Source organism: Sphaerisporangium rufum (assembly GCF_016863395.1).
Taxonomy (GTDB): Bacteria; Actinomycetota; Actinomycetes; order Streptosporangiales; family Streptosporangiaceae; genus Sphaerisporangium; species Sphaerisporangium rufum.
Genome location: NZ_BOOU01000053.1, coordinates 1 through 114,159, shown reverse-complemented (window position 1 = coordinate 114,159; position 114,159 = coordinate 1). Strand labels below are relative to the sequence as shown.

Below are 114,159 nucleotides of genomic sequence, written 5' to 3'. Positions count from 1 at the left end.
GATCGCGGCGGCCCGGTCGCCCAGCGCGTCGCGCAGCCACTGCGGGGCCAGCACCTCGGCGCCGGCGGCGAGCCGCCACAGCGCCCATTCGGCGTGCCGGCGATCCTGGAAGGTGACCTCCAGCCGCAGCCGGCCGTCCGGGCCGGTCTCCTCGGTGCGGACGGCCAGCGCGGTGCCCATCAGGTCCTCCCGGACCGCCGGGTCCACCCGCGCCAGCACGGCGACCTGGTCGCCGCCGGCCCGGAATCGGGTGCCGCGGTCCCGCCAGGCACGGTCCAGGTCGACCCGGTCCGCTCGCCGGGCGGGCTCGTCGAGCTCCCTGGCGGCCAGGATCCGCGACAGCCGGTAGGTGCGGTCGGCGCCGGACCTGGTGGCCAGCAGGTAGCCCCGGTCGCGGACGGTGACCAGGCCGATCGGGTCCACCGTGCGCCACGTCGGGGGCCGGTCCGCGGCCGCGTACTGGATCTCGAGCCGGTGTCCGGCGACCACCGCGCGCAGGACCTCGGCCGCGATCGCGTCCGGCACCTCCTCCTCGACCAGCCGGCGCGAGAGCAGGTCGGTCTGCGGCTCGATGAGCAGTCGCCCGGCGGCGCCGGCGGCGGTGTCCCGGTAGCCCTCCGGCAGCGCGTCCATCACCTTGAGCATCGCGGTGGCGAGCGCCGAGCCGAGGCCGAACGCCTGCGCGCCGCGCCGCGATCCGGCGACCAGCAGCGCGAGGGCCTCATCGGGGGTGAGCCCGGTGAGCTCGGTCCGGAAGCCGGGCAGCAACGCAAACCCGCCGTGCCGGCCGCGCTCGGCGTACACCGGGACGCCGGCCGCCGACAACGCCTCGATGTCGCGCAGCACGGTGCGGGTGGACACCTCCAGCTCGCGGGCCAGCGCGGCCGCCGGCAGCCGGCCGTGCCGGCGCAGCAGCAGCACCAGCGAGACCAGCCGGTCGGCGCGCACCCGCGAAGATTATCGAAATACATGACAGAAGGTGTCGTGATTTCTCTGCGAGGCTCGGCGACGCGTCCGGCATCCGGCCACCGGGCCGGCCTGGGGACGCCGGATCGACGAAATGATGAGGAGCCGAGATGGCAGTGGAGCGAACGCCGGTCAACCCGTGGGAGTGGTCGGTGAAGGTGGGGTACGACCAGGGGGAGGTCGTCTCCGGGCACACCCGGACCCTGTTCTGCGCCGGGCAGACCGCGACGGACGGCGACGGCCGGCCCCAGCATACCGGTGACATGGCGGCGCAGCTGGCGCTGAGCCTGGACAACCTCGCGGCCGTGCTCGGCGAGGCCGGCATGTCGCTGGCGAACCTGGTCCGGCTCAACGTCTACACCACCGACGTCGACCGGCTGTTGGAGCACTACGGGGTGCTGGCCGCGCGGCTGGGCGCCGCCGGGGTGACACCGCCCACCACGCTGCTCGGGGTGACCCGGCTGGCGATCACCGAACTGATGGTCGAGCTCGAGGGGACCGCCGTAGGGTGAGGCCGCCCGGCCGCGCGCCGGAACGGTGAACCGAAGCCGCCCGGCCGTGCGTGTTCGAACAGTACGCGAGCGATGCGCTTAACAATGTAGATCACAACCCCCTGCCGGGCGGGACATTTGTCCTGCCCGGCAGGGGATCTCGATGCCTACCCCGCCGCGCGGGGTCCTCCTAGATTCGATCCATGAGCAGCGAAGCGGTGTCGCTCACTGAGCTGACCAAGACATACGGGACGGTCCGCGCCGTGCACGGCCTGAACCTGGACATCCCCTCGGGCCAGACCGTGGCCCTCCTCGGCCCGAACGGCGCCGGCAAGTCCACCACCATCGGCATGATGCTCGGCCTGGTCGAGCCGGACTCCGGCCGGGCGGCCATCTTCGGCGGTCCGGCCGAGCAGGCGCTGCGCGACGGCCGGATGGGCGCGATGCCGCAGGAGGGCGGGCTGCCCTCCCGGGTCACCGTCCAGGAACTGCTCCGGTTCGTGGCCGGCACCTACCGTGCCCCGCTCCCCCTGGAAGACGTCCTGGCCGCCGCGCGGCTCACCGGCGAGGCCGGCCGCCGGGTCGACCGGCTCTCCGGCGGTCAGGCCCAGCGGGTCCGGTTCGCCCTCGCCCTGGTCGGCGACCCCGACCTGCTCATCCTGGACGAGCCGACCGCCGCGCTCGACGTCGAGGCCCGCCGCCGGTTCTGGGAGGGCATGCGGCGGTTCGCCGCCCGCGGCAAGACCGTCCTCTTCTCCACCCACTACCTGGAGGAGGCCGACGAGCACGCCGACCGGATCGTGGTCGTGGACCGCGGCCGGGTGGTCGCCGACGGCACCAGCCGGGAGATCAAGCGCGTCGCCGCGCTCACCACCGTCAGCCTGACGGTCTCGGGCGACTCCACCACCTGGCTCCGCGAGCTGCCCGGAGTGACCTCCGTCGAACTGCGCGGCGGCCGGGCCCACCTGCGCTGCACCGACTCCGACGCCACCGTGGCCGCCATCGCCGCGGCCGGCGCCATCCGCGACCTGGAGGTCGCACCCGCCGACCTGGAGGACGCTTTCGTCGCCCTCACCGCCGGCTCCGCCGCCACCCCCGCCCTGGAAGGGACCTCCCTGTGATGCTCGGCTACGTCCGCCTGGAACTCGCCCGCGTGCTGCGCGACGTCACCTTCCTCGTCTTCGGCGTCGCGATGCCCACCGTGATGTACCTGATCTTCACCACCCTCGGGCTGGCCCCCGGCGACGGCCGGCAGGAGGTCGCGCTGTTCATCATGGTCAGCATGGCCGCCTACGGCGGCATGGGATCGGCCTTCAACAACGGCACCGGCCTCGGCGAGGACCGCGCCACCGGCTGGCTGCGCCAGCTCCGCCTCACCCCCCTGTCCCCCACCGCCGTGCTGGCCGGCAAGACCGTCACCGGCATGGTCGTGGTGGTACCGGGCATCGCCGCGGTGCTGCTGGCCGGCGTGCTGATCAACGATGTCACGCTGCGGCCCGCCCAGTGGGTGGCCATCGTCGCGCTGCTATGGCTCGGCACCATCCCCTTCACCCTGTTCGGGCTCGGCAACGGCTACCGCCTCACCGGCCAGTCGGCCGGCCTCGCCAACCTCGCCGCCACCATGGGACTGGCCGTCGCCGGCGGCCTGTGGCTGCCCATCGAGCGCTTCCCCGGCTGGCTGAAGGCCATCGCGCAGTGGACGCCCACCCACAACTACGCCGACATCGCCCGGCACGTCGCCTTCGGCCAGTCGCCCACCCTCCGCTCCGCGCTGATCCTGCTCGGCTGGCTGCTGGTCCTCGGGATGTACGCCCGGTACGGCTACCGCTACGCCGGCCGCCGGGCATGAGCCGGCGAGCGGCTAGGTTGGGGCGGTGACCGTGACCTCCAGGTCGGCGGGGACGTCCGCCGGGTCGTCCCCCGGCTCCTCGGCGCCGCCGTCCGCCGCGCCCCGCGGCGGACGGGCCGGGCGCGACTTCGCCGCCCAAGGGCCGACCTTCCGCGGTTTCCTGCCCTGGCTGTCGCTGCTCGCCGTCCCGGTGTGGGACACGCTGCACGGCGACGCCCGCCCGGTCTGGCTCGCCGTGGCGGGAATCGCCGGAGTGACCGCGCTGTACGTGTACACAATCCGGCTGGCCTTCACCCGCCCGGGCCACGCCGCCCGGTGGCCGCTGCCCGCGCTGGGCGCGCTGGTGGTCCTGCTCAACGCGGCGCTGTCCAGCGGCTGGCAGATGCTCTTCCTGCTGCTCGCCATCGCCTGCGGGGTCGCGCTGACCTCCCTGCGCCAGACGAGCGTCGCGCTCGGCGCCGTGATGGCCGCGGCGGTGCTGTTCGCCGCCCGCAACGGCGAGGACTGGTCGGGCATCCTGTCCATGGCCTGGGGCACCTTCACCGCCGGGCTGGTCCCGGCCATCATCCTGCGGCTGTTCGACGTCATCGCCGAGCTGCGCGCGACCCGCGAGGAGCTGGCCAGGGCCGCGGTGGAGCAGGAGCGGCTGCGTTTCTCCCGCGACCTGCACGACCTGCTCGGCCACACCCTTTCGGTGATGGTGGTCAAGGCAGAGGCGGTCCGCCGGCTGCTGCCCGGCGACACCGCCGCGGCCGCCGGGCAGGCCGCCGACATCGAGCGCACCGGCCGCGACGCGCTGACCCAGGTCCGCGCCGCCGTCACCGGGTACCGCGGCCGCGGGCTGGCCGCCGAGCTGGACGCGGCCCGCGCCGTCCTGGCCGACGCGGGCGTGACGCCGGCCATCCGCGTCCCGGTGATCGCCCTGCCTCCGGAGACCGACGCCCTGCTCGGCTGGGCCGTCCGCGAGGGGGTCACCAACCTGATCCGGCACAGCGGCGCCCGATCGTGCCGGATCGACCTGACCGCCGGCCAGGGCCGCACCGTCCTTTCCATCCAGGACGACGGCCGGGGCGGCGCCGGACCGGCGAGGTCCGGCTCCCCAGGCCACGGCCTGCCCGGTCTGCGCGAGCGGGTGGAGGCGGCCGGCGGGGAGCTGGCGGCCGCCGACGGGCCCGAGGGCGGGTTCCACCTCCAGGTCATCCTGCCGGAGGTGCCGCGTTGACCGGGCCGGCCGAGATCCGGGTGCTGCTCGCCGAGGACCAGGGCATGATGCGCGGCGCCCTCGCCCTGCTGCTCGACATGGAGCCGGACATGCGGGTGGTCGCCCAGGTCGCCGCCGGCGACGCGGTGCTGCCCGCCGCGCTGGAGCACCGGCCGGACGTGGCCCTGCTCGACATCGAGATGCCCGGCCGCGGCGGCCTGGAGGTCGCCGCCGACCTGCGCGACCGGCTGCCCGGCTGCCGGGTGCTCATCCTCACCACGTTCGGCCGGCCCGGCTACCTGCGCCGCGCCATGGAGGCCGGCGCGGCGGGCTTCCTGGTGAAGGACGGCCCGGTGGAGGACCTGGCCGCCGCGATCCGCCGGGTGCTCGCCGGCGAGCGGGTGATCGACCCGGCGCTGGCCGCCGCCGCGCTGAGCACCGGCCCCAGCCCGCTCACCGAACGGGAACGCGACGTGCTGGCCGCCGCCGCCGACGGGTCGACCGTCGCCGACATCTCCGGCCGGCTGCACCTGTCGGAGAGCACCGTCCGCAACTACCTGTCGGCGGCGATCGGCAAGACCGGCACCCGCAACCGCATCGAGGCGGCCGCGCTGGCCCGCCACAACGGCTGGCTGTGACCGCGGGCGGCCCGGCCCCCGGCGGCGGCCGCCCGGCGGCGGCTCCCGCGGCGGCCGCCGGGTCAGCGCCGCCGGGCGGCCTGCGGCGCGGGCGCCACGGCGGCGTCCCACCGGAAACCGGCCGCGTAGGTCACCTCCGCCAGCGCCCGCTGGCCCTGATCGTCGGGATGGAAGAAGTCCCAGGCGCTGACGTGGTCCAGGGTGAAGGGGTAGTCGAACACCGCGCCCCCGTCGTACCGGCAGCCCGGGCCGTACGCCGCGCACACCTCGGCCATCGCCGCGTTGTAGGCGCGCACCCGGGCCCGCACCCGCGCGCGGCGGAGCCGGTCGGCGCGGGCATCGGAGGCGGCGTCGGCCAGCATGGCCGGGCAGATGTGGCCGATCGCCCAGAACGACCGGGCGACCATGTTGTCGCGGCCGATCCGCCACAGCCGCCACAGGTCCGGGACGCTGGCCGCGAAGATCTTCGTTCCGGTGGTGGCCAGCAGCGCGAACGCCCGAGTGATCCGCGCCCGGTAGGTCGCCACCGGGGTCATCCGCGCCTGCCGGCGGGAGCAGGCGTCCTGCGCGCCGATCAGCACCGTGACATATCCGGCGCGGGCGGCGACCGCCCGGGCGGCCTGGGCCGCCAGCCCGGCGCTGGTGGCGCCGGGCACCGCGAAATTGAGGTTGTGCCCGCGCAGCGCCGGGTCGAGCGCCAGCAGGCGCAGGTAGTGGCTGCGCACCCCGGCCGCGTCGCCGGTGGACCAGGAACGCGCCGGGCAGGCGGCGTACCAGCCGCAGGCGTTGAAGCCGGCGGTGATGGAATCGCCGAGGGCCGCCATCACCGCGGGCACCGGCTCGGCCGCCGCACGACCCCTGGCGCGCCCCCCGGCACCGACCTGGGCACGGATCTCGGCACGGATCTCGGCACGGGCCTCGGCGGCGGCCGGTGCCGCCGTCCCGCCCGCCGCCGGCACCGCCGCGCCCGCCGTGCCCACCGCCGCGGCCGCGAGCACGGACACCAGCCTGCCGACCATGACCCCTCCCCCGCCGTCCCGGCCACCCAACGTAGGGGCCCCGGCACCGCGGTCTCCATCACCGTGCGGCCAGGCGTTGCTACCGTTGACCAAGTCCCTATCGTGGCTTGACAGGCCACCGCACTCCCCCGGCGGGCCGGGCGGGCGGCCAGAGCGGCACCCGATGTCGAACGCGTTCAGTTTCCGCATAAGGTGGGCAGAGTGAGTGTCGCGCTCGGTATAACCCGCCCCCCGCTGGTCCGCACCGTCCCGGTCCACCACCCCGAGGACCTGGTCGCGCGACTACCGCAGGTCGCCCCGTACGCCTGGGTCCACCGGGGCGACGGCCTGGTGGCGTGGGGCGAGGCCGCCCGGGTGGCGGTGCCGCCGGGCAAGGGGCGCTTCGAGTGGGCGCGGCGCTGGCTGGCCACCGTCTTCGACGAGCTGCGGGTCGAGGACGAGGTGCGGGTCCCCGGCTCCGGCCCGGTCGCCTTCGGCTCCTTCACCTTCGACCCGGACGTCGCCGGCTCGGTGCTGGTGGTCCCGCGGGTCCTGCTCGGCCGGCGGGGCGGCCACGCCTGGCTCACCACCGTCGGAGAGCCGCCGATCGACCTGATGGCCCCGGCCGGCACGCCGGGCCGCGTCGTCTACGGGGACGGGTCGCTGAGCGCGCCGCAGTGGCAGCACGCGGTCGCCCGCGCGGTCACCGAGATCAGGTCGGGCCGGCTGGAGAAGGTCGTGCTGGCCCGCGACCTGGTGGCCACCGGCGAGCGCGACATCGACGTGCGGTTGCTGCTGGACCGGTTGGCCCGCGCCTATCCCGGCTGCTACACCTTCTCCTGCGCCGGCCTGGTCGGCGCCACCCCCGAGCTGCTCGTCCGGCACACCGGCTCGGCCGTCGAGTCCCTGGTGCTGGCCGGCACGACCTACCGCGGCGCGACCGCCGCCGAGGACCGCGGGCAGGCCGCGGCCCTGTTCGCCTCGGCCAAGGACCGGCACGAGCACGCGTGCGCGGTCGCCTCGGTCCGCCAGGCGCTCACCCCGCTGTGCGCCGCCCTGGACATCCCGGCCGAGCCCGAGCTGCTGGTGCTGCCGAACGTCCAGCACCTGGCCAGCCGGGTGCGCGGCCGGCTGGCCGACGGCGCGTCGGTGCTCGACGTCGTCGCGGCCATGCACCCGACCGCCGCCGTCGGCGGCACGCCCACCGGTGTCGCGCTGGACGTCATCCGCGAGCTGGAGGGCATGGACCGCGGCGGCTACGCCGGGCCGGTCGGCTGGATCGACGGCCGTGGCGACGGCGAGTGGGGCATCGCGCTGCGCTGCGCCCAGGTCGAGGGCCGCCGGGCCCGGCTGTTCGCCGGCTGCGGCATCATGGGCGGCTCCGACCCGGCCGCCGAGCTGGCCGAGGCGCAGGCCAAGTTCCGCGTCATGCGCTACGCCCTGGAAGGCTGACCGGCGCCCGCGGGCCGCCGTCCTCACGCGGGCCGGCCCCGATCGGCGCGGGCTCGATCAGCCCGGCTTGACGGCGCCGTCCCCAGCGTCGCCGTCACCTGAATCGCTGTCAGCCGAATCACCCGGCCGGCGCCGGCCACATGAGGGGCGCGATCACGACGGAAAAGGCGCGATCCCGGCCGCTCGCCGGAGGAAGACGACGCCGTCCATCATGTCGAGCCCGGCGGGATCGATCGGGAAGTACGCGAAATCGCGGGAGACGCGCGGGTCGGGCGCCTTGACGGCCGCGGCCAGCCGGCGGGCGTCGACCACCGCGCGCTCCCAGGGGAGGGTGGACAGCATGCCCTCCAGGCTGCCGGGGGGCGGGGCGTCCTCGCCGACCGTGCCGAACGCCGAGGCCAGGTAGGCGTACCGGTCGCCCAGGTGCGCCGCGATGATCGCCCCGGCGCTCCACCACTCCAGCCGCAGGTCGCCGAGCGGCATGCGGCTCGGGGGCCGCTGCAAGTGCAGGTTGTGCCCGAAGACCAGGGCCGGGCCGTGCTCGGCGACGGCACGCAGGTTGCCGGCCATCATCGCGTCCCGCAGCGCCGACAGATGGCTCATCCGCACCGGGGAGGCGTCGGCCAGCCAGTGATGGTAGCGGAGCAGGCCGACGGCGGTGCGCCCGTACAACTCGGCCCGCGCCCGCTCCGGGGCGGCGAGCCGCGGCGCCTGCGTCTCCAGCAAGGCCACCAGCTCGTCGGCGATCAGCCGCAGCCGCCGGGCCTGGGCGGACCGGCCGATCGACCGGGACGGATCCATGACGGTGGCCTCGTCGGACCACCGCTCGTCCGGGCCCAGCAACGTCTCCAAGGTCTCCTCGGTCACCACCGCGTCCACCAGCGGCCCGTCGAGCAGGGCGCGTAGCGCGGTGAGCGCCTGGCGCGGGCTCGCCGCCCAGTACTCCAGCGGGCCGTCGAACCCGAAGAAGCGGACCTTCTCCTCGTGCTCCTGGTTATAGGCCCGCATCCAGCGGACGAGCTCGCGGTTGGCCGGTGCGGTGCCGAAGCGGTGGCTGAAGCCGCGCGCCATGACGTCGTCGAGCGTGCCCGCACCCCCGGTGACGTAGTCATCCACCACCAGGCCCATCAGGCAGTCGCTCTCGATGGCGAACGACCGGTACCCCTCGTGTTCGACGAGGTGCCGGAAGATCTCGTTGCGCGTCTCCCCCAACTCGGCCACGAAGTGCCTGGCCTCTCCCAGGCCGAGCAGCAGGGGCCGGGCGGGCAGCGACCGGAGGAACGCCGAGATTCCCGCGCCGTCGAGCGGCCGCGCCATGTCCGTGATGTCCATACCTTCAACGCTATCGTTGAACATACGGTGTAAACTTGCCAGCGTATTGAGCAGTTATTGTCGTGAGAACCCTCAAACAGCGGGGCAGCCATGAGACCGGTGGATCTGGCGCGCGAGCACGGCCTGTCCCCCCAGGCCGTCCGCAACTATGAGGAGGCGGGCATCCTGCCCGTCGCCGGCCGCACCGTCCACGGCTACCGCACCTACACCCCGCTGCACGCGCAGGCCCTGCGCGCCTTCCTCACCCTGGCGCGCGCGCACGGCCACCGCACGGCCACGTCGATCATGCAGGCGGTGAACCGGGACGCCGCCGAGGACGCGCTGCGGATCATCGACGAGAGCCACTGCCGGCTGCTCGACGACCGCCGCACCCTGCAGGCCGTGCAGGCCGCGCTCGGCGACCTGGCGCCGGTGCCCGCCGAGCGCGGCGAGACGTTCATCGGACCGCTGGCCGGACGGCTCGGCATCCGGCCGGCCACCCTGCGCAAGTGGGAGGGCGCCGGGCTGGTCCGGCCGCGCCGCGACCCGCGGACGGGCTACCGGGTCTACAGCGCCGCCGACGTGCGGGACGTCCGGCTGGCCCACCAGCTCCGGCGGGGCGGCTACCTGCTGGCGCAGATCGCCCCGCTGATCGCCCAGGTCCGCGCGGCCGGCGGGGTCGTCCCGCTGGAGTCGACCCTGCGCGACTGGCACGCGCGGCTGGCCGCCCAGGGCCGGGCCATGCTCGCCGGCGCCGCCGCCCTGGACGCCTACCTCGGCGCCCGCGCCGTCCGGACTCCTTCCCCGGATTCCCCGGATATCAGCCATGCCTGACAGCACACTTTCCCTGGTGTCAACATTTGTCAGGACATTCTGACGTCCGCTAATCTCGTCGGATCAGCGGATCACCTCGGCGCCGGGAGCGGGCATGAGCACAGGGTTCGACATCGCGCTCGACCGGTCGAGCCCGGTGCCGCTCTACTTCCAGGTCGCCGAGCAGATCTCCGAGGCCATCCGGCGCGGCGACCTGGCGCCCGGCGCGCGGCTGGACAACGAGATCCTGCTCGCCGACCGGCTCGGCCTGTCCCGCCCCACCATCCGCCAGGCCATCCAGTATCTCGTGGACAAGGGCCTGCTGGTGCGCAAGCGCGGCGTCGGCACCCAGGTCGTGCACGGCCAGGTGAAGCGCTCGGTCAAGCTGACCAGTCTCTACGACGACCTGCGCCTGGCCGGCCAGACGCCGACCACCCGGGTGATCTCGCTACGGCCGGTACCGGCCGGCGAGGAGGTGGCGGGCGTGCTCGGCCTGGCACCGGGCGCCGAGGTCCTCGAACTCGAGCGGGTGCGCTACGCGGCGGGCGAGCCGCTGGCCCTGCTGCACAACTGGCTGCCCGCCGGGCTCGCCGCGCTCACCCCCCAGGCGCTGGAGGAGCACGGCCTGTACGAGCTGCTGCGCACCGGCGGGGTGCGCATGCGGGTGGCCAGCCAGCGCATCGGCGCGCGGTCGGCCACCCCGGCCGAGGCGCGCCTGCTGGACGAGCGCCGCGGCGCGCCGCTGCTCACCATGACCCGCACCGGGTACGACGACCAGGGGCGCGCCGTCGAGCACGGCTCGCATGTCTACCGCGCCTCGCACTACTCGCTGGAGGTCACGCTGATCGAACGCTGACCGTCCTCCGGGTCCGGGCCCGGCACGGGGCTCTCGCCGGCCGCCCGCAGGGCCTTGCGCTTGATGTAGAGGGTCGTGCCCAGGCCGACCAGCAACGCCACGACCAGGCCGACCCAGGAGAACCCCTTGAGCCAGCGCTCGGCCACGATGCCGAGATAGTAGATCACCGCGGTGGTGCCGCCGGCCCACAGGATGCCACCGAGCACGTTGGCCACCAGAAAGCGCCAGTACGGCATGCGCAGCGCGCCGGCCAGCGGGCCGGCCAGGATGCGCAGCAGCGCCACGAACCGGCCGAAGAACACCGTCCACATGCCGTACCGGTCGAAGACCCGCTGCGCCCTGGCGATGTGCTCGGGCCCGAAGTGCTTGGGGAAACGCCGGCCGAGGCGGTCGAACAGCGGTTGCCCGCCCTTGCGGCCGATGGCGTACCCGATCGAGTCGCCGATGATGGCGCCCACGCTGGCGCACACGCCCACCCACACCGGGCTGACCACGTGCTGCGCCGACATCAGCGCGGCGCTGACCAGGACCACCTCGCCGGGCAGCGGGATGCCGAGGCTCTCCACGCCGATGACGACGCCGACGATGACACAGATCCACACCGGGGGGATCGCCTGGAGCCATTCCTCGACATGCATGGCCACCACCCTATTGCGGCGAATGACCTAGCCGAGCGCGCGCACCGCCGCCTGCGCCGCCTCGCGCATCTCCGCGTGCACCCGCGCGTTCTCCGCCCGGTCGGTGCGCGCCTCCACGATCCGCACGCCCTCGCCCCTGATCGCCTTGGACAGGCCGGCGGCCGAATCCAGCAGGGTGTGCGGGGTGCCGGTGGCCGCCGCCACGCTCGCCAGGTCCACCCCGTGCGGGGTGCCGAAGACCCGCTCGAAGGAGTCGGGCAGCGCCGCCTGCGGCAGCAGCGAGAAGATGCCGCCACCGTCGTTGTTGGCCACCACCAGGCACAGGTCCGGGCGGGGCTCGCGCGGGCCGAGGATCAGGCCGTTCTGGTCGTGCAGCAGGGTGAGGTCGCCGAGCAGCGCGTAGGAAGGGCCGTTGTGCGCCAGCGCCGCGCCGAGCGCGGTGGACACCAGGCCGTCGATGCCGGAGGCGCCGCGGTTGGCCATCAGCCGCAGGCCCCGCCGCGGGCGCATCGCCTGGTCGAGATCGCGGATGGGCATGGAGGAGCCGCAGAACAGCAGCGCGTTGTTGGGCAGCGCGTCGGCCAGGTCGCGCGCCAGCCGCGGCTCGCTCAGCGGCGAGCCGTCGAGCACGGCGTCCACCGCCTCCCGGGCGGCGGCGTCGGCGGACCGCCAGGCACGCAGCCAGCCGTCGTCGCCGGCCGCCGCCGTGATCTCCACCGCCTCGGCGACCTGGGTGACCGAGCGGGTGGGATCCGGCCAGCGGGCCGGCGCGGAGGTGACCACGATGTGCTCGGGAGCGTGCCGCAGCCAGGCCAGCAACGGGCGGGACAGGCTGGGCCGGCCCAGGGTGACCACCACGTCCGGCCGGTGCGCCTCGGCGAACCCCGGGGTGCCGAGCAGGAAATGGTAGGCGGAGATCGCGTGATCCCCGTACCGGCCGCCGCCGCTGGGCTCCGACAGGACCGGCCACCCCGCCATGCCCGCCGCCGCGACGTAGCGCCGCACGTTGACCGCGCCGTCGCCCACCACCAGCACGCCGCGCCGGGTGGGCGGCACGTGCAGGCCCGCCGACGACGGCGCGACGCGCACCCGCACCCACGGCCCGGTGACGCCGGTCTCCAGCGGCTCGCACCAGGTGGTGTCGCCGTCGGGGATCAGCGGCTCGCGGAAGGCCAGGTTCAGGTGCACCGGCCCGGGGTCGCCCGGGCCGAGGGCCCGCTGGTAGGCGCGACCGGCCAGCGAGCGCCAGTAGGCCACCTGGCCGGGACGGTCCTCGGGCACCCCGGCCTCGGCGAACCAGCGCACCGCCGAGCCGTACAGCTTGAGCTGGTCGATGGTCTGGCTGGCCCCGGTGCCGCGCAGCTCCGGCGGCCGGTCGGCGGTCAGCACCAGCAGCGGGACGCCGGCCTCGTGCGCCTCGATCACCGCCGGGTGGAAGTTCGCCGCCGCGGTGCCGCTGGTGCACACCACCGCGACCGGCCGCTCGGACCGGCGGGCCAGCCCGATCGCCAGGAACGCGGCCGACCGCTCGTCGACGCGCACGTGCAGCCGCACCCGCGGGTCGCCGTGCGCGGCGATCGCCAGCGGCGCCGACCGCGAACCGGGCGCGAGCACGATGTCGGTCAGGCCGCAGCGCACCAGCTCGTCGACGAGCACGCCGCAGAACGCGGTCGCCGGATTCACCTGCCCCCCTCCACCGGCCGGGGGGCCGGCCGGAGAACGCGCGCGCGCGTGACGCCGGAGACGGGCCTCATCTAGGGACGGCGCGGGAAGCGGAACAGTCGACGGTGCTCAGGGTCACTCTCGCTCCTCACTCGCCTGCGCCACCCGGCCCGCGCGGGGGCGCAGTCCAACGGGACTAACCTTACGACCGTGAGTGAGCGACCTGTGCACGCGGTGGTCCTGCCTGCGGGTCCGCCCCTGTTCGACCTGGTCCGCCGGGCGCTGCACGATGACGGCCCGGCGATCGTCCCGCTCGATCCCGACCTGCCCGCGCCCGCGCTGCGGGACGTGCTGGCGGCCGTGCGCCCCACTCACCTGGTCACCGCGGAGGGCACCCGGACCGTCCCGGACGGGGTGCCGGCCGGCGCCGGCACCGCGGTGGTCATCACCACCAGCGGGTCCACCGGGCCGCCCAAGGGCGTGGAGCTGTCGGCCGCCGCGCTGTCGGCCGCCGCGGCTGCCTCGCTGCGGCGGCTGTCGGCCGGGCCTGGCGAGCGGTGGCTGTGCTGCCTGCCCCCCTCGCACGTCTCCGGGCTGCAGGTGCTGGTCCGCTCGCTGCTCGCCGGGTCCGAGCCGCTGATCCACCCCGGCTTCTCCCCGGCCGCGGTGGCGGCGGCGGGCGCCGATCACGTGTCGCTGGTGCCGACCCAGCTGCGCCGGCTGATCGACCACGGCGCCGACCTGTCGCGGTTCCGCACCGTGCTGCTCGGCGGCGCCGCCGCCCCGCCCGGCCTGCTGGCGGCGGCCCGGCGCGCGGGCGGACGGGTGGTCACCACCTACGGGATGAGCGAGACCTGCGGCGGGTGCGTCTACGACGGCGTCCCGCTCGACGGCGTGGAGGTGGCGGCCGGACCGGGCGACGGGCGGATCATGATCCGCGGCCCGGTGCTGTTCACGGGCTACCGGCTGCGTCCCGACCTGACCGCGGCCGCCCGGCCGGACGGCTGGTTCCGCACCGCCGACCTCGGCGTGGTGGCCGGCGGCCGGCTGCGGGTGAGCGGCCGCGCGGACGACGTGATCAACACCGGCGGCCGCAAGGTGACGGCCGGCGCGGTGGCGGGCGTGCTGGCCGGCGACCCCGCCGTGCGCGAGGCGGTGGTGGTCGGGCGGCCCCATCCGGACTGGGGCGAGGAGGTGGTCGCGGTCGTCGTGCCGGCCGACCCGGCCGCTCCCCCGTCGCTGCCCGGGCTGCGGGCCCTGGTGAAGGCCGGCCTGCCCGCGTACGCGGCGCCCCGCGCGCTGATGGTGGTCGACCGCTTGCCACTGCTGCCCAACGGCAAGCCCGACATCGTCCAGATTCGTCGTGATATTTCACGGTTTGCCAGCACAGCAGAGGTTTCTTGACCACAATGGCCCGGCACAGGGGAACCTTATGTCCCCATCGCTCGTCATAGGGGACAGATGGAGCTAGGAAGGAAACCTCGATGAACCCAACCCGAAAGATGTGGATCTGTGCCGGAGTGACCGGTGTGGTCCTCGCTGGCGGCGTCTCGGTCGCGCTGGCCGCCGCGTCGGGCCGGGTCGACACCACCGCGCAGGTCGGCCAGGTCGGCGGGGCGACCACCCCGCGGCCCGGCGAGGCCCCGGGCCAGATTCCCGGCCCGGTCGACAAGAACGCCGAGCCCACCCGCGCGCCCAGCGAGATCGTCGCCGAGGACCACAACATGAACCCCGACCCGCTCAAGGTCGCCGAGCACTGGACCGAGCGCCGGATGGAGCAGGCCGAGCCGCTGCCCATGCCCGTCCTCACCCCGGAGGCCAAGCCGACCGCCAAGCCCACCAAGTAGCCGGCCGGGCGGCGCACGAGCCAGGACGGGCGCGCCGGACGCGCCGGACGACGACCCCGCGGAGGCGGGCCGCAGTGGCGGCCCGCCTCCGGCCGTGTCAGGGCCCGGATCCGGGGCAGGGAGCGGAGAACCAGCGACGACAGGTGAGACGATGAGGAGGACGACCTGCGGCGGCCGGAGGATACCCGGGAACAAAAACCGCGCCACGACGTTATTGATACTGGCGCCGGACGCCGACCCGCCGCGCCATCCCATGAACCGGACAAGACGACTCCGTGACGGAGGAGGTGTGCTCATGCCCCGAACCGCCCTGGCTACCACCACCGAGCGCGAGGCGCCCCAGGCCTCCCTCGCCCAGGTCCTCGACCGCGCCCGAGCGCAAGGTCACCTGTCCCTCGCGGAGCTGCGCGAGGCGTTCACCGCTGCGCACGTGGGCCCGGCGAAGGGCCGTTCGATCGTGCGCGAGCTGACCGAGGCCGGCGTGCGGCTGGGTGCCGACGCCGAGACCGAGCCACGCGCCGCCGGACGGGCGGGAAAGAGCCGTAAGAGCACGACAGTGACGACCAAGACCCACGGCAAGACCACCGCACGACGGGCCGCCGGGACCGCCACGGTCACCACCAGCGGCACCACCAGCGGCACCGCCGAGACGCCGTCCGGCGTGCGCGCCCGCGGCGCCGCCGCCCGTCGCGCCGCGGCTGACCCCGCCGCCCGGCCGGCCCCCGCCCGTCCCGACGGCTCCCCCGAGGCCGACGCCTGGGAGGAGCCGACCGAGGCCGATCTGCAGGAGGAGACCCTCGACCTGGACGACCAGTCCTCGGTCATGGGCGACTCGGTGCACACCTACCTCAAGTCGATCGGCCGGCGCACCCTGCTGACCGCCGCCGAGGAGGTCGAGCTGGCCAAGCGCATCGAGGCCGGCCTGTACGCCGAGCACAAGCTGGAGACCGAGCGGCTCAGCGCCGAGCGGCGCGCCGACCTGGCGTGCGTGGTCGAGGACGGTCGCCGCGCCAAGGACCACATGCTGGAGGCCAACCTCCGCCTCGTCGTCTCGGTCGCCAAGAAGTACACCGACCGGGGCATGGCCCTGCTCGACGTGGTCCAGGAGGGCAACCTCGGGCTCATCCGGGCCGTGGAGAAGTTCGACTACTCCAAGGGTTACAAGTTCTCGACCTACGCCATGTGGTGGATCCGCCAGGCCATCCAGCGCGGCTTCGCCGACTCGGCCCGCACGATCCGGCTGCCGGTGCACGTGCTGGAGATGCTGTCCAAGCTCTCGCGGATCGAGCGCGACATGCACCAGCGGCTCGGCCGGGAGCCCACTCCCGAGGAGCTGGCGGTCGAGCTGGACAAGACGCCCGACCAGATCGAGGAGCTGCTGCGCACCAGCCGCCAGCCGATCAGCCTGAACGCCACCATCGGCGAGGACGGCGAGACGACCATCGGCGACCTCATCGAGGACGTCGACGCCCCGGAGGCCTCGGAGGTCGTCGACCGGCAGCTGCTTGGGGCCGAGCTGCGCGGGGTGCTCGGCAACCTCACCCCGCGCGAGGCGAAGATCATGGCCCTGCGCTTCGGTCTGGTGGACGGCAAGCCGCACACGCTGGACGAGATCGGCAAGCATCTCGGCCTGACCCGTGAGCGCATCCGCCAGCTCGAGAAGGAGTCGCTGTCCAAGCTGCGCCACCCGAGCAACACCCGTCCGCTGCTCGACTGGGCCAGCTGACCGCCACGTGATCGGGCGGCCTCCCGTGCGGGAGGCCGCCCGTCCCGTGTTCAGCCCGCGGCGGGCATCGGCCGCGGCACGCGCGCGATGCCGGTCAGCCGGTGCTCCTCGCGCAGCGTGCGCAGCCGGCTCACCTCGGCGTCCCACATGGCGCCGTGCGGGGTGGCCACCCCCTTGCGCCGCCGGATGCGGTCGTCGTACGCCTTGATCCCGAACGCCGCGCGCCGGGCCGCCTCGGCGGCGCGCAGCGCGTCGGTCAGCGCCCGGTCGAACGCCAGCCCGGCCGCGCGAAGCTCGTCATCGGGCACCTGTGCCGCCTGGGCGGCGCGCAGCGCGTGCTCCGCCTCGCGGGCCTTCTCCAGCAGCCGCGGGAAGCTGTTCCCGACCTCCTGGTCGGCGTGGTGCCTGACCTCCGCCTCCCGGCTCACACTCGGACGGAAAAACGCCATCGCCTGCCCTTTCTCGGCTTTCGCCGGTGATCCGGCGGTTTCTCGCTGGCCATAGCGTACGCCGGAGCGGGTGGCGCTCGTGCCGGTGCCCCCGCGTAGGTGTCCATTACAGGCGCGGCGCCCTTTACAAAGTAAGCCCGAAGCCGGATCATGCCGTGCATGCCTGCGAAACGACCTCCCGTGCCGCTGTCGCGCGATCGCATCATCGAAGCGGCCCTGCACATCGCCGACGGCCAGGGCCTGCGCCGCCTGACCATGCGCCGCCTCGGCGACGCCCTGCAGGTGGAGGCGATGGCGATCTACCACCACCTGCCGCGCGGCAAGGACGCGCTGATGGACGCGCTCGCCGAGCACGTCACGGCGGTCCACGTCGACCCGGGCGGCCTGTCCGGCTGGCCGCAGGTCGCGCGGGCGTGGGCGCACGCCGCCCGCCAGGCGCTGCTGGCCCATCCGGGAGTGCTCGCCCTGGCGCTGACCCGGCCGCCCCGGGGCGCCGCGCTGCTGTCCATCGGCGAGCAGGCCGAGCAGCTGGCCGCGGCCGGCCTCCCCGACGCGGCACCCGCGGTGCGCGCGCTGCGCGCGTACGTGATGGGCAGCGTCGCGGTGGAGATCCAGCGTTCCGGCTGGGCCGCCGCGGCCGCCGGGGACGGGCCGGCGGCGGCCGGCGAGCCGGCCGAGGAGGCGGTCGCGGCCTTCGAGCGCGGCCTGGACGCGCTGCTCGCCGGCCTTGCCGATACGTAACCGTACGTTTATCCGCCCGGCGGCGAGTCGTGCTTGGACCGTTATCTTCCCTGCGGCACGCTTGTGTCGCAGGTCACACCGCCGAACCAGCCCTTCGGGCCCCCTCGGACCCCCTAATCGAAGGATCGAAACCGTCCTAACGGGCTATGTCGCCCGCGTGTGACCCGCAGCACACTTACTCTGTAGATGTGCCGTGGCGCACATGTCAACCACACAGCGCTCGTCCTCGTCCAACGGGGGAGGGGAATCGGCCGGCGATGGCGCCGGCTCCGGGGCCCCTGGCCGAGCACCGGATCGAGAGAGAAAACCGGAGGCACGCCGATGTGCCCGCATGAGCCGTCCTGTCCGGACACGACCGCGCCGGACCGCGAAGCCGCCCGCACGATCGCGGCCCACCCCGAGCAGGGGTGGAGCCTGCTGTGCAACGGCATCGTGCTCTTCGAGGACACCGGGGAGCTCCTGCCCGACGGCGCGGTCATCGCTCCGCACCGTCCCACCGACCTGGCCGTCAGCGCCGCCTGAGTTCAGCCGAGCCGCGGCTCCAGCCAGCCGGCCACGGTCTCGCCCACCCGGGCGGGATCCCGGTCGAGGTCGTGCCCCTCTCCCGGGAGCACGACCAGCGATGTCGCGTCCGCGGCCTCGGGCACCCCGAAACGGTCCCGGCCGCCGGCGACCACCAGCACCTCCGTCCCCGCCGCCCGCAGTTCCGGAGCCCGGGACCGATCCGGCCGGCCCGGCGGGCACAGCGGGAAGGCCAGCGCCACCGCGGCCCGCGCCCCCACCGCCCGGGCGGTCCGGCAGGCCACCCGCGCTCCGTTGCTCCGCCCGCCCTGCACCAGCGGCAGCCCCGGAAAGCGGATGCGCAGCGCCGCCACCAGGACCCCCCACGCCCGGTCCTGCCGCTCCGGCGAACCCGGCGCCCGGGCGCCGGCCAGCCGGAAGGGCTGGACGACCCGGGCCACCGAGCCGCCGATCGCGGTCACCGCGTCCCGCACGGCCAGCAGGTCCGCCGACTCCACTCCCCCGGCCGACCCATGGGTCAACACGCACAAGAACCGCGGGTCGCGCGCCTCGTCGATCTCCGCGGTCGCCGTCCCGGCCGGTGTCACGATCCGCATGCCGCACACCGTACCGGCGGAGGACCCGCTTCCTACCGGCGGGGGATGCCCACGGCGCGCCGATCTGTGCCACATTGGAGGAGTGCCGGACAATACACTCCCCCATGACGAGCTGCGCGCCACCGTGGAGGCCCGCCGGGATCTCGGCCCCGAATACGACAACGCGCTGATCGAGTCCTTCCTTCACAAGATGGACGCCGCGATCGACACGCGCATCCGCCAGGAGGTGGCGGCCCAGCAGGGCGGCCATCACCCGGGCGGGCACCACGGCTACGGGGGCCCGGTGCCGCCCCAGCAGCCCCGCAAGCAGACCGACCCGACCATCCCGGTGGCACTCGGCTCGCTGGGCATCGGCGTGCCGCTGACCGCGATCGCGGCGGACGCCTCCGGCATGGTCGGCCTGCTGATCACCTGGATCGGGATCGTGCTGGTCAACATGGCCGTCGCCGTGGGCCGCCGCCGCCACTGACCCCGGCCACCGCGCGCTACGCCTGCGGACCGGCGCCGGGCGCGGGGTCGTCCCCGCGCCGCAGGCGCAGCCGTACCTGCTCGGCGACCGCCTCGTCGGGATGGTCCAGACCGTACGACCAGACCGCCTCGGCGTCCTCGTCCCGGCCGCGCAGCGGCAGGGTTCGGGCCAGCAGCTCGATCGCGAGCGCGGCGCCGTCCACATCACCCGGCTCGCCGGCGGCGGCCGCGAACTCGCCACAGGCCATGTCCAGGTGCGCCATGCCGAGCAGCACCCGTAACCGCCCGGGGTCGGCGGCGCCCGGCAGGGCGAGCGCGTCCAGCAGCGCGTCGGCCGCGGCACCCGGCTCGCCGGCGGCCAGCAGGTGCTCGGCCAGCATCTGGGCCGCGTGCGACCCCGCCTCGGGGTCCCCGGTGGCCAGCGCGGCGCGCAGTTCCTCCTCGGCCACCGCGCCGTCGTCCTCCTCGGCGGCGATCCGGGCCAGCCCGAGGTGGGCGGCGGGCAGGTAGGCGGGCGTGCCGACCCCGATGACCGCCTGCCAGGCGGCGCGTGCCTGGTCGGCCAGGCCTTCGCGCTCGAAGCCGCGGGCCAGCAGGCAGGCCGCCTGCGCCGCGTACTCGGGATGCCCGGTGGCCAGCGCCGCCCGGGCCGCCGCCCGGGCGCCGGTCAGGTCACCGCGTTTCTCCAGCACCACGGCGAGGCCGACCGCCGCCTGGGCGCGGTCGGCCGCGCCCTCGTCGGCGACCAGCCGGGTGAAGATCTCCGCCGCCGCGTCGAGGTCACCGTCCTCGGCCAGCCGGCGCGCGTCGTCGATCGGCCGTCCGGACTCCACCTCGTGCGCCGCCATCACCAACGACCTCATCTCCGGATCGGCAGGGGCCCGGGCCGATCGGCGGCGGGCGCGCGCTCGCGCCCGACATATTATGCCGATCCGGATGATCGCCTGGGGCGTGACGGCTAGTCTTCGTAGGCCTCCAGCGGCGGGCAGGAGCAGACCAGGTTGCGGTCGCCGTAGGCCTGGTCGATCCGGCGGACCGGCGGCCAGTACTTGGCCTCGCGCACCGCCGGGACCGGGTAGGCGGCCTCCGCCCGGCCGTATGGGTGCTTCCAGTCGTCGGTGACCAGGCAGTCGGCGGTGTGCGGGGCGCCGCGCAGCGGGTTGTCCGCCCGGTCGTACTCGCCGGAGGCCACCTTGGCGATCTCCTCGCGGATGGCGATCATCGCATCGCAGAACCGGTCGAGCTCGGCCAGGTCCTCGCTCTCGGTGGGCTCGATCATCAGCGTCCCGGCCACCGGGAAGGACATGGTGGGCGCGTGGAAGCCGTAGTCGATGAGCCGCTTGGCCACGTCGTCGACCGTGACGCCGGTCTCCTTGGTGATCGGGCGCAGGTCCACGATGCACTCGTGCGCGACCAGGCCCTCGCGGCCGGTGTACAGCACCGGGTAGTGCGGGGCGAGCCGCCGGGCCAGGTAGTTGGCCGACAGGATGGCCTGCTCGGTGGCGGCGCGCAGCCCGTCGGCGCCCATCATGCGGACATAGGCCCAGGAGATCGGCAGGATGCCCGCCGACCCGTAGGGGGCGGCCGCCACCGGCCCCACCGGGCCGCCGCCCGCCAGCGGGTGGCCGGGCAGGAAGCCGGCCAGGTGGGCGCGCACCGCGACCGGGCCCACCCCCGGGCCGCCGCCGCCGTGCGGGATGCAGAAGGTCTTGTGCAGGTTGAGGTGGGAGACGTCCGCGCCGAACGCTCCGGGCCGGGCCAGCCCGACCAGGGCGTTGAGGTTGGCGCCGTCCACGTACACCTGGCCGCCGGCCCGGTGCACCCGCTCGCAGATCTCGGTGATCGTCTCCTCGTAGACGCCGTGCGTGGACGGGTAGGTCACCATGATGGCCGCCAGCCGGTCCCGGTGCCGCTCGATCTTGACGTCCAGGTCGGCGAGGTCGACGTTGCCCCGGTCGTCGCAGGCGATCACGACCACGCGCATGCCGGCCATCACCGCGCTGGCGGCGTTGGTGCCGTGCGCGGAGGACGGGATGAGGCAGACGTCCCGCTCGTGCTCGCCGCGCGAGCGGTGGTAGGCGCGGATGGCCAGCAGGCCGGCGAACTCGCCCTGGGAGCCGGCGTTCGGCTGCAGGGAGACGGCGTCGTACCCGGTCACCTCGGCCAGCCACCGCGACAGGTCATCGATCAGCCGCAGGTACCCCTCCGCCTGGTCGGCCGGGGCGAAGGGATGCAGGCCGGCGAACTCCGGCCAGGTGATCGGCTCCATCTCGGTGGTGGCGTTGAGCTTCATGGTGCACGAGCCGAGCGGGATCATCGACCGGTCCAGGGCGATGTCCTTGTCCTGCAACCGGCGCAGGTAGCGCAGCATCGCGGTCTCCGAGCGGTGGGCCTGGAAGACCGGGTGGGTGAGGAAGTCGGTACGCCGCAGCAGCGCCTCCGGCAGGGCGTCGGCGGTGCTGGTGTCCAGGTCCTCCGGCAGCACGCCCGGGAGCCCGAAGGCCGCCCAGACCGCGGCCAGGTGCCCGGTGGTGGTGGTCTCGTCGCAGGTGACACCGACGTGATCGGGACCGGCCGGCCGCAGGTTGATCCCCCGCTCGCGGGCGGCGGCCACGACGCCTTCGGCCCGGCCGGGCACCCGGGCGAGCACCGTGTCGAAGAAGTCGTCGTGCACCACCTCGACGCCGCCCTCGCGCAGGCCGGCGGCGAGCACGGCCGCGTGCCGGTGGACCCGCTGGGCGATGCGCCGCAGGCCGTCGGGGCCGTGGTAGACGGCGTACATGCCCGCGATGACCGCGAGCAGGACCTGCGCCGTGCAGATATTGCTGGTGGCCTTCTCGCGGCGGATGTGCTGCTCGCGGGTCTGCAGGGCCAGGCGGTAGGCGGGGCGGCCGGCGGCGTCCTGGGAGACCCCGACCAGCCGGCCGGGCAGCTGGCGCTGCAGCCCCTCGCGGACCGCGAGGTAGCCGGCGTGCGGGCCGCCGAAGCCGAGCGGGACGCCGAAGCGCTGGGAGGATCCGGCGGCGATGTCGGCGCCGAGCGTGCCGGGGGCCTCCAGCAGGGTGAGCGCCAGCAGGTCGGCGGCGGCCACCACCAGCGCGCCGCGCGCGTGCGCCTGGTCGGCGACCGCGCGGAAGTCGGCGACCCGGCCGCTCGCGCCCGGATACTGCACCAGGACGCCGAACAGCTCGCCGTCGGGCAGACCGGCGGTGAGATCGGCCTCGACCAGCTCGATGCCGAGCGGCTCGGCACGGGTCGCCAGCACCGCCCGGGTCTGCGGGAGCGCGTCGGCGTCCACCACGAACACCGGGCTCTTGGCCCGGCCGGCCCGCCGGGCCAGCGTCATGCCCTCGGCGGCGGCGGTGGCCTCGTCCAGCAGGGAGGCGCCGGCCACCTCCAGCCCGGTCAGGTCGGCGACGACGGTCTGGAAGTTGAGCAGGGCCTCCAGCCGGCCCTGGGAGATCTCCGGCTGGTAGGGGGTGTAGGCGGTGTACCAGCCGGGGTTCTCCAGCAGGTTGCGGCGGATCACCGCGGGGGTGACGGTGTCGTGGTAGCCGAGGCCGATCATGGAGGTGAGCACCCGGTTGCCGGCGGCCAGCGCCCGCAGCTCGGCCAGCGCCTCGGTCTCGCTCGCCGCGGCGGGCAGGTCCAGCGGGTCGGTGGCGCGGATCGCCTCCGGCACCGCGACCGCCACCAGGTCGTCCACCGAGGCGTATCCGACGACCTGGAGCATGCGTGCCTGGTCGGCGTCGGCCGGGCCGATGTGCCGGGTGGCGAAGGGTGGGGCGGAGAGATCGCGGAGCGGGGACCGATCGGTCATGGGGCCCTCCTGGAGGTTCGAGACCGGGCGCTGGGCGCGCGCGAGTACCGGGTCTCCCCCTCTGTCAGCGCGATATGTGCATCGCGACCTGAGAGCTTCATCCCTGATTTCGGGATTTGCACCGTCGGTGAGACACGCCTGGCGGGCACGTCTACTTTCCAGAGGCGCCTCGCCTGTGCGGTACGGGTGCCTGAGAGATTCCGGGGAGGTTGCTCCTTCGGCGCCAGCGGCGCTCACCGGCACCACGCCGCTGGGCGCGAGACCGGCTCGCACCCTGGTCTCTCCCGCACAGGGTCGTCAGCCTTGGCTCAATGGTACCGTCTCGCCCCGCGACCAGGGATACCCCTATCCACCGGTATGCCGGAGTCGGCGCCCCACCATCGGCGGGACCGCCCGGCGCCCCCGCTCCCCGAGAACGTCTCAGCCCGTGCGACGGGCCCTGCGGCGCCGAGCCAGCTCGTCACCGGGGTGCTCGGCCGGCCCCCCGTGATCGGCCGGCTCCGCCCGTTCCCCCGGCAGCTCCGCCAGCGACCCCTCGACCTCGCGCCACACGCCGCCCAGGGCGATGCCGAACACGCCCTGGCCGCCCTCCAGCAGGTCGATCACCTCGTCGGCCGAGGTGCACTCGTAGACGCTCACGCCGTCGCTCATCAGGGTGATCTGCGCCAGGTCGTCGACCCCGCGCTCCCTGAGGTGCTGCACGGCGGTGCGGATCTGCTGCAAGGACACCCCGGTGTCGAGCAGGCGCTTGACCACCTTGAGCACGAGGATGTCGCGGAAGCCGTAGAGCCGCTGTGACCCCGACCCCTGCGCCGGCCGCACCGACGGCTCGACGAGCTGGGTGCGGGCCCAGTAGTCGAGCTGCCGGTATGTGATGCCGGCCGCCGAGCAGGCCGTGGGGCCGCGGTATCCCACGTCGGCCGGCAGGGACGCCGGCCGATCATCGAACAACAGCCCCTGCTCGCCCGCACGCTCCCGCGCCGACTCGCGTCGCGCCGGATCATGCGGGCCGGCCGTCTTTCCCTCGCCGCTGCTGACCGCCACTTGCGGACCTCCGGCTTTCTCTCATCCCACGGCCTGATCTGGGGGTTCGTGAATTACAACCGTGGGTTCCCTTGCACCGTAGGACCGGTCGGATGCTCAGTCAACGATCCCGCCCGGCGCGTCGTGAAGCGTAAATGCCCGATATGACTATCCCGCCCGCCCGAAGTCCTCCGGGGTGATCGTGTCAAGGAACTCCCGGAACTTCTCGACCTCGTCCTCCTGGTCGTCGGGGATGATCACTCCGGCCTCGCGGACGACGTCCTCGCTCGCGAAGATCCCCGCACCGGTGCGCAGGGCCAGCGCGATCGAGTCCGACGGCCGGGCGCTCACCTCCACCCCGTTGGAGAACACCAGGTCGGCGAAGAAGATGCCGTCGCGCAGCGCGACGATGTTGACGGTCTGCAACCGCACCCCGAGCGCCTCGATCACGTCCTTGAACAGATCATGGGTCAGCGGCCGGGGCGGCGGCTCCTCGGCCTGCGCCAGCGCGATGGCCGTCGCCTCGGTCATGCCGATCCAGATCGGCAGGTAACGCTCCCCCTTCGCCTCCTTGAGCAGGACGATGGGCTGGTTGGTGGGCATCTCCACGCGTACGCCCACGACCTCCATCTGCAACACAGGCGGCTCCGTCTCGTCGGCTCGCGAGTGCCGGCCCGGGACCGGCCCTGCGGGGGCTCTCGGCTCGCGGCGTGACCATCGCCGCAAAACTCAACGTAACATCCTCGCGGCGCTGATTGACCGGGCGACTCCGTCAGCGGCCCAGAACGCCCTTGAGGCCCCCGCGTACCAGGGCGGCGTGCAGTTCCCGCAGCAGACCGGACAGCTCACGGGCGGCCTCCTCGGCCCGCGCCGCGGCCCCCGGGGCCCGGCGCCGCTGCAGCGGCGCCACCGCCTGCTCCACCAGGCCGGCCTCCCGCTCGGCCGCCGCCTTGAGCACCCGCAGGTGGCGGGGGTACAGGCCGAAACCGGCCAGCACGCCCGAGACGCGGGCCACGGTGAGGGCCTCGGCGTCGTACCAGCGGGCCACCGGGGTGACCAGCCCGTAGTCCTCCAGCTGGGCCAGCGTCTCCTCCGCCAGCCCGGCCGCCTCCAGCAGTTCGGCCCGGCTGAGCCGCACCTCGGCCGGGGCGGCCTCGGCGCCGACCGCCCGCGGCCGCGCGCCGGCGGCCCCGTCCGGCCGGCCGGTGTCCAGATGATCTTTGATCACGCGCAGCGGGAGGTAGCGGTCCCGCTGCGCGGTCAGGATGTACCGCAGCCGCTCGACGTCCGCGTGGCTGAACTTGCGGTACCCCGAGGGCGAGCGCTGCGGCTCGATGAGCCCCTCGCCCTCCAGGAACCGGATCTTGGAGACGGTGACGTCGGGGAACTCGGCCCGGAGGATCTCCAGGACCTCCCCGATGCTCATGAACGCCCTCGCGGCAGGCGCCCCCATCACCGTGCCCCGTCACCCACGCGTGAGGAACACCAGCCGGAACTTGCCGATCTGAACCTCGTCGCCGCCGGTGAGGGGCTGCTCCTCGATGCGCTCGCGGTTGACGTAGAGGCCGTTGAGGCTGCCGACGTCGCGGGCGGTGAAGTAGTCACCCCGGCGGTAGAACTCGGCGTGCCGGCGGGAGACGGTCACGTCGTCCAGGAAGATGTCGCTCTCCGGATGGCGGCCGGCGGTGGTGAGGTCGCTGTCGAGCAGGAACCGGCTCCCGGCGTTCGGGCCGCGCATGACCACCAGCAGCGCCGTGCCCGGGGGCAGCTGCTCGACCGCCGCCCGGTCGGGAAGGAGCGTCTGTCCCGTCGCATCGGAGTCCATCGCCTCGATCCCGGTGAGCGAGATCGTCGAGGTGGTGTCCCCTGGCGTGCTGCTCTCGACACGATTCAGCGGCGAGCCGCACCGTGAACAGAAACGGGCGTCATCGGGGTTGGCATGACCGCACTGCGTGCAGTAGACGCTCGGCATCGATCGGCTCGTCCTCCTACCGCGAAGTCGCGGCGACGGTGCTGTGAACGGTGTCCCCCGGCTCTTCGCTTCTCATGGTTGCTCAGACTGCGAATGCCGCAACTTACGCTGATGAGAGGCACTGGTCAAGGCGAGGGCACGCCCATGTGTTCGGACGGGTGTGGTGAGGCTGGCTCGGGTCCTCGGCGACGGGGGGCTCGCGTCCGCATCCTGCCGGCGCTCGCCCTCCCTCCGACTCGGCTCGCCGCGCCGGTCCAAAGCTACCGTCCCATCGCGCTCATGGTCCATCCGGCACGCCGTTCGAATTTGCCGATAATCAGGCTGTTCGCACCAGAAGATCCCACCGATTCGGCGGCGTGTCCCGCCGCCGGCACCCCATTCAGGTGCCGACCGCGTGCTCGACGACGCGTGCCCACCGCTCCAGCAACGCCTGGGCGACATCGATGTCGTCACCCTCGGCCCACAGGTGGGTCACCGCCTCGGCCGGGTCGGGCAGGATCAGCGCCCAGCCGTCGTCGTGCACCACCCGCACACCGTCGGTGGTGTCCAGCCGGTGCCCGTCGGCCGCCTCGACCACCGACCGCATCACCGCGCCCTTGGCGGCCCAGGGGGTGGGGACCGTGCGTTTGAGCATCCTGGCCTGCGGGATCCGCGCGTCGATCTGGCTGAGCGACAGCCGGGTGCGGGCCACCAGGCCGAGCAGCCGCAGGAACGCGGCCGGCCCGTCCACGGTCGGCGCGAACTCCGGCACGATGAACCCGCCCCGCCCGTCCGCGGCGAAGATCAGCTCGGGGTCGGCCGCCGCGGCGGTCAGCGCGTCCACCGTGGTCGGCGTCCACTGCACCTGCGCGCCGTGGAATCGGCAGACCTGCTCGGCGACCCGGGTGGTGGTCACCGGCACCGCCACCCGGCCGCCGCGGCGCTCGGCGGCGACCAGGTCGAGGACCACCAGCTGGGCGCGCTCCTCGCTGATCAGCTGGCCCATCTCGTCGACCAGCGAGAGGCGCTCCCCCACCGGGTCGAAGCGGACGCCGAAGGCCGCCCGGGAGGAGGCGACCAGCTCGGCCAGCCGTTGCAGGTCGCGGCGCCGCTCGGCCAGCGTCTCGGTCGGCGAGGCGTCGTCCAGGCGGTTGTTGACGGTGAGCACGTCCACCCCGACCCGGCCGAGCAGGCTGGGCAGCACCAGGGCCGCGGTGCCCCCCGCGCAGTCGATGACGACCTTCATCTCGGCGTCCCGCACGCCGCTCATGTCCACCCAGCGCAGCAGCTCGCGCGTGTAGTCCTCCACCGCCCTGGCCGGGAAGGTGAGGTCGGCGATCTCGCCGGGGAAGGCCCGCCGGAACTCCTGCCGGGAAAAGACCCGCTCCAGCTTGCGCTGGGCGTTCTGCGACAGGTCGGCGCCGTTCTCGTCCATGAAGATGATGTCGACGCTCTGCGGGTCGCCCGGGGTGGTCCGCAGCGCGATGCCGCCCGACACCGTCTCCTTGGAGGTGTGGAAGCGGGCCACCGGCAGCGGCGTCGCCTCCAGGTCCAGGACGTTGATCGCGCTGGCGGTGAGCGCGCTGATGACCGCGCGCTTGAGGGCCCGGGCCGCCCGCGAGCCGTCGCGGGAGGTGACGACCGAGACGCCCTTCTTCAGGGTGGTGGCGTAGGCGCTGGCCAGCCGCACGCACAGCTCCGGGGTGATCTCCACGTTCACCAGGCCGGAGACGCCGCGCTGGCCGAACAGGCTGCGCTGGCCGCGCGACTCCCAGATCACGCTGGTGTTGACCACCGCGCCGGCCTCGATGGTCTTGAACGGATAGATCTTCACTCCGGAGGTGACGTACGCCTCGGACTCGATCACGCACTCGTCGCCGACGATCGCGTTCTCCTCGATCCGGGCGCCGGCCATCACGTCGGTGTTCTTGCCGATCACGCAGCCGCGCAGGTGGGCGCGCGAGCCGACGTAGACGTTGTCGTGCACCACCGCGCGGTGCAGGAAGGCGCCCTCCTTGACCACGACGTTGTCGCCCAGCACGGTGAACTCGCGCAGCTCGGCGCCCGCCTCGACCTTGGCGTACCCGCCGATGTAGAGCGGGCCCTTCAACACCGCGTCCGGGTCCACCGAGGCGCCTTCGGCGACCCACACGCCCGGGGACAGCTCGAACCCGTCGGCGTCCAGCCGCACCCGGCCCGACAGGGCGTCGGCCTGCGCCTTCAGGTAGCTCTCGTGGGTGCCGACGTCCTCCCAGTAACCGCTCGCCACGTATCCGTACAGCGGGGCGCCCCGGGCCAGCAGGCGCGGGAAGACGTCGGCGGACCAGTCGACCGGCACGCCGCCGGCCACCTCGTCCAGCACCTCGGGCTCCATGACGTACACGCCGGTGTTCACCGTGTCGGAGAACACCTGGCCCCAGGTGGGCTTCTCCAGGAACCGCTGCACCCGGCCGTGGTCGTCGACGATGATGATGCCGAACTCCAGCGGGTTCGGCACCCGCTTGAGGCCGATGGTGACCAGCGCGCCGTTCTCCTCGTGGAACCTGATCATGTCGGTCAGGTCGATGTCGGTGAGCGCATCGCCGGAGATGACCAGGAAGCGCTCGTCCCGCAGCTTGTCGGCCGCGTTCTTGACGCTGCCCGCCGTGCCGAGCGGGATCTCCTCGGTCGCGTAGTGCAGGCGCATGCCCAGCTCGCCGCCGTCGCCGAAGTAGTTGCGCACCAGCGCGGCCAGGAACTGCACGGTGACGACCGTCTCGGTGAAGCCGTGCCGCTTCAGCAGCCGCAGCACGTGCTCCATGATGGGACGGTTGACCACCGGGAGCAGGGGTTTGGGCTGGTTGGCGGTCATCGGCCGCAGCCGAGTGCCCTCCCCGCCCGCCATCACGACGGCCTTCACAGATCACCCTCCCGCTCGTGTCGTCACGGTGGGCACGCGGCCACGCCGGCGTGGGCGACCGCCGTCAGGACCCGCCGGGACGGGCCGTCGGCGTTCACGTCGGGCGCGCCCCTCCGATGAGCCGGCGCCCCTGAGCCACGTACAGCGCCCCCGCCCACCAATACAGACCTGTTCCCCAGATGGCAAAGGCCCATCCCAAGATCCTGGCCCCGTCGGCGTACCAGCCTTGGTGGGAGGCGAGGAAGAGCAGCGGGAAGGCGTACAGCAGGCAGGCGGTCGCCGCCTTGCCCAGGAAGTGCACCGGCAGCGCCGGGCCGAACCCGTGCCGGCGCAGCACCGGCACGCCGATGGCGAGCAGCACGTCCCGCGCGACGATCAGCCCGGTCAGCCACCACGGGATCACCTCGCGCAGCGTCAGCCCGAGCAGCGTGGCCAGGATGTACAGCCGGTCGGCGACCGGGTCGAGCAGCCGGCCCAGCCTGCTGGTCTGGTTCCAGGCCCGGGCGAGCTTGCCGTCCAGCCAGTCCGACAGGCCGGCCGCCATCAGCAGGGCCAGGGCCCAGGCGTCGGCCCGCGGGCCCAGCACCAGCCACAGGAACACCGGCACGCCGAGCAGCCGCAGCATGCTCAGCACGTTCGGAACCGTCCAGATCCGGTCCTCCGCCGATCTCACCCCGTGAACCCCCTCGCGCGTCTGGTGCCGACCCTACCGGGACGGGCCGGCGCGCGGTGGCCGCCCCGGCGCCCGGCCGCGGCGGGCCTCCTCCTGGAGGAGGAAGCGGAAACCCCCTTCCGGAAGGACCGGAATCGCTCGGCGGGTGGAGCCTCGGCCGCCGTGCTTTCCCTAGGGTCGTTGCCATGGTCAACGACGCGGCGCTCTTCTTCGAGCAGTTCCTCCGGTTCCCCGGCACCACCGGCGCGGTGGCGCCCAGCTCGCGCCGGCTGGCGCGGGCGGTGGCCGGCCCGGTGCCCGAGCGAGGTGATCCGCTCGTGGTGGAGCTCGGTCCGGGCACGGGGGTGTTCACCGAGGAGATCCAGCGGCGGCTCGGCGGGCGCGGCCGGCACCTGGCCGTCGAGATCAACCCGGCGCTGGCCCGCCGGCTCACCGCGCGCGTCCCCGGCGCCGCGGTCGTGGTGGGCGACGCCGCGCGCCTGCCCGCCCTGCTGGCCGACCAAGGACTCGGCCGGGCCGAGGTGGTGGTGAGCGGCCTGCCGTGGGCGGCCTTCTCCGGCGCGCTGCAGGATCGGCTGCTCGGCGCCATCGCCGGTGCGCTGGCGGCGGACGGGGCGTTCACCACCTTCGCCTACGTCCACGCCCGGGCGCTGCCGGCCGCGATCGCCTTCCGGCACCGGCTGGGCGAGTGCTTCGAGGAGGTCGTGCCGGGCCGCACCGTGTGGCGCAACATGCCCCCCGCGTTCGTCTACCACGCCCGCCGGCCCCGGCTGCTCTCGCCGCTCCAGGCCGCCGCCGCGGCCGGCCAGCGTGGCCGGCCCGCCGGGTTCGCTCAGGGCATGGCCGCCTCGACCAGGGCGTCCACGATCCGGTTGTCGCCGCCGCGTTCGGGGTGCCACTGCACGCCCACGCAGAAGCGGTGACCCTGCAGTTCCACCGCCTCGACGATCTGGTCGTCGGCCCACGCCACGGCCAGCAGCCCGTCGCCGAGCCGCCGGATGCCCTGGTGGTGCGGCGCGGTCACCTCCAGGCGGTCACCGACCGCCTTGCCCACCTTGCTGGACACGCTGACCTGCAGGACGTGCGGTTCGCCACCGGCGTGCCGGTCGTGATGCACCGCCTGGGGCAGCCAGGGGATGAGGGTACCGCCAAGGGCCACGTTGAGGACGTGCAGCCCGCGGTCCACGCCGAGCACGGGCAGGTCGGCCTCGATGGCCGCCCGGGCGATCGCGATCTCGAACCGGTCCCGCCCGGGCTGGGGCTCGGCCACCCGCTCGTCGCGTTCCTCCCCGTACACGGCGGGATCGACCTCCACGCCCCCGGCCAGGATGAGCCCGGAGAGGCCGCGCACGTATCCCTCGATGGCGCCGAGGCTGAGCGGCGGGACCAGTACCGGCGACCCGCCCGCCCGGTCGACCGCCTTGGCGTAGGCGGGCGGGGAGATCACCGCCTCGCGGACCCAGGCGCCCCACCGGGCGGGGTCGAAGTAGGTGGTGATACCGATCAGCGGTCGCAGCATGGGGAACTCCCGGGGCTCGCGCGTGGCGGCCGCCGTCGCACAGCGGCGCACCCGTGCGTTTGCAGTGGCAAGCCACCATCATGGCGCAGCCAGATTTCGGATATGTCCACTATCTAGCTATCAGTCGCGTCACCGCGACCTCCACGGTCCCGGCGTACCGGGAGCCGGGAGCCCGCCGCCTGGCCACCCACCGCCCCCGGCGTCCCGGCCGGGTCACGACATGCCCGGGCGTGACCGTAAATCATTTCCGGCGAAGGCGATGATTATTCATGTGCCGATATGCGATTGCCGGGCCACCCGAAAACCCCGGTCATTACGAATAGTTCACCTTCTCCCCACCTTATGGAGAAAGGGTGGCAACCCGGCCACGGCGATGGAAGACTCCGTTCGGAGCGGACGGCCGGGCCGGGGCCGCCGGACGCTCGTCACCCGGAATGTCAGGGAGGTGGACCGCACGATCGGAAGGGAAATTCCGATCCGTCTCTGGGTGGGCGTCGACACATGTCGTTGAATCCGCGTCTTGTCAAAGAAAGCTTTTCGGCCATTCGGCCGGTCATGGGCAGGGCCGCCGCGTACTTCTACGGCCGGTTGTTCGCCGAGGCACCGCCGCTGCGCGGGATGTTCCCCCCGGCCATGGACGTGCGCCGCGACCGGCTGTTCGGCGCGCTGGCCCGGGTGGTGTGGAGCCTGGACGGCTCCGGCTCGCATGACTATCTCGCCCAGCTCGGCCGGGACCATCGCAAGTACGGCGTGGTCGCCGAGCACTACACCGCGGTGGGCAACGCGCTGCTGGCGACCATGCGCCGGTTCGCCGCCGACGGCTGGGACACCGAGGTCGAGGCGGCCTGGGTGGCCGGTTACACCGCGGCCGCCAACATCATGATCCAGGCCGCCGAGGCGCACGCGGGTCCCGCGTGGTGGCCGGCCGAGGTGATCGGCCACGAACGCCGCACGCCCGGCATCGCGGTCCTCACCCTGCGCCCGGATCCGCCGCTGGAGTACGTCCCCGGCCAATACATCGACGTGCAGACCCCCCGCTGGCCCCGGGTGTGGCGCAGCTACTCCATCGCCAACGCCCCCCGGCCGGACCACACGCTACGCCTGCACGTGCGCGCGATCGGCGGCGGCTGGGTCAGCTCGGCGCTGGTCATGCACACCAAGATCGGCGATACGCTGCTGCTCGGCCCGCCGGTGGGCACCATGGCCCCGCCCGCCGATCCCGGGCGCGACCTGCTGTGCGTCGCCGGAGGCACCGGCCTGGCGCCGCTGAAGGCGATCGTCGAGCATGTGATCGGCGCCGGGCGGGAGACCGCGGTCCATCTGCTGTTCGGCGCCCGCACCTCCGCCGAGTTGTACGATCTGCCGGACCTGATACGGATGGAGGCCGCCTACCCGCCGCTGCGCGTGCTGCCCGTCGTGTCCGACGAACCGTCCTACGACGGCGTCCGCGGCACGCCACCGGAGGTGCTCGGCCGCTTTCCCGTCTGGGCCGACCAGGAGATCTACGTCTGCGGGCCGGACGCGATGGTGGAGGAGACGGTCCGGCGGCTGCGGGATGACGGGGTGCCGGCGGCGCGCATCCACCGGGACGCCGTCCGCCGGTGAGGGGCGGCCCGAGCCGAGCCGCCGGCGGCGTCCGGTCGCGGCCCGCGCGGGCGAATCCGGCGGAGTGCCCCGCCGGCCGCCGGGGGACGTGACACGATGATGCCGATCCGCGCGCAGCGGCCGACATGTCGATCGGGTGCGAGCACGCCGAACCGGGGGGACAGGCGATGCGGCCCGACACCGCGAAAGGAAGGGCCACCATGCAGGCCACCCCGCCCGCCGCCCCGCTCCCCCGCTCCGCGGCGGCGGCGCGCTGATCCCATGGCCAGACCCGTCACGCTCGTGAAGTTCGTGCTGCCCAGCCCGCTGTGGCACTGGGGCACCGGCGCCGCGGAGGTCCGCGTATTCGCGGTCGCCGAGTCCGCCGAAGGCCATCCGACCCTCGGCGCCGCCCTGCACACGCTGCGCCGCGTCCACCCGACGCTCGGCCGGCGGCTGTGCGACGACCACGGCGGCATCCGCCGGCACATCAGCATGTTCGTCTGCGGCGAGAACGCCCGGCGCCTCGGCGGGCTCTCCTGTGCCCTGCCGCCCGGCGCCGAGGTGTACGTGCTGCCCGCCCTTTAGAGCGCGCCCCGCAGTCCCGCGCCTTGGCCGCGCGCCGCGGATCGGGCCGGGGATCGGACCGGGGATCGGACCGGGGATCGCCTACCGCCCGCCGGTCACCGCGGCGGTTCCCGCACCAGGCCGCCGACCACGGAGGTCACCATCCGGTGGACCGCGCCGGGCTCGGGCGGCGCGGCCCGCCGGTCGGCGAACAGCAGGTGCGCCGCGCCGATCAGCGTGGGCGCGAGCCCGTCCACGTCGGCGCCGGACGCCAGGCGGCCGAGCCCGCGCTCGGCGGCCAGATAATCGGCGATCATGGTCACCGCCTCGGTCAGCACCGGGACGCCGGCCGGCCAGGTGTCGCGCAACCGGCCGCGCAGCTCATCGCGGAAGGTGACCAGCGCGACGATCGCCACGGCCACCGAGCCGAACAGGGCGCTGAGCGCCGCGGCGAGATTGCCGATCACCGTACCCGAGCCGGCCGAGTCGCGCAGCGCGGCGGCCTGGGCGTCCATCCGGTGCACCCGGTCCAGCACGAAGGCCGCCAGGAAGTCGTCGAAGTCGGCGAAGTGGCGGTGCAGCACCCCTTTGGCGCAGCCCGCCTCGGCGGTGACCGCCCGGCTGGTCAGCCCGCTCGGCCCGTCCCGTAGCAGGACGCGGTCGGCGGCGGCGAACAGCTGCTCGCGCACGTCCCGGATGGCCACTCCCGTCGGCATGCCGTCCTCCCGACCTCGCTCGGCCGAATCCTATCGGGCTTGACCAAGTGGGCACACGCCCACTACTAATGGGCGCATGCCCACTCATGAACATCAGGAGATGCACTCCCACCACCAGCGGGACATGGCCGAGTCGTTCGGCGCCGACGCCGAGCGCTACGACCGGGCCCGCCCCGACTATCCCGGCGAGCTGGTGGCGGCGATCGTCGCCGCCACGCCGGGACTCGACGTCGTCGACGTCGGCATCGGCACCGGCATCGCCGCCCGGCAGTTCCGGGCGGCCGGCTGCCGGGTGCTCGGCGTCGAGCCCGACCCGCGGATGGCCGAGCTCGCCCGGCGGGACGGCTTCCCGGTGGAGGTGTCCTCCTTCGAGGAATGGGACCCGGCGGGACGGCTCTTCGACGCCGTCATCGCCGCCCAGGCCTGGCACTGGATCGACCCGGCCGCGGGTGCGGTGAAGGCCGGCCGGGCACTACGCCCCGGCGGCCGGCTGGCGGTGTTCTGGAACATGGCGCTGCCCCCGCCCGGCCTGGCGGAGGAGTTCGCCGCCGGCCTGCGCTCGGCCGTGCCGGGCCTGCCGCCGGCCCTCACCGAAGCCTCGCGGGACGCGGACCCGTACGGTCCGACGCGCGCCGCGGCGGCCGAGGGCATCCGCGCGGCGGCGGTGTTCGACGAGCCCGAGGAACGGCGCTTCGACTCGGAGCGGCCCTACACCCGCGACGAGTGGCTGGAGACGCTGTCCACCAGCGGCCTGCACGCCCGGCTCACCCCGGCGCAGCGAGCGGAGGTGGCGGCGAGCACCGCGGCGGCGATCGACGCGGTCGGGGGCCGGTTCACCGCCCGGTTCGTCACCGTCGCGGTGACCGCGGCGCGCGCCGGCGCCGCCTGACACCCGCCGCGACGGCGGGCCGGCGCCGCCTGATCCCTACCTGCCCGCGGCCGCCCGCCCGGGCGGGTCGGTTCCCGTCAGGGTGCGACCCGCCCGGCGGCGTTGAAGGCGGCGTGGGTGAGCGGCATCAGGCCGGCCCAGTGGGCCTCCATCTTCTCGGCGACCATCTCGATCTCGCGCTGCGGGAAGGACGGCACCTTCGCCCGCTCGTCCTTGGTGCGCAGCGACAGGAAGTGCATCAGCGAGCGGGCGTTGCAGGTGGCGTACATCGAGGAGAACAGGCCGACCGGCAGCACCGCCCGGGCCACCTCCCGCGCCACCCCGGCCGCGAGCATCTCCTGGTAGGCGGTGTAGGAGGTCCGGTAGGAGTGCTCCATCGCCTCGGCGACCAGCTTGCGCTGACCCTCGTCGCCGTCGACGAACTCGTACCGCCCCGGCTTCCCCCGCTGCACCAGCTTCCGCTCCCCCGCCGGCAGGTAGAAAACCGGACTTAGCTCGCGATACCTCGCACTCTCCTCGTTATACGACCATCCAACTCTATGGCGGTGGAATTCGCGGAAGACGAAGATGGGGGCGCTGATGAAGAAGGTCATGGAATTGTGCTCGAACGGGCTGCCGTGCCGGTCGCGCATCAGGTAGTTGATCAGACCGGCCGAGCGCCCGGCGTCCTGGTGGACCGCCTCCAGCGACTGCTCGCCCGCGGTGGAGACCCGCGCGGCCCACACCACGTCGGAGTCGGCGGCACTGTGCCTGACCAGCTCGACCGTCACGTCGCTCTCGAACCTCACCGGTAAGGCCCCCTTCCCGTCGGCCGCCATCGTAGTGGAGCGGCCGGGCCGGGACGGCGGCGCCGTCCCGGCCCGCGCCGGTCATCTCCGGCAGAGCCGCAGCACGTTGGCGATGACCCGCGCGCCGGCGCCGCCCTCGGTGGTGAGGATGGACTCGGGGTGGAACTGGACGGCGAACCGCCGCCGGGCGGTGTCCTCGAGGGCCATCACCGCGCCGTCGGGCGTGCGCGCGGTCACCGTGAAACCCTGCACGTCGGCCTCGGTGGTGTGCACCGAGTGGTAGCGGGCGGCGATGAACCGCTCCGGTAGCCCGTCGAGCAGCGCGCCGCCGCCCTGCCGGGTCACCTCACCGCGCTTGCCGTGCTGGGGGTGGTCCAGCAGGGACAGCGAGCCGCCGGCCTGCTCGACCATGGCCTGCAGGCCGAGGCAGACGCCGAAGACCGGCAGGCCGCGGTCGTACACGGCCTCGAGCAGGGCGGCGCAGCCGAAGTCGGCGGGCCAGCCGGGGCCCGGCGACAGGACCACCAGGTCGGGCGCGACCTCCTCCAGCATGGCGAGCGGGAACCCGTGCCGCAGGGTCACCACCTGGGCGCCCTGCTGGCGGAAGTAGTCGGCCAGCGTGTTGACGAAGGAGTCCTCATAGTCGACGAGCAGCACGGTGGTCCCCTCCCCCGGCCGCTCGGCCGCCGGCGCGGGCACCGGCGCGGGCGCGCCGGCCGCGGACCGCTCCGCGCCGACGGCGGCCAGCGCGCCGAGCAGCGCGCTCGCCTTGAGCTCGGTCTCGCGCTCCTCGGCCGCCGGGTCGGAGTCGAACAGCAGGGTCGCTCCGGCCCGGACGGTGGCGACGCCGCCGCGGATCTGCGCGGTGCGCAGGGTCAGGCCGGTGTTCATGGAGCCGTCGAACCCCAGGTAGCCGACCGCGCCGCCGTACCACCGGCGCGGGGTGGCCTCGTGGTCCTCGATGAACTGCATCGCCCACGTCTTGGGGGCGCCGGTCACGGTGACGGCCCACATGTGGGTCAGGAAGGCGTCCAGGGCGTCGAACCCGGGGCGCAGCCGGCCCTCGATGTGGTCGACGGTGTGGATCAGCCGGGAGTACATCTCGATCTGCCGGCGGCCGATCACCTGCACCGAGCCGGGGACGCAGATACGCGACTTGTCGTTGCGGTCGACGTCGGTGCACATGGTCAGCTCGGACTCCTCCTTCACCGAGCTGAGCAGGGTGCGGATCGCCTCGGCGTCCTCGACCGGGTTGGCGCCGCGGGCGATGGTGCCGGAGATCGGGCAGGTCTCGACCCGGTCGCCCTGCACCCGGACGTACATCTCCGGGCTGGCGCCGACCAGGTGCTCCCCCTCGCCGAGGTTGAACAGGAACTCGTACGGGGCGGGGTTGCTGTGGCGCAGGCTCCGGTAGAACGCGGCCGGGTCGGCGCAGGCCGCGTGGAAGACCTGGCCGGGGACGACCTCGAACAGGTCGCCGCGGCGGAAGCGCCGCTTGGCGGCCTCGACCACGGTGGCGTACTCGCCGCGCGGCGGGTCGGCGGGCAGCGCCGAAGGCGGCCCGGCCGGCGGGACGGACTCGCCGGCCCGCGGCAGGCCGCGGGTGGACACGCCGTCCACGGTGAACTCGTAGCGGTACTCGCGGCTGGTCTCGCGCTTGCGGTCGATGACCATGACCCGGTCGGGCAGGTGCAGCACCAGGTCGCGCTGGTCGGCCGCCCGCTCCAGCACCTGGCGGATGGGCTCGAACTGGAAGGCCAGGTCGTAGCCGAACGCGCCGTACAGGCCGAGGTGCTCGTCGGGGCCGGCGAACGCGCCGATGATCTCCCGGATGGCGGTGAACACCGTGGGCCGCCGGCTGCGCATCTCCTCGGGCAGGATGTCCTCGGACTCGTCGACGTGCACCTCGACCTCGTCCAGGGTGGGCTCGCCGGTGGTCTTGCCGGCGGCCAGCAGGCAGGAGGCGACCGCGGGCAGCACGACGCGGCCCCGCTGGTTGAGGGCTCGGGCCCGCACCCGCCGGCCGCGGGCGACGATCTCCAGGATCGGGTCGGCGTAGGCGAGGTGCCATCGGCTGTACCGCCCCGGATACTCCATGCCGGACGACAGGACCCCGCCCCGCCGCTCGCCGAGGGAGGAGACCACGTCCTCCAGCACGGTCTCCGCGACATCGGAGGTCGTCACCTCGACATCGATGCCACCGGCGGTGGTATATCCGCTCGTGTCCACCCTGCCTCGCCCTTCTGATCTTCGATGAGCCCCGGGGCGGGCAAACGAGAAAGGCCGCCTCCCGGGGCGGCCGTCCGTTGGATGTGCGAAACTCGCGCCGCCTATACGCGGCGCCACCACTTCGCAGGTGAGAGAGTTCGCATGCTTCGAATCGTAGCGGTCGCGCCCACCGGCCGCCACCGTTTCGGCCGGCCCGCCGCACCGCCGGGCCCTGTGAGCCAGGTCACAGCGGTTCGCGGACGATAGCACTAATATGTTACTGACGAGTAAATCGTCGATTTCCGCGAATGACGCGTGCCTCCGTCCACATCCGGGAGCGCTGAATGGCCGGGATACCGCATCGGGTGGCCCTCCATCGGGACGTCCGGGTGCCCATGCCGGACGGCGTGACGCTGCTGGCCGACCGCTGGGTGCCGCTCGGCGTGCCGCGCGCGCCGGTGATCCTCATCCGGTCGCCCTACGGCCGGCGCGGCCTGTTCGGGCTCGCCTACGGGCGGGCGTTCGCGCGCCAGGGGTTCCAGGTGGTGCTGCAGAGCTGCCGGGGCGGCTTCGGGTCGCAGGGCGAGCCGGCGCCGCTGGACGAGCAGGACGACGGGCTGGCCACCGTGGAATGGATGCGCGCCCAGCCCTGGTACGGCGGCGCCTTCGCCATGCACGGCCCGAGCTACCTCGGCTTCGCCCAGTGGGCGATCGCCCCCTACGCGGGCCCCGACCTCAAGGCGATGGCCACCCAGGTGACCGCCTCCCAGTTCCGGGACGCCGCCTACGTCGGCGGCTCGTTCGCGCTGGAGGCGACGCTGAGCTGGAGCACGCTGACCGCGATGATGTCCGGCCCGCTCAGCGGGGCCGCGGTGTGGTTCGCGCCGCGCCGCGCCCAGCGGGCGATGCTGTCGGGCCGGCCGGTCGGGGAACTGGACGTGCTGGCCGCCGGCCGGCCGCTGCCCTTCTTCCAGGACGTGCTGGCCCACCACGCCGACCCGGCGGTGCCCTTCTGGAAGAAGCGCGACCACTCGGCCACCGTCGGCGAGGTGGACGCCGCGGTCACCATGACCGGCGGGTGGTACGACGTCTTCCTGCCCTGGCAGCTCAAGGACTACGCGGCCATGCGCGCCGCCGGGCGGCACCCGTACCTCACCATCGGGCCCTGGCACCACGCCGACGTGCGGCACGGGCGGCTGGCCAACCTGGACGCGCTGGCCTGGTTCCGCGCCCACCTGCTCGGCGACCGTTCCGGGCTGCGGGCGAGCCCGGTGCGGCTGTACGTCACCGGCGCCGGCGAGTGGCGCGACTTCGCCGACTGGCCGGTGCCGGGCACCCGGGCCCGCCGCTGGCACCTGCAGCAGGGGGCGGGACTCGGCCCGGACGGCCCGGCGGACGCGCCGCCCGACCGGTTCCGCTACCACCCCGGCTTCCCGACGCCGGCGCTCGGCGGGCCGACGCTGCTCGGCAACTCCGCGCCGCGCGACAACCGGCCGCTGGAGGCGCGCGCGGACGTCCTGGTCTACACCGGCGCGCCGCTGGCGGCCGGCCTGGAGGTGATCGGGCCGGTGGCGGCGGAGATCTACGTGCGGGCCGGCACCCCGCACACCGACCTGGTGGTCAGGGTCTGCGATGTGGCACCGGACGGCACCTCGCTCAACGTGTGCGAGGGGGTGCGGCGGCTGGCGCCGGGCACGCCGCCCGCCGGCGAGGACGGGGTGCGCCGGGTGGAGGTGGAGCTGTGGCCGGTCGCCCACCGGTTCCGCCGCGGCCACCGGATACGGGTACAGATCGCCGGCGGCGCCTACCCCCGGCTGGCCCGCAACCTCGGCACCGGCGAGCCGCTCGCCTCCGGCGCCACCGGCGTCCCCGCCGACCAGGAGATCTTCCACGACCCCGCGCACCCCTCCGCGGTCGTCCTGCCCCACCTGGACTGAGGCGGGTCCCCGTCCCGGCGGGCGGGCGCCGCCGTCGGCTTCGGACCGCCGGCCGGGACGGCGGCGCGCCGGTGAGCGGTGGTGACCATTCGGCGCGCCGACACGCCCGTTCACCGATCGGTGAGGTCCCGGACGCGCGGCCGTAACTACGCTTCCGCACGACCGGCTGACTAGCCGCATCAGGCTAGTCACGCGACTCTTCTCCGAGGAGAGTGTGTTGACCACGCCATCCAGCGATCAGCGTCCGGCACGCAGCGACCGCAACCCGTGGAACTGGCTGCTGCTCGTGCCGATCGTCATCCCGTTGATCACCGCCCTGTACAACGCCGACCAGCCCCGGCTGCTCGGCTTCCCGCTGTTCTACTGGCTGCAGCTCGCGTTCGTGGCCGTCGGGGTCGTCTGCACGACCATCGTCTACCGGACCGGCCGGAAGCGGGGTGGCCGATGAGCGAGCACATCACCGAGATCGTCGTCTTCACGATCCTGTTCCTGGTCGTGAGCGGCATGGGCTTCGTGGCCGCCCGGTGGCGCCGCCCCGACGACCTGGCGAGCCTGCACGAGTGGGGGCTCGGCGGGCGCAAGTTCGGCTCGTGGGTCACCTGGTTCCTGGTCGGCGGCGACCTCTACACCGCCTACACCTTCGTCGCGGTGCCCGCGCTGCTGTTCGGCGCCGGCGCGATGGGCTTCTTCGCGCTGCCCTACACCATCATCACCTACCCCCTGGTGTTCCTGGTGCTGATCCGGCTCTGGTCGGTGTCGCACGTGCACAACCTGGTCACCCCGGCCGACTTCGTCCGGGTGCGGTTCGGCTCGCCCACCCTCGCCCTGCTGGTCGCGATCACCGGCCTGGTGGCGACCATGCCGTACATCGCCCTGCAGCTGGTCGGCATCGAGGCCGTGCTGAAGACGATGGGCGTCACCGGCGACCTGCCGCTGATCATCGCGTTCGCGATCCTGGCCGCCTACACCTACCAGTCCGGACTGCGCGCCCCGGCGCTCATCGCCTTCGTCAAGGACTCGCTGATCTACCTGATCATCCTGGTGGCGGTGATCTACATCCCGGCGAAGCTCGGCGGCTGGGGCTCGATCTTCGACGCGGCCAAGGCCAAGTTCGACGCCACACCGGCACCGGGCGACGGCATCCTGCTCAACCCGAACAACCAGCTGCAGTACATCACCCTGGCGCTCGGCTCGGCCATGGCGCTGTTCCTCTACCCGCACAGCGTCACCGGCGTGCTCGCCGCGCGCAACCGGGGCGTGGTCAAGCGGAACATGGCCGCGCTGCCCGCCTACAGCCTGCTGCTCGGCCTGATCGCCCTGCTCGGCTACATGGCGATCGCGGCGGGCGTCAAGCCGATCACCTCCGGCGGCAAGGCCGACGCCAACACGGTGGTGCCGCTGCTGTTCGACAAGATGTTCCCCGACTGGCTGGCCGGCGTCGCCTACGCCGCGGTCGGCATCGGCGCCCTGGTGCCCGCGGCGATCATGTCCATCGCCGCGGCCAACCTGTTCACCCGCAACATCTACCGCGAGTACTTCAAGCCGGACGCCACCGACGCCCAGGAGGCCGCGGTCAGCAAGATCGCGTCCCTGGTGGTGAAGGTGGGGGCGGTCGCGGTGATCCTGATGATCGACCCGCAGTTCTCCATCGACCTGCAGCTCATCGGCGGCGTGATCATCCTGCAGACCCTGCCCGCGGTGGCCCTCGGGCTGTTCACCCGCTGGTTCCACCGGGCGGGACTGATCGCCGGCCTGGTCGCGGGCATGGCCGCCGGCATGATCCTGCTCTACAACATCGCCAACCCGGCGATCAACCACGCCCACTTCGGCGGCTCGGCGTTCCCGCTGTCCCAGCTCGGCCTGGACACCAAGATGACGATCTACGCCGGCTTCCTGGCCCTGATCGTCAACCTGGCCGTCGCGGCCGCCGGCACCCTGATCGCCCGGGCCGGCAGGCTGGCCGACGGCCCCGACGGCACCCGGCCGTCGGACTACACCGCCGACGAGGGCGACCCCCGCGTCCACGAGATCGAACTCTCCGGCTCCCACTGACCACCGGCACCGGAGGACGGGGCCGGTCTCCGGCCTCGTCCCCGGCCGGTCGGTCGCCGTCCGGCGGTCGTGGATCAGGAGCCGGTGGGCGGTCCTCGGCGCGCACCCGCCAGATGTACGTGCGCCCGTCGACCGGCTCACCGTCCAGCACCCGTGTCCACTGCCGGAAATCCAGGATGCCGAACATCGTCAGGCGTGATGGGGGCGGCCATGGCGGCGGTGATGACGTCGGCGAGGGTGCCGACGACCCGGCGGCGGTCGACCTCGCGATGCTCCAGCCACCAGTCGCCGGTGGTGTGCACCATGCCGACGAAGGCGTGGCCGAGGATCTGCGCGCGGACGGGGTCGGCGCCGTCGCCGGCGATGACGGCGCCGAGTTCCTCCCCCAGGCTGCGCACGATGGCGGCCATGTGCGAATGCGTCCTGCTGTCCTCGGCGCCGGCGCGGTGGAACAGGAAGCGGTAGAGGTTGCGGTTGGCCGAGATCATGTCCAGGTAGGTCTCGATGGTGGCCTCGGCCCGGGTGCGCGGGCCGGCGCCGGTGCCGGCGAACCGCTGCCGCAGCTCACGGACGACCGTGCGGATGTGCCGGTCGGCCAGCGCCTGGTACAGGCCGCTCTTGTCGCCGAAATGGCGGTAGAGGATGGGCTTGGTGATGCCCGCCTCCGCGGCGATGGCCGCCATGGACGCCTGCGGTCCCTCGCGGAGGATCACGCGGTCGGCCGCGTCGAGCAGCACCCGGCGCCGGTCCGGATCACGCCCGTCGTTCCCCGCCAGGGTCGCCATGACGGACAGCATAGGGGTACTTCGCGGTCACGTACCGCTGTCGGGCGGGCCGGGACCGCCGCGGCCGGCGGCCCGGATGGTGACGCCGGATGATGACCGCCGGGTGCCCGGCCGCCCGGACGCCGCCACCGGATCCGCCACCGGGTCCGCCGCGCCGGAGCCGGGCGGCCGTGTCCCCCCGCGTCCCGCGGGCGGGAGCCGTCCGCAGGTGCGGTCGGGCCCGCCGGGGCGGATGGCACGCGGGTGAATGCTGGAAATCTCTGGAACCGGAGGGAACCACTGGTACGCTCCGGGCGTGAGCGAGACGCTGGACGCCCTGGAGGCGCGGATCAGCGCGCTGCGCGGGGAGATCCGGCGGGCCGTGCGAGCCCGGGACGGCGCGCTGGCGCGCGAGCTGCGCGCCGAGCTGCGCGGCGCCGAACGGGCGTGGGACCGGGCCGTGGCCGGGCCGGAGGCCGCCGACCCCGCGGCCGGGACCACCGAGCGGGCCGGCGAGCCGGCCTCGCTGCTGCCGGTCCGCGAGCAGGTGCACCAGGCGCTCACCCTGATCGGGGCACCCGCGGCCGCGCGGATGATCGTGGCGGTGCACGCCGCGCTGCACGCCGGTTCGTTGGGCGGCGGCCGGCTGGCCAGCCTGCGCCGGGACGAGGAACGGTCCTTCCGCGGCGCGCCCTACGCCCGCCCCTACTACCTGTGCGCCGCGCTCACCGATCGCCTGTCGGCCTCGCGCGGGCTGTTCGCGGTGAGCACCTGGCCGCTGGAACGCCGGGTGGTCGGCCCGCTGAGCCCGCGGGTCGACTTCCTCACCACGGCGGTGCGCGTCGCCGAGCACGTGCTGCGGCTGGCCGAGGCGGGCGAGCCCGCCGCGCCGGGTGCCGAGCGGCTGCTGGCCCGGCTGGCCCGCAACGTCCCTGGCGCGACCGGCGGCCCCGGCCGTCCGGGTGTCCCGGCCGCGCCGGATCCGCGCACCGTGGTCAAGGCGGCCCACGCCGAGCTGCGGGTGCACGCGGCGGCCGACGCCGCGGCCCGGGCGGACATCGCCGGTCGTGCCCGCGCGCGGCTGGGCGACGCCGAGCGCCTGTTCGGCGGCCTGCCGCTGGGCCTGGCGGAGGCCTCGTGCTGAGCCCGGCCCCATCCCGGGGCCGGCCCCGCGCCCGGCCGCGCCCGGCGGACGAGAGAGAGGTGTGAGGTGGATCGACTCGACCGGCTGCGCGGGCCGGAGCCGCCGCGCCCGCACGACGCCCGCGCCATCGCCGCCCTCGCGGCCAACCCGGGGTGCGCCCGCCGTGCCGTGCTGGACGCCGCCGGCGTGGACAAGGACGCCGTCGCCACCCACCTGGGTTTCCCCGCGCCCTTCGGCCGGTCGCCGTTCGCCATCACCCGCGGCGACGCCTTCGAGGCGCTGGTCAAGGAGGGCGGCGGCGCGGAGCTGCTGCGGCTGCTGCGCGAGCTGCTCGGGCTGCCGCTGCCGCTGGCCGGCTACACCGACCTGGCCGACGTGGGCGGCAACCCGTCGGCGCACCTGCGCCACTCCCACACCCGGCGGCTCATCGACCGCGCCGCGCGGGACGCCGGCGAGGCGGCCACCCTGTACGACCATCCGCTGCTGCGGCTGGAGATCGCCGGGTACCACTCCTACCTGGAGCCGGACGTGGTGGCGTTCCAGCTGGGCGGCCGGTTCCACATCGTGGAGATCAAGTCGTTCGCCGTGGTGGACGGGCAGGCCGAGCCGGACAAGGTGGCCGCCGCCGCCCGCCAGGCCGCGGTGTACGTGCTGGCGCTGAGCACGCTGCTGGCCGAGCTCGGCCACGACCCGTCGCGGGTGTCGCACGAGATCGTCCTGGTCTGCCCGGAGAACTTCGCCAACCGCCCGGCGGCCACGCTGGTGGACGTACGCCGCGAGCTGGCGGTGCTGCGCCGGCAGCTCGCCCGGATGACCCGGGTCGGCGCCATCGTCGAGCCGCTGCCGGACACGCTGACGTTCGACCTGGGCCGGGACGACGGCGGCGTGCCGCGGCGCCCGGTGGCCGAGCTGCGCTCGGCGGTGCGCGAGGTCGGCGCCCGCTACGCCCCGGACTGCCTCAACACCTGTGACCTGTGCTTCTTCTGCCGGGAGGAGGCGGCCGAGGCCGGCGCGACCGACCTGCTGGGCCGGCAGGTCCGCGACGAGCTCGGCGGGGTCGCCACGGTCGCCGAGGCGCTCGCCCTGGCCGACGGCTCGCTCGCGCCCGACGACGATCGCGCGGAGATCGCCCGGCTGCTCCGCCTGGCCGACCGCCTGTACGCCGAGGTCTCGTGAGCACCCTGTCGGCGCTCGCCCGGCTGCGCGCGCTGCGGGAGGGCCGCGCGCAGCGGCTGGCGACCGTGCGCCACTGCCACCTGTCCGACCGGCCGATGGTCCTCATCCCGCTGCGGCTGGCCGGCGAGGCGGCGGCCCCGCTGGCCGCGATGGCCGGCACCGATCCCGATCATCCCCGGCTGCTGGTGGTGCCGCAGCCGCGCGACCGCGACCTGCGGTTCGCCTTCACCGCCGAGCTGGCCGAGGTCGTGCTGCCGTACGTGGAGGGCCTGCAGAAGGCCACCGAGACGGTGGAGCGGCGCGGCGCCGAACCATACGAGCGGTGCGTGGACGCCCCGCAGCTGCTCGTCCCGAACCCGGCGGGGGTCACGTTCGTCCAGCTGCTCGGCAGGTCCACCCGCTTCCGCCGCGCCGAGGGACCGTACGCGGTGCACCCCTCGGTGCCGGTGCTCGGCCGGTGGCTCACCTTCTTCGGCCGGCGGGCGCAGTATCCGGGGTCGGTGCTGCTGGCCGCGGCCACCGACCTGCTCTCGCTGCACTGGGCCACCGGGCAGAGCGCCCTGGAGGACGCCAACCTGGCGTCGCTGCTGGGCTGGATCGACCCGCCGCCCGGCATGAGCGGCGCGAGCGCGGCCCGCGAGGCGGAGGACCCGCTGGTCTGGCCGCCCGCGGGGCCGGCCACCGACCCGGGGTTCGACGCCGAGGTGCTCGCCCCGGCGATCCGCGCCTACCAGGAGGCACCCGGCGAGCGGGCGGCGGCCGCGGTGGCCGCGGCGGTCCGCTCCCAGCTGGAGCCGACCTGGCGGCTGATGTGGCGGGCGGTCGATCTGCTGCGGGCCCTGCCGCCCGGCGGCGGGGCCGCGGCCCGTTGGGAGGGGGACCGTACCGCGTTCACCGCGTTCGCGGCGCAGCTCGCCGAGGGCGCGCCGCCGCAGCCTCGGCGGGACGGCGCGGTGGCCGCCGCGGCCCGGCTGGCGCGGATGGAGCGGGCCCGGGCGGTGTACGACGCGCAGCGGGCCTTCGACGATCCGCTGGTGATGGCGGGCCACCGGCTGGCCGGCGAGGCGTTCACCGGGACCGTGGTCGCCGCCGAGCCGGACCGCACCGAGGGCGAGGGACGGGGCCGCAAGCTCCGGCCGCTGCTGGTGGTGCGCACCGGCGATCCGGTGCGGCTGGCGGCCGGGGCGCGGCTCGCCACGCCGGCCCGGCGCGGCCAGCGGGCCGACGTCGTCGACGTCGCGGGCGGCGAGGTCACCCTGAAGATCGTCAAGGGGATGGGGCGCGGGACGACGGCCACGCCGGGCGCGGTCCCGCAGGTCGGTGAGGTGGTGTGCTACGCGGCGCTCACCGACGAGTACCAGCCGCCGGCCGCGCTGCCCGCGCCGGAGGAGACACCGTGGACGCACGGCGGCCCGCCGCCCGAATACGTGCCGGCCGAGGACGACGCCGAGGAGGACTGGTCATGACCCGCACCGGCGGCCGGCGGTCCGGAGCGGTGGCCGTGCCGGCCACCGGCGCCGCCGGGCCGGCGGGCCTGTCCCCCGCGGCGGAGGCCGGCGCGGTCGTGGACGCGGTGCTCGCCGACCTGCCCCGCCACCGCGGCGTGGTCGTCGACTCCCCGCCGGGCGCCGGCAAGTCGACGCTGGTGGTGCGCGCCGCCGGGCACCTGGCCGCGGGCGGCGAACCCCTGATGATCATCGCGCAGACGAACGAGCAGGTGGACGACCTGATCGTCCGGCTCGCCGCCGCGCACCCCGCGCTGCGCCTGGGGCGGTTGTCGGCGGGCGACTACACCGCGCCGGCCCGGGTGACCGGCCGGGCGGCCATCGGCACCCGGCTCGCCGATCTCGGCGACCCGGACGTGGTGATCGCGACCGCCGACAAGTGGGCCTGGGTCGGCGACCGGGTGTGGCCGTGGGCGATCGTGGACGAGGCCTACCAGATGCGCTCGGACAAGCTGCTGCGCATCGCCGGGCTGTTCGAGCGGGCGCTGTTCGTCGGCGACCCCGGCCAGCTCGACCCGTTCTCGGTGGTGGACGGCGACCGGTGGGCCGGCCTGTCGTGGGATCCACTGCAGAGCGCGGTCGCGGTGCTGCTGCGCCACAATCCCGACCTGCCGGTGCATCGCCTGCCCGTCTCCTGGCGGCTGCCCGCGTCCGCGGCGCCGCTGGTGTCGGAGGCGTTCTACCCGTTCACCGGATTCCGGGCCGGCACCGGGCCCGAGGAGCGGCGGATGGGGTTCGCGACCGGCGGCATGCGCACCGCCTACGACCGGGCGCTGGAGGAGGCGGCCGCGTCCGGCTGGGCGCTGTACGAGCTGCCGGACCGGCACACCGTGCGCACCGACGCCGAGGCGGTGCGCGCCGTCGCGGTGCTGGCCACCCGGCTGCTGCAGCGCTCGCCGGTCACCGTCTCCGAGCGCGGCGAGCATCCGGTCACCGCCGAGCGGGTCGCCGTCGGCGCCGCGCACCGTGACCAGGTGGCCGCGATCCGGGCCGCCGGGCTGCCCGCCGGCGTCACGGTGGACACCGCCAACCGGCTACAGGGCCGCGAGTACGACGTCACCATCGTGCTGCATCCGCTGTCCGGGCGCCGGGACGCCACCGCGTTCCACCTGGAGTCGGGCCGGCTGTGCGTCCTTACCTCGCGGCATCGGCACGCCTGCGTCGTGGTGGCCCGGGCCGGGATCCCCGAGCTGCTGGACGCCCACCCGTCGGCGGACGCGGTCCGGCTCGGCGTCCCGGTCAAGTTCCCGGACGGCTGGGAGGCCAACCAGGCGGTGCTCGCCCGGCTGGCCGAGCACCGCGTCCCGGCCGCGCCGCCGCACTGAACCGCCGCCGCGCCACCTCCCCGGCGCGCCACCTCCCCGGCGCGCGGCCTTTCCGACGCGCGGCCTCCCCGCGGGCGTGACCCGCTCGGCGCGCCCCGTCCGGACGCCGGCCCTCAGGTCGCGCCGGCCACGGCCGAGGTGGCGCGGGCACCCGGTCAGCCGCGGCGGGCGCGGGCCTTGCTCGTGGCGACCTTGACCCGGCGCTCGCGGCGGGCGCCGGCCTCCCGGCCCGGAGCGCCGGCGTACCCGTCCCGCTGCCGGTCGCCGGCCGGGGACCTCGGGCCGGGGCGCGGGCCGGTCGTCCCGGCGGTCTCCCGGCGCGGGCCTTCCCCGGCGGTGCGCTCCGCGGGTTCGGCGGCGGTCGCCGCCGATTCGCCTCCGCTCGTCCCCGCTCCGCCGGCGGACGCCTCCGGTCCGTCGGCGGGCTTTTCGGGTCCGCCTCCGGGCCCGTCCGCTCCCCCGCCGGGCGTCTCCGGCCCGCCGCCGGTCGGCTGCGGCCCGGCGGAGGCGGGGCCGGTCGCCCGGGGCCGGCCGGTTCCGGTGGACAGGCCCGCCGGCGGCGCTGTGACCGGGACCGGCGCCCCGGCGGGCGGGCGGCTGCCGGTGGCCGGCGCGGACGCGGCGGGGGTGGTCGGCCGGGACATGGCCGCGGGCACCGGGCGCCCGCCGGGACCGGCCGGCCAGGCGGGACCGGCGGAGGCCACCGAGGCGGTGGAGGGGAAGGCGATGGACGGTACGCGGGCCGCGGCGGAGCCCGCAGCGCCGGTGGTGCCCCCGGGTTCCGGGAGGGCGGGGTCGGAAAGGTCGGGTTCGGGGCTGGTGGTGGAGGCCAGCAGCGCCAGGATGACCAGGGTGACGACCGCGATCACTATGACCGCGGCTGCCATCAGCACCAGAACGATGAGCAATGTCCAAATCGTGCCGATGACGGCCATCATCGCCGGATCCTCCCTCTGCTGTTGTCGCGCTGGGACACGTGCCCCGAAGATCGGAACTCACACGCGTTCCCTCCTACCGCAAGGGCTGATTTTTCCGGAAAGTTCCGATGCATCGGCCGGTCGACCCGGGCCAGGCCCCATTCGACGCCGAAGGGTTACCCCGCCGACATCATGTCGAGGCGGCGCAGGATCACCCCCTCCCGCAACGCCCACGGGCAGATCTCCAGCCGGTCGACGTCGAACAGGTCCATCGCCGCGTCCGCGACCAGTGCGCCCGCGGCCAGCTGGGGCGCCCGGCCCGCGGAGACGCCGGGCAGTGCCGCGCGCTCGGCGGCCGGCATCCCCGGCAGGCGCTCGGCCCAGCCCGCCAGGTCCGCCCGGGACAGCGACCGCCGGACGTAAGGCCCCTCCGCGGACGGGGCGGCGCCGGCGATCCGGGCCAGCTGCCGGAAGGTCTTGGAGGTGGCGACCGCGTGGTCGGGCCGCCCGCCGCGGACCACGTCCCCGACGACCCGGCCGATCTCGGCGCGCACCATCCTGCGCAGCTCGCGCACCTGCCCGGGAGGCGGCGGGTCGCCGGTGAGCCACTCGCGGGTCAGCCGGCCGGCGCCCAGCGGCAGCGAGACCGCGACGTCCGGGGCCTCCTCCAGACCGGCGGCGATCTCCAGCGAGCCGCCGCCGATGTCCATCACCAGCAGCCGCCCGGACGACCAGCCGAACCAGCGTCGCACCGCCAGGAAGGTCAACCGGGCCTCCTCCGCACCGGGCAGCACCCGGATGTCCACCCCGGTCGCGGCCCGGATGGCGGCCAGCACCTCCTCGCCGTCGACGGCCTCGCGCACCGCGGAGGTGGCGAACGCCATGACGTCCTGCACGCCCTTGTCCTCGGCGACGCGCAGCGACTCCTCGACGAACCGCAGCAGCGCGGCCTGGCCGCCGGCCGACAGCCGGTCACCATCGAGGGCCTCGGCGAGCCGCAGCTCGGCCTTGTGCGAATAGGCCGGCAGCGGCCGGGCACCGGGATGCGCGTCGACCACCAGTAGGTGCCCCGTGTTGGAGCCGATGTCCAGGACGCCCAGTCGCATGTGTCGACGCTACTACCCTGCTCGGCCCGGCGGTCACGGCCCCGCAACGCCCGGCCGGCCGGGCGGGATGGCGACGAAGTCACACAGACCGGAGGGCGGCGCGCAAGGCAGAGGCGTAGGCACGAGGGTGGGTGGTGTTGCCGTTGTGGCCGCCGGGGAACTCGAGCGCCTCGGTGCCAAGCAGGTCGGCCAGCGCGAAGGCGCACTTGTTGTCGAAGACGGTGCGCGGTGTCGTGCGCCCCGCGGCCGGCAGGATGCGGGTCGGACTGCCGGCGAGGGCCGCCACGTCGAGGGTGTCACCGATGATCGCGGTGAAGTCGTGCTCCACGAAGTAGTCGAAGTTGCGCACCCGCTGGGGCGTCATCGGCTGAGGGGTGAGGCCGGGTTCGACGTCGGGGTCGGCGGGGTCGATGCCCAGCACCTCGGCGATCACCTTGAACGTCGCGGCCAGCCCGTCGCGCCGGTGGACCTGCTGGACGTGCGCCAACTCCTGCTCGTGGCGGGCGCGCTGGTCACCCGGCAGCAACCGCGGGGTGACGGGTTCGTGGGCGACGAGCGTGCCGACCTGCCCGGGGTGCTCCAGGATCAGATGGAAGCCGATGGAGGCGCCGAGGCTGCAGCCGAGCATGAGCGCCGGCTCGTCGGTCAGTTCGGCCAGCAGGCGGTGCACGTCGTCCGCGTGGCCGGCCAGGCTCGTCCCCTGGGCGGGGTCGTCCGGAGTGCTGCGGGACAGGCCGCGCCGGTCGTAGGTCACGACGGTGTAGTCGCCGGCGAGCAGGTCGACCAGGTCCTTGCTGCGTCCGGCGTCTCCCTCGCCGCTCTGAGAGATGAGCAGCACGGGACCGGTGCCGCGCACCTCGTAGTAGAGCGAGGCGCCGTCTACCCGGAGCATGCCTGTCGTCGTCCGGCCGGCGGTGGTGATGTCCATGAAGTCCCCTCAGATTCCGGAGCGGGTTCCGCCCCTCGGCACATCAACACCATAAAGCATCTTTTTGGATGTATCAAGACAGATGTATACGGAAAGATGCATCCGCCTTGATGCACGTCACGGACATGCACGGAGTCGAGGTGTTCCTGCTCGGGCGCACCCTGATGAGATCGGCGAGGAGGCGCGCGCTCGGGGCGGCGCGGCAACGCGGCGCCGGAGACGGCCGAGGCCGTGACCTCGGCGGTCACGGCCTCGCGGATGGGCGGGCCTGGATCCCGTCGGAGGCGGCGACGGCCTCCTCCTCGCCCGCGGGCGAACCCGGCCCGATCCCGCCGGGGCGCCGGCGCCGGGCGGCGGATCTCCCGGTCAGAGCAGCCGGAACCTCGCCGCGTGCCGGACGACGTGCTCGCGGTCGACGTGGTAGACGCGGTCGTGCCCGTCGGCCAGGTGCCGGGCGAAGGCCCGGTCGCCCGCCGCGGCCCGCCGCCGCATGTGATCCACCAGGGCGTCCAGCCGTTCGGCCACCGCCTCGGGCAGCCCGGCCCGCCGCGGCGCGTCCAGCCGGTAGGCGTCCAGGAAGAGCCGCAGCCTGCGCGCCTGCTCGGGTACCGGTGGCGCGTCCTCCCCCACCCGCTCGGGGTCGGCCAGCGGGACGAAGCGGTAGGCCGCGTACGCGACGTCCGCCAGCCGCGGGCCGGGGTGGGCGGTGTCGAAATCGATGAACGCGACCGGCAGGCCGTCCCGGTAGACGCAGTTATAGGTCGCGACATCGCCGTGGCAGACGACCTCGGCCGGCTCGCGCGGCGGGTGGTACCAGACGGCGTCCGGCGGTGGCACGAACCCGGCGGACGCGTCGTGGTAGGCGCGCAGCAACGCGCCGGCCGCCGCGAGCGCGGCGTCGGTCCGCGCGTGACCGGGCACCGGATAGTGCGCGACCTCGCCGGGCACGAAGTCGAGCACCTCGCGGCCGCGCTCGTCCAGTCCGTGGGCCCGCGGCGCGCCGGCGAACCCCTGGCCGGCCAGGTGCGCCAGCAGCCGGTGCACCGTGGGCGTCCACGGCCCGGCCGGTCGCCGCACGGTCGCGCCGACCCGCACCACCTCGTTGACGCCGCCTCCGGCCAGCCGCTCCTCGATCATCGGGCGACGGTAGCAACGGCTCCGCCGGCCGGGCCACCGGATTTCCGGCCGGCGGAGGCGGGTGCGTCAGTCGAAGGCGGCGACGGCCTCCTCCTTGCTCGCCGCCGAGTCGGGGCCGGCCGGGCCGCCGGGCGCGGTGGCGCCGCGCAGCGGGATCTCCTTGATGAAGGCCGCCAGCACCGGCACCGCGACCGCGAAGGCGATCGCCCAGACGAAGATGCCGGAGATGGAGGTGGCCAGCGCCTCCAGCAGCCCGGTGCGGACCGGCGCCGGCAGGCCGGCCAGCGCGGCGGGGTCGAGCCGGCCGCCGCCGCCCTCGGCCAGCCGCGCCCCCTGCGGGCCCAGCTTGGCGGTCAGCTCGTCCACCAGGTGGTGGTTGAAGACCGCACCGAAGATCGAGACGCCGAACGAGCCGCCGATGGACCGGAAGAACATGGACGCGCTGCTGGCGACGCCGAGGTCCTTCTGCTCCACGCTGTTCTGCGCGATCAGCATGGTGGTCTGCATGAGGCCGCCCATACCGAGGCCGAGGACCGCGATGAACAGGCCGGTCTGCAGCGGTCCGGTGTGCACGTCCTGCAGCGACAGCAGCCACATGCCCACCACCATGACCGCGCCGCCGGCCACCGGATAGATCTTGTACTTGCCGGTCTTGGTGATGGCCTGGCCGACGAACAGCGAGACGACCATCATCGCGGCCATCATCGGCAGCAGCAGCAGGCCGGAGTTGGTGGCCGACTGCCCCTGGACGGTCTGCTGGAACAGCGGCAGGAAGTTGATCACGCCGAACATCGCGAAGCCGAGCAGGAAACCGATCAGGGAGATGAGCGTGAAGTTGCGGTCGGCGAAGACGTGCAGCGGCATGATCGGCTCGGGCACCCGGCGCTGCACCGGGATGAAGATCGCCAAGGTGACCACCGCGACCGCGGCCAGCGCGAGGATCTGCCAGGAACCCCAGTCGTACTCGGTGCCGCCCCAGGTGGTGATGAGCACCAGCGCGGTGATGCCCACCGCGAGCAGGCCGGCCCCCCACCAGTCGATGCGGTGCTCGGTGCGGTACTTCGGCAGCCGTAGCCGGACCAGCAGCCAGACGAACGCGACCGCGCCGATGGGCAGGTTCACGTAGAACGCCCAGCGCCAGTCGAGGTGGTCGGTGATGAAGCCGCCGACCAGCGGCCCGGCGACCATCGCCAGCGACATCATCGCGGCCATGATGCCCTGGTAGCGGCCCCGCTCGCGCGGCGGCACCAGGTCGCCGATGATGGCCATGGCGTTCACCATGAGCCCGCCGGCGCCCAGGCCCTGCAGCGCGCGGAAGCCGATCAGCTCGCTCATGCCGTCGGCCGGCCCGCCGAACAGGTCGGAGCCGGCCATGCCGCACAGCACCGAGCCGACCATGAAGATGCCGATCGACGCCAGGAAGATGGTCTTGCGGCCGTACAGATCGCCGATCTTGCCCCAGATCGGGGTGGAGACCGTGGTCCCCAGTACATAGGCCGTCACCACCCAGGACAGGTGGGAGAGGCCGCCCAGCTCGCCGACGATGCGCGGCATCGCGGTGCCGACGATCATGTTGTCCAGCATGGCGAGGATCATCGCCAGCATCAGCCCGGGCAGGACCGCCATGACCTCCCGCCGCCGGCCAGGCACGGCCGCGGCCTCGGTCTCCGTCATCGGTTTTACGCCCCCTTGGTCACACCTTACTTACTTGCCGACCGGCAAGTTACTATGGTGACCAAGGTAGAGTCCTTACTTGCCGGCCGTCAAGCTGATTAAGGGTGCCTGGGAGAGTCTGAAGGCATATGCGGGAACACACCGACACCAGAGATCGGATCCAGGAGATCGCCCTGAAGTTGTTCACCGAACAGGGCTACGAGGCGACCTCGCTGCGGGAGATCGCCGAGGAACTCGGGGTGACCAAGGCCGCCCTCTACTACCACTTCAAGACCAAGGAGGACATCGTCGCGAGCCTGGCCGAGGACCAGCAGGCGGCGATGGAGCGCCTGATCGAGTGGGCCAGGGAGCAGCCGCGCACCCGGGAGGTCCGGCACGAGTTCCTGCGGCGCTACGCCGACAACCTCTACAGCGGGCGCAACCACGCCTTCCTGCGGTTCATGGAGCGCAACCAGACCGCGCTGCGCACGCACCCGAAGGTGGAGAAGATGCGCCGGCTGGTGGCGGCCCTGATGGAGGTCTTCGGCGAGGAGGGCGACACCACCGCTCAGCGGCTGCGCCGCTCGATGGCCATCTTCTCCCTGCACGCGGGCCTGTTCCTGCTGAACGAGGAGAAGATCGACGACGCCGAGCGCAAGGCGCTGGCCCTGGAGCTGGCCCGGGAGTTGATGGACGCGGGCAGCGGCCCGGGCTGACGGCGCCCCGCCGGGCCGGCCGGCGCGGTCGATAGGGTCGGCCACCTGGACCGGACGCCGGAGGAGGCAAGGTGAGCGTTCCCGGGTACGGCCGCCGGGCCCGGTGGCCGCGGCTCAGCACGCGGGCGTGGTTCGGCGGCACCATGGCGATCATGTTCCTGCTGGCGGCGCTCTCGGCGGCGGCCGGCGGCATGGCCCTGTCCCGCACCTCCGAGGCCACCGAGCTGATCACCAGGCGGCTCACGCCCGCGCTGCTGGCGGCCGAACGCCTGCGCGGCGTCCTGCAGGACCAGCGCGGCTCGGTGCACGGCTACGTGCTCACCGGCGACCCCGGGTTCCTGGCCTCCTACCGGGAGGGACGGACCGCCGAACAGGCGTCCGCCGAGGCGCTGCGGCGGACGCTGGCGGGCCACGTCCTGCTCGCCGACCTGGACACGGTGGGTGCGCGGGTGACCGAGTGGCGCGCCGGCTACGCGGACCCGTCGATCGCCGCGGTCGGCGGATCCGGTCCCGGGGCGGTGTCGACGGCCGGCACCGCGCGGGGCCGGGTGCTGTTCGAGGGGGTGCGCGCCGCGCTGGACGCGCAGGCGGAGAACCTCACGCGCGCCCGGACCGCGGCGCTGCGCGCGGCCGACCGGGCCACCATGTGGCGGGACGCCGTCTTCGTGGCCATCCTCGCGACTGTCCTGCTGACGCTGATCTCGGTGGCCGTGCTGTTGCGGTACGTCATCCTCGGCCCGCTCGACCGGCTGGGCTCGGCGTCCCGCCGGGTCGCCGGGGGCGACTTCGGGCACGTCATCGACGTGCGCGGCCCGGCCGACATCACCATGCTGGCCCTGGACGTGGACGCGATCCGGCGGCGCATCACCGCCGAGCTCGACATCTCCCGGGACGCCGAGCGGCGGCTGCGGGAGCAGACCGACCTGCTGCGCACGCAGGCCGAGGAACTGCGCCGCTCCAACGCCGAGCTCGAGCAGTTCGCCTACGTGGCCTCCCACGACCTGCAGGAGCCGGTCCGCAAGGTCACCGCGTTCTGCCAGCTGCTGCAGCGCCGGTACGCCGGCCGGCTGGACGAGCGCGCCGACGAGTACATCGCCTTCGCCATCGACGGGGCCAAGCGCATGCAGACCCTGGTGAGCGAGCTGCTGACCTTCTCCCGGGTGGGCCGCGAGCAGGCGCCGAGCGAGCGGGTGCCGCTGGACGAGCCGCTGGAGGCGGCGCTGGCCGACCTCACCCGGTTGATCGAGGAGTCCGGGGCCGTGGTGGAGCGTCCGGCGCTGCCCGAGGTGGTCGGTGATCCCGGCCTGCTGACCATGCTGTGGCAGAACCTCCTCGGCAACGCGATCAAGTTCCGCGCGCCGGACCGCGCGCCGAAGGTCGGCGTCGGCGTCCGGCGGGCCGGGGACATGTGGGAGGTGACGGTCACCGACAACGGCATCGGTGTTGAACCGCGGTTCGCCGAGAAGATCTTCGTCATCTTCCAGCGGCTGCACGGGCGGGGCGACTACGACGGCACCGGCATCGGGCTCGCGCTGTGCAAGAAGATCGTCGAGTACCATGGCGGCGAGATCCGGCTGGACACCGGCGCCGAGCAGGGCGCCCGCTTCGTCTTCACGCTGCCGGCGGCGGACGGCCCGGCGGGCGACCTGGCGGACAGGGCGGCGGGCGTCACGCGGGCGCCGGCACGTACACCAGCGGACCCGGGGTGACCCGTGCCCGGCCGGCGGTGACGGCGGCCGCCCAGCCGGCGAACCCGGGCAGCCGGTCCAGCCCGACGCCCACCTCGGCGGTCACCTCGGCGCCGTAGGAGACGCCGCGCACCGCGTGGCCGGCCGTGCGCAACTCGTTCTCCAGCCGTCCGGCCAGCGCGTGCTCGACCCGCACGGTGACCACCCGGGCCGGCACCATGGTCACCAGGTCCGCCCGGTCCAGCGCGGCGGCCACCGCGCCGCCGTACGCGCGCACCAGCCCGCCGGCGCCGAGCAGCACCCCGCCGAAGTAGCGGGTGACCACCGCGATCGTGTCGGCCAGGCCACGGCGGACGAGCACCTCCAGCATGGGGGCGCCCGCCGTGCCGGACGGCTCGCCGTCGTCGTCGGCGCGCCGCGTGCGGCGGTCGCCGCCGAGGACGTAGGCCGAACAGGTGTGCCGGGCGGCGTGGTGCGCCCGGCGCCGCGCGGTGACGAACGCGGCGGCCTGGCCGGGCTCGCCGACCGGCGCCAGCGCGCAGATGAACCGCGACCGCCGGACCTCGATCTCGTGCTCGGTCTCCCCGGTGACGGTCAGGTACGGCTGCGGCATGCCCGACAGGCTAGCGCCGCACTCACGGTGCGGCGGGCCGGCCGTCGGCGCCGAAGCCGGTGGGGTGGCTCCACAGATGGGTGCACCCGGGGCACTGCAGGTGCAGGACCGCGCCGGTGACGGCGAGCAGGTAACGCCAGTGCTCGCCGCAGTTGCGGCCGGCGCCGCAGTCGGCGCAGCCGTGGTCGTCCCGGCACCACGGGCAGCTCACCCAGGCGCGGCGGGCGATGTCGGCCTCAGGGTCGATCGGCAGCATCGGAGGCGGCACCGCCCTCTCGCGGGGGAAGGACGCCCGCGGCGACGAGCATCCGGTAGGTCGCGCGCTGCCCGGCGTCCAGACCGGAGTACAGCAGCCCGGCGGCCGCGTCCTCGGCCCGCATCGCGGCCGGGGGGTCCCAGCCGGGGCCGAGGGCGGCCAGCACCTCGGCGCGGCGGCGCGCCTCGTGCCCGGCCAGGTCGAACTCGAACCATTCACTCGTGACGGGCTCGGCGGGCCCGCCGCCGGCGGCGTTCGTCATCAGGGCTCCTCGCGGTGTCCCCCGGACCGGCGGGACGGGATAGGGGTGGGGATGGGGCGGAACGGGGCACACCGGGAACGCAGGACGGGCGCCTGGCGGCCCTGTCATGCGCGTTCGCCGGTGGTGGACCGGCCGGCCCCGCGGCGGGGCCGAGAAGGACCGGACGAGGACCGGACGAGGGCCGGACGAGGACCGGACGGGCGTTCCGGGTGGGACGTGGCGGCCGGGCCCGGGGTGGCCGGGGCGCGGAGGCGGCACGCGATCCGGCAGGGGTTTGCCGGATAACACACTATATGAGCCTTTTGTCGGTATTTGTCGAGACGGTGGACGCGCAGATGTCCGGTGACATCGGTCACCCTCGCAGGCTCGGCGATCCGGCACGCCGGCACCGGCCCGCCTTCCGGCCCGGTGCCGCGGCGTCCTAGTATTTATTAGGACGTCCTAGTAACTTTGCCCGAGGAGCCCCGGTGTACGTACCTGCCCATCCCGTGCGCGTGGTCACCGCGGCCGCCCTGTTCGACGGGCACGACGCGGCGATCAACATCATGCGGCGCATCCTGCAGGCCCAGGGCGCCGAGGTCGTCCATCTCGGCCACGACCGCTCGGTGGACGAGATCGTCACCGCCGCCGTCCAGGAGGACGCGCAGGCGGTGGCGATCAGCTCCTACCAGGGCGGCCACGTGGAGTTCTTCACCTACCTCGTGGACCTGCTGCGCGAGCGCGGCGCCGGCCATGTCAAGGTGTACGGCGGCGGTGGCGGGGTGATCGTCCCCGACGAGGTCGCCGCCCTGGAGCGGCACGGGGTCACCAAGATCTTCACTCCGGAGGACGGGCAGCGGCTCGGCCTGGCCGGCATGATCAATACCATCGTCGAGGCCTGCGACACCGATCCGACCGAGGGCGCCGAGCCGCCGCCGGTGGCCGGCGGCGACCACCGCGCCGTCGCCCGGGCCATCACCTTCGTCGAGGCGGGCCGGGCGGACGCCGGCTACCTGGACACGCTGCGCGCCGCGGCCGCCGCGCGCGCCGTCCCGGTGCTCGGCATCACCGGGACCGGCGGCTCGGGCAAATCCTCGCTCACCGACGAGCTGGTCCGCCGGCTGCGCGTGGACGACGAGGACAAGCTGCGCATCGCGGTGCTCGCGGTCGACCCGACCCGGCGTCGCGGCGGCGGCGCGCTGCTCGGCGACCGGATCCGGATGAACAGCCTGGGCGGTGACGGCGGCGGCACGGTCTTCTTCCGCTCGCTGGCCACCCGCGGCGCGCACGAGCTTCCCGAGCAGCTGGCCGACGTCATCGCGGTGTGCCGGGCCGCCGGCCACGATCTGGTGATCGTGGAGACCCCGGGCATCGGCCAGGGCGACGCGGCCGTCGTCCCGTTCAGCGACGTCTCGCTGTACGTGATGACGCCGGAGTTCGGGGCGGGCTCCCAGCTGGAGAAGATCGACATGCTGGACTTCGCCGACGTGGTCGCGATCAACAAGTTCGACCGGCGCGGCGCCCAGGACGCGCTGCGCGACGTGCGCCGCCAGCTGGTGCGCAACCGGGAGGCCTTCGGCACCGCCCCCGACGACATGCCGGTGTACGGCACCGTGGCGTCCCGCTTCAACGACGACGGCGTGACCGGCCTGTACCACGAGCTGCGCCGCCTGCTGGCCGATAAGGGCCTGCCGGCCGGCCCGGGCCTGCTCGCCGATCCGGGGGTGAAGACCTCGACGCTCGGCGGCGCCGTGGTGCCGCCGGCCCGGATCCGCTACCTGGCCGACATCGCCGACGCGGTGCGCGGGTACCACGCGCGCACCGCGGCGGAGGTGGAGATCGCCCGCCGCCGGCAGCGGCTGGCCGAGACCGCGGCGCAGCTCGCCGCCGAGGGCCAGGACGCCACGGCCGTGGAGGCGCTGGCCCGCACGGCCGACGCCGAGCTGCCGGCCGGCAGCCGCGAGCTGCTGGACGGCTGGGCGGGAACGGTGGCCGCCTACTCCGCCGACGAGCTGGTGGTGAAGGTGCGCGACCGCGAGCTGCGCACCCCGCTGTGGCGCACCTCGCTGTCGGGCAGCCGGGTGCCGCGGGTGGCGCTGCCCCGCTACGCCGACCACGGCGAGTTGCTGCGCTTCCTGCGCTCGGAGAACCTGCCCGGCCGCTTCCCGTTCACCGCCGGCGTCTTCCCGTTCAAGCGGGCCGACGAGGACCCGACGCGCATGTTCGCCGGCGAGGGCGACCCGTTCCGCACCAACCGGCGGTTCAAGATGCTGTCGGAGGGCCAGCCGGCCGTGCGGCTGTCCACCGCGTTCGACTCGGTGACGCTGTACGGCAACGACCCGGCCGAGCGCCCCGACGTGTACGGCAAGGTCGGCACCTCGGGGGTTTCGATCGCCACGCTGGACGACATGAAGGCGCTGTACGACGGGTTCGACCTCACCTCGCCCACCACGTCGGTGTCGATGACCATCAACGGGCCGGCCCCGGCCATCCTGGCGTTCTTCCTGCACACCGCGGTCGACCAGGCGCTGGACCGGTTCCGGGCCGACCAGGGCCGCGAGCCGTCCCCCGAGGAGGCGGCGCAGGTGCGCGCCCGCACGCTGGCCACGGTGCGCGGCACGGTGCAGGCGGACATCCTGAAGGAGGACCAGGGCCAGAACACCTGCATCTTCTCCACCGACTTCAGCCTGCGGATGATGGCCGACGTGCAGGAATGGTTCATCGCCCACCAGGTGCGCAACTTCTACTCGGTGTCCATCTCCGGCTACCACATCGCCGAGGCGGGGGCCAACCCCATCACCCAGCTGGCCTTCACTCTGGCCAACGGCTTCACCTACGTCGAGGCGTACCTGGCCCGCGGGATGGCCGTCGACGACTTCGCGCCCAACCTGTCGTTCTTCTTCTCCAACGGCATGGACCCCGAGTACAGCGTGCTCGGCCGGGTGGCCAGGCGGATCTGGGCGGTGGCGATGCGCGACCGGTACGGCGCCGGGGAGCGGGCGCAGAAGCTGAAGTACCACATCCAGACCTCGGGGCGCTCGCTGCACGCCCAGGAGATGAACTTCAACGACATCCGCACCACGCTGCAGGCGCTGATCGCGGTGTACGACAACTGCAACAGCCTGCACACCAACGCCTTCGACGAGGCCGTCACCACGCCGAGCGCCGACTCGGTGCGCCGGGCCATGGCCATCCAACTGATCATCAACCGCGAGTGGGGCCTGGCGGCGAACGAGAACCCGCTGCAGGGGTCGTTCGTGATCGACGACCTGACCGACCTGGTGGAGGAGGCGGTGCTGGCGGAGTTCGAGCGGCTGTCGGACCGCGGCGGGGTGCTCGGCGCCATGGAGACCGGTTACCAGCGGGGCCGGATCCAGGACGAGTCGATGCTGTACGAGACGCGCAAGCACGACGGCTCGCTGCCGATCATCGGGGTGAACACCTTCCGCAACCCGGCCGGCGAGGCCGAGCACGGCTCGCTGGAGCTGGCCCGGGGCACCGAGGAGGAGAAGCGCGGCCAGCTGGAGCGGTTGCGCGCCTTCCAGGCCGCGCACGCGGCCGAGGCGCCGGAGGCGCTGCGGCGGCTGCGGGAGGCGGCGATGTCGGACGAGAACGCCTTCGCCGCGCTGATGGACGCGGCCCGGGTCTGCTCGCTCGGGCAGATCACCGAGGCGCTGTTCGAGGCCGGGGGGCAGTACCAGCGCAACGTGTGAGCCGCTCCCGCACGCGCGCGCGGACCCGGGTGGTCGGAGGTCACGGCGGTCACTTGCTGCTCCGTTCCCGCCACGCGCGCGCGGACCCGGCCGCTACCGGCCGGGCCCGCGGACGCTGAAGGCAGGCGGACTCAGGTCCGGCGCCAGCGGGCCTCGCCGAAGCAGTAGGCGGCGAAGAGCAGCAGGCCGATGGCGACCGCGACCAGCAGCCACGGGCCGAACGGGGTGTCGGCGAAGGACCGCAGCGTGGAGTCCAGGCCCTTGGCCTCGTCGGGGTCGAAGGACATCGCGGCCTGGATGGTGAAGACGCCGACGCCGATGGCGATCACGCCGCGGGCGGCGTAGCCGATCATGCCGAGCTTCTCCATCACGCCGCGGGCGCGGGGGGACATCTCGGCGGTGCGCAGCTTCTCCAGGAACTTCTTCTTGGCGCCCTTGTAGATCCAGTAGGCGCCGAGCGCGATGATGGCGAGGCCGGCCAGGCCGACGATGAACTGCCCGCCGGGCCATTCCATCACGGTGGCGGTCAGGTCCTTGGAGCTCTTGTCGGTGGACGACCCGGTGCTGCCGCTCAGCAGGAAGTTGAGGATCGTGCCGAGGGCCAGGCCGTAGACCACGGCGTGCGCGCCCTCCTCGACGCGGTCCTTGATCTTGCCGCCGCCGAGCAGCGCTCCGGTGGCCTGCCAGATGGCCAGGGCGAGGAAGCCCACGGCCATCAACCACAGGATGACGGTGCCGAACGGCTGCTCGGCGACGGCGCGCACCGCGCCGGTCTTGTCCGCCTCCTTGCCGCCGCCACCGAAGGCGATCTGCAGGGCCAGGATGCCGATGAGCGCGTAGAGCACGCCGCGGCACGCCATCCCGAAGCGCGCCAGCCGGTCGAAGGTCCGGGTGTTGGTCGCCTGCCGCGCCGTCCCGCGCGCCTGGTTACCGGCCGAGGCCACGGAATTCATGGGCCTCCTCCTTTCGAGGTCGACCTTCTTCTACCGCCATACCGGAAGGTAAACTTCTCCGCTTCAACTGCTTAGCGCCGGTTGCCCTCAGAAAACCGGATTCCGGGCATGAAAAGGACATGAGGGCATTAATTCGCCTTGTTTGCTCCGGTCGCGGCGCCCGGCGCCGGCCGGCCGGCGTCCCGGTCCCCCGGCCTCCGCTCATCCTGCTGCTGCCCGCCGCCGGGGGCCTGCTGTTCCTGCTGCTGCCGCTGGCCGGGCTGCTCGCCCACGCACCGCGCCCGGCGCTGCCCGGCCGGCTCGCCGCCGGAACGGCCGCCGCGCTCCGGCTGGCGGTGGCGACGTCCGGCGGTGCCGCGCTGGTCTGCCTGCTGCTCGGCGTACCGCTCGCCTGGACGCTGGCCCGGGGCGCCTTCCGCGGCCGGCGTGCGGTCCGCGCCCTGGTGACCGTGCCGCTGCTGCTACCGCCGGTCGCCGGCGCCGCCGCGCTGATGCTGGTGTTCGGCCACCGCGACCTGGCCGCCGCGCCACCGGCCGGCGGTGCGGCGCTGGCACCGGTGGTCCTGGCGCAGGCGTTCATGGCGCTGCCCTTCCTGGTGCTCAGCACCGAGCGAGCGCTGCTGGCCGCCGGCCCGCGGGCCGAGGAGGTGGCCCTGACCCTGGGCGCCTCGCGGTGGACCGCCTTCCGCCGGGTGGCACTGCCGCCGGCCGCGCGGGGGATCGCCGCCGGGACGGTGCTCGCCTTCGCCCGGGCCCTCGGCGAGTTCGGCGCCGCGGTCTCGGTCGCCGGCGGGCTGCCCGGCACGGCACCGGCCGGCCCGGCGTCGGCCCACCTGCCCGCCGGGGCGGCGCCCGCCGTGCTGGCGGCCGTCGGCCCGCCGCTGCTGCTGGCCAGCGTCACGGTGCTCACCGTGCTGCGCCATCACTGGCTGAGCACCGCGTGCTGACCGCCCACCTGATCGCCGAGCGTCCCGGGTTCCGGCTCGACGTCCGGCTGCGCGCCGCGCGCGGCGAGGTCGTCGCGCTGCTCGGGCCGGACGGCGCCGGCAAGACCACCGCGCTGCGGGTACTGGCCGGGCTCGACCCCGCCCCGGCCGGACACGTCCTGCTCGACGGCGAGCCGGTGCACACCCGGCCCGCGGAGACGCGCTCGGTAGGCCTGCTGGGAGCCGATCCGCTGCTCTTCCCGCACCTGAGCGTGCTGGACAACGTGGCCTTCGGCCCGCGCTGCCAGGGCACCGGCCGGCCGGAGGCCCGCCGGGCGGCCGCCGCCTGGCTCCTGTGCGTCGGCCTGGCCGGGTCCGGTGCCGGCCCGACCCGCGCGCTGACCGCCGAGCAGGCTCGCCGGGTGGCACTGGCCCGGGCGCTGGCGGCCCGCCCGCGGCTACTGCTGCTCGACGAACCGCTGGCCGGCCTCCCGTCCCGGCCCCGGCGCCGGCTGCGCGAGCTGCTGCGGCATCAGCTGCGCGGCTTCGGCGGGATCTGCCTGCTGGCCACCCGGGACGCCTACGACGCGGCGGCCCTGGCCGACCGGCTCGTCGTGCTGGAGGACGGCGCGGTGACCCGGGAGACCGGGCCGGCCCCGGCACGAACCCCTGGTCCGGTCGATCTTCGGAAAAGCCTGTCACCTTATCGGGCGGCCGAGGCTTGTCTCGGCTCGGTGTGGGCAGAGGTAAAGGGCTGGGATCGCGACGGAACCTCCCCGCGACCAGCCAGCTCGCGCTCGGACCACCACCGAAGGGAGCCGTCGCCGATGGCAAGGCAGATCCCCGGCTACCAGCCCCCCAGTCCCATCGAGCTCGAAGCCAGGCTGCACAACCTGGAACAGCAGGTCGCCGACCTGACCGAGGCAGTGCGCTCGCTCACGCTACGGGCCGGGGAGACCGCCGCCACCGGCTCCGGAGATTGACCCGGAAAGCGTAAAAGCGCCTCAAAACTCACGAAAAATCGGGCACCTGGCGCGTTCCCCACCACCGGCGTTGTGGTCGACTGACGTAAGTGGTAGGGAACAGGCTGGGCGCACCGCGTCACTGGTCGGTGCGAGCGCGTCTGACGTTGTACGCCGGCGTCACGGCGGCCTTGCTGTCGGCGCTGCTCGCCACCGTGCTCATGATCGCTGTCAACCGCCTGGCCACCGCCTACCGGGTCAAGGAGGTCACCGCCACCGGCAGCCGCGTCGTCTTCGAGATCGAGCGGGCCGGCCTGCGCCCGCAGATATCCGCCGACGTCCTGCACCGGCACCAGGTACTCGGGGCGACCGGCCGGATCCTGGCCGCCAGCCCGGGCATGGAGGGACGGCCGCGGATGGCCACCTTCGCCCCGGCCGGCAACGGCAGCACCGCCTCCGCGGTCGTCTGCCACGGCGGCGACTGCGACATCGTCGTCGCGCACCGGGTCTACCACCGCTCGGCGGGCAGCCTGGTGGTCTACAGCTCGGCCCCGGCGATCCCGCCGCTGGTCCATCCCAAGCTGGCCACCCTGGTCATCGGAGGCTCGATCCTGCTGGCGGTGGCCGTGACCTACGGCGCCCACCGGCTGGTCGCCGGCTCGCTGGCGCCGGTGGACGTCATCCGGGCCGAGCTGGACGCCATCAACGCCCGCGACCCCGGGCGCCGGGTGCCGGTGCCCCGGACCGGCGACGAGATCCACGACCTGGCCGTGAGCGTCAACCGCACCCTGGAACGCCTGCAACGGGCGATCGAACGCCAGCGCCGGTTCGCCTCCGACGCCTCCCACGACCTGCGCAGCCCGCTCACCGCGATGCGGGCGGAGGTCGAGGAGGCCCTGCTGGCCCCGGGCGAGACCGACGTGCGCGACCTGGGCCGATCCTTGCTGACCAGCCTGGACCGGCTGCAGGCGCTGGTCGCCGACCTGCTGATGGCCGCCCGGCTGGACGCGGGGGACGTGGGCGCCCGCGAACCGGTGGACCTCGGCGCGCTGGTCGCCGGCGAGCTGACCGCCCACCGCCACAACAGCCCGTCGGTCGAGACCCGGCTGGAACCCGGCATCGTGGTGCTGGGCGACCCGCCGCGGCTGGCCAGGCTGCTGACCAATCTGGTGGACAACGCCGAGCGGCACGCCACATCCCTGGTGGTCGTCAGCCTGCGGCGCGAGCCGGGCGACGACCGGTTCCCGCACGGCACCGCGGTCCTGGAGGTGCTCGACGACGGGGCGGGCATCCCGCCGGACCAGCGCGAGGCCGTCTTCCAGCGCTTCGCCCGGCTGGAGGAGGGCCGCCGGCTGGACCCGGGCGGCACCGGACTCGGCCTGGCGATCGCCCGGCAGATCGCCGAGGCGGGCGGCGGCTCGCTGAGCGCCGAGCCCGGCGGCCGCGGCGCCCGGCTGGTGCTCAGGCTGCCGGTCGCGAACCCGGGGGCGTCTCCGCCGGGCGAGAACCCCGGCGGATCCGGCGCGCCGGGCCCGGCCGCGGTGCCGCCGGCGGGCTGAGGCCGCGCCCCCGGTACGCCGGCCCGGCCGCGAAGCTCAGCGCGCCTGCGCGGACAGGCGGCGGAAGATGTCCAGCGCGGCCTGGCGCACGTCGGCCGGCGTGACGCCGTCCAGCGCCGCCCGGGCCTCGGCCACGTCCCGGGTGGTGGCGCAGGTGATCGCCACCGAGGTGGCCGCGGCGTGGGCGAGCGACCCGGTGGGCGCGTCGTCGGCCAGCCGACGGGCGCTGGTCGCCAGGTCGAGGTTGTCGATCCTCGGTGCGGTGGTCAATGGATTCTCCTCGCGGTCACTGGTGGGCGGCTCGCCGGCGTCCGGCCCCGGTCCCGGGTGCCGGCGTGGCGGCCCTGTGGCGGCCCGCGCCCCCGGCGGCGGGGACCGGGGGTCCATCCTGCTCCGCCGGATGGCCCTCGCGCCACCCGCCGGACGCGTGCGCGTACATCGAGCATAAGCATGCCCCCCGCCGGATCCGCCGCCCCGCCCCGGATCCGCCGGGCGGCGCGCCGGGGCCGCGGGCCACGAACGGGGAATATCGAGGTCGTGGGAAGCGGCGAGGGGGGCGCATGATCACCGCGGAGACGATCGGCCGGATCATCGGGTACCACGGGGGCGAGATGCCGGTGGTGTCGCTGTACGTCGCAGCCGGCCGGGAGGGGGCGCCCGCGCTGCCCGCGCGGCTGCGCGGCCTGCTGCACGAGATACGTCCACTCGCCTGGGACGGCTCGCTGGACCGGCGGGCGCGCCGGTCGATCCGCGCCGACATCGAGCGGCTGGAGGGGCTGGACGGGTTCGCCGGGTCCGGCGGGCTGGCGGTGTTCTGCTGCAGCGAGGGGGACCTGTTCGAGCGGGTGCCGCTTCCCCGGCCGGTGCGGGACCGGGTCATGGTGGCCGCGACACCGTGGGCCCGGCCGCTGCTGGCGGTGCTGGACGAGTACCACCGCACCTGCGTGGCGGTGGTGGACCGGCGCTCGGCGGAGATCTGGGAGCTCTACCAGGACGAGATGACCGGCCTCGGCCGGGTGGAGGACCAGGTGCCGCACGGACCCGGCCACCTCGGCCGGCACGGGCCGGCCGGGGACCGGGTGCGCAACCGCGCCGACGATCCGACCCGGCGGCACTACCGGACCACCGTGCGGATGCTCGACCAGCTCTTCCGGGCCGGCGACCGCGAGCTGCTGGTGATCGGCGGCCGTGCGGAGGCGGTGTCGTGCTTCGCCTGCTTCCTGCCCCACCGGCTGCGCGCCCGGCTGGCCGGCACGTTCGAGGTGGACCCGCGCACCGCCACCCCCGCCGACGTGCGGCGCGGCGCCGAACACGTCGTCGAGCGGTACGAGCGCGCCGAGGAGCGCCGCCAGGTGGCCCGGGTGCTGGATCTGGCCGCGGCCGGCCGCCCGGCCGCGCTGGGCCCCGCCGACTGCCTGTGGGCCGCGTCGGTGGCGGCGATCCACAGCCTGCTGGTCCAGGAGGGCGCGACCGCCGCGGGCGTGGTGTGCGACGAGTCGGGGTGGCTGGCCGCCTCCGGCGACACCTGCCCGCTGTGCGGCCGGGCGACCCGGCCGGCCGCGAACGTCCTCGGCGAGCTCGCCGACGCGGTGATCGACGAGGGCGGCACGGTCGAGCACGTGCTGGCCGACACCGAGCTCGCCGGCCACCTCGTCGCCGCCGAGCTGCGTTTCCCGCTGCCGCCCCGCCCCTCGCCCGCGGCGGCCGCCTCCGGCTGAGCGGCGCCACGGGCGGCCGCCGGACCCGCCGCCCGGCCCGCCCGGTCCGGCGGCGGTCGTGGCGGCGGTCCCGGCGGCGCCGGCCGTCAGGCGCGGGGCAGGTCGAGCACCAGCAGCGGCTCGGTCGTCGGCCGCGCGGAACCGCCGGCCGGTTCCACGGTGACCGCCACCTTGGTGGCGTCGCCGAGACCGCCCAGCACGGTCGGCGGCACCCGGCCGGCGGTGTCGGGCCGGGTCAGCCGGTCCGGCCGCGGGCCGTCCCGGCCGATCCGCCACAGCTGGTAGGTGCGGCCCTGCGGCAGCGCGGCCATCCCGCTGGAGAAGAAGACCATGCTCTGCTCGGATCGGGAGACGACGACCGTGGCGGTGCCGCCGGCCCCGGTGCGGGCGGTCACCGACCGGGAATCCGGCGCGGCCAGCACCGCGGCGATCCGCCGGCCGCCGTCCCGTTCGGCGTCGAGCTGGTCCCTGGTGCGGACCACCACCACGCCGAGGCCCACCGCGACGGCCAGGCAGGCGGCGGCCAGCGCCGTCGCGGCCCGCGGCCACCAGGAGCGGGCGGCCGCCGGCGCGGCGTGCGCCCGCGCCGGCGGGACGGCCGGAGGCAGCTGGCGGACCAGGCCGATCTCGGCCATGACCCGGGCGCGCAGCGCGGGGGGCGGCGCGACGGCCACCGCGGCGCCGAGCCGGGCGGCGGTCTCGCGCAGCCCGCGCGCCTCCTCAGCGCACTCGGGGCAGCCGGCGAGGTGGCCCTCGATGGCGGCCAGCTCGCCGAGGTCGTCCACGGCGTGCAGGGCGTACGCCCCGGCCAGGGTGTGCGGATCGGACCTCATCGCTCCACCCCCAGGCAGTCGCGCATCCGGATGAGCCCGTCACGCATCCGCGTCTTGACCGTGGCCAGCGGCACCTTCAGCAGCTCGGCCACCTCCCGGTAGCTGTAGCCGCCGTAGTAGGCGTAGGTGACCGACTCGCGCTGCAACTCGGTGAGCCCGGCCAGGCAGCGGCGCAGCCGCTCCCGGTCCAGGGTCAGCTCGACCGACTCCACGACGTCGTCGTAGGGGCGCCGCACCTCCAGCCGCGCCACCCGGTCCTCCCGGTCGGTCGCCGCCTGGGCGGCGCGCACCCGGTCCACCGCCCGGTGGTGGGCGATCGTCATCATCCACGACAGCGCCGAGCCCCGCCGGGCGTCGAAGCGCGCGGCGGCGCGCCACACCTCGACCAGCGCCTCCTGGGCCACCTCCTCGGCCTGCGCCGGGTCGCGCAGCACCCGCAGGCCGACGCCGTACATCGCGGGCGCCACCTGCTCGTACAGCTCCTCGAACGCCGCCCGGTCGCCGTGCGCCACCCGGTCCAGCAGGCTCTCCAGCGGCGGGCCGCCGTCGTGGCCGCCGTAGGGCGGCGCGGCCCTTCTCGGTCTCATCCGATCTCCCTGACCGTGGGCGTGGGCGGGCCACGCGACGACTACGGACACAGGTACTTCGCGGCGGTCCGCCGTCCGGATTGGCACGCGCGCCGTCCGTTTCCGCCGAGGTTCGCGGAGATTATCGCGCCGGCGGGAATGCCCGCGGGGGGATCGGGGTTGTCAGAGGTGCCGGTGAGTTCGAGTCCCCGGGCCTCACCAACCGCCTTCGTGGAATACCGTCCGGCTGGAGCCACGTTGTGCATTCCGCCGAGAGGCGACCGCTCACCGGCGTGGGTGCCGTGCCCCGCGTCCTTCGGGACGCGGGGCACGGCACTGTTTCCGCCGGCGACCGGTGTGGCAGACTCCCCCGGATGGCCGGGCCCGCGCCCGGGACCCGACGACGCGGAGACACACGTGAGCAAGCGTCCCCTTGTGCTGCTGGACGTGGACGGGGTGCTCAACCCGGCCCGCCGGCGCGGCCTGCGATCGCGGCGCCACGAATGCGTGCTCGACGGGCGCGTCTACCAGGTGTATCTGGACCGCCGGCACGGCCGGGCGCTGGCGGCGCTGGCCCGGGAGTCCGGCGCGGAGCTGGCGTGGGCCACCACCTGGGAGGAGCACGCGAACCTCTGGATCGGCCCGCGGGTCGGGCTGCCGCCGCTCCCGGTGATCAAGGTCACCGACGACCCGGGCAGCCGGGCGGGCGAGCACTTCAAGACCCGGCACGTCGCCGAGTACGTGGCCGGCCGGCCGTTCGTGTGGTTCGACGACTCGCTGGGCGTGCCCGACTGGCAGTACCTGCTGGATCATCCGGGCGTCGGGGAGTTCCTGCTGGTGGACGTGGACCCGATGACCGGCCTGACCGGCGCGCACCTGGCCCGGGCCCGGGAGTGGCTGGCCGGCCGCGGCGCCGGGGATCTCGACGACGCCGGCGCCGCCGCCCCATGACCGGGGCCGGCCGCCGGCGGTCCGGGTGCCGCCGGCGGCCGCCGCGCCGTCGGGCGCGGGCCGGAGGGTCAGCTCGCGCAGATCACGTACACGCTGATGCCGACGTCGCCGTACCTGTTCTGCCGGCCGAGGCCGATCCAGCCGGTGCCGTCGTCGGTCGGGAAGCTGCCGACCAGGATGGCGTCGGCGCCCTGGGCCTCGGCCCCGCCACCGATCGCCCGCTTGCCGGCCGGGCAGCGCACCGTGCGGCGGGTGAAGTTCGGGACGTTGGCGTTGGGCAGCTTGACGATCTGGTAGCCGGGGATGTCCGCCGGTGCGGCGGCCCGCGCGCCGGCGGCCTGCGGGACGGCCGCCACCAGCGCCGCGGCGAGCGCGCCGCACGCGGCCACCGCCAGGCTCGGCGCCCAGAGCCTCTTGAGATGCATCGCTTCTCCCTTGCGTCGTCGCGGTCCGCCCCGGCCGGCCCTTCCCGCGTGGCGCGGGACGCCTCGGGATCACCGGTGCGGCGATGAACTCGGCACTTCGTCACTCACGGTATTCAGTCACTACGCAGAGTGTCCACACTCCGGCCCGGCCACAACCGGCCATCCGGCCGGCCCACACCCCTCCGTATCGCTAAATCCCATTTGTCACCTAAAGGGGCCATCACCCTATTTAGAGCTTCATGTCGGATAAGCCGGGGCATTCAGCTGATGGCCAGGCCGAGCAGCGACGGCGCCCGGCGAACGAGATGACGGCCGCCCGGCCGGTGAGGAGGTCCGCACCAGGTCCCCCGCCCGCACGCCTGATCGCGAGGAGAGTCCATGATCGGCACCGGGAACGACCAGGCACGGGTCCGCGGCCGGGATGAGGTGGCGGATTTCGCCCGGCGCTGTTTCACCGGCACGCCCGGCGACCGGGTGGGCGTGGAGCTGGAATTCCTGGTCGTCCACCCGGCCGACCCGGCGCGCCGGGTGCCGGTGGACGAGGTGCGCGCCGCGCTGCCCCCGCTGCCCGCCGGCGCGGTGGCCGGATTCGAGCCGGGCGGCCAGCTGGAGCTGTCCGGGCCGCCGGTCACGCTGGATCGGGCGATCGCCGGGTTGCGCGCCGACGTGGCCGCCGTCCGCCGGGCGCTCGGCGAGGCGGGACTGGCACTGGCCGGGCCCGGCCTGGACCCGCTCCGCCCGCCGGTGCGCCAGCTGCGCGAGCCGCGCTACGACGCCATGGCCGACCTGCTCGGCGTGCCCTACGGCCCGATGATGATGTGCCTGACCGCGTCGATCCAGGTCAACGTGGACTTCGGCCCGTGCCCGGCCGCCCGCTGGGAGCGTGCCTGCCTGCTCGGCCCGGTGCTGTCGGCCGCGTTCGCCAATTCGCCGCTGGCCGAAGGGCGGCCGTGCGGCTGGACCTCGGGGCGCCAGGCCGTGTGGCTGCACCTGGACCCCACCCGGACCAGGCCGCTGCCGGCCGGCGGCGACCCGGCGGCGGCCTGGGCGCGCTACCTGGCGGACGCCCGGCTGATGCTGGCGCGCCCGCCGGGCGCGCGCCGCCGCGGCCCGCCGAGCCGGGTCACCTTCGCCCACTGGATGCGGCGCCCCGGCCTGGGCGGCCGGCCGCCCACCATGGCCGACCTGGCCTACCACGCGACCACCGTCTTCCCGCCGGTCCGCCCGCGCGGCTGGCTGGAGGTGCGCTACCTCGACGCGCTGGACCCGGCCCGCTGGCCGGTGTGCGTCGCGGTGACCGCGGCGCTGCTGCTGGACGACCGGGCCGCCGACGCCGCGCTGGCCGCGGCCGCGCCGCTGGCCGGGCGCTGGTGGCAGGCCGCCCGGTCCGGCCTGGCCGACGACGGGTTGCGCCGGGCCGCCGAGGAGTGCTTCGGGGCCGCCCTGGCGGCGCTGCCCCGGCTCGGCTGCGACACCCGGTTGGCGGCCGAGGTCGAGGCGTACGCGGCCCGGCACGTCTGCACCGGCCGCTCCCCCGCCGTGGACGTGCTGGACCGGGCCGCCGCCGGCCCCGCCGCCGCGTTCCAGACCGGGGAGGAGGTGCCCGCCTGACCCGGGGGCGTGCCGTCCCCGCTCTCCCCACCGCCTGACGCCCGCCCGCTCCCCCCGTCCCGCCCTTGCCCGGCCCGGAGGCTGGAGGACGCAGATGACCGACCTGAAGGAGCGGATCGCCGCCGCGCTGCGCGAGGTGCGCGACCGGTCGCTCACCTACACCGACGCCGACGACGCGGTGCTGGTGCGCCGGCACTCGCGGCTGATGTCCCCGCTGGTGTGGGACCTGGCGCACGTCGGCAACTACGAGGAGCTCTGGGTGCTGCGCGCGCTCGGCGGGATCGAGCCGCTGCGCCCGGAGATCGACCAGATGTACGACGCGTTCGCCCATCCCCGCGCCGAGCGGGCCGGGCTGCCGCTGCTGACCCCGCGCGAGGCGCGGGCCTACATCTCCGGCGTGCGCGGCCGGGTGCTGGACGTGCTGGACGCCGCCGACCTCGGCGCGCCGGACCCGCTGCGGGCCGGCGGTTTCGCCTTCGGGCTGGCCGTGCAGCACGAGCACCAGCACGGCGAGACCATGCTGGCCACCCTGCAGCTGTCCGGCCGGGCCGGGCTGGTGCGCGACGGCGAGCCGCCGCCGGGCCGGTCGGGCGGCCCGGCGGAGGTGCTGGTGCCGGGCGGGCCGTTCCTGGCCGGCACCGACGCCCTGCCGTGGGCCTACGACAACGAGCGGCCCGCCCACCTGGTGGAGGTGCCGGCGTTCTGGATCGACCGGCTGCCGGTCACCAACGAGCGGTTCGCCGAGTTCGTCGCGGACGGCGGCTACACCGACCCGCGCTGGTGGGACCCGGCCGGGTACCGGTGGCGGCGGGAAGGGGAGGTGACCGCCCCGCTGTTCTGGACCCGGGACGGCGGCCGGTGGTGGCGTACCAGGTTCGGGCGCACCGAGCCGGTGCCGCCGGAGGAGCCGGTCCAGCACGTCAGCTGGTACGAGGCGGACGCCTACGCCCGGTGGGCCGGCCGCCGGCTGCCGACCGAGGCGGAATGGGAGAAGGCGTGCGGCTGGGACCGCGCCGCGGGCCGGGCCCTGCTGTACCCGTGGGGCGACGGCCCGCCGGGGCCGCAGCACGCCGGCCTCGGCCACCGGGCCGCCCGCCCGGCGCCGGCCGGCGCCTACCCGGCGGGGGCGAGCCCGTGCGGCGCCGAGCAGATGATCGGCGACGTGTGGGAGTGGACGTCCTCCTGGTTCCGGCCCTATCCCGGGTTCCGCGCCTTCCCCTACCGCGAGTACAGCGAGGTCTTCTTCGGCCGTACCCATCGGGTGCTGCGCGGCGGCTCGTGGGCCACCCACCCCGACGCCGTCCGCACCACCTTCCGCAACTGGGACCTGCCGGTGCGGCGGCAGATCTTCGCCGGGTTCCGGACCGCGCGCGCCGCCGGCCCGGAGGAGTGCTGATGTGCCGCCACGCCGCCTGGCTCGGCGCGGCCCGCTCGCTCGCCACGCTGCTCGGCCCGGCGGGCGGCTCGGTCCGCGGTGGGGAGAGCGGCCCGGAGAGCGGCCTGGTGCGCGGTCCGGTGCGCGGTCCGGAGAGCGGTCCGGAGAGCGGCGGCCTGCACCGGCTGGCTTTCGCGCCGCGCCTGCAGCGCTGCGGCACGGTCAACGCCGACGGCTTCGGCGCCGGCTGGTACGACGAGCGGCGCGCCGGCCCGGTGCGCTACCGCCGGACCGGCCCGATCTGGGCGGACGCCAACCTGCCCGGGCTGGCCGATGTCGCGGTGTCGACCTGCCTGCTGGCGGCGGTCCGGTCGGCGAGCCCCGGCATGCCGGTCGAGGAGTCGGCGACCGCGCCGTTCGCCGAGGGCCGCTGGCTGCTCAGCCACAACGGGCGGGTGGCCCGCCGCGCGGTCCGGCCGCTCGCGGCCGGCCGGGAGCCCGAGAGCGCCTGCGACTCGGCGTGGCTGGCCGCGGCGGTGTTCGCCCGGCTCGGCGCGGGGTTCCCGCTGGACGGCGCGGTCGCCGAGGTGGTGGCCGGCGCCGGCGCGGCCGACCCGGCGGCCCGGCTCAACCTGCTGGTCGCCGACGGTGGCGCCGTCGCGGCCACCGCGTGGCGGGAGACGCTGTTCGTGCACCTGGACGAGGGGGTGGTGATCGCCAGCGAGCCGCTGGACGACCGGCCCGGCTGGGAACCCGTCCCCGACCGGCACCTGCTGCTCGCCACCCCCGACGGGATCCGCCTGGACCCGCTGTGACCCCGCTGTGACCCCGCTGTGACCCCGCCGGGGCGGCCCGCCGTCCCCGGCCCACCACCCGAAGGCCCGCACCACTGGGGAGGCCCGCGTGTCCGTCACCCAGATCCCGCTGCCATTCCTGTGCACCGTCGACCACCTCGGCGCGCGGTACCTGCGCCGTGCCCTGGCCCGCGACGCGCGCGCCGGGCTGACCGCCGAGCCCAAGCGGCTGCCGCCCAAGTGGTTCTACGACGCGGCGGGCAGCGAGCTGTACACCCGCATCACCCGGCTGCCGGAGTACTATCCCGCGCGGCGCGAGGCGGCCATCCTGCGGGGGGCCGCCACCGAGATCGCCCGGCTGAGCGGGGCGGAGACCCTGGTGGAGCTGGGGTCGGGCACCAGCGAGAAGACCGGCGTGCTGCTGGCCGCGCTGGAGGCGGCGGGGACGCTGCGGGCGTACTCGCCGGTCGACGTGGACGCGGTCACCCTTTCGGCCGCGGCCGGGCGGATCGCGGCCGCGCACCCCTCGATCGCGGTGTGGGCGGTGTGCGCCGACTTCGAGCGTCACCTGGCCCGGCTGCCGCGCCTGGGCCGCCGGCTGGTCGCCTTCCTCGGCGGCACCGTCGGCAACCTGGACGAGGCGCCCCGGGCGGCGTTCCTGGCCGCGCTGCGCGGCACCCTCGCCCCCGGTGACGGCCTGCTGCTCGGCGCGGACCTGGTCAAGGACCCCGCGCGGCTGGTCGCGGCCTACGACGACGCCGCGGGGGTCACCGCCGCGTTCAACCGCAACGTGCTGCGCGTGCTGAACCAGGAGCTCGGCGCGGACTTCGAGCCCGAGGCGTTCGACCACGTCGCGCGGTACGACACCCGGCGGCACCGCATCGAGATGCGGCTGCGGGCCGCCCGCGCGATGCGGGTGCGGCTGCCGGCCCTGGCCCTGCGGGTCGCCTTCCGGGCCGGCGAGGAGATGCGCACCGAGATCAGCGCCAAGTTCGACCGGCGCGGGCTGACCGGTGAGCTGTGCCGTGCCGGTTTCGCGGTGACCCGGTGGTACACCGACCCGGCCGGTGACTTCGCCGTCGTCCTGGCCCGTGTCCCCGGCGCCGCTCCGCCCGGCGCGGGACCTCGGTGAGACCGCGGTCGACGACCTCAGAAGAGACCACGGTGACCGAGCGTGGTGAGGGGCGATGCCGGGGAGGCGCGGCGGACGGGCTCGGCGAGGGGACGGCCGACCGGCACCGGGGCCCGCCGCGAGATATATGCTTTGGAGATCAATACGGCTTCTGCCGCTGAAACGGGGCACCAGGCGACGGACCGAGGAGGCCTGCACGGTGTCGGCCCAAGACAGACGGCTAGCGGCGATCGGCGAGGCGGCGGCGGAGGTCCTGCGCCGCACCGACTACCACCTGGTCCGGGCCGAGGACGTCGCCGCGGCGGTCCGGCTGTCGCGGGAGGGGCAGAGCGGCCGCCGCAGCGCGGTGTGGCTGTACAACGAGGTCAAGAGCCGTCGCGTCCTGGTCTCCCTGGCCCTGCGGCACGCCTTCGCCCGGTTCGCCGAGCGGCACGTCGTGCCCGAGCGGCCGCCGGCGCCCGGCAGCCTGGTGGAGGCGCGCGACCTGGTCACCGAGGCCCTGCTGCTGGTGGCGCGCTTTCACCGCGCCGAGTCCTTCCTCACCCAGCAGGTCCAGCTCGGCATCGGGGACATCGCCACCTCCGAGAAGCGCCAGTCCGGGCCGGCCGGTCCGCCGGCCTGGCCGGACACCGTGATGGGGCGGGTCGCGGCCGCCGGCTGGGCCGGCCGGATGGTGGCCTACGCCGACCACCTGGCCCCGGCGATCGCCGCGGCCACCGAGGCGGTCTGCCCCGCCCCGCCCGGCTGGGTGACCACCTGCGCCGACCGGCTGTCCGACCTGGCCTTCGACGCGCTGTCGGACGACCCCGACGGCCCGGTGGACCGGCAGGCCGCGGCCCTCGGCGCCCACTGGTACGAGCGGCACCTGGTGCCGCTGGCCGGCACCTGGCTCGGTGACCTGGACGTCGCCGAGCGGGCCCGCGACGTCGCGCTGCGCTCCGGTGAGGACACCACCGCCGAGGCGGCCGCCCAGGACCAGGTGCTGCGCGCCCTGCTCGGCACCGGCGTGCTGATGGCCCGGGCCGCCCGGGAGGCCGCCCGGCTGTGCCGGCTGCTCGACGGCCCGCCCGCCGCCGCGCCGCGCGCCCGGTGCGAGGCGCTCGGCCGCCACGGGCTGGCGCTGCTGCGGTTCGGCGACGCCGACGGCGCCCGGCGCTCGTTCGCGGCCGGCCTTCAGATCGCCGAGGAGATCGCGGCGGGCGATCCGGAGAACGCCTCCTGCCTCGCGCGGGCCTGGCACAACCTGGGCGAGGCGCTGGTGGAGGCGGGCCGGCCGGTGGAGGGGGCGCGGCTGCTGGAGCAGGCCCGGACCGCCCGGGCCACCGACGCGGACCCGGGCGGGGCCTCTCACGGGTGGCGGCGCCACACGCTGACCGAGCTGGCCGCCGCCCGCGCGGCCACCCGGTGCGGCCGGGTCACCGACGGGCTGCGGCTCGCCGAGCGGGTGGCGGCCGACCGGCGGGCCCGCCTGGGCGACCCCGGGGACATCAACGTGGTCGCGGCCCGGGTCGCGCTCGGCGAGGCGCTGCTGGCCGCCGGGCAGCCGGTCGAGGCCCGGCACGTGCTGCAGGAGGCCGCCCGCCGGCGGGCGGAGGTGCTCCGCCCGGACGCCTACTGGCCCAACCACGACGTCGTGCGCGCGGCGCAGGCGGAGCTGGTGCTGCGCGACCCGGCGGCGGCGGCGCGCATGTTGGAACGTGCCCCGGTGCTGTCGGACTGGTTCGGCCGGGAGGTGTCGTTCCGGCTGTGGGGCGAGGCCAGGGTGGCGCACGCCCTGGCCATGGCGATGGATGACGACGTCCCGGCGGCGCTGGGCGCGCTGGCGGAGCTGGACGCCCTGCTGGCCGGGGCGCCCGCCGACGCGCTGGCCAGGTCGGCGCGGCGGGCGCTGGCCGAGGTCCGGCTGCGCGACGGCGACCCGGCCGGGGCCGCCGCGCTGCTGGCGTCGGTGGCCGCGGCCGAGGAGGGCGGCGGCGACCCGCCCGGCCGGGCGCGGACCCTGCTGCTGGCGGCCCGGTGCGCCGAGGCACGCGGCGACGGCGCGGCCGCCGAGGCCGCCCGCGCCGCGCTGGCCGGGGTGGAGCTGGACCCCCGGCACCCGCTGCTGCTGGCCGCCCGCTATGACCAGGCGGCGCGGTGCTTCGCCGCCGGCCGCCCGGAGGGGCTGGACGGGCTGCTGGACCCGCTGCTGGACCGCACGCCGCTGGCGCACGGCCGCCCGGCGCTGGGCGACGGCCATCCGCTGCTGCTCAAGGCGCTCGCCCTGGCCGACCGCAGCGGCACCGTCCGGCAGCCGCACGCGGCCCGGCCGGTGTTATGGGAGGACGCCTGACCCGGCGCCGGACCGCGCGCCCCCCGGGCGCGTGCCCAGGCGTCTCCCGGGTGGTCCGGCGGCGTCCCTTCACGTCCCTCGCACGTCCCCGATGTCGGCGGGGTCCCTTCACGTCCCTTGGCGTCCCTGCGGGGTCCGGTGGCGGGTCCCGGGATCACGGCAGGTGCTCCAGCAGCCGCTCCAGCCGGATCGGCAGGTCCCGCACCCGCACGCCGGTGGCGTGGTGCACGGCGTTGGCGATCGCGGCCGCGGTGCCCACGATGCCGATCTCGCCGATGCCCTTGGATCCCATCGGGTTCAGGTGCGGGTCGTCCTCGGCCACCCAGCACGCCTGCACGTCGGGAACGTCGGCGTGCGCCGCCAGGTGGTACTGCGCCAGGTCGTGGTTGAGGTAGTCACCGAACTCGCGGTCCATGACGCTCTCCTCCAGCAGCGCCATCGACAGGCCCATCGTCATCCCGCCGAGGAACTGCGAGCGAGCGGTCACCGGGTTGATGATGCGGCCGGCGGCGAACACGCCGAGCAGCCGCCGCACCCGGGTCTCGCCGGTGTCGGCGTCCACCGCCACCTCGGCGAACTGGGCCCCGAAGGCGTGCCGGGCGAGCTTCTCCTGGCCGCGGATCTCCTCGCCGGTGTCGGCCTCGGCGGTGAGGCCGCCGGCCGGCACCCGGCCGGCGTGCCGGTCGAGCTCGGCGACCAGCGCGTGGCAGGCCCGCACCACGGCGGTGCCCCAGGAGGCGGTGCCCATCGACCCGCCGGCCACGGTGGCCCGCGGCAGATCGCTGTCGCCGATCTCCAGCCGCACCCGGCCCGGAGCGGTGCCGAGCGCGTCCGCGGCGATCTGGGTGAGCGCCGTGCGGGCGCCGGTGCCGATGTCGGTCGCGGCGATGCGCACCACGAAGTCGCCGTCCGGGCCGGCGGTGACCGACGCCGCCGAGGGTGCCCGGTAGGCGGGGTAGGTGGAGGCGGCCACCCCGGTGCCGACCAGCAGCCGGCCCTCGCGGCGGACCCCCGGCCGCGGGTCGCGGCCGGCCCAGCCGAACCGGCGCGCGCCCTCCCGCAGGCAGGCGACGAGGTTGCGCGAGCTGAACGGCAGGCCGGTCGCCGGATCGGTGGCGGGCTCGTTGCGCACCCGCAGTTCCACCGGGTCGACACCGCACGCGGCGGCCAGCTCGTCCATGGCCGACTCCAGCGCGAACATGCCGGGCGTCTCGCCCGGCGCCCGCATCCACGACGGGGTGGGCACGTCCAGCCGGACCAGCCGGTGGCAGGTGCGCCGGTGCGGCGCGGCGTACATCATGCGGGTCGGCACGGTGGTCTGCTCGGCGAACTCGGCGATGGTGGAGCTCTGCTCGAACGCCTCGTGCACGATGGCGGCCAGCCGCCCGTCGGGTTCGGCGCCCAGCCGGACCCGCTGCACGGTGGGGGTGCGGTAGCCGGTGACCGCGAACATCTGTTGCCGGGTCACCGCGAGCTTGACCGGCCGGCCCACCTGCTTGGCGGCCAGCGCGGCCAGCACCACGTGCGGATGGGCGCGCCCCTTGGAGCCGAAGCCGCCGCCGACATGCCGGGCGATGACGCGCACCTGCTCGGGCGGCATGCCGAACAGCGCCGCCAGCGTGCGGCGCAGCGCCGACGCGCCCTGGGTGGAGTCGTGCAGGACCAGCCCGCCGGAATGCCACTCGGCGACGGTGGCGTGCGGCTCCATCGGGTTGTTGTGCTCGGCCGGCGTGGTGTAGGTGGCGTCCACCACCACCGGGGCGGCCGCCAGCGCCGCGTCCGGGTCACCGTGCTCCTCGTCGGTGGCGTAGCCCGCGTTGACCTGCGCCGGGCGGTACATCTTGGGGTGGTCGGCGCGCAGCTCGACGTCGTGCGGCTCGGCGGTGTACTCCACGTGCAGCAGCCGGGCCGCCTCGCGCGCCTCGTGCGGGGTCTCGGCCAGCACCACCGCGACGTACTGGCCCCGGTAGGCCACCCGGGGCGACTGCAGCACGGCCAGCTCGGCGTCGTCGGCGGGCGCCAGCCGGGGCGCGTTGGCGTGCCAGACGACCGCGACGACGCCGGGCCGCCGCAGCGCCTCGGTGGCGTCCACCCGGTCGACCTCGCCGCGGGCGATGGTCGCCTGCACGGGGGCGGCGTACAGCGCGTCGCGCGGGGTGTGCTCGAAGGCGTACCGGGCGCGCCCGGTGACCTTGTCCAGGCCGTCGACCCGGGGCAGGGCCGAGCCGACGGCGGGGGCGGCGGTCGTTGTCATGATGATCCCTCCACCAGGCCGGCCAGCGTGCGGACGATGAGATTGCGGGCGAGGGGCACCTTGAAGGCGTTGCCCGGCAGCGGGCGGGCGGCGGCCAGCTCGGCGCCGGCCGCCCGGGCGAACGCCTCCTCGGTGGCGGGCCCGCCGCGCAGCGCGGTCTCGGCCGCCTCGGCGCGCCACGGGGTGTGCGCCACCCCGCCGAGGGCCAGCCGGCAGTCCCGCACCACCGGGCCGCCGGAGCCGTGGTCCACCTCCAGCGCGGCGGCCACCGACACCACCGCGAACGCGAACGAGGCCCGGTCGCGCACCTTGCGATAGCGGGAGCGGGCGGCCATGGGCAGCACGGGCAGGTCGACCGCGGTGATCAGGTCGCCGGGGCGCAGCAGGGTGTCGCGTTCGGGGTGGTCGCCGGGCAGCCGGTGCAGGCCGGGCAGCGGCAGGGCGCGCGGGCCGTCGGCGCCCGCCACGTGCACGACCGCGCCGAGCGCGGCCATGGCGACGGCCATGTCGGAGGGATGGGTCGCCACGCAGGCGGCGGAATGGCCGAGAACGGCCAGGTCGCGGTGCTCGCCGTCCCGGGCCGGGCAGCCGGAGCCGGGGTTCCGCTTGTTGCAGGGTTTGGTCACGTCCTGGAAGTAGGGGCAGCGGGTGCGCTGGAGCAGGTTGCCGGCCACGGTGGCCATGTTGCGGATCTGCCCCGACGCGCCGGCCACCACGGCCTGGGCGAGCATCGGGTAGCGGCGCCGGATCAGCGGGTGGCCGGCCAGGTCGGCGTTACGGACCGCCGCGCCGACCCGCACCTCGCCGCCGGGCAGCTCCTCGATCTCGTCGCCGGCCACCCGGGTGACGTCCACCAGCGTGCCCGGGGTGGCGACGCCGAGCCGCATCAGGTCCACCAGGTTGGTGCCGCCGCCGAGGTAGGCGGCGTCCGGCGCGGCGGCCGCGGCCACCGCCTCCGCCGCGTCGCCGGGCCGCACGTAGGTGAACGGCCTCACCGGGCCACCTCGCCGATGGCCTCGACCATGCCGCGGTAGGCGCCGCAGCGGCACAGGTTGCCGCTCATCCGCTCGCGGATCTCCGCCTCGTCCAGCCGCACCTCTCCGTCGCCGGCGTCGGTCGGGGTGACCGCGCTCGGCCACCCCTGGGCGGCCTCGGCGAGCATGCCGAGCGCCGAGCAGAGCTGGCCTGGGGTGCAGTATCCGCACTGCAGGGCGTCGTTGGCGACGAAGGCCTCCTGCAGCGGGTGGAGCCCGCCGTCGCGGGCGAGCCCTTCCACGGTGGTGATCTCGCGGTCGTCGGCGGTGACGGTGAGCACGAGGCAGGACTTCACCCGCCGGCCGTCCAGCAGGACGGTGCAGGCGCCGCACTGGCCGTGGTCGCAGCCCTTCTTGGCGCCGGTCAGGTCCAGCCGCTCGCGCAGGGTGTCCAGCAGGGTCTCGCGGGTGTCGACGCAGACCGGGCGGGACCGGTCGTTGACGCGCAGCCGCAGGTCGGCGGTGACCGCGCCGGCCGCCGGGTCGTCTTCGGTGGTGTTCACCCGCGCTTCCCTACCCCGCCGATCGGCCGTCCTACCCCGTGCGGCCGCGCCGGGTGATCACATGCGGGTGCGGGCCGACCACAGCTCGGGGAACACCTCGCGGCGCAGGCTGCGCTCCAGCCAGCTCACCCCGCTGGAGCCGCCGGTGCCCGGTTTGGCGCCCATGGTGCGCCGCACGGACATCAGGTGGCGGTAGCGCCAGTCGGTGAAGCGCTCGGAGACGTCGGTGAGGGCCTCGCCGAGGTCGTGCAGGTCGTCGCCGGGGCCGCGGGCGTAGATCTCCACCCAGGCGTCCTCGACCGCCTGGCTCGGCACGTACTCGGCGCGCGGGTCGCCGGGCGGCGGGACGGCCAGGCCGCGCCGGGCGAGCAGGGCGAGCACGCTGTCGTACAGGCTGGGCCGGTCCAGCGCGGCCAGCAGCTCGCCGTGCACCCGCGGGCTGCGGCGGTGCGGCCGGACCAGCGCCGCCGACTTGTTGCCCAGCAGGAACTCCAGGTGCCGGTACATGGCCGACTGGAACCCCGAGCCCTCGCCGAGGTCGTCGCGGAAGGAGTTGAACTGCGCCGGCGTCATCCAGCCGAGCGCCCCCCAGGCGGCGTTCAGCCCGTCGAAGTAGCGGGTGCTGCGGGACAGCACCGCGGTGGCCCCGGCCGCGTCGCCGCCGTCCAGCAGGCGCTGGACGAGCAGCCACTCGGCGCGCAGCAGCCCGAAGTACAGCTCCATGATCTGCGTGGTGACCAGGAAGGCGCGTTCCTCCGGGATGTCGGTCACCGTGCGCTGCAGCCGGTGCAGCGTCTCGGCGCCCACGTACTCGTCGTAGGGGGTCTGCGCCGGGAAGTCGAGCGTGGGCGCGCCCCGGTTCGCCGCCGTCCGGATCGCCCGCTGCCGGGCGCCGCCGGGCCGTATCCGGGCGCCTGCCGCCCGCCGTCTGCTGGTCATCTCCGCCTCTCGGTGTCCCACCCCATCGTCGCCGGGCCGGGGCGGGTGGTGAAAGGATGAACGCAAGGTGATCCGCCCGGTTCGCTTGCCGGACGCGAGGTGTGCGGGCGGTACCGGTTCGGGGATGACGCAGCGTGAGGGAGGGACGCGATGGACGCGATGGACTGGGCACTGCTGGGCGAGTTGCAGGCGGACGCCCGGCTGTCCTACAGCGAGCTCTCCCGCAGGGTGCACCTGTCGGCGCCGGCGGTGGCCGAGCGGGTGCGGCGCCTGGAGGAGGCCGGGGTCATCGCCGGCTACCATGCCCGGGTGGACCTGGCGCGCGCGGGCCGCACGGTCGCCGCGCTGATCCGCATGTCGTGCTACGGGGCCCGCTGCGTGCTGCGTGACCGGGCGGTGCTGGCCTGGCCGGAGATCGTGGAGGTGCACCGGGTGACCGGGGACACCTGCTGCCTGCTGCGGGTGGCCACCACCTCGATGCCGGCCTTCGAGGATCTGATCGACCGGCTGGCGCCGCACGGCCAGCCGTCCAGCATGATGATGCTGTCCAGCCCGATGCCGTGGCGGGCGCTCAGCCCGATGGCGGAGGGCTGACCGGTGGCCCGGCCGGGGGGCCGAGCCGGGCGGCGAGCTCGGCGGCGACCTCGCGCCAGACGGGGGTCGCCGGGTCGATCACCGCGAAGTGGTCGCCGGGCCGCTCCAGGTAGGTCGCCTCCGCGCCGGCCGCCCGGGCGTAGCCGCGGTTGACCGCCACCAGCCCGGGATCGTCCTCGGTGCACTGCACGATCAGCTGCGGCACGCCGAGGGGCAGCCGGGCCATCGGGTCGGCGGCGGCGTACACCTGCGGGAGCGACTCCGGATCGCCGCCGAGGGCGGCGGCGACCGCCCCGGAGCCGAGGCCGTGCCGGTGCGCCTCCACCAGGTCCAGCACGCCGGCCAGCGATACCGCGAGCGCGACCCGCCCGTCATCGGCGGCGGCGCGCAGCGCGAGCTGCCCGCCGGCCGAGTGGCCGACGACCGCGACCCGGCCGCGGTCCACCCCCGGCAGGGCGGCCACCGCCGCCAGCCCGGCGGCCACGTCGGCGGTGGTCGCCGCCCAGCCGTGCCGGTCCGGCCGGCGGTACTCCAGGCTCCAGGCGGCGAAGCCGCGGCCGGCCAGGTCGGCGGCCAGCGCGTCCATCAGGCCGGCCTCCCAGACCGACCGCCAGTAGCCGCCGTGCACCAGGACGGCCACCGGCGGCGGGCCGCCGGCCGGGGCCGGCGGCCACAGCTCGCCCCACTGGTCGGGGTGCGGGCCGTACGGGATGCGCCGGCGCGGCGCGGCGCCGGTCTGCGGGCTGGACATCCCGCCTTCATACCGGCCCCCGGTGCCGGGCGGCAACCGGGACGGCGACCGGGCGGCCCCGGGCGGTCAGCCGCAGCCCTCGAACTGCGGGACGGCGAAGTTGAGGGCCAGCCCCGACTCGGCGAACCATTTGCGCAGCAGGCGCCGGGCGGTGCCGTCCTGGTACATCTCGGTGATCGCCTTGTTCACCGCCTCGCAGCCGTCGATGTCACCGCTGCGGATGCCGACGCCGTACCGCTCGTCACTGAACGGCGCGTTCACGATCTTGGTGCCCGCGGTGGCGAAGCCGGCCAGGATCAGGTCGTCGGTGGACACCGCGTCCACCCGGTCCTCCTTCAGGTCCCGGACGCACTCGCTGTAGGAGGCCGACTGGACCAGCTCCACCGGGATCTTGCGCTCCTCCTTCACCCGCCGCCAGGAGTTGGAGCCGGTGACCTGGCACAGCCGCCGGCCGCGCAGATCGCGGACGTTCGACACGCCGCTCTCCCCCGACCGGACCAGCGTGTCCTGGTGGGCCACGTAGTACGGCCCCCCGAAGGAGACCTTGGTCTTGCGCTCGGGGGTGATCGAGTAGGTGGCGAAGACCAGGTCCACCCGACCCTGCATGATCATCGCCTCGCGGGTGGCGGACGGCGCGGCGACGAACCTGGCGGTCTTGCCGAGCTTGCCGGCCACGTAGGTGGCCACGTCGACGTCGAACCCGGTGAACTTGCCGGACGCGTCGCGGACTCCGAGACCCGGCTGGTCGGGTTTGACCCCGATGACCAGCGAATCCCCGTCCAGGATCGAGGTGCCGGCGGCGCAGGAGGTGGCCGCGGGCAGCACCGCCGCCACGGCGAGCGCCACGGCGGCGACCCGCCCGGCACGGCGCCGGGCGCGGCGCGGCCGGCCGGCGCGAAGGAGCGTGAGCATTGACCCGTTCCCTTCAGCGGTACTCGGCGAGCCGGGGCCGGACCCCGATCAGCACCAGCAGGACGGCGGCCAGCGCGGCCGCCGGAGGCACCCACTCCCAGCCGCGCAGCGCGGCGTCGCCCTCGGCCACCGCGGCGTCGAACGCGGTGCGATGCAGGCCGGTGAGCCGGACCAGCGCGTCGTCGTAGGAGGCGAAGGCCGGGCCCATGGCCTGGGCGACCGCGGCCTGCCGGTCGCCGCCGGCCGCGGCCTGGCGCAGCCGGCGGTCGGCCTGCTGGAAGGCCTGGTAGAGCTTCAGCGTCTCGCTGATCGACTCGCGCTGGCCCGGCAGGGTGACGTGCGCGGCCTCCGAGCCGTAGAACCCCAGGAAGTCGGCCCGGCCGGGGTAGCCGGCCACGCCGCGGTCCACGGCGGCGTAGTACTTGTCCAGGTTGCCGGCCGGCAGGTAGAAGACGGCCTGCGACTTGTCCAGATACACCTGCTCGTAGGTGTCGGCCCGCTGCGGGTCCAGCAGGTAGCGGCTCTGGTCGCCGTGCAGGGTGTTGCCGATGGCGCGGGCCCGCGACAAGGCGAGGACGGAGTTGAAGCCGTCCTCCTTGGCGCGGGCCAGCGCGCCGGCCTCCCGCTGCAGCACGACCACCGCGGCCACCGCCAGCCCGGCGGCGACGACCGTGGCGGCCAGCACCGGCAGGTTGAGGGTGCGGCGGAACCGGCGGCTCAGGTACACCTGCAGCGCGACCAGCGCGGCCAGCGCGAGCAGGCCGGTGACCGCGACCCACACCCGGCCGGCCCGCACCGCCGACAGCTCGGCCAGGTAGGAGCGCCGGACGATGGTGCCGCTGTCCAGGGTCAGGTTGTAGGCCTTGGGCAGCAGGTCCAGCCGCATCAAATCGGTGGCCTGGCGGTAGACCTCCAGCACCGCGGCCGGCGGCGGCCCGTCCCCGGCCGGGGCGCGCTCGGCGAGCACCAGGGCGCGCTCGGCGAGGCGCTCGTAGCGGCCGAGCCCGTCGAGCACGGCGCGCACGGTCATCCGCCCGGTCGCGTCGTCGCCGGCCAGGTCGGCCGCCTCCAGCACGGCCCGGTCGGCCTGCGAGCGGCGCTCCTCGTACCGGTCGAGCATCGCCTGCCGGCCGCCGCTCTGGCGGCCGGTGAGCAGCAGGTTGGCGACCTGGGCGTCCATGTCGCTGAGCGCGAAGTACAGGTCGGCGGTGGCGACCACCTGCGGGCCCGCGGTGTGGCCGATGGAGCGCAGGCCGTCGCGGGCGTGGCCGATGGAGACGGTGACCGCCGCGAACAGGGCGGCGGCGGCGACCACGACCACGGTCACCAGCAGGCGGATCCACCCGGGCACGGTCCGCACCCGGCGGCGCGGCGCGGCGGGCGGGGCGGCGGCGGCGGGCGCCGGGGCGGCGGGAGCGGGGGCCTGGACGGTCACGACGCCGCCTTCCGCACGGTGATGAGCGTCCACGCGCCGAGATGCACGCGGGCGCCGTCGGCCAGCGGGACCGGGACGTTGACCTCGGCCGGCTCGCCGTCGACCAGGGTGCCGTTGGCCGACCCGGGGTCGACCAGCGACCACCCGCCGTCCGGGCCGGCCAGCAGCACCGCGTGCAGATGGGAGACCCCGGGGTCCTCCGGCGGGCCGGACAGGTCGATCTCCGGGCGCAGCGACCGGGACCGGCTGTGCCGGCCGATGCGCACCTGGGCGCCGGTGAGCGGGACCGAGCGCGGCGGGCAGTACGGCGGGAACGCCACCGCGGCGGCGTCCGGGCCGCCCTGGCCGACCATCTCGTCGTAGTGGGCCCGGTCGGCCTCGATCACGGCGGTCCAGCCGGCGGCCGGCGCGGCGGGCTGACCGGACGGCGCGGCGGACGGCGCGCCGTCCGGGGCGACGGGCGGCGCGGCGGGGTACGGGGTGGGCAGCGGGACGGCGGGGGTCTCGGCGGCGATCGGCGCGGCGGGGGGCACCGGGGCGGCGGGCCGCCAGGGCTCGGCAGGCCGCCAGGATCCGGTGGTCCCGCCCGGCGCGGCGGGCGCGGCGGGGGCGGCGGGCCGCTCCTGCGGCGGGGACGGCCGGCCGCCGCCGAGAACGAAGTCGTAGCCGCAGGTCTCGCAGAAGCGGCCGGTGCGCGGCGCGCCGCAGTCGGGGCACGGACCGTCCGGCCCCGCCTCGGCGGGCGCCGGCCCGGACCCGGCCGGGGCGCCGGCCTGGCCGGAACCGCCCGGTGCCGGGGCGGCGGCGCCGGACATCAGCGCGCCGCAGATGTCGCAGTACTCCTCGTCGGCGGATTCGTGGCCCTGCGGGCAGGTGGCCATCATCAGCCCTCCGGGTCCTTGCGCATGCGGACGGTGCGGACCGAGCGGGTGTCCAGCGCGATCTCGTCGGCCTTGTCGACGACCCGCTTGAGCCGGGCGGTCCCGGTCTCGGGGTCGACCTCGACCACCTTGGCCAGCAGCCGGGCGGTCTCGTCGTTGCCGGCCCGCTCGGCGATGCCGCGGGCCCGGCCGAGCCGGGCGGTCGCGGTCTCCACGTCGCCGTCGTTGCGGGCCTGCAGGCCCTCCTGGATCAGCTCGGCCAGCTCCTGCTGGCCGGTGTAGTGGGCGACCCGCGGGTTGATGCGGGTGGACTGGACCGGGTCGTCGCTCCACTGCGCCAGGACGTTGCCCGAGCCGTACACCTCGCCGGTGGCCGGGGCGACCAGCTTGACCAGGCCGGCGCGCATCTCCTGGCCGACCTGCCCGGGGGGCACCTGGATGCTGATGTGGTACTCGCGGGACTCCGCGCCCCAGCTGCCGGTCGGGTAGTCGCCGCTGAGCTCGTCGACGGGGGTGCGGCGGCCGGTCAGGTCCTCCAGGGCCGGGGACACCTGCTTGACGAAGTTCAGCGTGGCCGCGCGCGGCGTCCACAGCCGCAGCGCGACGTCGGCGACGGTCTTGCCCATCGCCGCCTCGGTCATCGCCCGGAAGTCGTCGGCGAGGTCCTCCGGGCGGCGCACGTCCATCACGCTGCCGAGCAGCGTGGAGCCGATCCGGCGCACCTCGGCGACCACCCAGTCGGTGCCGACGCCGCGGCAGTCGCAGACGAACTTGCCCGCACAGTAGGCGAGGTTGGCGTCGAACTCGGGGGCCGGCTCGTGCTCGTTCTTGCCGTCGGTCAGCAGGATGGCGTGCCGGATGGCGCCGGGGCGGGCCCCCTCGTGCGCGCTGAACAGGTCGGCGGCGCGGCGCAGCCAGCGGCCCATGGCGGTGCCGCCGTCGGCGCGCAGCCCGGCGATGGCCTGCTTGGCCGCCTGCCGGCTCTCGGGGTCGGCCGGTGCCAGCCGCCCGTAGTGCGGGAAGATCACCTCGGCCTGGTGGTTGCCGGCGATCACCGCGAAGTAGACGCCGTCGCGCAGCGTGTCCACCGCGGTTTGCGCGGCCTTGCGCGCGTCGTTGATCTTCCCGTAGGACATGGAGCCGGACGTGTCCACGATGATCACTTCGGCGGCCTCGGCGGCCGGCGCCCGCTCGGGCGCCCCGCTCGCCTCGACGGTGACGATCGCGTGCACCTCCTGGCTCCCCGCCGGCAGGTACTTGTTCTGGTCCACGCGGACGCTGAAGTCAGTCACTTCTCTCCTTCGGGAATGCCACCGTGGTCTCGCCCGGCTCCCCCTGGCCGAACGGGATGACCGCGACGGTGATGTTGTCGTGGCCGCCGGCCTCGTTCGCCAGCCGCACCAGGTGCCGCGCCGCCGCGAGGGGGGCCTGGCCGAGGGCGTTGGCCGCGATGCTCTCCGGCTCGGGGTAGTAGTTCCACAGGCCGTCGCTGCACAGCACGACGGCGCCGGGGCCGTCGGTGGTGAACGTGCGCACGTGCGGCACCACCTCGCCGGCGTCGGCGCCGAGCCACGCGGTGAGCATGTGGGTGCCCGGGGTGGCGTCGTCCACGGTGAGCAGCGCGGAATGGGTGCCGAGCCAATACGCGCGGCTGTCGCCGACCCAGCCGACCGTGACCTTTCGCCCGGTGACCACGGCGGATACGTAGGTGCACGCGGGGGCGTCCTCCCCCGGCCTGGCCGCGTCGGCGACCGCCGCGGCCGCCGCCCGCACCGCCTGGCGGGTGGCCGCCTGCGGGTCGTCGCCGTCGGCGAGCCGCTTGGCCAGCACGCCGGCCGCGGTGTCGGCGGCGGCCTGGGAGGCCTCGTCCGGCCGGGCACTGGTGGACACGCCGTCGCAGACCACCGCCAGCAGCGCGGCCGGAGCGGCCGCCAGCGCCATGGCGTCCTCGTTGCGGCTGTGCCGGCGGCCGCGGTCGCTGACCCCGGCCAGGCCGGGCAGGTCGGTCTCGACATGGTCGCGGCCGGACGGCTGCAGCATGCCGCAGTTCTCGCAGTAGCCGTCGGCGCCGACGGCGGCCGAGCCGCAGGCCGCGCAGGCGGCGGCGGTGACGGCGGCCGACAGGTCGTGCCCGCACCGCTCGCAGAACGACTCGCCGGCCAGCACCCCGGTGCCGCAGGCGGGGCAGGCGCTCACCACAGCGTCCTCGGGCGCACCGCGTTGGCCCGGCCGATCATGGCGTGCCGCTCCTCCGGGGAACGCGCCGACCGGGCCAGCGACCGGTAGACCCGCTCCAGCTCGCCGCGCACGCCCTGCTCGCTCAGCGGCGTGCCGAGCAGGGTGCCGCCGCCGCCGGCGGACCGCCCGGTGACGAACCGGGCGAGCGCGCTCTCCAGCACCTCCGAGGCCAGGCCGTCCCGGTCGCGCGAGTCGAGCCGAAGGCCCTGCAGCCGCTCGCCGGCGCCGACCAGTTCCCCCTCGGCGGGCGCCCGGCCGCGTACGGTCACCGCCACCGCGGCCACCTGGGCCGCGGTCCGGTGGATGGAGGTGGGCGGCACCTCGTCCAGCACCCGGGTGGCCGCGTCCGGGTCGCCCTGGTCCAGCAGGATGCGGGCCAGCGCGAAGCAGGAACCGACGTAGGAGCGGTCGGTGCGCCAGATGGCGGCGTGGTGGCGGATCGCCTCGGCGCCCTGGCCGGCCGCCTCAAGGGCGAACGCCAGCGCCAGCCGGGGCGCGGCCTCGCCGGGGAACCAGCCGTACAGGCCGTCGAAGTAGCGCACGGCGGTGCCCGGGTCGCCGGCGGCGAGTTCGTACACGCCGCGATACCACCACAGCCGCCAGTCGCCGGGCAGCTCGGCGGCGACCGCCGTGTACAGCTCCTCGGGCGCCGGCCGGCCGAGCTCGCTCATCACCCGGATCAGCGCCAGCCTGGTCTCCGGCGTGGGCGGCACCGACTGCAGCAGCGCGATCAGCTCGTCGGGGTTGCCGGAGGTGATGCCCGCCAGGAACCCCGCGGCCGGGTCGAGCGGCTCCACCAGCGGCACCGGGAGCGCCGCGGTGGCCTCCCGCCGGTCCAGCGGGGCGAACACCCGGCCGCCGGCGGCCGGGGCGAGCTCGGTGCCGACCGCCGCCCGCTCCGGGCCGAACACGCCGGACGGCGCGGGATGCGGGACGCCGTCCTCGGCGGCCCGGGTCTCGCGCAGCACCCCGACCAGCTGCTCGGACATCTCCGCCGCGTTGGGGAACCGCCGCGCCGGATCGGCGTCGGTGGCCCGGCGCAGCAACCGCTGGTAGGACTCGTAGTGCGGGCCGAGGTCGGGGATCGGCGCCGCGGAACCGCCACTGGCCGGGCTGAACGGCACGCTGAGCACCGCGAGCGTCCGGCCGACGGTGTAGATGTCGGAGGCGATCGACGGCCCCTGGGCGGCGATCTCCGGGGCCTGGTACCCGACGGTGCCGTAGATCGCGCTGTCGGGGTCGTCCAGCCGGCGCACCGCGCCGAGGTCGATGAGCTTGAGCTGCTCCTCGACCTGGATGACGTTGGCGGGCTTGAGGTCGCAGTACAGCATGCCGCGGTCGTGCAGGTACCCGAAGGCGCGCAGGATCTCCAGCCCGTAGGCCATCACCTGCGCCGGCGGGAGCGCCTGGCGGCTGTCGCTCTCGCGCAGCCGCCCGCGGAGCATCTCCTGCAACGACTGGCCGCCGACGTACTCCATCACGATGTAGCCGACCAGCGACCCGGTGCCCGGGTCGGGGTGGTTCACGAAGTTGAAGATCTTGACGATGTTCGGGTGGTCCATCGCCGTGAGGAAGCGGCGTTCGGCCTCGGCCGCGGCGAGCGCCTCCAGGTCGCCGGTGTCCAGCAGGCCCTTCATGACCACCCAGCGGCCGTCCAGGTTGCGGTCGGCGGCCAGGTAGATCCAGCCGAGGCCGCCGTGGGCCAGGCAGCCCTTCACCTCGTACTGGCCGGCGACGATGTCGCCGGCGCGCAGCTTGGGGGTGAAGGAGAACCGCTGCCCGCAGTGCGGGCAGTAGCCCTCCGGCCGGCCCGGGCGGCCGTCCCGGCGGCGGCCGACGGGCTTGCCGCAGTCGGGGTTGCCGCAGTAGCGCCGGTCCTCGGGCACCTCAGGGTCGGCGAGGACCACCGCCGAGGGGTCGCGGTAGGGCACCGGCGGCACCTCGACCAGGCCCATGCCGAGCATGCCGCGCCGGGACCTGCTGCTGCGCCGCGAGCCGCTGGTGAACCCGGTGGCGCCGGACGCGGCGGTCGCCGCGGTGCCGGCGATGGACGGCCGGGTCATCGCGCCCGAGACGGGGCCCGGACCGCCCGGGGTGGCCGCGGAGGGCCAGGCGGTCAGGCCGGAGGCGGCACCGGGGGGCGCCGCGGGCGGGCCGCCCGGCGCGGACGGCCACGCGGTGCGGCCGGGCGCCGGAACGGGGCCGGCGGAGGGCTGGGCGGCGCCGGGCGGCGCGCCGCCCGGGTAGGGCGCGGCGGCCGGGTAGGGCGCGGCGGCCGGCGGGGCGCCGGTGAACGCCGGGGCGGCGGGTGCCATGCCGCACTGGTCGCAGTACCCCTCCACCACCGTCCCGGCGCATCCGGGTTGGGCGCACTTGGTCATCCGGCCGCTCCGATCCGAGTGATGGCCCGCTGGTATTCGGCGACCGCCACGGTCGCCCGGCGCAGGTCGCACGGTGCCGTCCACAGCAGGTCGCGGGCCGCGCCGTAGAGCACGGCGAGCCCGGCGTCCTCCGCGTGGCCGAGACGGAACGCCTTGGCCTGGTAGGCCGACAGGCGCCCGCGAAGCTCGTCGCGCCGCCCGATCAGCCCGCCGGCCGAGTCGGCGGCGGCCCGGGCGCGGGCCAGGGCCTCCTCGACGCCCTGTTCCAGGGCGGCCAGCCGCTCGGCCAGTTCCAGCCAGCGCCCGCCGACCGTGCCGAGCGCGGCGAGCCGGTCGCGCAGCGCGGCGGCCTGGGCGGGCGGCTCGGGCAGGCCAGGGGCGACGATCTTCCGCTGGACGGTGTCGCGGACGGCGCGCGCCTCGGCCTCGGCGGCGGCGACCTCGTCGATGCGCGCGGCCAGCCGGCCGGTCCGCGCGGCGAGGTCCTCGCGCAGCAGCGCGGCGCGCTCCAGTTCGGCCAGCCGGGCGGTGGCGGCGGCCAGCGCGGCGGCGAGGTCCGGGCCGAGCGCGGCCGAGCCGAGCGGGTCGGTGGTGACGCGCTCGCGCAGCCGGGCGGCCGCGGCGTCCAGCCGGTCCAGCACCGGGTCGGGCTCGCCGAGGGCGGTGGCGGCGTCGCGGGCGGCGCGACGGGCGGCGTCGGCCCGGTCCAGCGGTGGCAGCAGCTCGCTCCAGGCGGCGTCCACCGCGGCGACCGTGGCGGCGGCCTCGCGGTAGGCCTCGTCCATCCGGGCCAGCGCGACGTCCAGGGTGATCTGCTCGCCGACGGCGCGCAGCAGCGAGCGCCGCTCGACCGGGACGTCCTCCGGCTTCAGCTCGACCGACGGGCCGGCGAGCAGCGCGGTGAGCCGGGCCAGGTCGGGCCGGCCGGCGGCCCTGGCCTCCTGGGCGAGGTCGAGCACCCGGCGGTAGCCGTCGAAGAGCCACCACAAGGTGGCGATGAGGCCGCGCGCCCGCTCCCAGCGGCGGCCGGTCTCCCCGGTGAGGGCCAGGCCGGACAGCAGGGCGACGCTCTGGTGCCCGTCGAGGTCGAGCAGGTCACCGGCGACGCGTTCGCGCTCCTCGCCGCGCCGGCGCAGCGCGTCGTCGACGCCTTCCAGGCTCATCGGCGGGCCGCCCGCTCCGCGCATGCCCAAAGCCGCGCACCTCCCCCGTGCGAGCCGTCCCACACCGTTTACATAGACATTCTTTCCATAATTGCGGGGTGCGCGTGCGGCGGAGCGGCGCCGGGCCGGCCGGTATTCGATCACATACCGGTCACGCAGCCGTTACGGAACGGTGAGCGTCGGGAATCACCGCAGGTCAGAGCACCCAAGGTGGTGGTACGCCCTCCGGCGGGCGGTATCGGGACCGGCGGCGAACCGTTACCCGCGGGCAGCGGACCGGCGAGCAGCGGACCGGCGGCGGCCGGGTTCAGTGCGCGGCGAGCCAGTTCCACACCGCGCGCACCAGGGCGGGGTCGACGTCGGGCGTCTCGCCGGCGGGCAGGCCGAGGATCCGGGCGGCCGCCGACCGGGTGAGGTGCTCGATCGCGGCCTCGTCCCGGTAGTGCACGGCCTCGTCCAGCCGGGCCAGTTCCGCCGTGGCCTCCCGGCGGTGCCGCTCGACCAGCCGGAGCACCTCGTCCTCGTCCACCCCCTCGTCCACGGCCGCGTCCACGCCTCCGTCCCGGCCCGCCTCCACTCCGTCCCGGCCCGCCTCCATGCCCGCGTCCCGGCCGGCTTCCATGCCCGCGTCCCGGCCCTGGGCCGGCACCACGTCCGCGCACTCTCGCCTTCCCTCGTCCATCGCGGGCGGGTCAGCAGGCCGGCCCGGCGACGGCCGGGCGGCAGCGCTCGCCGTCCCACCGCACCAGGTTGGCGTGCCGCGCCACGGCGGAGGCGGGCAACTCGGCGAGCGCGGCGGCGTCGTCCAGCATCCGCTGGAACCGGAAGACCGCGGCGGGCGTGACCCGGGTCGCCAGGGCGAGCAGCAGGCGCGGCAGGTTGTAGCGGAACCGCGCCGAGCAGGGGATGACCCGGTGGTCGTCGCGCAGGCGGCCGAGGACGTCGGCGTGCTCGGGGTGGGCGTCGCGGTACCGCTCGTGCACGGATCCGGAGAAGTGCCCGCGGTAGCGGACGGCGTGCCGGTCGCCGCGCAGCCGGCCGTCATCCGCCGGCAGGATGCCGGCCGGGCGGCCTTCGGGATCGGCGGTGGGATAGGTGGCGGCGGTGAGCAGGTCACCGAGCGGGGCGAGCAGGGCCTGCTCGGCCCGCGCGGCCCGCCGCTCCAGCCGGGCCGCGAGCGCCGGGCCGGGCACGAAGGACCCGCGCCGGCCGCGGGCGTCGAAGATCCATGGCGGTGGGCTCAGCAGGTCGGCCTTGGTGAGGACCGCGGCGATCCGGCCACCGACGCGCCGCGCGTGGTCCGGCCCGGCGGAGTCGAGCAGCTCGCGCAGCCGGGCCCCCTCGCACCCGGCGGGCCGGGCGTCGGCGTGGCAGGCCCAGACGACGACGTCGGAGGTGATGAGCGCGTCCAGCATCGCCGGCCGTCCGGCCCAAGAATCCGCCATTCCCGGCATATCCCAAAATTTCAATATATGGCCGGTGTTTCCGGTCGATTCACGGAGCTCCGGCCGGCCGGGCGGTTCTTTCGTTCCACCCACCGGGAAATCGGTGCCGAAAAGGGCATTGAGCAATGAGGCCTTACCGACTCCTGGCGCACCCATCACCGCGACCACCAGGGGTTCTGCCGCCGCGGCGGCCCGCTCGTCGCGCACCGCCCGGCGCAGCTCGCCGAGCCGCCGCGCGCCGAGATCGGCCGCGGAAATTCGGGCCGTCCTTGCCACAGACTCACCCCACGACATAACGTCGGCGACGTTCATGGACATTCGTTCTCCGCCACCGGCCCCATCGTGGCCGGAGAAGCTTGCGATGACCTTGCGGGGGAGGCCGTCGCGCGAGATCGGCGGGACCGGTGCGGCGGTGAAAGTGGCGCATTTCGATATCAGACTCCTCGGCGACGTACGCGTCCTGGTGGACGGCGTGCCGCGCAAGCTCCTCCCGCAGACGGCCAAGGCCCTGGCCATGCTGGTGGCGGCCCGCCACCCGGTGCCCCAGGCCACCCTGGCGGCCGCGCTCGGCCAGGGCCCGCAGTGGCCGGTGCCCGACGTGGCGCCGCCGCTGTCGCGGTTGCGGCGCGCCCTGGCCGGCAGCGCGCTGGACATCCCTCCGGCCAAGTGGTCGCACGCCTACGCGCTGGTGGAGACCGAGCCGGGCGGTCTCGCCCGGGCACTGGACACCGAGCGGTTCACCGCCGGCCTGGCCACGGGCCGCGAACGGTACGAGCAGGGCGACCTGGCCGGGGCGCTGGCGGCGCTGCGAGCGGCGGCGGACGAGTGGCGGGGCGCGCCGTTCGCCTCGCTGGCGGCGGCGTGGCCGCTCCCCCGCGCCTGCCAGACCTACCGGGCCAAGCTGGAGGAGCGGCGCGACGAGCTGGTCCGGCTGGTCGCCCGGATCGCCCTGCGGACGGGCCGGCCCGAGGACGCCGCGTTCCTGGCCCGGACCGCCATCGGCGAGGGACTGGACGACACCACCGCGGTGTGGCTGGTCCGGTTCCTCAGCACCCTGCGGCAGGACGGCGCCACCGCCGCGGGCCGGCTGCTGGCCGCCCGCCGGTCCGGCCCGGGGGGCGCCGCGGGGGCGGCCGACGACGCGGTGCGCCGCGCCGAGGATCTGCTCGCCCTGCACCGGCACGGCGTCGACGCCGGCGCGCCCCTCGGCGCGGCCGAGCCCGCCGGCGGCGCGCCGCCGCTGGTCGGCCGGCGGCGTGAGCTGGCCGCGCTGGACGAGGTGGCCGCCAGGGTCGCCGGCGGCGAGCCCGCCGGGCTCGCGCTGTGCGGCCCGGCCGGCACCGGCAAGTCCCGCCTGCTCGCCGAGGCCGCGGCCGGGGCCGCCGCGCGAGGCGTCACCACCGCCACGGTCACCTGCCGGGAGCTGGACGGCCTGCAGCCGTGGCGGGAGCTGGCCGGCGTCCTGTGGGCGTACCTGCGGCGCGATCCGGCGGCACCGGCCGAGCCGATCAGCGCGCGGGAGCGCGACACCCTCGGCAAGCTGATGACCGCGGGCGACGGCGGCTCCACCGCGCTGCCGGGGCACGAGCGCGACCCCCGCGACCTCACCCTGCTGGTCACCAACCTGCTGCGCCGCGCCGCCGGTGACGGCCTGCTGGTGGCGTTCGACGACGCCCACCTGCTGAGCCCGCACGCGGTGGAACTGCTGCGCCGGGTGCGCGGCGGTCTCGGCACGGCGCCGGTGGGCTTCCTGGTGGCGGGGCGGCCGGACGCCGATACCTGGGCCGGCGCCCTGGAGATCCTGGAGCCGTCCCCGCTGTCGGCGGCCGAGGTGGCGCGGTGGCTGGCCGGGGCCTGGGGGCGGCCGCCGGCCGAGCATGAGGTCAAGGAGGCCCTGCGCGTCACCGGCGGCCTGCCGCTGGAGCTGTGCGAGCTGACCATGGCGGCCCGCCCGGCGGAGCCGGTCGCGGCCGTCCCGGACGGCCGGACACCCGGCGGCGGACCCGCTGACGGACCCGGTGACGCTGACGGACCCGGTGACAGAGCCGGCGGCGGACCAGGTGACAGAGCCGGCGGCGGACCCGCTGACAGAGCCGGCGGCGGACCCGGCGGCGCGCCGGTACGGGCCGGCGGGCGGCCCGCGGGTGCGGCCTCGCGGGACGCCGCCGCCGCGACCGGCCCTGCGGGTGGCGGCGACGCGGACTTCCGCTGGCTCGCCGCGGCAGCGATCACCGCGCTCGGGGTAGAGGTCGACGCGGGGCTGGTGGCCCGGCTGCTGGAGCTGCCCGCTGCCGCCGCGGACCGCCTGCAGGCCGCCGCGGCCGCGGGCGGCGCGGTCATCGGGCACGACCGGGTCCGCTTCCGCCACGAGCGCTCCCGCGAGACGGTGCTCGACGCGCTCGGACGCGACCCGGCGCTCGCCCGCGACCTGCACCGGCGCGCGTTCGCCGTCCTGCGCGAGCGCCTGGCCGCGGCGCGGTGGGCCGACCCCTCCTTACCCGGCCGCGTCGCCCGGCACGCGCGCGCCGCCGGTACGGCGGTCCCGGAGGAGGAGGCGGCGGCCGCCTGCCTGGCGGCGGCCCGGGCCGCGCAGCGCGGCTTCGACGTCCAGGGGGCGGTGGCGTGGGCGCACCACGGTCTGGAACTGCGCTGCGACCCCGCCACCAGGGTGGACCTGCTGATCACGCTGGGCGACGCGCTCGCCGACGGCGGGGACATGGACCAGGCGGGCCGGCGGTACCTGGCCGCGCACCAGGCGGCCGGCGGGCTGCCCCGGGCGGCGGCCGCCGCGGCGGTCCGCCTGGCACGCCGGTGGTCGGCGCCCGGCCAGGTCGACCACCAATTACTGGGCGTGCTGGCCGGGGCGCTGGACTCGCTCGGCGACGACCCCGCGCCGCCCGCGGTGGCCCTGCGGCTGCAACTGCTGGCGCACCTGGCCAAGAAGCGCACCCTGGCGGTCGGCGCCCCGGCCGGGACGGCCGGCGGGGCCGCGCTGGCCCGCGAGACGCTCGCCGCGCTGCCGGCGGAGGTGGACCCGCTGGTGCGGTGCGAGGTGCTGAACGAGTGCCGCTGGGCCCTGTTCGACCACGCCGGGCCCGCCGAGCTGCTCGGCCTGGCCGGCCGGCTGCGCGAGGCGGGCATCCAGGCCGGCTCGACGTACTTCGAGAGCGAGGGCATGGTGGCCCAGGCGGTCGACCAGCTGCGCCTCGGCCGGTTTCCCGAGGCGCTCGGCACGGTGGCCGAGCACCGCCGGCACCTGTCCCGTAACCCGCGGGTGCTCGGCGGGTGGCTGCGCGCCACCTTCGACACCATGATGGACCTGTGGAGCGGGGAGTTCGCCCGCGCCCACGAGCGGCTGGCCGGCGAGTCCCTCGCCATGGTCGAGGAGCTGGCCGCCGGGCAGGCGGTGCCCGTGGAGACGCTGCGGCAGACCTGGATGGCGCAGTACTACTGGCTGATGCACGAGCGGGGCACCCCTGGCGAGCTGTTCGGCGCCGGGCTGGCCCGCCAGATCGAGGAGCACGGCTACTTCCCGGTGTGGCGGGCCGCGCACGTGCTGGCGCTGTGCGAGACCGGCCGGTACGACGAGGCCGCCGACCACCTGGACGCACTGGTGCGCGACACCTCCGGGCTGGCCGCGCTGCCGCCGCACGGCTGGGCGGTGGCCACGGCGGCGGTGCTGGCGGAGTCGTGCGCGCTGCTGGCCGCCGCTGGGGCCGGCGACGCGGCGGCCCCGGTGCTGCCGGTGCTCGCCGCCCGCCTTTCGGCCTACCCCCGGGAGATCGTGCTCGCCGGCTGGCCGGCCGCGCTGCTCGGGCCGGCCGCGCGGTTCCGCGGCCTAGTGGCCCTGGCCGCCGGGGACGCGCCGGACGCGGTGGAGTACTTCGGCGAGGCGGTCGACCTGGCCTCCGGCGCGCCGCCGCAGATGGCCCGGCTCAGCCTGGACCGGGCCAGGGCACTGCGCCGGGCCGGCCGGCCCGGCGAGGCCGACCGGCTGCTGCACCGCTCGCTGCGCCTGGCCGAGCGCCTCGGCATGGCCGGCGTGGCCGCCGGGGCCCGGAGCCTGCTGGCCGAAGGCTGACGCCGGCCCGCCGGCCCGCCGGGACGGCCGCACCGGGGGGCGGCCGCCGCGGGCGCCGGCTTCAGACGGCCATCGAGGTGCCCAGCTCCAGGGTGGAGGGCAGCTCGGCGCGGCTGGTGATGTCCAGCTTGCGGTAGGTGCGGGTCAGGTGCTGCTCGACGGTGCTCACCGTGACGTACAGCTTGTCGGCGATCTCCCGGTTGGTGTACCCGGCGGCGGCCAGCACCGCGACCCGTCGCTCGGCGTCGCTCAGCACCGCCGTGGCGTCGCCGGCCTCCGGCGCGGCGCCCGGCGCGGGGCCGGCGGCGGCGGTGTCGGCGCCGCGGGCGAGCGCCCGGGCCAGCGGCTCGGCGTGGCACTCCTGGGCGACCGCGCGGGCCCGGCCGCCGATCATCCCGGCCCGGCGGTACTCGCCGAGCGCGTGGAAGGCCTCGGTCAGGTCGGCGAGCACCCGGGCCAGTTCGTAGCGGTCGCCGGAGGACTGCAGCAGGTCACCGGCCTGGCGCAGCAGCATGGGCCGGTGCCGGGCCTCGCCGGTGGCGGCGAGCAGCCGCATGGCGATGCCGTGCACCCGGGGCGCCGACCCGCCGCACCGGCGGATCTGCTCCTCGGCCAGCCGGCGGGCCTGGTCGGGGCGGCCCAGGCGCAGGCACGCCTCGGCCGCCTCGGCGCGCCACGGGATCAGCCACGGCACGTCGATGTCCCAGCGTCCCATCAGCTCGCCGCAGCGCTGGAAGTCGCGCAGCGCGAGCTGGGCGTGCTCGGTCGCCATGCTGTAGCGCCCCCGGGCGTGCAGGTAGTGCAGCCCCCAGCGGGTCTGGAACATCGCCTCGGGCACCGGCAGGTCGAGCAGCTCGTTCACCGCGTCGTGGAGGCCCATCGCGGTCGCCGCGATCACCAGGCTGGACAGCGGCCCACCGGCCGCGACGCCCCAGCCGCTCAGCGAGATGGCGTCCAGGGCGAGCCGCCCGTGGAATTCGGCGCCGAGCATGTCGCCCTGGCGCAGCGCGATCTCGGCGCGGATGGCCGACAGCCGGGCCCGCCGGCTCGGCGCGTGCCGGGAGGACGCCTCGTCGATGAACAGGTCGCACCAGGGCGCCGCCTTGTCCGGCCGGCCGCCGTAGGTCAGGGCCAGCAGCGCGCTCTCCACGGTGTCCATGGACATCTCGTCCAGCCGCGAACTGCGCAGGATCCGTTCGACCACCGCGACCAGGTCCTTGCGCGGCCCGCGGGTGAGCACCGAGGCGAGGGTCACCGACGACTCCAGCCGGCGGTACGCCGACACGGTGAGGATGGCGGCGCGGGACTGCTCGCCGGTGACCTGCGGCACGTGTGACAGGAACGGGGTGTGCGTGACGCGCACCCAGGGCCGGGTGACGACCAGCTCGGTCACCGTCTCGGCGTCGAGCTTCTCCTCCGACTCGCCCACCCGCCGGAGCACGTCCTGTGCGTCGTCGAACCGGCCGTGCCACAGCAGGGCCTTGGCCAGGACGACGGCGTCTCCGCCGCGCAGGTGCCCGCGCTGCAGGGCGTCGGTCAGCTCGGGGAAGTGCCCGGTCGGGGTGCTGGGATTGAGCCGCCATTCGGCGCGCATCAGCGCGGTGGTGATCCGGGTGCGGCGCTGCTCGTCGGCGCAGGTCAGGCAGGCCAGGCGCAGGTACTCCACGGCCTGGTGCACCCGGCCGTCGCGCAGCGCGTGCCTGGCGGCGTCCTCCAGCACCTCCACCGCCCACGGCTCGCGGACCTGGCCCGCCTGCAGCAGGTGGTCGGCGATGGCCGTGGTGGAGCCGCCGCCGGCGTAGGCCAGCTCGGCGGCCCGCCGGTGCAGGCCGGCCCGCTCGGCCGGGTCGAGTTCGGCGAGCACGGCGGCCCGGGCGGCCTCGTGCCGGAAGCGCCCGCCGCTCAGCACGCCGGCGGCGGCCAGCGACTGCAGCTCGCGGGTGACGTATTCCAGGCTGACGTCCAAGAGCCGGTCCAGTGCCTCGGGCCGGCCGAGCACGCCCAGGCCGAAGGCGACCCGCAGCAGCCGGGGGTCGGCGCGGTGCAGGCACGACAGCACCGCCTGGCCGTAGGCGTCGCCGGGGACCAGCTCGGCGGGAGGCTGCCCGCCGGCCGCGCGGACCGCGGCCTGGTGGTCCTCCATCAGGCCGGCGGCCAGCAGGGGGTTGCCACCGGTGTAGTCGTACCACTCGCCGGCGAACCGCTCGGCGTCGCCGGTCCCGAGCTGCTCGGCGACCAGGCTCATCACCCCGGCCTGCGACAGCGGCGCGAGCTGGACCCGGCGGCAGTGCGGCTGGCGCAGCAGCTCGGTGGGGAAGGACGCCTCGGCGTAGCGCCCGTGCGAGGAGTGGCCGAACACCGCCATGATCGCGGCGAAGCGGACCCGGCGCGCGAGGTAGGAAAGGCACAGCAGCGAGGCGCGGTCGGCGTGGTGCACGTCGTCCACGATCAGCAGCAGCGGGTATCGCTCGGACAGCTCGAGCAGCACGGTGCACAGCGCGTGCACGACCTGGGCGTCCACCTGGTTGAGCCCGGCCGGGCCGCCGCCGGGCGGCAGGACGGTGCGGGCGCCCTCGCGCAGCAGGGCCATGGCCCGCTCGCGGTCGGCCGGGGTGAGCGGGGCGTCCTGGATGAGCTGGCCGAGCACGCCGAGCGGCAGGTCGCGCTCGGCCGCCGAACCGGTGGCGGTGACGGGCAGCGCCCCCCGTTCGGCGGCCTGCTCGGCGAAGGAGTGCAGCAGCTCGCTCTTACCGGTGGCGACGGCGCCGCTGACCAGGGCGACCCGGCCCTTGCCCATGATCGCGCTGGCGAGGAGTCCCTCCAGGGAGGCGAGCGCCTCCTGGCGTTCCATCAGGCTCATGCCCAGCCTCCCTTTCCCGACGAGGACCGCATTCCGCCGTGGATCAGACGCGCGAGTTCCGGCCGGCCGGGCCCGCGGGCCGGGGCGTTCCCGCCGCCGCGCTCTCCGTACCGGAGTCGCCGCATGATCGAGGCGCCGTGCCAAGTGCTGTGAATTGTCCGGTTTGTTCGTTGATGACGACGTTAGGCGGCGGCGGCTTCCGGTCCCTATCGCGCGGCTATCGCATCGGCGATCCGGTGACCGCACCGGCCGCCGGCCGGTGCGGTGACCGGCGCGGGGGCCGATTCGAGTGCCGATTCGAGGGCCGGCGCGGTGGCCGGCTCGATCGCGGGCTCGATCGCGGGCTCGATCGCGGACTCGGAGATCGGCTCGATGGCCGGCCCGGCGGCGGCAGGCCGGGCCCGGGCGACGGCGGACCGCACGGCGCGCAGCGCCACCTCCGCCGCCTCCGCACCGGCGGCCGCCCCCCACAGCGTCCGGCCGCCGGTGCGGCACTCGGCGTAGACCACCACCTCGCCGGCGCCGGCGCGCGACCGCCGCCCGGGGATCCGGCGCACCGCCCGCACCCGCACACCCCGGCGGGCCAGCTCCGCACGTACCTGGCGCTCCGGGTCAGCGCCCGCCGCGCCGTCCAGGTGCACCTCCACGGTGACCGGCTCTCCAGGGACCGGCGGGGGCAGCGGCGGCGCCGGACGCTCGACGTACTCCTCGGCGAACAGCCGGCCGATCCGCTCCGCGCCGAGCTCCGCACCTTCGGCGTCGGCATGCCGCTGCACCACCCGGGCGAACTCCGCCCGCAGCCCGGCCGGCAGTTCCAGCCCGTGCCGCTCGCTCATGATGTAGGCGACGCCGCCCTTACCGGACTGGCTGGTGATCCGTACCACCGGCTCGTAGTCCCGGCCCACGTCGCGCGGGTCGATCGGCAGGTAGGGCACCTCCCACACCGGCGCCCGCCCGGTGCTCGCCCCGGTCCGGGCCATCGCGTCGAAGCCCTTCTTGATCGCGTCCTGGTGCGAGCCGGAGAACGCGGTGTGCACCAGATCGCCGCCGTACGGGTGGCGGGGGTGCACCGGCATCCCGGTGCACGTCTCGACGGTGCGCCGCACCGCGCCGAGATCGGAGAAGTCGACGCCCGGGTCTACGCCCTGGGTGAGCAGGTTCAGCCCGAGGGTCACCAGGCAGACGTTGCCGGCCCGCTCGCCGTGGCCGAACAGGCAGCCCTCGACGCGCTCGGCCCCGGCGAGCACGGCCAGTTCCGCCGCGGCCACCGCGGTGCCCCGATCGTTGTGCGGGTGCACCGACAGGCACACGTGGCGGCGGTCGGGCAGGTTGCGGTGCAGCCACTCGACCTGGTCGGCGAACACGTTGGGCAGCGACCGCTCCACGGTGGCGGGAAGGTTGATGATGATCTCCCGGCCGGGGCCGGTCCCCCACTCCCGCATCACCGCCGCGCACACCTCCAGGGTGAAGTCCGGCTCGGTCTCGTTGAACAGCTCCGGTGAATACTCCAACTCCAGGTCGCAGCCGGCCGGCAGCCGCTCGGCGTACTCGGCGACCAGCCGGGTGCCCCGCACCGCGAGGTCCCGGCACTCGTCGCGGTCCATGCCGAACACCACCCGGCGGAACAGCGGCGAGGTGGCGTTGTAGAGGTGGACGGTCGCCCGCGGCGCGCCCGCCAGGCACTCGACCGTGCGGCGGATCAGCTCGTCGCGGGCCTGGGTCAGGACCGAGATCCGCACGCCGTCCGGGATGAGGTCGCGCTCGATCAGGGTGCGCACGAACGCGTGGTCGTCCCGGCTGGCCACCGGGAAGCCGACCTCGATCTCCCGGTACCCCATCGCGGTGAGCAGCCGGAACATCTCCAGCTTGCGCTCAGGTGACATGGGCGTGGCCAGCGACTGGTTGCCGTCCCGCAGGTCGGTGGACAGCCAGCGCGGCGCCCGCGTGATCACGTTTCCCGGCCAGCGGCGGTCGTCCAGCGGCATGGCCGGTAACGGCCGGTAGCGGGCGGCCGGCGAGGCCCCCGCGGGGTCATCGGTTCTCACGGTGTTCCTTGCCCTCTGCGTTCCCTCGGCGTTCCCTGGTCTTCCTCGGCGTTCCCCGCTCCGTCGCCCGGCGGGCCGGCCGGCCGCGCGCCGGCGGCGGCGCGGACGCCGGTCATCATCTGATCCGGAAATGCGTCGAATACGAATACGGCGACAGCATGACCTGTATCTGGTACGCGTCGGTCTCGTCGTGCATTCTGAACGTCACGATTATCTCGGGATACGCGGCGGTCAGGCCGAGCCCGACAAAGTAGTAGTCGCTGTCGAAACGAATCCGGTAAAGCCCTCGTTCGAACCTCTTGTCGCTCCAGTCGCTGATCCGGCCCTCGCTGTCGGTCTCGGCGTCGGCGAGATCCTGCCATCCGCCGAGACCGTCCCGCTCCAGGCGGGCACGGACCCCGGCCGCCGACCGTCCGTACAGGCCGTCCAACGCTTGCGCGGTAATACTCATGAAACACCCATCTGCCGGGCCCGCCGGGGCGGACGGCCGGACCACCATCGCGATCAAGCGCCGGCGCCGGTGACGTCCACGCGCGACGCGCGGCATCCGGCGGCGGTCCGCCCCCGGTTCACCGCCCTGGCCGGCGCGCCCTTGGTCCGGGACGGGAGAATCCGGCGGCGCCGGCCCGCCCACGGCCTGCGGGCCAGCGTGCCGCACTCTCCTATCACCTCGCTTTCGTTCCGCTATTCGCGCCGGCTCTCCAGGCGGCCCGGGCCGGCGTCACCGCAGGCGGGCGCGCTTTTCCGCCGCGGGAAAAATTCCGGTGCCGCTCCCGGCGGGATGGGCGTGACATGCCGACAATAACCCCAAATAACCTTTTACCTGGCGAAATGGCCAGCGAGAAGCGAAGCGATAAGGAGTGAATGGCGGCGATTTCTACCTTGATGATGTTCCAGCCGACCGGCTGCCGAACACGCCAGGTAACGACGCAAGAAGAGGTCAGCAGACATGAATGCTCACGCCGGCCGCCCCGCCTTTCCCGTCGCCGCCCTCTCCGCCACCACACCGTCCCACCTCCGCCCGGCCCGGCCCGGCCGCGGCGGCAACACGCCCTGGGGCTGAACGCCGTTCACCCGGCCCGGCGTCCGCCCGGGCGCCGGCCCGCCATCCGGACCCCGACTTCCGGACGCCCGCAACCACAAGAACTCCGCAAACCGGACATATTCTCCCGGTCGGTCGCCTTACCCTGCGGTAGCAGTACGTGAACGCATGAACATTGCGGGAAAGCGGAAAGTATTCGTAGCCTTTCTATAGCTGGAACCCTCGTATAGTAGTACGATCCAGACATAAGTGACATCGCCATATGTGACCGGCTCGCCGCCGACAGTACATGGGCACTGTGTCAACAAGGCGGTGGAAAGCCGTTCTTTACTACTGGGGGCGGATCTCCTGAGCCAGGCACCTGTTACCTCTCGCATCGGAGGGTGAGCGACTTCCGGACGGCCCGCGAGCTTCTTGCGAGGAGATGCAGGTGAAATTCGGGATTCTCGGTGGCCTTGAGGCCTGGGCCGGCGAGCGGCGGCTGGATCTCGGCGGCATCAGGCAGCAGATCGTCCTCGCCATCCTGCTGCTCGACGCCAACCGGGTGGTCACCATCGGCCGGCTGATGGAGGCGATCTACGAGGACGAGCCGCCGATCACCGCCCGGGCCCAGATACAGATCTGCATCTCCTCGCTGCGCCGCATGTTCGCCGCGCACGGCTGCCCCGACATCATCTCCACCCAGTCGCTCGGCTACACCATCCGGGTCGCCGCCGACCAGATCGACGCCCAGCGCTTCGAGAGCCTGGTGCTGCGGGCCCGCCGCGCCCGCGAGGCCCGCAACGTCAACGAGGCGATCAAGCACTACCGCGAGGCGCTCGCGCTGTGGCGGGGACCGGCGCTGGACGGCATGGAGAGCAGGCTGGTGCAGACCGCGGCCGGCCGCCTCACCGAGAACCGGATCACCGCCAACGAGGACTGCATCCAGCTGGAGCTCGACCTCGGCCGCCACCACGAGCTGGTCGGGGAGTTGACCGAGCTCACCGAGGAGTACCCGCTGCGGGAGCGGCTGCGCGCCCAGCTGATGACCGCGCTCTACCGATCGGGCCGGCAGGCCGAGGCGCTCCAGGTGTACCGCAACGCCCGGCGCACGATGATCGAGGAACTCGGCATCGAGCCGAACGAGCGGCTGCAGCAGCTGGAGCACGCGATCCTGACCTCCGACGAGAGTCTGGACCCCCCGGCGCCGCCCCAGGAGGCGACCGGACCGCGACAACCGGCGCCGCCCACCGTGCCCACCGTCCCCGGCATGCTCCCCACCGACATCGCCGACTTCACCGGGCGCACCAAGCAGGTCGAGGAGATCCGCCAGCGGCTCATGCTCGCCACCGAGGGCCGCTCCCGGTTCGCCGTCCCGATCATCGTGGTCGTCGGCAAGCCCGGGGTCGGCAAGTCCACCATCGCCGTGCACGTCTCGCACAGCGTCGTCGACCGGTTCCCGCACGGGCAGCTGTTCGCGGACCTGCACGGCGGGGCGTCCCGGCCGGCCGGCCCCATGCAGGTGCTGGAGCGGTTCCTGCGGGTGCTCGGGGTCTCCGGCACCGCGATCCCCGACGGCCTGGAGGAACGCGCCGAGATGTACCGGGCGCTGCTGGCCGACCGGCGGATGCTGATCGTCCTGGACGACGCGGGCAGCGAGAGCCAGATCCTCCCGCTACTGCCCGGCAACCCCGCCTCCGCGGTGATCATCACCAGCCGCAGCCGGCTGGCCGGGCTGGCCGGCGCGGTCCACGTCGACCTGGACATCTTCGACGCCGACCAGTCGGTCAACCTGCTGTCGCGCATCGCCGGCATCGAGCGGGTCCAGTCGGAGGTGGACGCGGCCGAGGAACTGGCCGAACTGTGCGGGCACCTGCCGCTCGCGCTGCGCATCGCCGGAGCGCGGCTGTCGGCCCGGCAGCACTGGAGCGTCGAGCAGCTGGTGAGCCGGCTGGCCGACGAGACCCGCCGCCTGGACGAGCTGAAACACGGCGAGATGGGCATCCGCGCCAGCATCTCGCTGACCTACGACAGCGTCGGCGAGGACGCGCGCCGGCTGTTCCGCAGGCTCACCATCCTGGACTCGCAGATCTTCTCCGCCTGGGTGAGTGCGGCACTGCTCGACCGGCCGCTGCCCGAGGCGCAGGACCTGCTGGACGATCTGGCCGACGCCCAGCTCATCGAGACCACCGGCATGGGCTACGGCGTGCACAGCCAGTACCGCTTCCACGACCTGATCCGGGTGTTCGCCCGCGAACGCCTGGCCGCCGAGGAGTCCCCCGCCGAGCGGAACGCGGCGCTGCGGCGGGTGCTCGGCGGCCTGCTCTTCCTCGCCGAGGCCGCGCACCGCCGCGAGTACGGCGGCGACTACGTGCAGATCCACAGCGACGCCCCGCGCTGGCCGCTGCCCGAGCGGCTGGTGAACCAGCTGGTCGCCTCGCCGCTGCAGTGGTACGAGCGGGAGCGTTCGATGCTGGTGTCCGGTATCCGGCAGGCGGCGCAGGCGGGCTTCGTCTCGCTGTGCTGGGACCTGGCCATCAGCTCGGTCACGCTCTTCGAGTCGCGGGTCTACCTGGACGACTGGCGGGAGACCCACCAGGTCGCGCTGACCGCCACCCGGCAGGCTCAGGACCGGTGCGGGCAGGCGGCGATGCTCTACTCGCGCGGCTCGCTGTACATCACCGAGCAGCGCTTCGGCGACGCGCGATGCGACTTCGAGGCGGCGGTCCAGCTGTTCGAGGAGATCGGCGACCAGCAGGGCACCGCGCTGGTGATTCGCAACATCGGCTTCCTGGACCGGTTGAGCGGCCGGTTCGCCGACGCCGAGGCGCACTACCGCCGGGCGCTGGAGATCTTCCGCGGCACCGGCGACCAGGTGGCCTCGGCCTACGTGCTGCACAACCTGGCGCAGCTGCGCCTGGAGTTCGACGACCTGCCCGGCGCGCAGCGGCTGCTGTCGGAGGCGCTGGAGCTGAGCCGCAGCAGCGGCAGCCGCCGGGTCGAGGCGCAGGTACTGCACCGGATCGGCCACACCTACCTGCAGTCGGGCCAGCCCGCGCTGGCGGTCGAGGTCTTCGAGGAGGCCCTGGAGGTCGTGCGGGACATCGGCGACCCCACCGGCGAGGCCTACGCCCTGCACGGGCTCGGCGTCGCGCGGCTGCGGCGGGCCGAGCTGGACGAGGCGGAGAGCGCGCTGCGCCGCTCGCTGATGCTCGCGAGCACCGCCAGCGAGCACCTGGTCGAGGCGCGGGTGCAGCTCGGGCTGGGCGAGCTGTCGATGGCCCGCGGGGACGCGCCGGAGGCGGTCATCCGTTTCGAGCAGGCGCTGTCGCTGTTCCGCCAGATGCACATGCCGCTGCAGGAGGCCCGGACGCTGATCATGCTGGGCGACTCCCAGCAGGCGGCCGGCGACGCCGACGGCGCACAGGACTCGCTGGCCCAGGCACTGGCGCTCACCGACAAGATGGACGCCCCGGTGGCCCAGCAGATGCGCGGCCAGCTGGGCCGCCCGCTCGGCGACGGCGGCTGACCGCGGCCGTCCGCGCCCGACCACATCCCACCATGCCCGACCAGGGCGCCCCGCGCCCGACCAGCGCCCACCGTGCCCGGCCGGAAACCGCCGTGCCCGCCCAGGGCCCGTCCCGCCTCACCAGGGCGCATCACCCCTGAGCGGGCTCGTCACGCCGGACGGACCGCGCCTGCCGCGCGATGGCCGCGCAAGCCCGCGGCCCGCGCGGTTCGGCGAATCAGCTGGAATGCCAGCTCGCCCGACATGGCGTGCCGTCGTTCCCGATTTCACCGCACGCAGGAAACTCTCCGTGGTCGTTCATCACCGACCGTAGTCCCCCCGGAAAGGAACCGACATCGTGCCAGAGATCAACCGGCGAGGATTCGGCAGGCTGGCCGCGCTCGGCGTGGCCGGCCCGGCCCTGGCCGCGCTGCCCGCCGCCCCCGCCGCGGCGGCGGCCGCGCCCGCCGCCGTCCCGCCGTCCCCCGCCCCGGCGACGGGCGACGCCGCGCGCCGGCGCACCTGCCTGGAGGTGGCCCGCGACCTGCTGCTGGTCGGCGAGGACGGGACCGACCTCAAGCTGGGCATGCTCAAGGTGCTCATCGACGACGGGTTGCCGAAGGCCCGCCGCCCGAAGCGGGTGCTGGTCATCGGAGCCGGCATCTCCGGGCTGGTGGCCGCGACGCTGTTGAAGCAGGCCGGCCACCGGGTGACCGTGATCGAGGCCAACGGCGACCGGATCGGCGGCCGGATCAAGACCTTCACCACCGGCTTCGCCGACCACCGGCAGTACGCCGAGGCCGGGGCCATGCGCGTCCCGGACTTCCACCCGCTCGCGCTGGCCCTGATCGACAAGCTGGGCATCGCGCGCCGCCCGTTCTACAACGTGGACGTGCGCCCGGGCGCCCGGCCGCGCGGTCCGGTGCCGCCGGTCGTCTACCCGGCGCGGGACGGGAGCGTGTGGCGGTCCGGGCCCGCCCGGGGGCGGTTCACCGCGCCCGAGCGGCTGAACCACACCTGGATCCGGGTCAACGGCATCGTCCAGCGGCGCGACGCCTACGCCGCCGACCCGCGCCGGGTCAACGCCTCCTTCGGCCTGCGGGACGGCCGGACCGCCGGGCGCATCCTGGACGAGGCCCTGGACCCGGTCCGCGACCACTTCTCGGTGGCCCGCGGTTCCGGCCGCGTCGACAAGCCGCTCCCGGAGCTGGTCGAGGGCTGGGCGCGGGTGCTGTACGAGTTCGACGGGTACTCGATGAACCGGTTCCTCACCGAGCACGCCGGCCTCGACGACGCGGCGGTCGACGCCATCGGCACGCTGGAGAACCTGACCTCCCGGCTGCCGCTGGCGTTCATGCACACCTTCCTGACCCGGAGTCTGGTCAACCCGTCGGCGACGTACTGGGAGATGGCCGGCGGCAGCCGGCGCCTGCCGTACGCGCTGGTCCCCGGGCTGCGCAAGGAGATCCACCTGGACCGGCGGGCGGTGCGGATCGACACCTCCGGCGGCGGGGTGCGCGTCGACACGGTCAGCGAGACCGGCGACGAGTCCTCCTGGCGGGGACGGCGCACCGCCGAGACGTTCCACGGCGACGTGGCGGTCGTCACGGTGCCGTTCCCGGCGCTGCGGCACGTGGAGATCACGCCGGCGCTGTCCTACGCCAAGCGCCGCGCGGTGATGGAGTTGCACTACGACACCGCGACCAAGGTGCTGCTGGAGTTCTCCCGGCGCTGGTGGGAGTTCGACGAGGCCGACTGGCGGCGCGAGCTCGGCGCTCGTTACCGGCCCGGCCCGGTCACCCACGTGACCGGCGGCGGCTCGGTGGCCGACAACGCCAACCGGTTCACCTACTACCCCTCGCATCCGGTGCCGGGCAGCCGGGGCGGGGTCGTGCTGGCGAGCTACGTCTGGGCGGACGACGCCGCCCGCTGGGACTCGATGGACGACCGCGAGCGTTACGGGTACGCGCTGCGCGGCCTGCAGCAGGTGCACGGCGACCGGATCGCCGAGTTCTACACCGGGCACGGCCGGACGCAGAGCTGGCTGCGCAACCGGTACGCGTTCGGCGAGGCGGCGGTGTTCACCCCCGGGCAGATGACCGAGATCCACCCGGCCATCCCGCGGGCGGAAGGGCCGCTGCACTTCGCCGGCGACCACACGTCGCTGAAACACGCCTGGATCGAGGGTGCCCTGGAGTCCGCGGTCCGGGTGGCCCTTGAGGTGTCCCGGTGACCCGATCCTTCGCATCGCCGACAAAAACGGCATAGGCCTCAAATCTCGGCAAAGGTCGGCAAAAGCCCGGCCAAGCCCGGGGTTCCCCGGGCTTGGCCGCTGCTAGCTTGAGCCCTTCCAGCACACCGGACCATCCCCCCGCGGTGCCCGGCCGGACCCGCGCCCGGCCGGTACCGCCGGACGACACGAGATTCGCCGGCCAGGGAAAGCGCTATCCAAGTGCCGTCCCGCGGACCGCGACGGAGGGCTCACCATGATCGCCGAGGAACACGACGCGCCGGCCGGCCGGCCTCCCATCCGCGCTCTGCCGCGTCCCCGTACGCTGCGCGGCCGCATCGCCGTCCTGGTCGGCGTGCTGGCCGCGCTGCTGCTCATCCCCTCGGCGGCGCTGGCCGGAATGCTGGCGCACGTGGCCATCCCGCAGGCCGCCGGCCCCGTCGCGCGCGACCCGGCGATCATGATCGACATCATCTTCGCCGTCCAGGCCGCCGCCCTGGTCGCCGCGGCGGTCCTGGCCGGCTGGAAGATCACCGGCCGGGCGCTGCGGCCGGTGGAGGCGATCCGCGCCGAACTGTCCGCCATCAACGTCAACGACCTGAGCGGGCGGGTGCCAGAACCGGCCGGGAACGACGAGATCGCGCGGCTGGCCCGCACCGTCAACAGCACGCTGGCCCGGCTGGAGCACGCCCGGATCCGCTCGCAGCTGTCGCTCGACCGCGAGCGGCAGTTCGCGGCCGACGCCTCGCACGAGCTGCGCACCCCGGTCGCCGGCCTGCGCGCCCAGCTGGAGGAGGCACGGCTGCACCCCGGCCAGACCGACCTGCCCCGGCTCCTCGACCACAGCCTGCGCGACGTGGACCGGTTGCAGACGATCATCACCGACCTGCTGCTGCTGGACCGGGCCGGCAGCGCCGCCCCGTTCCTGCCGCGCACGCGCGCCGCCCTGGCCTCGATCGTGCACGAGGAGGTGTCGCGGCGCTCCGGCCGGTGCGCCGTGCGGCTGCGGCCCTGCTGCCCGGCGGTCATCGAAGTGGTGCACACCCAGATCGGCCGGGTGGTCACCAACCTGCTGGACAACGCCGAACGCCATGCGCGGCGCCAGGTGGTGGCCGAGGTGCGCTGCGACGGCGGCACCGCCGAACTGGTGGTGGACGACGACGGGGCGGGCGTCGCGCCGGCCGACCGTGAGCGGATCTTCGAGCGGTTCACCCGGCTGGACGCGGCACGCAGCCGGGACCGGGGCGGCACCGGTCTCGGCCTGGCCATCGTCCGGGACATCGTGCATGCTCACCACGGGACGATCGAGGTCGGCGCCTCCCCGCTGGGCGGGGCGCGGTTCGTGGTCCGGCTGCCGCTGGCCGAGCGGTGCGCGCCGAGCCGGGCACCGGCCCGCAGCTGCGCCTGACCCGCCGGCCCGTCAGCCCGCCGGCCGCCCGCCCGGCGCGCCTGGGCCGCTCGGGCCGCCGTACGGCCCACCCGGGCCGTGCGGGCCGCCCTGGGCGCCCGGGCCGTACGGCGTGCCGTACCCGGGTGCCGTACTCGGCCCGGGATATCCGCCCGCATCGGACGGCCATCCGCCCGGCGGCACCGGGCCCGGGCCGCCGGGCGTCCGCCGCCGGGTGACGACCCCGGCGATCAGCAGCCCGACGCCCGTGACGTGCAGCACCGTCAACAGCAGGCCCGCCATCGCCATGAACTGGACGGCGCCCAGGCCCATCGACGCGCCCAACCCGGGCAGCACGAAGGCGCGGACCAGCTCCAGCACCGCGGCGACCAGCAGCACGGCGCAGCCGGCCAGGCCCAGGGTGGCCGGGGCGCCCCGCTCGCGTCTGGCCCGCGCGGTCAGCACGATGCCCACGACCAGAACAATGATCATGGGCACGTACGTCACCGCGCCGAGAACGAGGAACATGGGCCTACCTCCACCGGATGAGGCTGCGCAGGACTTCCGACGACGTTACTGCACCATCGGACGGTCCGCGGGGCCATGCCCGGGTCCGCCGGCGGGCGGGAGGAATCGGGCGGGTGGCCAGGTGTTTGCGTGCCCGAGGGATTCCACCGGACTCCGGACGGAAATCCAGCCGTCAGACCGATCTTGGGGCGAGCGGGGTCGCGGGCGACGAGGCCGTCCGCCGGGCACGGGACCACCGGCACCCGGCGGCACGGTCATCGAACGGAAGGTGGCAGGCGTGGCAGGGACGGACGGGACCGGGAACAGCCGGCAGGGCAAGACCATCATCACCGGGACCGGCGCGGCGGCCGGGCGGGTCCCGGCCGCCGGCGGCGCGAGTGCGGGCGAGTCGCTGTTCCCCACCGAGTGGGAAGGGCGGATGCGGGACGTCCTGGCGGCCGGCGGGGTGTGGAACCGGGACGCGGCGGCCCCGAGTTATGACGAGTTGCGGCCATACGGGCACCGCGAGACGCCGGGGTTCCCGGTGTACAAGGACCTGGAGCGGCGGCTGCTGGCGCCCGGCGAGCACCCGGACCCGGTGATCGCGCACGTCATGGCCACCTGTGCCGCGTACTCCTACGCCGACCCCCGGACGTTGTCCATGATCATGGCGCGGCTGGGGCTGGCGGACAACCGGTGCCGGATGATCCGCGCCTCGGTCGACGCGATGCTGATCTGCTCGACCGCCTTCCTGGTGCAGAGCCGGAGCGGCCGGGTGGGCATCCTGTGTTACCGCGGCACCGAGCCGCTGAACTTCGTCAACTGGCTCGGCGTGCTGGACGTGGCGCCGGAGCGCATCGGCTACCGGATCGGCGACCCGTGCGCCACGGTGCACGCCGGCCTGTACCGCAACGTGCGGGCGACCCGCTACGAGGTGATGAACGCGCTGCGGCTCGCCTGCGAGCACCGCTCGGTACGCGCCGCGGCCGGCGCGACCCGGCCGGCGGGACGGCCCGGCCCGCTGGAGGGCGGCCTGGAGGTGCTCTACATCACCGGGCACAGCCAGGGCGGGGCGATGGCCGCGCTGATGGGCGTCATGATGCGGCACGAGCGCAAGTACCGGGACGTCTTCGCGAGCCGGCTCCGCGCGGTCTACACCTTCGGCCAGCCGATGATCGGCGACCCGCGCTTCGCCGAGGCGTGCCGGCAGGACGACTTCCTGCGCGAGCGGGTGATCCGGTATGTCTACGACCGGGACGTGGTGCCGCACCTGCCGTCCACCGCCTCCGGCGCGTTCCGGCACTTCGGCCGCGAGCTGCGCTACGCCGTGCCGCATCTGCGCAACACGCTGCTCGGCACGCTGACCGGTGGCCGGTGCGCTCCGCCGGAGCGGCGCGGCCGGTGGGAGAGCCGGCGGAGCGCCACACCGCAGATGCCCGGCCTGCTCGGCATCCCGCTGGCCGGGCTCGCGTACCTGGCACGCGGCTTCGAGGTCACCCGCTCGCTGCCGTCGGTCTACTCGATCGACGATCACCTGCCCCAGCACTATGTCTCCGCCCTCACCCCGCCCGGCGTGCAGAACGAGTTCGGCGACTGAACCGGCGGACGCGGGGTCGCCATCGGCCCGCCCCAGGCTCGGTATATGCGTTTACCGGCATATAACCGGCATGGTATGTTCGGCAGGGACGGGCGACCCGCGCCCGTCCGGCGCCACGGCGCCGCGCCCCCGAGGAGCGGATGATGAGGGAGACGCTGGAAACGGTGGACGGCCGGAGCGTGCTGCGGATGGAGCGGCGGCTGCCGCACCCCCCGGACCGGGTGTGGCGGGCGCTGACCGAGCCGGCCGAGCTGGCCCACTGGTTCCCCACCCCGGCCCGGATCGAGCCACGGGCCGGCGGGGAGGTCGTCTACGGCGAACCGGGCGGCGATGTGGGCGAGGTCCGCGATTTCCAGCCGCCGCACCTCCTCGCCTTCACCTGGGGCGGCGATCTGCTGCGCTGGGAGGTGCGGCCGGACGGCGACGGCGCGCTGCTGATCCTGCGGCACACCTTCGACGACCGGTTCGGCGCGCCCAGCTTCGCCGCCGGGTGGCACTCCTGCCTCGACGCGCTGGCGGCCGCGCTGGCCGGCACCGCGCCCGCGGACGGGTCCCGGGACATGGCCGCGCTGCTGGAGAAGTACATCGACGTCCTGGGCATGGCGGCCGGCACCGCGGACGACGACGGCGTCCGCTTCGAACGGCAGCTGAGCCGGCCGATCCCCGAGGTGTGGGACGCGCTGGGCGGCACCCCCACCGGCGGGCGCGTCCCGGCCGGCTTCACCGTGGCCGAGTTCCCGCCGCTGGAGGTGGCCGACGTCAAGGCGCCGCGGCTGTTGGAGTACGACGCCCGCCCCGGCCGGGTGCGGTGGGAGCTGCGCGAGGGCACCGGGCACGGGGCCCGCCTGGTACTGACCCACACCTGCCCGCCCGAGCACCGGCGGGCCGCGCTGGCCGCCTGGCAGGATCACCTCACCGGCCTGGCGCGCCGCCTGCTGGCCGGCTGAGGTCCCGAGCGCCTCCCCCGCCGGTCTATCTCACCGAGTTACGATCATCACGGATAGTGACGATCGTGGAGGTGGTCATGCGACGCGCCCTGACGGCGGCCGGCACCCTGCTGGCCGCAATACCCCTGGTGCTCACCGCGGCCGGCCCGGCCGGCGCGGCCACCGGCACCCTGACCGTGGAGAGCACCCGGGGCCCCCGGGTGCGGATCGTCAACCCGGCCGCCGGATGCCACGCGCTGCCGGCCTTCCCGCTGTTCTCCCGGATCCGGGTGATCAACGCCACCGACACCGACGTGGTGTTCTACTCGGGGGCCGGTTGCCGCTCCGGGCTGCTGCGGGCGACCACCCGGGTCCGGGCCGGGGCCACGGTGCGGCGCACGATGAGCGGCACCTACAGCGTGCGGGTCGAGCCGACCTGGCCATGACGGCCGGCGCGGCCGGTCGCCGCCGGAGTCCGCCGGCGATCCCGGGTGCGGGACGGCGGCCGGGTAGGGCCGGATCCGGTCGAGGACCCGAAGCCGGCCGGCCGCCGCCGCGCGGCCGCGCCATCGCCGTCAGACGTTGAAGTATTTGGCCT

The 114,159-nt window shown here is 75.0% G+C and carries 96 protein-coding genes, 1 pseudogene and 1 riboswitch (1 of these 98 only partly in view); of the genes and pseudogenes, 46 read left to right on the top strand and 51 right to left on the bottom strand.

All coding sequences use genetic code 11. The features are described from left to right. Positions 1 to 948: the 5' portion of a helix-turn-helix transcriptional regulator gene (locus Sru01_RS19260; RefSeq protein ID WP_203988317.1), read on the bottom strand. The gene continues 75 nt to the left of window position 1, outside the view; the window shows 948 of its 1,023 coding nt (coding positions 1-948); its start codon is at positions 946 to 948; the stop codon falls past the left edge of the window. Positions 949 to 1,082: 134 nt separating this feature from the next. On the opposite strand from Sru01_RS19260, the gene Sru01_RS19255 reads away from it, so the two are divergent. From Sru01_RS19255 to Sru01_RS19235, 5 genes are all read left to right on the top strand, one after another. Beyond that, positions 1,083 to 1,478 carry a RidA family protein gene (locus tag Sru01_RS19255; RefSeq protein ID WP_203988588.1) on the top strand — a complete coding sequence of 132 codons (396 nt, stop codon included), beginning with the start codon at positions 1,083 to 1,085 and terminating at the stop codon, positions 1,476 to 1,478. A gap of 182 nt (positions 1,479 to 1,660) precedes the next feature. Next, positions 1,661 to 2,578: an ABC transporter ATP-binding protein gene (locus Sru01_RS19250; RefSeq protein ID WP_203988309.1), complete on the top strand. Its 918-nt coding sequence runs from the start codon at positions 1,661 to 1,663 to the stop codon at positions 2,576 to 2,578. Next, the gene (locus Sru01_RS19245; protein WP_203988307.1) at positions 2,578 to 3,306 is read left to right on the top strand and encodes an ABC transporter permease; all 729 of its coding nucleotides are present in this window, start codon (positions 2,578 to 2,580) and stop codon (positions 3,304 to 3,306) included. The genes Sru01_RS19250 and Sru01_RS19245 overlap by 1 nt, the downstream gene beginning before the upstream one ends. Positions 3,307 to 3,331: 25 nt before the next feature. After that, the gene (locus Sru01_RS19240) at positions 3,332 to 4,528 is read left to right on the top strand and encodes a sensor histidine kinase (RefSeq protein ID WP_203988305.1); all 1,197 of its coding nucleotides are present in this window, start codon (positions 3,332 to 3,334) and stop codon (positions 4,526 to 4,528) included. Continuing rightward, entirely contained in the window at positions 4,525 to 5,145 is a 621-nt protein-coding gene (locus tag Sru01_RS19235; RefSeq protein WP_275412188.1) for a response regulator transcription factor, read from the top strand. Before Sru01_RS19240 ends, Sru01_RS19235 begins: the two co-directional genes overlap by 4 nt. Positions 5,146 to 5,207: 62 nt before the next feature. Here the strand turns inward: Sru01_RS19235 and Sru01_RS19230 are convergent, their stop codons facing one another. After that, entirely contained in the window at positions 5,208 to 6,164 is a 957-nt protein-coding gene (locus Sru01_RS19230) for an SGNH/GDSL hydrolase family protein (RefSeq protein ID WP_203988303.1), read from the bottom strand. Positions 6,165 to 6,365: 201 nt separating this feature from the next. On the opposite strand from Sru01_RS19230, the gene Sru01_RS19225 reads away from it, so the two are divergent. Further along, a complete protein-coding gene (locus Sru01_RS19225) occupies positions 6,366 to 7,595 on the top strand; it encodes an isochorismate synthase (protein WP_203988301.1) in 1,230 nt (409 codons plus the stop codon). Between the two features lie 153 nt (positions 7,596 to 7,748). Here the strand turns inward: Sru01_RS19225 and Sru01_RS19220 are convergent, their stop codons facing one another. Further along, entirely contained in the window at positions 7,749 to 8,927 is a 1,179-nt protein-coding gene (locus tag Sru01_RS19220; RefSeq protein ID WP_239137558.1) for an erythromycin esterase family protein, read from the bottom strand. Between the two features lie 90 nt (positions 8,928 to 9,017). Between Sru01_RS19220 and Sru01_RS19215 the strand changes: the two genes are divergently transcribed. Both Sru01_RS19215 and Sru01_RS19210 read left to right on the top strand, forming a co-directional pair. Then, complete coding sequence (locus tag Sru01_RS19215; protein WP_203988289.1) at positions 9,018 to 9,740, top strand: TioE family transcriptional regulator; 723 nt, start codon at positions 9,018 to 9,020, stop codon at positions 9,738 to 9,740. Between the two features lie 94 nt (positions 9,741 to 9,834). Then, a complete protein-coding gene (locus Sru01_RS19210; RefSeq protein WP_203988287.1) occupies positions 9,835 to 10,575 on the top strand; it encodes a GntR family transcriptional regulator in 741 nt (246 codons plus the stop codon). On the opposite strand, the gene Sru01_RS19205 is transcribed toward Sru01_RS19210, so the two are convergent. After that, entirely contained in the window at positions 10,542 to 11,213 is a 672-nt protein-coding gene (locus Sru01_RS19205) for a DedA family protein (protein ID WP_203988285.1), read from the bottom strand. The two genes, Sru01_RS19210 and Sru01_RS19205, sit on opposite strands and share 34 nt — an antisense overlap. Positions 11,214 to 11,240: 27 nt before the next feature. Further along, positions 11,241 to 12,896: a 2-succinyl-5-enolpyruvyl-6-hydroxy-3-cyclohexene-1-carboxylic-acid synthase gene (gene menD / locus Sru01_RS19200; RefSeq protein ID WP_203988283.1), complete on the bottom strand. Its 1,656-nt coding sequence runs from the start codon at positions 12,894 to 12,896 to the stop codon at positions 11,241 to 11,243. Positions 12,897 to 13,085: 189 nt separating this feature from the next. On the opposite strand from menD, the gene Sru01_RS19195 reads away from it, so the two are divergent. The 3 genes from Sru01_RS19195 to Sru01_RS35730 all read left to right on the top strand — a co-directional run bounded on the left by Sru01_RS19195 (position 13,086) and on the right by Sru01_RS35730 (position 16,448). After that, positions 13,086 to 14,279 (top strand): AMP-binding protein, encoded by a 1,194-nt coding sequence (locus Sru01_RS19195; protein WP_203988281.1) that lies wholly within the window; start codon positions 13,086 to 13,088, stop codon positions 14,277 to 14,279. A gap of 80 nt (positions 14,280 to 14,359) precedes the next feature. After that, on the top strand, positions 14,360 to 14,722 hold the full coding sequence (locus Sru01_RS19190; protein WP_203988277.1) for a hypothetical protein: 363 nt from the start codon (positions 14,360 to 14,362) through the stop codon (positions 14,720 to 14,722). Positions 14,723 to 15,017: 295 nt separating this feature from the next. After that, complete coding sequence (locus Sru01_RS35730; protein ID WP_239137557.1) at positions 15,018 to 16,448, top strand: RNA polymerase sigma factor; 1,431 nt, start codon at positions 15,018 to 15,020, stop codon at positions 16,446 to 16,448. 50 nt (positions 16,449 to 16,498) lie between these two features. Here Sru01_RS35730 and Sru01_RS19180 read toward each other — a convergent pair whose 3' ends face one another. Next, positions 16,499 to 16,876 (bottom strand): hypothetical protein, encoded by a 378-nt coding sequence (locus Sru01_RS19180; RefSeq protein WP_239137556.1) that lies wholly within the window; start codon positions 16,874 to 16,876, stop codon positions 16,499 to 16,501. A gap of 180 nt (positions 16,877 to 17,056) precedes the next feature. On the opposite strand from Sru01_RS19180, the gene Sru01_RS19175 reads away from it, so the two are divergent. Both Sru01_RS19175 and Sru01_RS19170 read left to right on the top strand, forming a co-directional pair. After that, complete coding sequence (locus Sru01_RS19175; RefSeq protein WP_203988273.1) at positions 17,057 to 17,638, top strand: TetR/AcrR family transcriptional regulator C-terminal domain-containing protein; 582 nt, start codon at positions 17,057 to 17,059, stop codon at positions 17,636 to 17,638. Positions 17,639 to 17,959: 321 nt separating this feature from the next. Continuing rightward, positions 17,960 to 18,160, top strand: coding sequence for a DUF5999 family protein (locus Sru01_RS19170; RefSeq protein ID WP_203988264.1), 201 nt, complete (start codon positions 17,960 to 17,962; stop codon positions 18,158 to 18,160). 2 nt (positions 18,161 to 18,162) lie between these two features. On the opposite strand, the gene Sru01_RS19165 is transcribed toward Sru01_RS19170, so the two are convergent. Continuing rightward, entirely contained in the window at positions 18,163 to 18,756 is a 594-nt protein-coding gene (locus tag Sru01_RS19165; RefSeq protein WP_203988262.1) for an alpha/beta hydrolase family protein, read from the bottom strand. A gap of 82 nt (positions 18,757 to 18,838) precedes the next feature. Between Sru01_RS19165 and Sru01_RS19160 the strand changes: the two genes are divergently transcribed. Continuing rightward, positions 18,839 to 19,225, top strand: a complete 387-nt coding sequence (locus tag Sru01_RS19160; RefSeq protein ID WP_203988260.1) for a hypothetical protein — start codon at positions 18,839 to 18,841, stop codon at positions 19,223 to 19,225. 16 nt (positions 19,226 to 19,241) lie between these two features. Here Sru01_RS19160 and Sru01_RS19155 read toward each other — a convergent pair whose 3' ends face one another. From Sru01_RS19155 to clsA, 8 genes are all read right to left on the bottom strand, one after another. Continuing rightward, the gene (locus Sru01_RS19155; protein ID WP_239137555.1) at positions 19,242 to 20,087 is read right to left on the bottom strand and encodes a tetratricopeptide repeat protein; all 846 of its coding nucleotides are present in this window, start codon (positions 20,085 to 20,087) and stop codon (positions 19,242 to 19,244) included. 95 nt (positions 20,088 to 20,182) lie between these two features. Further along, positions 20,183 to 23,044, bottom strand: coding sequence for an aminomethyl-transferring glycine dehydrogenase (gcvP, locus tag Sru01_RS19150; protein ID WP_203988251.1), 2,862 nt, complete (start codon positions 23,042 to 23,044; stop codon positions 20,183 to 20,185). Positions 23,045 to 23,212: 168 nt separating this feature from the next. Then, a riboswitch (glycine riboswitch) is annotated at positions 23,213 to 23,341 on the bottom strand. Positions 23,342 to 23,464: 123 nt separating this feature from the next. After that, a complete protein-coding gene (locus Sru01_RS19145) occupies positions 23,465 to 24,088 on the bottom strand; it encodes a MerR family transcriptional regulator (protein ID WP_203988249.1) in 624 nt (207 codons plus the stop codon). Positions 24,089 to 24,235: 147 nt separating this feature from the next. After that, positions 24,236 to 24,706, bottom strand: coding sequence for a bifunctional nuclease family protein (locus Sru01_RS19140; protein WP_203988247.1), 471 nt, complete (start codon positions 24,704 to 24,706; stop codon positions 24,236 to 24,238). Between the two features lie 133 nt (positions 24,707 to 24,839). Further along, positions 24,840 to 25,493 carry a transcriptional regulator FtsR gene (ftsR, locus tag Sru01_RS19135; protein ID WP_239137554.1) on the bottom strand — a complete coding sequence of 218 codons (654 nt, stop codon included), beginning with the start codon at positions 25,491 to 25,493 and terminating at the stop codon, positions 24,840 to 24,842. A gap of 39 nt (positions 25,494 to 25,532) precedes the next feature. Next, a complete protein-coding gene (locus Sru01_RS19130) occupies positions 25,533 to 26,039 on the bottom strand; it encodes an FHA domain-containing protein (protein ID WP_203988243.1) in 507 nt (168 codons plus the stop codon). Between the two features lie 379 nt (positions 26,040 to 26,418). Then, positions 26,419 to 28,917, bottom strand: a complete 2,499-nt coding sequence (locus Sru01_RS19125) for a mannose-1-phosphate guanyltransferase (RefSeq protein WP_203988241.1) — start codon at positions 28,915 to 28,917, stop codon at positions 26,419 to 26,421. Between the two features lie 94 nt (positions 28,918 to 29,011). Next, positions 29,012 to 29,590, bottom strand: coding sequence for a cardiolipin synthase ClsA (gene clsA, locus Sru01_RS19120; protein WP_239137553.1), 579 nt, complete (start codon positions 29,588 to 29,590; stop codon positions 29,012 to 29,014). Between the two features lie 185 nt (positions 29,591 to 29,775). On the opposite strand from clsA, the gene Sru01_RS19115 reads away from it, so the two are divergent. Further along, entirely contained in the window at positions 29,776 to 30,513 is a 738-nt protein-coding gene (locus Sru01_RS19115; RefSeq protein WP_203988233.1) for a class I SAM-dependent methyltransferase, read from the top strand. Here the strand turns inward: Sru01_RS19115 and Sru01_RS19110 are convergent. After that, a complete protein-coding gene (locus Sru01_RS19110) occupies positions 30,423 to 31,109 on the bottom strand; it encodes a gamma-glutamyl-gamma-aminobutyrate hydrolase family protein (RefSeq protein ID WP_203988231.1) in 687 nt (228 codons plus the stop codon). The two genes, Sru01_RS19115 and Sru01_RS19110, sit on opposite strands and share 91 nt — an antisense overlap. A 555-nt stretch (positions 31,110 to 31,664) precedes the next feature. Between Sru01_RS19110 and Sru01_RS19105 the strand changes: the two genes are divergently transcribed. Together Sru01_RS19105 and Sru01_RS19100 are read left to right on the top strand one after the other, a co-directional pair. Beyond that, positions 31,665 to 32,714 (top strand): globin domain-containing protein, encoded by a 1,050-nt coding sequence (locus Sru01_RS19105; protein WP_239137552.1) that lies wholly within the window; start codon positions 31,665 to 31,667, stop codon positions 32,712 to 32,714. Positions 32,715 to 32,975: 261 nt separating this feature from the next. Continuing rightward, complete coding sequence (locus Sru01_RS19100) at positions 32,976 to 33,281, top strand: ubiquitin family protein (protein ID WP_203988227.1); 306 nt, start codon at positions 32,976 to 32,978, stop codon at positions 33,279 to 33,281. A gap of 95 nt (positions 33,282 to 33,376) precedes the next feature. On the opposite strand, the gene Sru01_RS19095 is transcribed toward Sru01_RS19100, so the two are convergent. Further along, positions 33,377 to 33,976: a TetR/AcrR family transcriptional regulator gene (locus tag Sru01_RS19095; RefSeq protein ID WP_203988225.1), complete on the bottom strand. Its 600-nt coding sequence runs from the start codon at positions 33,974 to 33,976 to the stop codon at positions 33,377 to 33,379. A gap of 76 nt (positions 33,977 to 34,052) precedes the next feature. Here Sru01_RS19095 and Sru01_RS19090 point away from each other — a divergent pair, with 76 nt between their 5' ends. Beyond that, the gene (locus Sru01_RS19090; RefSeq protein WP_239137551.1) at positions 34,053 to 34,865 is read left to right on the top strand and encodes a class I SAM-dependent methyltransferase; all 813 of its coding nucleotides are present in this window, start codon (positions 34,053 to 34,055) and stop codon (positions 34,863 to 34,865) included. Between the two features lie 77 nt (positions 34,866 to 34,942). Here Sru01_RS19090 and thyX read toward each other — a convergent pair whose 3' ends face one another. Together thyX and Sru01_RS19080 are read right to left on the bottom strand one after the other, a co-directional pair. Further along, positions 34,943 to 35,653, bottom strand: a complete 711-nt coding sequence (gene thyX, locus Sru01_RS19085) for an FAD-dependent thymidylate synthase (protein WP_203988223.1) — start codon at positions 35,651 to 35,653, stop codon at positions 34,943 to 34,945. Between the two features lie 81 nt (positions 35,654 to 35,734). Then, positions 35,735 to 37,882: an anthranilate synthase component I gene (locus Sru01_RS19080; RefSeq protein ID WP_203988221.1), complete on the bottom strand. Its 2,148-nt coding sequence runs from the start codon at positions 37,880 to 37,882 to the stop codon at positions 35,735 to 35,737. A gap of 323 nt (positions 37,883 to 38,205) precedes the next feature. On the opposite strand from Sru01_RS19080, the gene Sru01_RS19075 reads away from it, so the two are divergent. The 3 genes from Sru01_RS19075 (at position 38,206) to mctP (ending at position 41,850) form a co-directional block, all read left to right on the top strand. Then, positions 38,206 to 39,798, top strand: a complete 1,593-nt coding sequence (locus Sru01_RS19075; protein ID WP_203988218.1) for a CocE/NonD family hydrolase — start codon at positions 38,206 to 38,208, stop codon at positions 39,796 to 39,798. Positions 39,799 to 40,015: 217 nt separating this feature from the next. Then, the gene (locus Sru01_RS19070) at positions 40,016 to 40,246 is read left to right on the top strand and encodes a DUF3311 domain-containing protein (RefSeq protein ID WP_373869530.1); all 231 of its coding nucleotides are present in this window, start codon (positions 40,016 to 40,018) and stop codon (positions 40,244 to 40,246) included. After that, positions 40,243 to 41,850, top strand: a complete 1,608-nt coding sequence (gene mctP, locus Sru01_RS19065) for a monocarboxylate uptake permease MctP (RefSeq protein WP_203988199.1) — start codon at positions 40,243 to 40,245, stop codon at positions 41,848 to 41,850. The genes Sru01_RS19070 and mctP overlap by 4 nt, the downstream gene beginning before the upstream one ends. Positions 41,851 to 41,987: 137 nt before the next feature. Here the strand turns inward: mctP and Sru01_RS19060 are convergent, their stop codons facing one another. Beyond that, positions 41,988 to 42,635, bottom strand: coding sequence for a TetR family transcriptional regulator (locus Sru01_RS19060; protein WP_203988197.1), 648 nt, complete (start codon positions 42,633 to 42,635; stop codon positions 41,988 to 41,990). 295 nt (positions 42,636 to 42,930) lie between these two features. Here Sru01_RS19060 and Sru01_RS19055 point away from each other — a divergent pair, with 295 nt between their 5' ends. The 4 genes from Sru01_RS19055 to Sru01_RS19040 all read left to right on the top strand — a co-directional run bounded on the left by Sru01_RS19055 (position 42,931) and on the right by Sru01_RS19040 (position 47,764). After that, positions 42,931 to 43,758, top strand: coding sequence for a hypothetical protein (locus Sru01_RS19055; RefSeq protein WP_203988195.1), 828 nt, complete (start codon positions 42,931 to 42,933; stop codon positions 43,756 to 43,758). A gap of 66 nt (positions 43,759 to 43,824) precedes the next feature. Beyond that, complete coding sequence (locus tag Sru01_RS19050; protein ID WP_203988193.1) at positions 43,825 to 44,934, top strand: hypothetical protein; 1,110 nt, start codon at positions 43,825 to 43,827, stop codon at positions 44,932 to 44,934. Continuing rightward, positions 44,931 to 46,400: a hypothetical protein gene (locus tag Sru01_RS19045; RefSeq protein WP_203988191.1), complete on the top strand. Its 1,470-nt coding sequence runs from the start codon at positions 44,931 to 44,933 to the stop codon at positions 46,398 to 46,400. The genes Sru01_RS19050 and Sru01_RS19045 overlap by 4 nt, the downstream gene beginning before the upstream one ends. Further along, entirely contained in the window at positions 46,397 to 47,764 is a 1,368-nt protein-coding gene (locus Sru01_RS19040) for an AAA family ATPase (protein ID WP_203988189.1), read from the top strand. The genes Sru01_RS19045 and Sru01_RS19040 overlap by 4 nt, the downstream gene beginning before the upstream one ends. A 155-nt stretch (positions 47,765 to 47,919) precedes the next feature. On the opposite strand, the gene Sru01_RS19035 is transcribed toward Sru01_RS19040, so the two are convergent. The 5 genes from Sru01_RS19035 to Sru01_RS19015 all read right to left on the bottom strand — a co-directional run bounded on the left by Sru01_RS19035 (position 47,920) and on the right by Sru01_RS19015 (position 53,526). After that, positions 47,920 to 48,672 carry a hypothetical protein gene (locus tag Sru01_RS19035; RefSeq protein ID WP_203988187.1) on the bottom strand — a complete coding sequence of 251 codons (753 nt, stop codon included), beginning with the start codon at positions 48,670 to 48,672 and terminating at the stop codon, positions 47,920 to 47,922. Between the two features lie 185 nt (positions 48,673 to 48,857). Then, the gene (locus Sru01_RS19030) at positions 48,858 to 49,787 is read right to left on the bottom strand and encodes a Ppx/GppA family phosphatase (protein WP_203988185.1); all 930 of its coding nucleotides are present in this window, start codon (positions 49,785 to 49,787) and stop codon (positions 48,858 to 48,860) included. Between the two features lie 79 nt (positions 49,788 to 49,866). Further along, the gene (locus Sru01_RS19025) at positions 49,867 to 50,715 is read right to left on the bottom strand and encodes an alpha/beta fold hydrolase (RefSeq protein WP_203988184.1); all 849 of its coding nucleotides are present in this window, start codon (positions 50,713 to 50,715) and stop codon (positions 49,867 to 49,869) included. A gap of 366 nt (positions 50,716 to 51,081) precedes the next feature. Further along, positions 51,082 to 51,852, bottom strand: coding sequence for a phosphotransferase (locus Sru01_RS19020; protein ID WP_203988183.1), 771 nt, complete (start codon positions 51,850 to 51,852; stop codon positions 51,082 to 51,084). Between the two features lie 66 nt (positions 51,853 to 51,918). After that, positions 51,919 to 53,526 carry an MDR family MFS transporter gene (locus Sru01_RS19015; RefSeq protein ID WP_203988182.1) on the bottom strand — a complete coding sequence of 536 codons (1,608 nt, stop codon included), beginning with the start codon at positions 53,524 to 53,526 and terminating at the stop codon, positions 51,919 to 51,921. Positions 53,527 to 53,654: 128 nt separating this feature from the next. On the opposite strand from Sru01_RS19015, the gene Sru01_RS19010 reads away from it, so the two are divergent. Continuing rightward, a complete protein-coding gene (locus Sru01_RS19010) occupies positions 53,655 to 54,221 on the top strand; it encodes a TetR/AcrR family transcriptional regulator (RefSeq protein ID WP_203988181.1) in 567 nt (188 codons plus the stop codon). A gap of 71 nt (positions 54,222 to 54,292) precedes the next feature. Beyond that, complete coding sequence (locus Sru01_RS19005; protein ID WP_239137550.1) at positions 54,293 to 55,930, top strand: sensor histidine kinase; 1,638 nt, start codon at positions 54,293 to 54,295, stop codon at positions 55,928 to 55,930. Here the strand turns inward: Sru01_RS19005 and Sru01_RS19000 are convergent. From Sru01_RS19000 to Sru01_RS18990, 3 genes are read right to left on the bottom strand one after another with little or no spacing between them, the layout of a single operon-like run. Continuing rightward, complete coding sequence (locus Sru01_RS19000; RefSeq protein WP_203988180.1) at positions 55,890 to 56,522, bottom strand: IMPACT family protein; 633 nt, start codon at positions 56,520 to 56,522, stop codon at positions 55,890 to 55,892. The genes Sru01_RS19005 and Sru01_RS19000 overlap by 41 nt on opposite strands. A 22-nt stretch (positions 56,523 to 56,544) precedes the next feature. Further along, positions 56,545 to 56,778, bottom strand: a complete 234-nt coding sequence (locus Sru01_RS18995; protein ID WP_203988179.1) for a hypothetical protein — start codon at positions 56,776 to 56,778, stop codon at positions 56,545 to 56,547. Further along, a complete protein-coding gene (locus tag Sru01_RS18990) occupies positions 56,759 to 57,040 on the bottom strand; it encodes a DUF6400 family protein (RefSeq protein WP_203988178.1) in 282 nt (93 codons plus the stop codon). The genes Sru01_RS18995 and Sru01_RS18990 overlap by 20 nt, the downstream gene beginning before the upstream one ends. 467 nt (positions 57,041 to 57,507) lie before the next feature. Between Sru01_RS18990 and icmF the strand changes: the two genes are divergently transcribed. Then, positions 57,508 to 60,732, top strand: coding sequence for a fused isobutyryl-CoA mutase/GTPase IcmF (gene icmF, locus Sru01_RS18985; protein WP_203988177.1), 3,225 nt, complete (start codon positions 57,508 to 57,510; stop codon positions 60,730 to 60,732). Positions 60,733 to 60,863: 131 nt separating this feature from the next. Here icmF and Sru01_RS18980 read toward each other — a convergent pair whose 3' ends face one another. After that, the gene (locus Sru01_RS18980) at positions 60,864 to 61,685 is read right to left on the bottom strand and encodes a DUF1206 domain-containing protein (protein ID WP_203988174.1); all 822 of its coding nucleotides are present in this window, start codon (positions 61,683 to 61,685) and stop codon (positions 60,864 to 60,866) included. A 119-nt stretch (positions 61,686 to 61,804) separates the two neighbouring features. On the opposite strand from Sru01_RS18980, the gene Sru01_RS18975 reads away from it, so the two are divergent. From Sru01_RS18975 to Sru01_RS18965, 3 genes are all read left to right on the top strand, one after another. Further along, entirely contained in the window at positions 61,805 to 62,632 is an 828-nt protein-coding gene (locus Sru01_RS18975) for a molybdate ABC transporter permease subunit (protein WP_203988171.1), read from the top strand. Next, positions 62,626 to 63,594: an ATP-binding cassette domain-containing protein gene (locus Sru01_RS18970; RefSeq protein ID WP_203988169.1), complete on the top strand. Its 969-nt coding sequence runs from the start codon at positions 62,626 to 62,628 to the stop codon at positions 63,592 to 63,594. Before Sru01_RS18975 ends, Sru01_RS18970 begins: the two co-directional genes overlap by 7 nt. A 128-nt stretch (positions 63,595 to 63,722) precedes the next feature. After that, entirely contained in the window at positions 63,723 to 65,132 is a 1,410-nt protein-coding gene (locus Sru01_RS18965; protein WP_239137549.1) for a sensor histidine kinase, read from the top strand. Between the two features lie 36 nt (positions 65,133 to 65,168). On the opposite strand, the gene Sru01_RS18960 is transcribed toward Sru01_RS18965, so the two are convergent. Next, positions 65,169 to 65,402, bottom strand: a complete 234-nt coding sequence (locus Sru01_RS18960) for a hypothetical protein (protein ID WP_203988161.1) — start codon at positions 65,400 to 65,402, stop codon at positions 65,169 to 65,171. Positions 65,403 to 65,692: 290 nt separating this feature from the next. Between Sru01_RS18960 and Sru01_RS18955 the strand changes: the two genes are divergently transcribed. Further along, entirely contained in the window at positions 65,693 to 66,850 is a 1,158-nt protein-coding gene (locus Sru01_RS18955; RefSeq protein WP_203988159.1) for a baeRF10 domain-containing protein, read from the top strand. An 86-nt stretch (positions 66,851 to 66,936) separates the two neighbouring features. Here Sru01_RS18955 and Sru01_RS18950 read toward each other — a convergent pair whose 3' ends face one another. Beyond that, positions 66,937 to 67,683: an anti-sigma factor gene (locus Sru01_RS18950; RefSeq protein ID WP_203988157.1), complete on the bottom strand. Its 747-nt coding sequence runs from the start codon at positions 67,681 to 67,683 to the stop codon at positions 66,937 to 66,939. Further along, the gene (gene sigK, locus Sru01_RS18945) at positions 67,680 to 68,270 is read right to left on the bottom strand and encodes an ECF RNA polymerase sigma factor SigK (RefSeq protein ID WP_203988139.1); all 591 of its coding nucleotides are present in this window, start codon (positions 68,268 to 68,270) and stop codon (positions 67,680 to 67,682) included. Before sigK ends, Sru01_RS18950 begins: the two co-directional genes overlap by 4 nt. Positions 68,271 to 68,666: 396 nt before the next feature. On the opposite strand from sigK, the gene Sru01_RS18940 reads away from it, so the two are divergent. Then, entirely contained in the window at positions 68,667 to 69,200 is a 534-nt protein-coding gene (locus tag Sru01_RS18940; protein ID WP_239137548.1) for an HAD domain-containing protein, read from the top strand. A 68-nt stretch (positions 69,201 to 69,268) separates the two neighbouring features. Here the strand turns inward: Sru01_RS18940 and Sru01_RS18935 are convergent, their stop codons facing one another. Further along, entirely contained in the window at positions 69,269 to 69,625 is a 357-nt protein-coding gene (locus Sru01_RS18935; protein ID WP_203988136.1) for a hypothetical protein, read from the bottom strand. 378 nt (positions 69,626 to 70,003) lie between these two features. Between Sru01_RS18935 and Sru01_RS18930 the strand changes: the two genes are divergently transcribed. The 5 genes from Sru01_RS18930 (at position 70,004) to Sru01_RS18910 (ending at position 76,869) form a co-directional block, all read left to right on the top strand. Then, positions 70,004 to 71,236, top strand: coding sequence for a glutamate-cysteine ligase family protein (locus Sru01_RS18930; protein WP_203988134.1), 1,233 nt, complete (start codon positions 70,004 to 70,006; stop codon positions 71,234 to 71,236). Between the two features lie 94 nt (positions 71,237 to 71,330). Continuing rightward, entirely contained in the window at positions 71,331 to 72,632 is a 1,302-nt protein-coding gene (gene egtB, locus Sru01_RS18925; protein ID WP_203988132.1) for an ergothioneine biosynthesis protein EgtB, read from the top strand. Further along, positions 72,632 to 73,426 carry an ergothioneine biosynthesis protein EgtC gene (egtC, locus tag Sru01_RS18920; protein ID WP_203988130.1) on the top strand — a complete coding sequence of 265 codons (795 nt, stop codon included), beginning with the start codon at positions 72,632 to 72,634 and terminating at the stop codon, positions 73,424 to 73,426. The genes egtB and egtC overlap by 1 nt, the downstream gene beginning before the upstream one ends. 88 nt (positions 73,427 to 73,514) lie before the next feature. Then, on the top strand, positions 73,515 to 74,537 hold the full coding sequence (egtD, locus tag Sru01_RS18915; RefSeq protein WP_373869529.1) for an L-histidine N(alpha)-methyltransferase: 1,023 nt from the start codon (positions 73,515 to 73,517) through the stop codon (positions 74,535 to 74,537). Between the two features lie 199 nt (positions 74,538 to 74,736). Further along, a complete protein-coding gene (locus Sru01_RS18910) occupies positions 74,737 to 76,869 on the top strand; it encodes a hypothetical protein (protein ID WP_203988128.1) in 2,133 nt (710 codons plus the stop codon). A 154-nt stretch (positions 76,870 to 77,023) separates the two neighbouring features. Here the strand turns inward: Sru01_RS18910 and Sru01_RS18905 are convergent, their stop codons facing one another. From Sru01_RS18905 to Sru01_RS18890, 4 genes are read right to left on the bottom strand one after another with little or no spacing between them, the layout of a single operon-like run. Then, a complete protein-coding gene (locus tag Sru01_RS18905) occupies positions 77,024 to 79,123 on the bottom strand; it encodes a xanthine dehydrogenase family protein molybdopterin-binding subunit (protein ID WP_203988126.1) in 2,100 nt (699 codons plus the stop codon). Next, positions 79,120 to 80,118 (bottom strand): FAD binding domain-containing protein, encoded by a 999-nt coding sequence (locus tag Sru01_RS18900; protein WP_203988124.1) that lies wholly within the window; start codon positions 80,116 to 80,118, stop codon positions 79,120 to 79,122. Before Sru01_RS18900 ends, Sru01_RS18905 begins: the two co-directional genes overlap by 4 nt. Next, positions 80,115 to 80,660 (bottom strand): (2Fe-2S)-binding protein, encoded by a 546-nt coding sequence (locus Sru01_RS18895; RefSeq protein WP_373869528.1) that lies wholly within the window; start codon positions 80,658 to 80,660, stop codon positions 80,115 to 80,117. Before Sru01_RS18895 ends, Sru01_RS18900 begins: the two co-directional genes overlap by 4 nt. Positions 80,661 to 80,717: 57 nt before the next feature. Next, a complete protein-coding gene (locus tag Sru01_RS18890; protein WP_203988122.1) occupies positions 80,718 to 81,599 on the bottom strand; it encodes a tryptophan 2,3-dioxygenase in 882 nt (293 codons plus the stop codon). Between the two features lie 150 nt (positions 81,600 to 81,749). Here Sru01_RS18890 and Sru01_RS18885 point away from each other — a divergent pair, with 150 nt between their 5' ends. Further along, positions 81,750 to 82,193 carry an Lrp/AsnC family transcriptional regulator gene (locus tag Sru01_RS18885; RefSeq protein WP_203988120.1) on the top strand — a complete coding sequence of 148 codons (444 nt, stop codon included), beginning with the start codon at positions 81,750 to 81,752 and terminating at the stop codon, positions 82,191 to 82,193. On the opposite strand, the gene Sru01_RS18880 is transcribed toward Sru01_RS18885, so the two are convergent. From Sru01_RS18880 to Sru01_RS18835, 10 genes are all read right to left on the bottom strand, one after another. Continuing rightward, positions 82,171 to 82,944 carry an alpha/beta hydrolase gene (locus Sru01_RS18880; protein ID WP_203988118.1) on the bottom strand — a complete coding sequence of 258 codons (774 nt, stop codon included), beginning with the start codon at positions 82,942 to 82,944 and terminating at the stop codon, positions 82,171 to 82,173. The two genes, Sru01_RS18885 and Sru01_RS18880, sit on opposite strands and share 23 nt — an antisense overlap. A gap of 66 nt (positions 82,945 to 83,010) precedes the next feature. Further along, entirely contained in the window at positions 83,011 to 83,856 is an 846-nt protein-coding gene (locus Sru01_RS18875) for a glutamate ABC transporter substrate-binding protein (protein WP_203988116.1), read from the bottom strand. Positions 83,857 to 83,869: 13 nt separating this feature from the next. Continuing rightward, on the bottom strand, positions 83,870 to 85,291 hold the full coding sequence (locus tag Sru01_RS18870; RefSeq protein ID WP_239137547.1) for a GlnX family signal transduction membrane protein: 1,422 nt from the start codon (positions 85,289 to 85,291) through the stop codon (positions 83,870 to 83,872). Further along, on the bottom strand, positions 85,288 to 86,175 hold the full coding sequence (locus Sru01_RS35725) for an FHA domain-containing protein (protein WP_239137546.1): 888 nt from the start codon (positions 86,173 to 86,175) through the stop codon (positions 85,288 to 85,290). The genes Sru01_RS18870 and Sru01_RS35725 overlap by 4 nt, the downstream gene beginning before the upstream one ends. Further along, on the bottom strand, positions 86,175 to 87,464 hold the full coding sequence (locus Sru01_RS18860) for a VWA domain-containing protein (RefSeq protein ID WP_203988114.1): 1,290 nt from the start codon (positions 87,462 to 87,464) through the stop codon (positions 86,175 to 86,177). The genes Sru01_RS35725 and Sru01_RS18860 overlap by 1 nt, the downstream gene beginning before the upstream one ends. Continuing rightward, on the bottom strand, positions 87,457 to 88,368 hold the full coding sequence (locus Sru01_RS18855; RefSeq protein WP_239137545.1) for a PP2C family protein-serine/threonine phosphatase: 912 nt from the start codon (positions 88,366 to 88,368) through the stop codon (positions 87,457 to 87,459). The genes Sru01_RS18860 and Sru01_RS18855 overlap by 8 nt, the downstream gene beginning before the upstream one ends. Beyond that, positions 88,365 to 90,791 (bottom strand): serine/threonine-protein kinase, encoded by a 2,427-nt coding sequence (locus tag Sru01_RS18850; protein WP_203988095.1) that lies wholly within the window; start codon positions 90,789 to 90,791, stop codon positions 88,365 to 88,367. Before Sru01_RS18850 ends, Sru01_RS18855 begins: the two co-directional genes overlap by 4 nt. Next, a complete protein-coding gene (locus tag Sru01_RS18845) occupies positions 90,788 to 91,978 on the bottom strand; it encodes a hypothetical protein (protein ID WP_239137571.1) in 1,191 nt (396 codons plus the stop codon). The genes Sru01_RS18850 and Sru01_RS18845 overlap by 4 nt, the downstream gene beginning before the upstream one ends. A 283-nt stretch (positions 91,979 to 92,261) precedes the next feature. Continuing rightward, complete coding sequence (locus tag Sru01_RS18840) at positions 92,262 to 92,636, bottom strand: hypothetical protein (RefSeq protein WP_203988089.1); 375 nt, start codon at positions 92,634 to 92,636, stop codon at positions 92,262 to 92,264. Between the two features lie 10 nt (positions 92,637 to 92,646). After that, the gene (locus tag Sru01_RS18835; RefSeq protein WP_239137570.1) at positions 92,647 to 93,555 is read right to left on the bottom strand and encodes a GTPase; all 909 of its coding nucleotides are present in this window, start codon (positions 93,553 to 93,555) and stop codon (positions 92,647 to 92,649) included. A 154-nt stretch (positions 93,556 to 93,709) separates the two neighbouring features. On the opposite strand from Sru01_RS18835, the pseudogene Sru01_RS36605 reads away from it, so the two are divergent. Next, positions 93,710 to 95,164, top strand: a pseudogene (locus tag Sru01_RS36605) (ATP-binding protein); the annotation flags it as partial. Positions 95,165 to 97,541: 2,377 nt separating this feature from the next. Here Sru01_RS36605 and Sru01_RS18825 read toward each other — a convergent pair. The 3 genes from Sru01_RS18825 to Sru01_RS18815 all read right to left on the bottom strand — a co-directional run bounded on the left by Sru01_RS18825 (position 97,542) and on the right by Sru01_RS18815 (position 102,836). After that, a complete protein-coding gene (locus Sru01_RS18825) occupies positions 97,542 to 100,340 on the bottom strand; it encodes a helix-turn-helix transcriptional regulator (RefSeq protein WP_203988073.1) in 2,799 nt (932 codons plus the stop codon). Between the two features lie 206 nt (positions 100,341 to 100,546). Next, on the bottom strand, positions 100,547 to 102,385 hold the full coding sequence (locus tag Sru01_RS18820) for a 2-isopropylmalate synthase (protein WP_275412187.1): 1,839 nt from the start codon (positions 102,383 to 102,385) through the stop codon (positions 100,547 to 100,549). Between the two features lie 115 nt (positions 102,386 to 102,500). After that, positions 102,501 to 102,836, bottom strand: coding sequence for a hydroxyisourate hydrolase (locus Sru01_RS18815; RefSeq protein WP_203988071.1), 336 nt, complete (start codon positions 102,834 to 102,836; stop codon positions 102,501 to 102,503). Positions 102,837 to 103,857: 1,021 nt separating this feature from the next. Here Sru01_RS18815 and Sru01_RS18810 point away from each other — a divergent pair. The 3 genes from Sru01_RS18810 to Sru01_RS18800 all read left to right on the top strand — a co-directional run bounded on the left by Sru01_RS18810 (position 103,858) and on the right by Sru01_RS18800 (position 110,552). Continuing rightward, complete coding sequence (locus Sru01_RS18810; protein WP_203988052.1) at positions 103,858 to 106,935, top strand: AfsR/SARP family transcriptional regulator; 3,078 nt, start codon at positions 103,858 to 103,860, stop codon at positions 106,933 to 106,935. A 337-nt stretch (positions 106,936 to 107,272) separates the two neighbouring features. After that, a complete protein-coding gene (locus Sru01_RS18805; protein WP_203988049.1) occupies positions 107,273 to 109,147 on the top strand; it encodes a flavin monoamine oxidase family protein in 1,875 nt (624 codons plus the stop codon). A gap of 253 nt (positions 109,148 to 109,400) precedes the next feature. Continuing rightward, positions 109,401 to 110,552, top strand: a complete 1,152-nt coding sequence (locus tag Sru01_RS18800; RefSeq protein ID WP_203988032.1) for a sensor histidine kinase — start codon at positions 109,401 to 109,403, stop codon at positions 110,550 to 110,552. A gap of 12 nt (positions 110,553 to 110,564) precedes the next feature. On the opposite strand, the gene Sru01_RS18795 is transcribed toward Sru01_RS18800, so the two are convergent. After that, positions 110,565 to 111,059: a hypothetical protein gene (locus tag Sru01_RS18795; RefSeq protein ID WP_203988030.1), complete on the bottom strand. Its 495-nt coding sequence runs from the start codon at positions 111,057 to 111,059 to the stop codon at positions 110,565 to 110,567. A 277-nt stretch (positions 111,060 to 111,336) separates the two neighbouring features. On the opposite strand from Sru01_RS18795, the gene Sru01_RS18790 reads away from it, so the two are divergent. The 3 genes from Sru01_RS18790 to Sru01_RS18780 all read left to right on the top strand — a co-directional run bounded on the left by Sru01_RS18790 (position 111,337) and on the right by Sru01_RS18780 (position 114,007). Continuing rightward, positions 111,337 to 112,635 carry a lipase family protein gene (locus Sru01_RS18790; protein ID WP_203988027.1) on the top strand — a complete coding sequence of 433 codons (1,299 nt, stop codon included), beginning with the start codon at positions 111,337 to 111,339 and terminating at the stop codon, positions 112,633 to 112,635. Positions 112,636 to 112,778: 143 nt separating this feature from the next. Beyond that, positions 112,779 to 113,582, top strand: a complete 804-nt coding sequence (locus tag Sru01_RS18785; RefSeq protein ID WP_203988024.1) for an SRPBCC family protein — start codon at positions 112,779 to 112,781, stop codon at positions 113,580 to 113,582. Positions 113,583 to 113,659: 77 nt separating this feature from the next. Continuing rightward, the gene (locus tag Sru01_RS18780) at positions 113,660 to 114,007 is read left to right on the top strand and encodes a hypothetical protein (RefSeq protein WP_203988009.1); all 348 of its coding nucleotides are present in this window, start codon (positions 113,660 to 113,662) and stop codon (positions 114,005 to 114,007) included. Positions 114,008 to 114,159 lie beyond the last annotated feature (152 nt).

What these genes read in the sequence shown, in the direction of transcription:
- Sru01_RS19130 (WP_203988243.1), bottom strand. Translation starts at nt 26,039, where the DNA reads ATGCCGAGCGTCTACTGCACGCAGTGCGGTCATGCCAACCCCGATGAC.
- Sru01_RS18840 (WP_203988089.1), bottom strand. Translation starts at nt 92,636, where the DNA reads ATGGACGAGGGAAGGCGAGAGTGCGCGGACGTGGTGCCGGCCCAGGGC.
- Sru01_RS19245 (WP_203988307.1), top strand. Translation starts at nt 2,578, where the DNA reads ATGCTCGGCTACGTCCGCCTGGAACTCGCCCGCGTGCTGCGCGACGTC.
- Sru01_RS18890 (WP_203988122.1), bottom strand. Translation starts at nt 81,599, where the DNA reads ATGACCAGCAGACGGCGGGCGGCAGGCGCCCGGATACGGCCCGGCGGC.
- Sru01_RS18780 (WP_203988009.1), top strand. Translation starts at nt 113,660, where the DNA reads ATGCGACGCGCCCTGACGGCGGCCGGCACCCTGCTGGCCGCAATACCC.
- Sru01_RS18850 (WP_203988095.1), bottom strand. Translation starts at nt 90,791, where the DNA reads ATGACCAAGTGCGCCCAACCCGGATGCGCCGGGACGGTGGTGGAGGGG.
- Sru01_RS19250 (WP_203988309.1), top strand. Translation starts at nt 1,661, where the DNA reads ATGAGCAGCGAAGCGGTGTCGCTCACTGAGCTGACCAAGACATACGGG.
- Sru01_RS18785 (WP_203988024.1), top strand. Translation starts at nt 112,779, where the DNA reads ATGAGGGAGACGCTGGAAACGGTGGACGGCCGGAGCGTGCTGCGGATG.
- Sru01_RS19155 (WP_239137555.1), bottom strand. Translation starts at nt 20,087, where the DNA reads ATGAGGTCGTTGGTGATGGCGGCGCACGAGGTGGAGTCCGGACGGCCG.
- gcvP (WP_203988251.1), bottom strand. Translation starts at nt 23,044, where the DNA reads ATGACCGATCGGTCCCCGCTCCGCGATCTCTCCGCCCCACCCTTCGCC.
- Sru01_RS18955 (WP_203988159.1), top strand. Translation starts at nt 65,693, where the DNA reads ATGATCACCGCGGAGACGATCGGCCGGATCATCGGGTACCACGGGGGC.
- Sru01_RS18935 (WP_203988136.1), bottom strand. Translation starts at nt 69,625, where the DNA reads ATGCATCTCAAGAGGCTCTGGGCGCCGAGCCTGGCGGTGGCCGCGTGC.
- egtB (WP_203988132.1), top strand. Translation starts at nt 71,331, where the DNA reads ATGACCGACCTGAAGGAGCGGATCGCCGCCGCGCTGCGCGAGGTGCGC.
- Sru01_RS18880 (WP_203988118.1), bottom strand. Translation starts at nt 82,944, where the DNA reads ATGTCCAGCCCGCAGACCGGCGCCGCGCCGCGCCGGCGCATCCCGTAC.
- Sru01_RS18975 (WP_203988171.1), top strand. Translation starts at nt 61,805, where the DNA reads ATGAGGGCATTAATTCGCCTTGTTTGCTCCGGTCGCGGCGCCCGGCGC.
- Sru01_RS19025 (WP_203988184.1), bottom strand. Translation starts at nt 50,715, where the DNA reads ATGGACATCACCACCGCCGGCCGGACGACGACAGGCATGCTCCGGGTA.
- Sru01_RS19110 (WP_203988231.1), bottom strand. Translation starts at nt 31,109, where the DNA reads ATGCTGCGACCGCTGATCGGTATCACCACCTACTTCGACCCCGCCCGG.
- Sru01_RS19060 (WP_203988197.1), bottom strand. Translation starts at nt 42,635, where the DNA reads ATGGCGACCCTGGCGGGGAACGACGGGCGTGATCCGGACCGGCGCCGG.
- Sru01_RS19075 (WP_203988218.1), top strand. Translation starts at nt 38,206, where the DNA reads ATGGCCGGGATACCGCATCGGGTGGCCCTCCATCGGGACGTCCGGGTG.
- Sru01_RS35730 (WP_239137557.1), top strand. Translation starts at nt 15,018, where the DNA reads ATGCCCCGAACCGCCCTGGCTACCACCACCGAGCGCGAGGCGCCCCAG.
- Sru01_RS19015 (WP_203988182.1), bottom strand. Translation starts at nt 53,526, where the DNA reads ATGACGGAGACCGAGGCCGCGGCCGTGCCTGGCCGGCGGCGGGAGGTC.
- Sru01_RS18885 (WP_203988120.1), top strand. Translation starts at nt 81,750, where the DNA reads ATGGACGCGATGGACTGGGCACTGCTGGGCGAGTTGCAGGCGGACGCC.
- Sru01_RS18815 (WP_203988071.1), bottom strand. Translation starts at nt 102,836, where the DNA reads ATGAGTATTACCGCGCAAGCGTTGGACGGCCTGTACGGACGGTCGGCG.
- Sru01_RS19190 (WP_203988277.1), top strand. Translation starts at nt 14,360, where the DNA reads ATGAACCCAACCCGAAAGATGTGGATCTGTGCCGGAGTGACCGGTGTG.
- Sru01_RS19090 (WP_239137551.1), top strand. Translation starts at nt 34,053, where the DNA reads ATGCCCACTCATGAACATCAGGAGATGCACTCCCACCACCAGCGGGAC.
- Sru01_RS18990 (WP_203988178.1), bottom strand. Translation starts at nt 57,040, where the DNA reads ATGACGAACGCCGCCGGCGGCGGGCCCGCCGAGCCCGTCACGAGTGAA.
- Sru01_RS19010 (WP_203988181.1), top strand. Translation starts at nt 53,655, where the DNA reads ATGCGGGAACACACCGACACCAGAGATCGGATCCAGGAGATCGCCCTG.
- Sru01_RS18950 (WP_203988157.1), bottom strand. Translation starts at nt 67,683, where the DNA reads ATGAGGTCCGATCCGCACACCCTGGCCGGGGCGTACGCCCTGCACGCC.
- egtC (WP_203988130.1), top strand. Translation starts at nt 72,632, where the DNA reads ATGTGCCGCCACGCCGCCTGGCTCGGCGCGGCCCGCTCGCTCGCCACG.
- Sru01_RS18930 (WP_203988134.1), top strand. Translation starts at nt 70,004, where the DNA reads ATGATCGGCACCGGGAACGACCAGGCACGGGTCCGCGGCCGGGATGAG.
- Sru01_RS19210 (WP_203988287.1), top strand. Translation starts at nt 9,835, where the DNA reads ATGAGCACAGGGTTCGACATCGCGCTCGACCGGTCGAGCCCGGTGCCG.
- sigK (WP_203988139.1), bottom strand. Translation starts at nt 68,270, where the DNA reads ATGAGACCGAGAAGGGCCGCGCCGCCCTACGGCGGCCACGACGGCGGC.
- Sru01_RS18800 (WP_203988032.1), top strand. Translation starts at nt 109,401, where the DNA reads ATGATCGCCGAGGAACACGACGCGCCGGCCGGCCGGCCTCCCATCCGC.
- Sru01_RS19095 (WP_203988225.1), bottom strand. Translation starts at nt 33,976, where the DNA reads ATGCCGACGGGAGTGGCCATCCGGGACGTGCGCGAGCAGCTGTTCGCC.
- Sru01_RS18795 (WP_203988030.1), bottom strand. Translation starts at nt 111,059, where the DNA reads ATGTTCCTCGTTCTCGGCGCGGTGACGTACGTGCCCATGATCATTGTT.
- Sru01_RS19000 (WP_203988180.1), bottom strand. Translation starts at nt 56,522, where the DNA reads ATGCCGCAGCCGTACCTGACCGTCACCGGGGAGACCGAGCACGAGATC.
- Sru01_RS18875 (WP_203988116.1), bottom strand. Translation starts at nt 83,856, where the DNA reads ATGCTCACGCTCCTTCGCGCCGGCCGGCCGCGCCGCGCCCGGCGCCGT.
- Sru01_RS19040 (WP_203988189.1), top strand. Translation starts at nt 46,397, where the DNA reads ATGACCCGCACCGGCGGCCGGCGGTCCGGAGCGGTGGCCGTGCCGGCC.
- Sru01_RS19215 (WP_203988289.1), top strand. Translation starts at nt 9,018, where the DNA reads ATGAGACCGGTGGATCTGGCGCGCGAGCACGGCCTGTCCCCCCAGGCC.
- Sru01_RS19100 (WP_203988227.1), top strand. Translation starts at nt 32,976, where the DNA reads ATGGCCAGACCCGTCACGCTCGTGAAGTTCGTGCTGCCCAGCCCGCTG.
- Sru01_RS19205 (WP_203988285.1), bottom strand. Translation starts at nt 11,213, where the DNA reads ATGCATGTCGAGGAATGGCTCCAGGCGATCCCCCCGGTGTGGATCTGT.
- Sru01_RS19230 (WP_203988303.1), bottom strand. Translation starts at nt 6,164, where the DNA reads ATGGTCGGCAGGCTGGTGTCCGTGCTCGCGGCCGCGGCGGTGGGCACG.
- Sru01_RS19165 (WP_203988262.1), bottom strand. Translation starts at nt 18,756, where the DNA reads ATGCGGATCGTGACACCGGCCGGGACGGCGACCGCGGAGATCGACGAG.
- Sru01_RS19020 (WP_203988183.1), bottom strand. Translation starts at nt 51,852, where the DNA reads ATGATCGAGGAGCGGCTGGCCGGAGGCGGCGTCAACGAGGTGGTGCGG.
- Sru01_RS18980 (WP_203988174.1), bottom strand. Translation starts at nt 61,685, where the DNA reads ATGAATTCCGTGGCCTCGGCCGGTAACCAGGCGCGCGGGACGGCGCGG.
- Sru01_RS19175 (WP_203988273.1), top strand. Translation starts at nt 17,057, where the DNA reads ATGCCTGCGAAACGACCTCCCGTGCCGCTGTCGCGCGATCGCATCATC.
- Sru01_RS19105 (WP_239137552.1), top strand. Translation starts at nt 31,665, where the DNA reads ATGGGCAGGGCCGCCGCGTACTTCTACGGCCGGTTGTTCGCCGAGGCA.
- mctP (WP_203988199.1), top strand. Translation starts at nt 40,243, where the DNA reads ATGAGCGAGCACATCACCGAGATCGTCGTCTTCACGATCCTGTTCCTG.
- Sru01_RS19030 (WP_203988185.1), bottom strand. Translation starts at nt 49,787, where the DNA reads ATGCGACTGGGCGTCCTGGACATCGGCTCCAACACGGGGCACCTACTG.
- ftsR (WP_239137554.1), bottom strand. Translation starts at nt 25,493, where the DNA reads ATGAGCATCGGGGAGGTCCTGGAGATCCTCCGGGCCGAGTTCCCCGAC.
- Sru01_RS19170 (WP_203988264.1), top strand. Translation starts at nt 17,960, where the DNA reads ATGTGCCCGCATGAGCCGTCCTGTCCGGACACGACCGCGCCGGACCGC.
- Sru01_RS19220 (WP_239137558.1), bottom strand. Translation starts at nt 8,927, where the DNA reads ATGGACATCACGGACATGGCGCGGCCGCTCGACGGCGCGGGAATCTCG.
- Sru01_RS18845 (WP_239137571.1), bottom strand. Translation starts at nt 91,978, where the DNA reads ATGCGCGGAGCGGGCGGCCCGCCGATGAGCCTGGAAGGCGTCGACGAC.
- Sru01_RS18905 (WP_203988126.1), bottom strand. Translation starts at nt 79,123, where the DNA reads ATGACAACGACCGCCGCCCCCGCCGTCGGCTCGGCCCTGCCCCGGGTC.
- Sru01_RS35725 (WP_239137546.1), bottom strand. Translation starts at nt 86,175, where the DNA reads ATGATGGCCACCTGCCCGCAGGGCCACGAATCCGCCGACGAGGAGTAC.
- Sru01_RS18835 (WP_239137570.1), bottom strand. Translation starts at nt 93,555, where the DNA reads ATGGGTGCGCCAGGAGTCGGTAAGGCCTCATTGCTCAATGCCCTTTTC.
- Sru01_RS19115 (WP_203988233.1), top strand. Translation starts at nt 29,776, where the DNA reads ATGGTCAACGACGCGGCGCTCTTCTTCGAGCAGTTCCTCCGGTTCCCC.
- Sru01_RS18995 (WP_203988179.1), bottom strand. Translation starts at nt 56,778, where the DNA reads ATGCTGCCGATCGACCCTGAGGCCGACATCGCCCGCCGCGCCTGGGTG.
- Sru01_RS18825 (WP_203988073.1), bottom strand. Translation starts at nt 100,340, where the DNA reads ATGAGCCTGATGGAACGCCAGGAGGCGCTCGCCTCCCTGGAGGGACTC.